At 71.0% G+C, this 105,023-nt stretch carries 102 protein-coding genes, 4 tRNA genes, 1 pseudogene and 1 riboswitch; of the genes and pseudogenes, 57 read left to right on the top strand and 50 right to left on the bottom strand.

Annotation, left to right across the window (positions count from 1 at the left end; all coding sequences use genetic code 11):
- Both HCN51_RS39680 and HCN51_RS39685 read left to right on the top strand, forming a co-directional pair.
- The coding region (locus HCN51_RS39680) for an aldo/keto reductase (RefSeq protein ID WP_168017225.1) at positions 1-808 on the top strand (808 nt) is incomplete at its 5' end.
- Between the two features lie 90 nt (positions 809-898).
- On the top strand, positions 899-1,741 hold the full coding sequence (locus tag HCN51_RS39685) for an LLM class flavin-dependent oxidoreductase (protein ID WP_240973746.1): 843 nt from the start codon (positions 899-901) through the stop codon (positions 1,739-1,741).
- Here the strand turns inward: HCN51_RS39685 and HCN51_RS39690 are convergent.
- The 3 genes from HCN51_RS39690 to HCN51_RS39700 form a co-directional block, all read right to left on the bottom strand.
- Entirely contained in the window at positions 1,738-4,869 is a 3,132-nt protein-coding gene (locus HCN51_RS39690) for an amidohydrolase family protein (protein ID WP_168017227.1), read from the bottom strand. The genes HCN51_RS39685 and HCN51_RS39690 overlap by 4 nt on opposite strands.
- Positions 4,870-4,995: 126 nt before the next feature.
- Positions 4,996-5,400: a hypothetical protein gene (locus HCN51_RS39695; protein ID WP_168017228.1), complete on the bottom strand. Its 405-nt coding sequence runs from the start codon at positions 5,398-5,400 to the stop codon at positions 4,996-4,998.
- Between the two features lie 23 nt (positions 5,401-5,423).
- Positions 5,424-6,461: a DUF6745 domain-containing protein gene (locus HCN51_RS39700; protein WP_168017229.1), complete on the bottom strand. Its 1,038-nt coding sequence runs from the start codon at positions 6,459-6,461 to the stop codon at positions 5,424-5,426.
- Positions 6,462-6,602: 141 nt separating this feature from the next.
- Here HCN51_RS39700 and HCN51_RS39705 point away from each other — a divergent pair, with 141 nt between their 5' ends.
- Complete coding sequence (locus HCN51_RS39705; protein WP_168017230.1) at positions 6,603-7,535, top strand: TIGR02996 domain-containing protein; 933 nt, start codon at positions 6,603-6,605, stop codon at positions 7,533-7,535.
- On the top strand, positions 7,532-9,424 hold the full coding sequence (locus tag HCN51_RS39710) for a hypothetical protein (protein ID WP_168017231.1): 1,893 nt from the start codon (positions 7,532-7,534) through the stop codon (positions 9,422-9,424). The genes HCN51_RS39705 and HCN51_RS39710 overlap by 4 nt, the downstream gene beginning before the upstream one ends.
- Positions 9,425-9,445: 21 nt before the next feature.
- Here HCN51_RS39710 and HCN51_RS39715 read toward each other — a convergent pair whose 3' ends face one another.
- Positions 9,446-9,697, bottom strand: coding sequence for a hypothetical protein (locus HCN51_RS39715; RefSeq protein WP_168017232.1), 252 nt, complete (start codon positions 9,695-9,697; stop codon positions 9,446-9,448).
- Between the two features lie 309 nt (positions 9,698-10,006).
- Here HCN51_RS39715 and HCN51_RS39720 point away from each other — a divergent pair, with 309 nt between their 5' ends.
- Entirely contained in the window at positions 10,007-11,188 is a 1,182-nt protein-coding gene (locus tag HCN51_RS39720; RefSeq protein ID WP_168017233.1) for an acyltransferase family protein, read from the top strand.
- 81 nt (positions 11,189-11,269) lie between these two features.
- Entirely contained in the window at positions 11,270-12,028 is a 759-nt protein-coding gene (locus HCN51_RS39725; protein ID WP_168017234.1) for an ATP-grasp domain-containing protein, read from the top strand.
- Here the strand turns inward: HCN51_RS39725 and HCN51_RS39730 are convergent.
- The gene (locus HCN51_RS39730; RefSeq protein ID WP_168017235.1) at positions 11,964-12,740 is read right to left on the bottom strand and encodes a GntR family transcriptional regulator; all 777 of its coding nucleotides are present in this window, start codon (positions 12,738-12,740) and stop codon (positions 11,964-11,966) included. The two genes, HCN51_RS39725 and HCN51_RS39730, sit on opposite strands and share 65 nt — an antisense overlap.
- A 125-nt stretch (positions 12,741-12,865) precedes the next feature.
- Between HCN51_RS39730 and trpB the strand changes: the two genes are divergently transcribed.
- From trpB to HCN51_RS39780, 10 genes are all read left to right on the top strand, one after another.
- Positions 12,866-14,044 (top strand): tryptophan synthase subunit beta, encoded by a 1,179-nt coding sequence (gene trpB / locus HCN51_RS39735; protein WP_206068435.1) that lies wholly within the window; start codon positions 12,866-12,868, stop codon positions 14,042-14,044.
- Positions 14,045-14,097: 53 nt separating this feature from the next.
- Complete coding sequence (trpA, locus tag HCN51_RS39740) at positions 14,098-14,874, top strand: tryptophan synthase subunit alpha (protein ID WP_240973747.1); 777 nt, start codon at positions 14,098-14,100, stop codon at positions 14,872-14,874.
- A 178-nt stretch (positions 14,875-15,052) separates the two neighbouring features.
- Positions 15,053-15,823 (top strand): oxidoreductase, encoded by a 771-nt coding sequence (locus HCN51_RS39745; RefSeq protein WP_168017237.1) that lies wholly within the window; start codon positions 15,053-15,055, stop codon positions 15,821-15,823.
- Between the two features lie 31 nt (positions 15,824-15,854).
- Positions 15,855-16,586, top strand: coding sequence for an SDR family NAD(P)-dependent oxidoreductase (locus HCN51_RS39750; RefSeq protein ID WP_168017238.1), 732 nt, complete (start codon positions 15,855-15,857; stop codon positions 16,584-16,586).
- Positions 16,587-16,725: 139 nt separating this feature from the next.
- Positions 16,726-17,547, top strand: a complete 822-nt coding sequence (locus HCN51_RS39755; protein ID WP_168017239.1) for a CPBP family intramembrane glutamic endopeptidase — start codon at positions 16,726-16,728, stop codon at positions 17,545-17,547.
- Positions 17,544-18,722, top strand: a complete 1,179-nt coding sequence (locus HCN51_RS39760; protein WP_168017240.1) for a histidine kinase — start codon at positions 17,544-17,546, stop codon at positions 18,720-18,722. Before HCN51_RS39755 ends, HCN51_RS39760 begins: the two co-directional genes overlap by 4 nt.
- Before the next feature lie 60 nt (positions 18,723-18,782).
- A complete protein-coding gene (locus HCN51_RS39765; protein WP_168017241.1) occupies positions 18,783-19,562 on the top strand; it encodes an ATP-binding protein in 780 nt (259 codons plus the stop codon).
- Positions 19,555-20,937, top strand: a complete 1,383-nt coding sequence (locus HCN51_RS39770) for an ATPase domain-containing protein (RefSeq protein WP_206068429.1) — start codon at positions 19,555-19,557, stop codon at positions 20,935-20,937. Before HCN51_RS39765 ends, HCN51_RS39770 begins: the two co-directional genes overlap by 8 nt.
- The gene (locus HCN51_RS39775; RefSeq protein WP_168017242.1) at positions 20,930-21,238 is read left to right on the top strand and encodes an STAS domain-containing protein; all 309 of its coding nucleotides are present in this window, start codon (positions 20,930-20,932) and stop codon (positions 21,236-21,238) included. The genes HCN51_RS39770 and HCN51_RS39775 overlap by 8 nt, the downstream gene beginning before the upstream one ends.
- Before the next feature lie 177 nt (positions 21,239-21,415).
- Positions 21,416-22,180 (top strand): NBR1-Ig-like domain-containing protein, encoded by a 765-nt coding sequence (locus tag HCN51_RS39780; RefSeq protein WP_168017243.1) that lies wholly within the window; start codon positions 21,416-21,418, stop codon positions 22,178-22,180.
- 65 nt (positions 22,181-22,245) lie between these two features.
- Here the strand turns inward: HCN51_RS39780 and HCN51_RS39785 are convergent, their stop codons facing one another.
- From HCN51_RS39785 to HCN51_RS39805, 5 genes are all read right to left on the bottom strand, one after another.
- Positions 22,246-23,232 (bottom strand): SpoIID/LytB domain-containing protein, encoded by a 987-nt coding sequence (locus HCN51_RS39785; protein WP_206068430.1) that lies wholly within the window; start codon positions 23,230-23,232, stop codon positions 22,246-22,248.
- A gap of 17 nt (positions 23,233-23,249) precedes the next feature.
- Positions 23,250-24,128: a peptidase inhibitor family I36 protein gene (locus tag HCN51_RS39790; RefSeq protein WP_168017245.1), complete on the bottom strand. Its 879-nt coding sequence runs from the start codon at positions 24,126-24,128 to the stop codon at positions 23,250-23,252.
- A gap of 46 nt (positions 24,129-24,174) precedes the next feature.
- Entirely contained in the window at positions 24,175-25,014 is an 840-nt protein-coding gene (locus HCN51_RS39795) for a peptidoglycan-binding domain-containing protein (protein WP_168017246.1), read from the bottom strand.
- Positions 25,015-25,149: 135 nt separating this feature from the next.
- A complete protein-coding gene (locus HCN51_RS62585) occupies positions 25,150-25,557 on the bottom strand; it encodes an SDR family NAD(P)-dependent oxidoreductase (RefSeq protein ID WP_346433963.1) in 408 nt (135 codons plus the stop codon).
- Positions 25,469-26,212 (bottom strand): SDR family oxidoreductase, encoded by a 744-nt coding sequence (locus HCN51_RS39805; RefSeq protein WP_168017247.1) that lies wholly within the window; start codon positions 26,210-26,212, stop codon positions 25,469-25,471. Before HCN51_RS39805 ends, HCN51_RS62585 begins: the two co-directional genes overlap by 89 nt.
- Before the next feature lie 297 nt (positions 26,213-26,509).
- On the opposite strand from HCN51_RS39805, the gene HCN51_RS39810 reads away from it, so the two are divergent.
- The 3 genes from HCN51_RS39810 (at position 26,510) to HCN51_RS39820 (ending at position 29,114) form a co-directional block, all read left to right on the top strand.
- On the top strand, positions 26,510-26,716 hold the full coding sequence (locus tag HCN51_RS39810) for a cold-shock protein (RefSeq protein WP_168017248.1): 207 nt from the start codon (positions 26,510-26,512) through the stop codon (positions 26,714-26,716).
- A gap of 172 nt (positions 26,717-26,888) precedes the next feature.
- Complete coding sequence (locus HCN51_RS39815) at positions 26,889-28,169, top strand: DUF5994 family protein (RefSeq protein ID WP_168017249.1); 1,281 nt, start codon at positions 26,889-26,891, stop codon at positions 28,167-28,169.
- A gap of 678 nt (positions 28,170-28,847) precedes the next feature.
- Positions 28,848-29,114 (top strand): helix-turn-helix domain-containing protein, encoded by a 267-nt coding sequence (locus HCN51_RS39820; protein WP_240973754.1) that lies wholly within the window; start codon positions 28,848-28,850, stop codon positions 29,112-29,114.
- 118 nt (positions 29,115-29,232) lie between these two features.
- Here the strand turns inward: HCN51_RS39820 and HCN51_RS39825 are convergent, their stop codons facing one another.
- Together HCN51_RS39825 and HCN51_RS39830 are read right to left on the bottom strand one after the other, a co-directional pair.
- Positions 29,233-29,874: a DUF3159 domain-containing protein gene (locus tag HCN51_RS39825; protein WP_168017251.1), complete on the bottom strand. Its 642-nt coding sequence runs from the start codon at positions 29,872-29,874 to the stop codon at positions 29,233-29,235.
- The gene (locus tag HCN51_RS39830; RefSeq protein ID WP_168017252.1) at positions 29,871-31,016 is read right to left on the bottom strand and encodes an FAD-dependent oxidoreductase; all 1,146 of its coding nucleotides are present in this window, start codon (positions 31,014-31,016) and stop codon (positions 29,871-29,873) included. The genes HCN51_RS39825 and HCN51_RS39830 overlap by 4 nt, the downstream gene beginning before the upstream one ends.
- A 98-nt stretch (positions 31,017-31,114) precedes the next feature.
- Between HCN51_RS39830 and HCN51_RS39835 the strand changes: the two genes are divergently transcribed.
- On the top strand, positions 31,115-31,723 hold the full coding sequence (locus HCN51_RS39835) for a TetR/AcrR family transcriptional regulator (protein ID WP_168017253.1): 609 nt from the start codon (positions 31,115-31,117) through the stop codon (positions 31,721-31,723).
- A 23-nt stretch (positions 31,724-31,746) separates the two neighbouring features.
- On the opposite strand, the gene HCN51_RS39840 is transcribed toward HCN51_RS39835, so the two are convergent.
- Positions 31,747-32,565, bottom strand: a complete 819-nt coding sequence (locus tag HCN51_RS39840; protein ID WP_168017254.1) for a DeoR family transcriptional regulator — start codon at positions 32,563-32,565, stop codon at positions 31,747-31,749.
- A gap of 297 nt (positions 32,566-32,862) precedes the next feature.
- Between HCN51_RS39840 and HCN51_RS39845 the strand changes: the two genes are divergently transcribed.
- Genes HCN51_RS39845 through HCN51_RS39870 form a run of 6 tightly spaced genes read left to right on the top strand, consistent with a single transcriptional unit; the run spans position 32,863 to position 39,186 of the window.
- The gene (locus HCN51_RS39845) at positions 32,863-34,155 is read left to right on the top strand and encodes an ABC transporter substrate-binding protein (RefSeq protein WP_206068431.1); all 1,293 of its coding nucleotides are present in this window, start codon (positions 32,863-32,865) and stop codon (positions 34,153-34,155) included.
- Positions 34,156-34,210: 55 nt separating this feature from the next.
- Positions 34,211-35,152: a carbohydrate ABC transporter permease gene (locus tag HCN51_RS39850; protein WP_168017255.1), complete on the top strand. Its 942-nt coding sequence runs from the start codon at positions 34,211-34,213 to the stop codon at positions 35,150-35,152.
- A gap of 5 nt (positions 35,153-35,157) precedes the next feature.
- Entirely contained in the window at positions 35,158-36,003 is an 846-nt protein-coding gene (locus HCN51_RS39855; RefSeq protein WP_168017256.1) for a carbohydrate ABC transporter permease, read from the top strand.
- A gap of 39 nt (positions 36,004-36,042) precedes the next feature.
- Positions 36,043-36,906, top strand: a complete 864-nt coding sequence (locus tag HCN51_RS39860) for a ketose-bisphosphate aldolase (protein WP_168017257.1) — start codon at positions 36,043-36,045, stop codon at positions 36,904-36,906.
- Position 36,907: 1 nt separating this feature from the next.
- Positions 36,908-38,239 (top strand): ADP-dependent glucokinase/phosphofructokinase, encoded by a 1,332-nt coding sequence (locus tag HCN51_RS39865; RefSeq protein ID WP_168017258.1) that lies wholly within the window; start codon positions 36,908-36,910, stop codon positions 38,237-38,239.
- On the top strand, positions 38,236-39,186 hold the full coding sequence (locus tag HCN51_RS39870) for a class I mannose-6-phosphate isomerase (protein ID WP_168017259.1): 951 nt from the start codon (positions 38,236-38,238) through the stop codon (positions 39,184-39,186). Before HCN51_RS39865 ends, HCN51_RS39870 begins: the two co-directional genes overlap by 4 nt.
- An 8-nt stretch (positions 39,187-39,194) precedes the next feature.
- Here the strand turns inward: HCN51_RS39870 and HCN51_RS39875 are convergent, their stop codons facing one another.
- Complete coding sequence (locus HCN51_RS39875; RefSeq protein WP_168017260.1) at positions 39,195-39,653, bottom strand: DUF3592 domain-containing protein; 459 nt, start codon at positions 39,651-39,653, stop codon at positions 39,195-39,197.
- A gap of 69 nt (positions 39,654-39,722) precedes the next feature.
- Here HCN51_RS39875 and HCN51_RS39880 point away from each other — a divergent pair, with 69 nt between their 5' ends.
- Positions 39,723-40,220, top strand: a complete 498-nt coding sequence (locus HCN51_RS39880) for an RICIN domain-containing protein (protein ID WP_168017261.1) — start codon at positions 39,723-39,725, stop codon at positions 40,218-40,220.
- 209 nt (positions 40,221-40,429) lie between these two features.
- Here HCN51_RS39880 and HCN51_RS39885 read toward each other — a convergent pair.
- Positions 40,430-40,505, bottom strand: a tRNA-Lys gene (locus HCN51_RS39885).
- A gap of 49 nt (positions 40,506-40,554) precedes the next feature.
- Positions 40,555-41,709: an acyl-CoA dehydrogenase family protein gene (locus HCN51_RS39890; RefSeq protein ID WP_168017262.1), complete on the bottom strand. Its 1,155-nt coding sequence runs from the start codon at positions 41,707-41,709 to the stop codon at positions 40,555-40,557.
- 89 nt (positions 41,710-41,798) lie between these two features.
- Here HCN51_RS39890 and HCN51_RS39895 point away from each other — a divergent pair, with 89 nt between their 5' ends.
- Positions 41,799-42,086, top strand: coding sequence for a PspC domain-containing protein (locus HCN51_RS39895; RefSeq protein WP_080044599.1), 288 nt, complete (start codon positions 41,799-41,801; stop codon positions 42,084-42,086).
- Between the two features lie 57 nt (positions 42,087-42,143).
- Here the strand turns inward: HCN51_RS39895 and HCN51_RS39900 are convergent, their stop codons facing one another.
- Both HCN51_RS39900 and HCN51_RS39905 read right to left on the bottom strand, forming a co-directional pair.
- Positions 42,144-43,424: an MFS transporter gene (locus HCN51_RS39900; RefSeq protein ID WP_168017263.1), complete on the bottom strand. Its 1,281-nt coding sequence runs from the start codon at positions 43,422-43,424 to the stop codon at positions 42,144-42,146.
- Between the two features lie 110 nt (positions 43,425-43,534).
- Positions 43,535-43,885 carry a metallopeptidase family protein gene (locus HCN51_RS39905; RefSeq protein WP_206068432.1) on the bottom strand — a complete coding sequence of 117 codons (351 nt, stop codon included), beginning with the start codon at positions 43,883-43,885 and terminating at the stop codon, positions 43,535-43,537.
- 93 nt (positions 43,886-43,978) lie between these two features.
- Here HCN51_RS39905 and HCN51_RS39910 point away from each other — a divergent pair, with 93 nt between their 5' ends.
- From HCN51_RS39910 to HCN51_RS39925, 4 genes are all read left to right on the top strand, one after another.
- Complete coding sequence (locus HCN51_RS39910) at positions 43,979-45,481, top strand: metallophosphoesterase family protein (RefSeq protein WP_346433964.1); 1,503 nt, start codon at positions 43,979-43,981, stop codon at positions 45,479-45,481.
- Positions 45,482-45,554 (top strand) — tRNA-Glu (locus HCN51_RS39915).
- A 98-nt stretch (positions 45,555-45,652) separates the two neighbouring features.
- Positions 45,653-45,727, top strand: a tRNA-Asp gene (locus HCN51_RS39920).
- A gap of 5 nt (positions 45,728-45,732) precedes the next feature.
- Positions 45,733-45,809, top strand: a tRNA-Phe gene (locus HCN51_RS39925).
- A gap of 204 nt (positions 45,810-46,013) precedes the next feature.
- Here the strand turns inward: HCN51_RS39925 and HCN51_RS39930 are convergent.
- The gene (locus HCN51_RS39930; protein ID WP_168017264.1) at positions 46,014-46,301 is read right to left on the bottom strand and encodes a hypothetical protein; all 288 of its coding nucleotides are present in this window, start codon (positions 46,299-46,301) and stop codon (positions 46,014-46,016) included.
- Positions 46,302-46,341: 40 nt separating this feature from the next.
- On the bottom strand, positions 46,342-48,381 hold the full coding sequence (locus tag HCN51_RS61715; protein ID WP_168017265.1) for a cellulose binding domain-containing protein: 2,040 nt from the start codon (positions 48,379-48,381) through the stop codon (positions 46,342-46,344).
- A gap of 203 nt (positions 48,382-48,584) precedes the next feature.
- Between HCN51_RS61715 and HCN51_RS39940 the strand changes: the two genes are divergently transcribed.
- Positions 48,585-49,454 carry a fructosamine kinase family protein gene (locus HCN51_RS39940; protein ID WP_206068433.1) on the top strand — a complete coding sequence of 290 codons (870 nt, stop codon included), beginning with the start codon at positions 48,585-48,587 and terminating at the stop codon, positions 49,452-49,454.
- Here HCN51_RS39940 and HCN51_RS39945 read toward each other — a convergent pair whose 3' ends face one another.
- Complete coding sequence (locus tag HCN51_RS39945) at positions 49,455-50,237, bottom strand: hypothetical protein (protein ID WP_168017266.1); 783 nt, start codon at positions 50,235-50,237, stop codon at positions 49,455-49,457.
- A 177-nt stretch (positions 50,238-50,414) separates the two neighbouring features.
- Positions 50,415-50,903 (bottom strand): hypothetical protein, encoded by a 489-nt coding sequence (locus tag HCN51_RS39950; protein WP_240973750.1) that lies wholly within the window; start codon positions 50,901-50,903, stop codon positions 50,415-50,417.
- A 230-nt stretch (positions 50,904-51,133) separates the two neighbouring features.
- Here HCN51_RS39950 and HCN51_RS39955 point away from each other — a divergent pair, with 230 nt between their 5' ends.
- Positions 51,134-51,946: a hypothetical protein gene (locus tag HCN51_RS39955; protein WP_168017267.1), complete on the top strand. Its 813-nt coding sequence runs from the start codon at positions 51,134-51,136 to the stop codon at positions 51,944-51,946.
- Between the two features lie 56 nt (positions 51,947-52,002).
- On the opposite strand, the gene lpdA is transcribed toward HCN51_RS39955, so the two are convergent.
- On the bottom strand, positions 52,003-53,382 hold the full coding sequence (gene lpdA, locus HCN51_RS39960) for a dihydrolipoyl dehydrogenase (RefSeq protein ID WP_080047436.1): 1,380 nt from the start codon (positions 53,380-53,382) through the stop codon (positions 52,003-52,005).
- Between the two features lie 39 nt (positions 53,383-53,421).
- Entirely contained in the window at positions 53,422-53,796 is a 375-nt protein-coding gene (locus HCN51_RS39965) for a tautomerase family protein (protein WP_168017268.1), read from the bottom strand.
- Between the two features lie 21 nt (positions 53,797-53,817).
- On the opposite strand from HCN51_RS39965, the gene HCN51_RS39970 reads away from it, so the two are divergent.
- The 3 genes from HCN51_RS39970 to HCN51_RS39980 are packed head-to-tail and all read left to right on the top strand — an operon-like array spanning position 53,818 to position 56,100.
- Positions 53,818-54,468 (top strand): response regulator, encoded by a 651-nt coding sequence (locus HCN51_RS39970; RefSeq protein ID WP_080044615.1) that lies wholly within the window; start codon positions 53,818-53,820, stop codon positions 54,466-54,468.
- Positions 54,469-54,474: 6 nt separating this feature from the next.
- A complete protein-coding gene (locus HCN51_RS39975; protein WP_186404504.1) occupies positions 54,475-55,527 on the top strand; it encodes a quinone-dependent dihydroorotate dehydrogenase in 1,053 nt (350 codons plus the stop codon).
- A gap of 18 nt (positions 55,528-55,545) precedes the next feature.
- Positions 55,546-56,100: a GNAT family N-acetyltransferase gene (locus tag HCN51_RS39980; protein ID WP_168017269.1), complete on the top strand. Its 555-nt coding sequence runs from the start codon at positions 55,546-55,548 to the stop codon at positions 56,098-56,100.
- Between the two features lie 151 nt (positions 56,101-56,251).
- Here the strand turns inward: HCN51_RS39980 and HCN51_RS39985 are convergent, their stop codons facing one another.
- From HCN51_RS39985 to HCN51_RS40000, 4 genes are all read right to left on the bottom strand, one after another.
- Positions 56,252-57,844 (bottom strand): beta-N-acetylhexosaminidase, encoded by a 1,593-nt coding sequence (locus HCN51_RS39985; protein WP_168017270.1) that lies wholly within the window; start codon positions 57,842-57,844, stop codon positions 56,252-56,254.
- Positions 57,841-58,674, bottom strand: coding sequence for an N-acetylmuramoyl-L-alanine amidase (locus tag HCN51_RS39990; protein ID WP_168017271.1), 834 nt, complete (start codon positions 58,672-58,674; stop codon positions 57,841-57,843). Before HCN51_RS39990 ends, HCN51_RS39985 begins: the two co-directional genes overlap by 4 nt.
- A 69-nt stretch (positions 58,675-58,743) precedes the next feature.
- Positions 58,744-58,992, bottom strand: a complete 249-nt coding sequence (locus HCN51_RS39995) for a hypothetical protein (RefSeq protein WP_080044620.1) — start codon at positions 58,990-58,992, stop codon at positions 58,744-58,746.
- Positions 58,993-59,113: 121 nt separating this feature from the next.
- Positions 59,114-60,163, bottom strand: coding sequence for a LacI family DNA-binding transcriptional regulator (locus HCN51_RS40000; protein WP_080044621.1), 1,050 nt, complete (start codon positions 60,161-60,163; stop codon positions 59,114-59,116).
- A 221-nt stretch (positions 60,164-60,384) separates the two neighbouring features.
- Between HCN51_RS40000 and HCN51_RS40005 the strand changes: the two genes are divergently transcribed.
- The gene (locus tag HCN51_RS40005; RefSeq protein WP_230465745.1) at positions 60,385-60,981 is read left to right on the top strand and encodes a TetR/AcrR family transcriptional regulator; all 597 of its coding nucleotides are present in this window, start codon (positions 60,385-60,387) and stop codon (positions 60,979-60,981) included.
- Positions 60,982-61,148: 167 nt separating this feature from the next.
- Here the strand turns inward: HCN51_RS40005 and bldC are convergent, their stop codons facing one another.
- Positions 61,149-61,352 (bottom strand): developmental transcriptional regulator BldC, encoded by a 204-nt coding sequence (bldC, locus tag HCN51_RS40010; RefSeq protein ID WP_013133571.1) that lies wholly within the window; start codon positions 61,350-61,352, stop codon positions 61,149-61,151.
- 322 nt (positions 61,353-61,674) lie between these two features.
- On the bottom strand, positions 61,675-62,538 hold the full coding sequence (locus HCN51_RS40015; RefSeq protein ID WP_080044624.1) for a DUF8083 family protein: 864 nt from the start codon (positions 62,536-62,538) through the stop codon (positions 61,675-61,677).
- 107 nt (positions 62,539-62,645) lie between these two features.
- On the opposite strand from HCN51_RS40015, the gene HCN51_RS62590 reads away from it, so the two are divergent.
- Entirely contained in the window at positions 62,646-63,725 is a 1,080-nt protein-coding gene (locus HCN51_RS62590) for a Glu/Leu/Phe/Val family dehydrogenase (RefSeq protein WP_080044626.1), read from the top strand.
- A 151-nt stretch (positions 63,726-63,876) separates the two neighbouring features.
- Positions 63,877-64,107: a DUF3073 domain-containing protein gene (locus HCN51_RS40025; protein WP_080047438.1), complete on the top strand. Its 231-nt coding sequence runs from the start codon at positions 63,877-63,879 to the stop codon at positions 64,105-64,107.
- 215 nt (positions 64,108-64,322) lie between these two features.
- Here the strand turns inward: HCN51_RS40025 and purM are convergent, their stop codons facing one another.
- The 4 genes from purM to HCN51_RS40045 form a co-directional block, all read right to left on the bottom strand.
- Positions 64,323-65,348: a phosphoribosylformylglycinamidine cyclo-ligase gene (gene purM, locus HCN51_RS40030; protein WP_168017272.1), complete on the bottom strand. Its 1,026-nt coding sequence runs from the start codon at positions 65,346-65,348 to the stop codon at positions 64,323-64,325.
- Entirely contained in the window at positions 65,345-66,781 is a 1,437-nt protein-coding gene (purF, locus tag HCN51_RS40035) for an amidophosphoribosyltransferase (RefSeq protein WP_080044628.1), read from the bottom strand. The genes purM and purF overlap by 4 nt, the downstream gene beginning before the upstream one ends.
- Positions 66,782-66,831: 50 nt before the next feature.
- Complete coding sequence (locus tag HCN51_RS40040; RefSeq protein WP_168017273.1) at positions 66,832-67,575, bottom strand: SDR family NAD(P)-dependent oxidoreductase; 744 nt, start codon at positions 67,573-67,575, stop codon at positions 66,832-66,834.
- Positions 67,576-67,661: 86 nt separating this feature from the next.
- Positions 67,662-68,069 (bottom strand): MarR family winged helix-turn-helix transcriptional regulator, encoded by a 408-nt coding sequence (locus tag HCN51_RS40045; protein WP_168017274.1) that lies wholly within the window; start codon positions 68,067-68,069, stop codon positions 67,662-67,664.
- Positions 68,070-68,210: 141 nt separating this feature from the next.
- Between HCN51_RS40045 and HCN51_RS40050 the strand changes: the two genes are divergently transcribed.
- Complete coding sequence (locus tag HCN51_RS40050) at positions 68,211-69,791, top strand: DUF4190 domain-containing protein (RefSeq protein WP_168017275.1); 1,581 nt, start codon at positions 68,211-68,213, stop codon at positions 69,789-69,791.
- Here the strand turns inward: HCN51_RS40050 and HCN51_RS40055 are convergent.
- Positions 69,788-70,225: a sterol carrier family protein gene (locus HCN51_RS40055; RefSeq protein WP_418113503.1), complete on the bottom strand. Its 438-nt coding sequence runs from the start codon at positions 70,223-70,225 to the stop codon at positions 69,788-69,790. The genes HCN51_RS40050 and HCN51_RS40055 overlap by 4 nt on opposite strands.
- A gap of 115 nt (positions 70,226-70,340) precedes the next feature.
- Between HCN51_RS40055 and HCN51_RS40060 the strand changes: the two genes are divergently transcribed.
- Both HCN51_RS40060 and HCN51_RS40065 read left to right on the top strand, forming a co-directional pair.
- Positions 70,341-72,413 (top strand): alkaline phosphatase PhoX, encoded by a 2,073-nt coding sequence (locus HCN51_RS40060; RefSeq protein WP_168017276.1) that lies wholly within the window; start codon positions 70,341-70,343, stop codon positions 72,411-72,413.
- 34 nt (positions 72,414-72,447) lie between these two features.
- Positions 72,448-74,331 carry an ABC transporter ATP-binding protein gene (locus HCN51_RS40065; RefSeq protein WP_168017277.1) on the top strand — a complete coding sequence of 628 codons (1,884 nt, stop codon included), beginning with the start codon at positions 72,448-72,450 and terminating at the stop codon, positions 74,329-74,331.
- Here HCN51_RS40065 and HCN51_RS40070 read toward each other — a convergent pair.
- Positions 74,289-75,707, bottom strand: a complete 1,419-nt coding sequence (locus HCN51_RS40070; protein ID WP_168017278.1) for an MFS transporter — start codon at positions 75,705-75,707, stop codon at positions 74,289-74,291. The two genes, HCN51_RS40065 and HCN51_RS40070, sit on opposite strands and share 43 nt — an antisense overlap.
- 72 nt (positions 75,708-75,779) lie before the next feature.
- Between HCN51_RS40070 and HCN51_RS40075 the strand changes: the two genes are divergently transcribed.
- Together HCN51_RS40075 and HCN51_RS40080 are read left to right on the top strand one after the other, a co-directional pair.
- A complete protein-coding gene (locus tag HCN51_RS40075) occupies positions 75,780-76,424 on the top strand; it encodes a TetR/AcrR family transcriptional regulator (RefSeq protein WP_240973756.1) in 645 nt (214 codons plus the stop codon).
- 10 nt (positions 76,425-76,434) lie between these two features.
- Positions 76,435-77,181 (top strand): methylenetetrahydrofolate reductase, encoded by a 747-nt coding sequence (locus HCN51_RS40080; RefSeq protein ID WP_168017280.1) that lies wholly within the window; start codon positions 76,435-76,437, stop codon positions 77,179-77,181.
- On the opposite strand, the gene HCN51_RS40085 is transcribed toward HCN51_RS40080, so the two are convergent.
- Genes HCN51_RS40085 through HCN51_RS62595 form a run of 3 tightly spaced genes read right to left on the bottom strand, consistent with a single transcriptional unit; the run spans position 77,142 to position 81,399 of the window.
- Positions 77,142-78,626 carry an MFS transporter gene (locus tag HCN51_RS40085; RefSeq protein WP_168017281.1) on the bottom strand — a complete coding sequence of 495 codons (1,485 nt, stop codon included), beginning with the start codon at positions 78,624-78,626 and terminating at the stop codon, positions 77,142-77,144. The two genes, HCN51_RS40080 and HCN51_RS40085, sit on opposite strands and share 40 nt — an antisense overlap.
- Before the next feature lie 55 nt (positions 78,627-78,681).
- Entirely contained in the window at positions 78,682-79,344 is a 663-nt protein-coding gene (locus tag HCN51_RS40090; protein WP_168017282.1) for a Crp/Fnr family transcriptional regulator, read from the bottom strand.
- Positions 79,345-79,377: 33 nt separating this feature from the next.
- Complete coding sequence (locus HCN51_RS62595) at positions 79,378-81,399, bottom strand: adenylate/guanylate cyclase domain-containing protein (RefSeq protein WP_346433965.1); 2,022 nt, start codon at positions 81,397-81,399, stop codon at positions 79,378-79,380.
- Positions 81,400-81,596: 197 nt separating this feature from the next.
- On the opposite strand from HCN51_RS62595, the gene HCN51_RS61730 reads away from it, so the two are divergent.
- Positions 81,597-82,448 carry a collagen-like domain-containing protein gene (locus tag HCN51_RS61730; protein ID WP_277350207.1) on the top strand — a complete coding sequence of 284 codons (852 nt, stop codon included), beginning with the start codon at positions 81,597-81,599 and terminating at the stop codon, positions 82,446-82,448.
- 50 nt (positions 82,449-82,498) lie between these two features.
- Here the strand turns inward: HCN51_RS61730 and purL are convergent, their stop codons facing one another.
- The 4 genes from purL to purS all read right to left on the bottom strand — a co-directional run bounded on the left by purL (position 82,499) and on the right by purS (position 86,417).
- On the bottom strand, positions 82,499-84,748 hold the full coding sequence (purL, locus tag HCN51_RS40105; RefSeq protein ID WP_168017283.1) for a phosphoribosylformylglycinamidine synthase subunit PurL: 2,250 nt from the start codon (positions 84,746-84,748) through the stop codon (positions 82,499-82,501).
- On the bottom strand, positions 84,745-85,425 hold the full coding sequence (gene purQ, locus HCN51_RS40110; protein WP_168017284.1) for a phosphoribosylformylglycinamidine synthase subunit PurQ: 681 nt from the start codon (positions 85,423-85,425) through the stop codon (positions 84,745-84,747). Before purQ ends, purL begins: the two co-directional genes overlap by 4 nt.
- Positions 85,426-85,565: 140 nt before the next feature.
- The gene (locus HCN51_RS40115) at positions 85,566-85,952 is read right to left on the bottom strand and encodes an ATP-binding protein (RefSeq protein WP_080044652.1); all 387 of its coding nucleotides are present in this window, start codon (positions 85,950-85,952) and stop codon (positions 85,566-85,568) included.
- A 219-nt stretch (positions 85,953-86,171) separates the two neighbouring features.
- Complete coding sequence (purS, locus tag HCN51_RS40120; RefSeq protein ID WP_080044654.1) at positions 86,172-86,417, bottom strand: phosphoribosylformylglycinamidine synthase subunit PurS; 246 nt, start codon at positions 86,415-86,417, stop codon at positions 86,172-86,174.
- A 231-nt stretch (positions 86,418-86,648) separates the two neighbouring features.
- On the opposite strand from purS, the gene pdhA reads away from it, so the two are divergent.
- From pdhA to HCN51_RS40140, 4 genes are all read left to right on the top strand, one after another.
- Positions 86,649-87,731, top strand: a complete 1,083-nt coding sequence (gene pdhA / locus HCN51_RS40125; RefSeq protein ID WP_168017285.1) for a pyruvate dehydrogenase (acetyl-transferring) E1 component subunit alpha — start codon at positions 86,649-86,651, stop codon at positions 87,729-87,731.
- Positions 87,728-88,708: a transketolase C-terminal domain-containing protein gene (locus HCN51_RS40130; RefSeq protein WP_168017286.1), complete on the top strand. Its 981-nt coding sequence runs from the start codon at positions 87,728-87,730 to the stop codon at positions 88,706-88,708. Before pdhA ends, HCN51_RS40130 begins: the two co-directional genes overlap by 4 nt.
- Before the next feature lie 12 nt (positions 88,709-88,720).
- Positions 88,721-90,340: a 2-oxo acid dehydrogenase subunit E2 gene (locus HCN51_RS40135; RefSeq protein ID WP_168017287.1), complete on the top strand. Its 1,620-nt coding sequence runs from the start codon at positions 88,721-88,723 to the stop codon at positions 90,338-90,340.
- Between the two features lie 126 nt (positions 90,341-90,466).
- Entirely contained in the window at positions 90,467-90,760 is a 294-nt protein-coding gene (locus HCN51_RS40140; RefSeq protein WP_168017288.1) for a Dabb family protein, read from the top strand.
- A gap of 7 nt (positions 90,761-90,767) precedes the next feature.
- Here the strand turns inward: HCN51_RS40140 and HCN51_RS40145 are convergent, their stop codons facing one another.
- The 3 genes from HCN51_RS40145 to HCN51_RS40155 form a co-directional block, all read right to left on the bottom strand.
- Positions 90,768-91,031, bottom strand: coding sequence for a hypothetical protein (locus HCN51_RS40145; protein ID WP_230465748.1), 264 nt, complete (start codon positions 91,029-91,031; stop codon positions 90,768-90,770).
- A 31-nt stretch (positions 91,032-91,062) separates the two neighbouring features.
- Positions 91,063-92,001: an MBL fold metallo-hydrolase gene (locus HCN51_RS40150; RefSeq protein WP_168017289.1), complete on the bottom strand. Its 939-nt coding sequence runs from the start codon at positions 91,999-92,001 to the stop codon at positions 91,063-91,065.
- A gap of 139 nt (positions 92,002-92,140) precedes the next feature.
- Positions 92,141-93,946 (bottom strand): acyl-CoA dehydrogenase, encoded by a 1,806-nt coding sequence (locus tag HCN51_RS40155; RefSeq protein ID WP_168017290.1) that lies wholly within the window; start codon positions 93,944-93,946, stop codon positions 92,141-92,143.
- Positions 93,947-94,047: 101 nt separating this feature from the next.
- On the opposite strand from HCN51_RS40155, the gene HCN51_RS40160 reads away from it, so the two are divergent.
- From HCN51_RS40160 to HCN51_RS40170, 3 genes are all read left to right on the top strand, one after another.
- Positions 94,048-94,845 (top strand): class I SAM-dependent methyltransferase, encoded by a 798-nt coding sequence (locus HCN51_RS40160; RefSeq protein WP_240973751.1) that lies wholly within the window; start codon positions 94,048-94,050, stop codon positions 94,843-94,845.
- 25 nt (positions 94,846-94,870) lie between these two features.
- Positions 94,871-94,930: riboswitch (guanidine-III (ykkC-III) riboswitch) on the top strand.
- Positions 94,931-94,963: 33 nt separating this feature from the next.
- Positions 94,964-95,278 (top strand): DMT family transporter, encoded by a 315-nt coding sequence (locus tag HCN51_RS40165; RefSeq protein ID WP_168017292.1) that lies wholly within the window; start codon positions 94,964-94,966, stop codon positions 95,276-95,278.
- 29 nt (positions 95,279-95,307) lie between these two features.
- The gene (locus tag HCN51_RS40170; RefSeq protein ID WP_080044663.1) at positions 95,308-95,694 is read left to right on the top strand and encodes a VOC family protein; all 387 of its coding nucleotides are present in this window, start codon (positions 95,308-95,310) and stop codon (positions 95,692-95,694) included.
- A gap of 18 nt (positions 95,695-95,712) precedes the next feature.
- On the opposite strand, the gene HCN51_RS40175 is transcribed toward HCN51_RS40170, so the two are convergent.
- The gene (locus HCN51_RS40175; RefSeq protein ID WP_168017293.1) at positions 95,713-96,162 is read right to left on the bottom strand and encodes a hypothetical protein; all 450 of its coding nucleotides are present in this window, start codon (positions 96,160-96,162) and stop codon (positions 95,713-95,715) included.
- Between the two features lie 83 nt (positions 96,163-96,245).
- Here HCN51_RS40175 and HCN51_RS60295 point away from each other — a divergent pair.
- Both HCN51_RS60295 and HCN51_RS60300 read left to right on the top strand, forming a co-directional pair.
- Positions 96,246-96,659 (top strand): annotated as a pseudogene (locus HCN51_RS60295) (GNAT family N-acetyltransferase); the annotation flags it as partial.
- Positions 96,660-96,701: 42 nt separating this feature from the next.
- On the top strand, positions 96,702-97,172 hold the full coding sequence (locus HCN51_RS60300) for a GNAT family N-acetyltransferase (RefSeq protein ID WP_240973759.1): 471 nt from the start codon (positions 96,702-96,704) through the stop codon (positions 97,170-97,172).
- On the opposite strand, the gene HCN51_RS40185 is transcribed toward HCN51_RS60300, so the two are convergent.
- Complete coding sequence (locus HCN51_RS40185; protein ID WP_168017295.1) at positions 97,159-99,165, bottom strand: molybdopterin-containing oxidoreductase family protein; 2,007 nt, start codon at positions 99,163-99,165, stop codon at positions 97,159-97,161. The two genes, HCN51_RS60300 and HCN51_RS40185, sit on opposite strands and share 14 nt — an antisense overlap.
- Before the next feature lie 213 nt (positions 99,166-99,378).
- Here HCN51_RS40185 and HCN51_RS40190 point away from each other — a divergent pair, with 213 nt between their 5' ends.
- Positions 99,379-101,754, top strand: coding sequence for a flippase-like domain-containing protein (locus HCN51_RS40190; protein WP_168017296.1), 2,376 nt, complete (start codon positions 99,379-99,381; stop codon positions 101,752-101,754).
- Here HCN51_RS40190 and mgrA read toward each other — a convergent pair.
- Complete coding sequence (mgrA, locus tag HCN51_RS40195) at positions 101,723-102,721, bottom strand: L-glyceraldehyde 3-phosphate reductase (protein WP_168017297.1); 999 nt, start codon at positions 102,719-102,721, stop codon at positions 101,723-101,725. The genes HCN51_RS40190 and mgrA overlap by 32 nt on opposite strands.
- Complete coding sequence (locus HCN51_RS62600; protein ID WP_168017298.1) at positions 102,718-104,811, bottom strand: prolyl oligopeptidase family serine peptidase; 2,094 nt, start codon at positions 104,809-104,811, stop codon at positions 102,718-102,720. Before HCN51_RS62600 ends, mgrA begins: the two co-directional genes overlap by 4 nt.
- A 21-nt stretch (positions 104,812-104,832) precedes the next feature.
- Between HCN51_RS62600 and HCN51_RS58410 the strand changes: the two genes are divergently transcribed.
- Positions 104,833-105,023: hypothetical protein (locus tag HCN51_RS58410; protein WP_206068434.1), on the top strand; the 191-nt coding region annotated here is incomplete at its 3' end.

Genomic DNA, 105,023 nt, shown 5'->3' on the forward strand with positions numbered 1-105,023 from the left:
CCGCGACGACATCGTGCTCGCCACCAAGGCCGGCATGCCGATGGGCGAGGAGCGCAACCACCAGGGCGGCTCGCGCCGCTGGCTTACCATCGAGCTGGAGCGCAGCCTGCGCCGCCTCGGCGTCGACCACGTGGACCTCTACCAGCTCCACCGGTGGGACCCGGCGACCAGCGACGAGGAGACGCTGTCCGCGCTGACCGACCTCCAGCGGGCCGGCAAGATCCGCTACTTCGGCTCCTCGACGTTCCCCGCCTACCGCATCGTGCAGGCCCAGTGGGCCGCCAAGGAGAACCATCTCGGCCGGTACGTCACCGAGCAGCCCAGCTACTCGATCCTGCAGCGCGGGATCGAGGCGCACGTCCTGCCGGTGACCGAGGAGTACGGGCTCGGCGTGCTGGCGTGGAGCCCGCTCGCGTCGGGCTGGCTGTCGGGCGCCGTCCGCGCCGGGCAGGAGGTCGCCACCCACCGCTCGGCGTTCCTGCCCGAGCGCTTCGACCTGTCCCTGCCGCACAACCGCGCCCGGCTCGACGCGGTCGAGCGGCTGGCCGAGGTCGCCGACGCGGCCGGGCTCACCATGATCCAGCTCGCGCTCGGCTTCGTGACCGCGCACCCGGCCGTGACCAGCGCGATCATCGGGCCGCGCACGCTCGGCCACCTGCACGCGCAGCTCGCCGCCGCCGACACCGTGCTGCCCGCCGACGTCCTCGACGCCATCGACGAGATCGTGGCACCGGGCCTCGACCTGGCGCCCCAGGAGAAGTTCGACACCCCGCCCGCCCTCCTCGACCCGGCGCTCCGCCGCCGCTGAGCACGCCGCCCGCCCTCCTCGACCCCGCACTCAGACGCCGCTGAAAGGGCGATTCCCATGCCGCACCACCCCCGCCCCAGCTTCGGGATCATGACCGCTCCCTCCCAGGTCGGCTACGACGACGTGCTGCGCGTCTGGCGCGAGGCCGACGAGCTGCCGCAGATCGAACACGCCTGGCTGTTCGACCACCTCATGCCGATCTTCGGCGACCCGGACGGGCCGACCTTCGAGGGCTGGACGCTGCTGTCCGCCCTGGCCGCGCAGACCCGGCGGCTGCGGCTCGGCGTGCTTGTGACCAGCAACCGCTTCCGCCCGCCCGCGATCCTCGCCAAGATCGCCACCACCGTCGACATCGTCTCCGGCGGCCGGCTCGACTTCGGCATCGGCGCCGGCTCCCGTCCCGGCCATCCGATGGCCCGCCGCGAGTACGACGCGCACGGCCTGCCGTACCATGACGCCGCCCACGCGGTGGCGAGCCTCGCCGAGGCCTGCACCGTCATCAAGCGGCTGTGGACCGAGACCGAGCCGTTCGACTTCGACGGCACCCACCACCGGCTCACCCAGGCGTACGGCAACCCGAAGCCCGTCCAGCGCCCGCACCCGCCGATCGTCATCGGCGGGCGCGCGTCGGCGACGCTGCGGGTGGTCGCCGAGCACGCCGACATCTGGAACATCCCGGGCGGCGACCTCGACGACGTCGTCCAGCGCAGCGCGCTGCTCGACCGCTACTGCGCCGAGATCGGCCGCGACCCCGCCGCGATCGTCCGCTCGATCCACGTGCCGGTCTCGTACGAGCGGCCGGGCCCCACCCGGGACATGATCGGTCAGGCGCTGGACGCCGGCTTCCGCCACGTCGTCCTCGGCCTGCCGGCCCCCTTCCCTGAGGGCGTCGCCCGCTGGGTGGCCGACGAGCTGGTCACCCCGTCCGCCTAGTGGTCGTCGCAGCAGGAGGCGCGGGCCCTGCCCAGCTCGGCGGGGTCGTTCCACCAGTAGCCGGCGGTGCTCGCGTGGGCGGGCAGCGGCTCCTTGACCTTGTTGGCGGGAGCCTCGGCGGTGGTGGTGGCCGACGGGTACGGCGCGAGGAGTTGCTCGACCGTGTGGTGCCGGCCGCCGACGAGGACGGCGGTGACCTTGGCCGCGTCCTCGATGCGGGCGAGCGGATCGCCGTCGACGATGGCCAGGTCGGCGTACATGCCCTTGCCGATCCTGCCCAGCGGCAGGCCGAGGTAGGCGCCGGACGTGCTGGTCGCGCAGGTGAGCGTCTCCAGCGGCGTGAGGCCGAACTTGACCATGGCCCGCAGGTTCATGTGCAGGCTGATCGCGACGTGGTCGATCGGCGCGTCGGTGCCGGCGGTGACCACGCCGCCGCCGCGGATCATGGCGGCGAGCTGCGCGACCTGGTTGGCCAGGTTCGTCAGCGTCACCTGGATGGCCGCCGGGTCGGCGTTCTGGGCCGTCGCGACCGTGGCTCTGAGCGCCGCCAGCCGCCAGTTGGGGTAGAGGCGGCGCACCCGCTCGTCGTCGGCCAGCGAGGTGTCCTCCCGGTAGAGGGCGCTGGAGTTGAACAACGTGGGCGTCCGCGCCATCTTCGACGCGTTGAACATGGCGATGACGTCCGAGTAGGCCGAGCCGACGTTCGTGACCGTGCGGGAGTAGCCGAACCGGCTCGTCGCCCCGACGTGCTCGGTCTGGTCGCCGCCCATCGCGATCGCCGGGTAGTGGTAGTGCGAGGTGACCGGCTTGCCCCGCCGGTGGGCCCAGTCGATCACCTCCTTGTGCCAGACGACCGGCAGCCGCACGTAGCACTTCATCAGGTCGTAGTCGAGGGCGGCGGCCCGCTCCAGCTCCAGGCGGAGCTGGTCGTGGCCGAACGTCGGGCGCATGAAGTTGTAGTAGATGCGCGGCCCGTCGATGGCCTCGCCGGTCGCCAGGTAACGCGGCGCGAGCCGCGCGCCCGACTGCACCGACTCGCGCTCCTCCACCATGTGGTACGCCGGTGAGCCCGGCGAGCGCGTGGTCGTGATGCCGAGGGCCAGCCACAGCGGGCCCTGCCGCGAGCCGTAGGCGTACCCCTGCATCTCGCGGTGGTGGTGGATGTCGATCAGGCCCGGCATGACGAACCGGTCACTGGCGTCGATCAGCGTGCCGGGCCGCCCGTCGCGGTGCGGCTCCACCGCGACGATCCGCTGGCCGCGCACGACGATGTCCACGTCGCGGGCGACGGTCCGGGAGACGCCGTCCCACATGCGGCCGGCGTGGACCACCACCTGCTCGGGGCCGGGGTCGTTGCGCCAGGTCAGGCGGTGCGGGACGGTGCGGGTCGCGGTGCCGTCCACGCGGACGGTGCGCAGCCGCCCGCCGTTCAGGTAGAGGAGGGTGCTTGAGCCGCCCGCCCAGACGGGCGCGTCCGACACCTCGCGGGTCACCTGGCGGGCGCGGCCCGCCGGCCGCCCGGCGCCGTCCACGGGCAGGACCCACAGCACCGACTCCATGGCGAAGGCGAGCATGGTGCCGTCCGGCGACCAGACGGGGCCGTCGTCGCCGCGCGTCTGCAACGAGCGGTGCGGCGCCGGATCGACGTACGTGCCCGCGCCCGTCGCCCGGTCCACCAGCAGGATCTTCGACAGGCCCTCGCGGTAGCGCCGCGAGTACGGCACCACGGCGGCCAGCGCGATCGTCCTGCCGTCCGGCGACCAGGTGGGCCGGCCCGGCTCGAACGTCGCGTTGAAGATCTTCTGGACCTCGCCGGTGGCCACGTCCAGGACCCAGAGGGCGCCGTCCTGGTCGAGGTAGGCGATCTCCCCGCCGTCCGGCGACCACCGGACCGACAGGGCCGCCGAGTCGGTCAGGTGGGTGAGCTGCCGGTCGGCGCCGGTGTCCAGGTCGCGCACCCAGATGTTCAGCGTTCCCGTCCGGTCGGTGACGAACGCCAGCCGCCGCCCGTCCGGCGAGAAGTCCGGGTCGGCCTTCCACCAGCGGTCACGGAAGAGCGGCCGGGGAGCCTCGCCGATCCGCATCAGGTAGATGTCGTTCAGCGCGCGGAAGGCGACCGTGGACCCGTCCGGCGAGACGGCCGGGCTGCCGATCCCGGCCACGGGGAACGAGCCGGGCGCGTCGAACACCCGCACCCGCTTCCGGTACGTCGGCGTCGTCGTGGTCAGCGCCGCGGCGAACCCGACCGTGCCCGCCGCCGCCGACCCCAGCCGGCGGGTGCGGACGGTGCCCGACGCGGTGTAGAAATAGCGCCCGTCCGGGGCGAACCGGGCGCGGAACGGGAAGACCTCCTCGCCCGTGACCAGCGTGCCGGACGTGCTGACGAGCTCGTTCTGGCCCGCCCGGAACAGGTGATAGGCGAGGTCGGTGCCGTTCGGCAGCCACGACGGCTGGTGGATCACCTGCCCGGCGGGCACCGTGACGGCGGTCTCGCGGGCACCGGTGGCCACGTCCACCACGTCGATCCTGGTGTCGGCCACGACGAACGCCACCTTGGCGCCGTCGGGCGACCAGGCCGGCTCGTACTCCTCCACCGCCGTGTCCGTCAGCGCGCGCGACGCCCCGGTGGCGACGTCGAGCAGGTGGATGCCGTAGCTGCCGCCGCTGTCGGAGGAGTACGCGATCGTGCGGCCGTCCGGGCTGTAACGGGGCTCGCGATGGTCGAACGGGCCCGTGGTGAGCTGCTTGATCGCGGAGCCGTCGGGGCGGATCGTCCACAGGTTGAAGACGCCGTCGCGGTACGACTGGAACACGATCGTGGAGCCGTCGGGGGACCAGTCGGGCTGCGCGATGTCGTACAGGTCGCTGGTGAGCCGGCGGGCCGTGCCACCTGAGGCCGAGCACACCCACAGGACGCCGAGCAGGTCGAGCGCCAGCCGGCGGCCGTCGGGGGAGGGGGCGACGGCGAAGTCCGTGCCGGTCGCGACGGTCGTCCTGCCCGCCGCCGCGGCCCTCGCCGGCGGGGCCGTGGCGGGCGCGAGCGCGGCGGCGAGGGCGGCGCCGGCGCCGCCCGCCAGAACGGTCCGGCGGGTCGGGCGGGGCAACGAGCCAGGGGCGTCAGGTGACATCGGGGCTTCCCTCCGGGAGATCGCGCTCGACTCGGGATCTTCGCTACGGCGTGCATACGTCGGCCGGAAGGATCGGTCAAGAGGCGCGGTCAGGGAGGGCCGTTGCCGGGTCGGCCCCTGCTGCTCTCAGTCGGCGACGAGCCGGGTCTGGTCCGCCTGCTCGCGCTGCCGGCGCAGCTCGTACGTGCCGGGCGCGATGCCGGCGTAGGCGTGCTCCGGATGCGCCAGGTACGCGGTCGCGCCCTCCTCGACGGTCAGCACGCCGAGCGTCAGCGCGCGCCCGGACCGGTCGGGGGTGAAGAACGCGGGCCCGGTCGCGACCAGGAGGTGCGTGTTGGCCTGGGCCTGGCCGCGCACGACCGGCACGCCCTCGGCGGGGATCGGGGTACGGGCCGGCGCCGAGGTGACCGGCACCACGGCCACGTCGCCCTGGAACTGCAGCCCGGACAGCACGGGGATCTCGGCCTGCCGGTCGAGGTGCTCGTCCACGGTGACGCCGAAGGTGGCGATGGCCTGTTCGATGGTGAGCATCGGGTGAAGGGCTCCTTTGGGGGTCAGGATCGGCGCTGGGCCTGGGCGTACTGGGCGGGGGTGAGGCCGTAGGTCCAGGCGGCGGCCTCGATGGGGTCGGTGCAGGCGGCGGGGACGGTGAGGCCGAAGCGGCGGCGGGTGCCGTCCCGCTCGACGGTGCCGTTCGTGCACAGCAGGACCCGCACGTTCGTGGGGTAGACGCCCGGGGGCACGTCGTGCAGGGTGAGCGTCTGGCCGGGGTTGCCGGGGTCGGGCACGGCGGGGCCGATCTGGTCGAGGCGGGCCTCGATGACGAAGCGGTCCCAGCCGCGGCGTTCGATGGCGCAGCGGCGGATCTCGGCGTTGGGCTCGCGGATGATCTCGTCGGCGGTGAGCGTGTCGTCGACGACGGCCGGGGGGACGTGCGTGCCGCGCCAGAAGCACAGCCCGAACCCGTCCTTCCAGGCGACCGCCGGGCCGTCGGCGCGGTGGAGGCGCGGCCTGGCCTGCTCGTCCTCGCCGGCCGGCTCCCGGTGCACGTCGCTCGGAGGCGGGCAGAACAGGACGAAGTCGCGGAACGGCCACCACCACCAGACGCCGGGGGCAGGCAGGCGGGCCCGCCACAGCCGGCGGATCTCGCCGCGGATCGTGTCCTGCCGCGCCCCGCCGACGGCCGCCTCCACCGCCGCCCGCAGGTCCGCGTCCACGGCCTCGTTCACGGTGTCCCACAGATCGTCGCGTTTCGCCCGGCCCCTGGCCGCCGGCAGGTCGGCGTGCAGGGCGGTCGCCGCGGCGCCGTGCACCGAACCCCTGGTCGAGCCCGCGGTCGCGGCCTCGACGGCGTCGCGCACGGCCCGGCCGATCCGCTCGCCGGCCGTGTCGTCCACCGCGCGGAGGACCGAGTCCAGGACGCGCCGGTTGCGATGCCCGGTGGCCAGGCAGGCGGCGATCGGCGCCGCGAACGTGCCGGCCAGCGGCGAGGACACCCGCACCACGCACTCGGGAAAGGGCACCCCGATCTCCTGGTAACGGGCGCGGGCGGCCTCGAACGCCTGCTCCTCCTCCACCAGCGGTGTGTTCACAGGGGGGACCTCCCATGTCGTGCGTGGCCCGTGCGATCGGGCGCTCGTTCTGGGCGAAACGCCTGCGGCCAAGGTCATTTCGGCGGTAGCTTATCGGGACTTTGTCTTGACATGTCGAGTATATTTCGTACATTCGTTCGAATGAAAGTCATGGCCATCGAGGAAGCACTACGGGCGCATCCCGACGACCTCACCGCCTGGCACGCGTACAGTGACCGGCTGCTGGAGCGGGGCGACGCCCGAGGCACGCTGATCCGCCTGGAGCAGCGCCTGCCCCGCACCCGCCCCGCCGACCGCCCCGCGCTGGAGCGCGAGATCGCCGACCTCGTGGCGGAGCACGAGGACCGGTGGGACGACGGGCTGCCGGGCGCGGCGCGCGTGCGCTCCCGGCGCTACGGCTTCGCCACGGAGGTGGCCGTCACCTGGTCGGACGACGTCCGCGAGGTCGTGGAGCAGGTGCTGCGCGCCCCGTTCGTCACCACGCTGAGGCTCACCTCGAACGCGGCGGACGATGACGATGACGACGAGGAGTGGGACGAGGACTGGGACGAGGAGGACGAGGACGGGTGGGACCTCGCGGTCGACCGTGGCGCGCCGCGCCCGGGCCGCCTCGACGTGCGGGCCCTGGCCGGGCTCGACCTCGGCCGGCTCACCGAGCTCGACCTGTCCTACCTCAGCGTCGGCTTCGACGGCGCCGAGTTCCTCGCCGGCCTGTTCGTCTCGGACCGGCTGCGGGCACTCGACCTGCGCTACTGCCGCGTCGCCGACACCGGCCTCGCCGCGCTGGCGGCCCGCCCCCAGCTCGCCGGGCTGCGCCGCCTGCACCTGCAACGCAACAGGCTGACCGCCGACGGCGTGCGCTCCCTGCACCGGCTCACCGAGCTGACCGAGCTGGACCTGCGATACAACGACCTCGGCGAGGCGGGCGCGCGGGCCCTGCTCGCCGCCCCGTTCGCCTGCTCCCTCACCCGGTTGTGGCTGTACGACTCCGACGTGGGCGAGGACGGCGTCCGGGAACTGGCACAGGCCGCGAATCTTCCGCCGGGGCTGCGGAGTATGTGGAGGTGCGTGTGAGCATCGAACTTCGGGACCGCTTCTTCGTCCTGTCGGCCGGGAACGCCCCCGCCGAGGAGGTCGCCCGCTACCGCGCGGAGGTGGACGCGGCCGACGCCGCCCCCGCCGCGACGGTCGACGGGCTGGACGTCTGCTGGCATCCGACGGCCCGGTTCAAGGCTGTGCGCTTCATCGACGCCGAGCTCATCGACGAGCGGGTGCGGGAGCTGTTCGCCCGGCCCAGCGCGCAGGCGCCGTACCTGGCGGCGGTGTTCGCGGACCCGCACGAGCTGTCGTTCCGCACGTTCGAGAACATCGTCCCGCTCGACCGCCTCTTCGAGAGCGTCCCGCTGGAGATGGAGCTCGACGGGGGCACCGAGCACGCGGAAGGCGTGCTCTCGTACGCGCTGCGCCTGCCCGAGCAGGCCCGCGACCGGCTGGCCCGGCTGGACGCGCTCGGCCTGTACGTGCCGCCGCTGAACGCCGCCTCCCGGGGCGGCGAACGCTTCATCTTCCACTCGGCGCTCCTGGCCGAGGCGCTGACCGCGGCCGTCGCCGACGCGCTGCCGCCGTCCGTGGCGGAGGGCTTCTCGCACGTGAACCCGGTGTTCCGGTGCAACGCCTTCGAGCCCGGCGACGCCAACTTCCACCTGCACCGGGACACCCCGTACTACGACGCCGCGCGCGGGCACATCTCCCGCTACACGCTGCTCCTGTACGTGACCGGCGGCACCGGCTCACCGGCGCTGGACCTGGCCGGCGGCGCCGCGCTCGCCGAGATCGGCCCGTTCACGTGCGTCATCTTCGACCAGCGGTACGAGCACGAGGGCGCCCCCTACCGCGACGGCCGCAAGGTGTTCCTGCGCACCGAGCTCGTCTTCGCCGCCGGCGAGGTCACCGAGCAACCGGAGATCGGCGCGCTGTTCAGCAAGGCGTGCTACCTGACCGGCGAGAGCGTGTTCGCCCCCGAGCTGGCCCGGCACGCCGACGCGTACTACAACCAGGTGGCCGCCGCCCACTGGAGCGGCCTCGGCGACGGCCCGGCCCGCGAGACCTTCGTGCACAAGGAGTTCCGCGGCCTGCACTTCGTCACCAACGGCTACGACTTCTGGTTCCCCGCGACCGACGCCCTGCCGGCGGCGGAGTGCGCGGCCGTCACCCTGCTCGACTACTTCAACTGCAAGCTCGGCGACACGCCGTTCCGCGCCCTGTGCCGGACGGAGGTCATCGAGGCCGAGGACGCCGCGTGGATCCCGGACTTCCTCCGCGACCAGCACCCCGCCCTCTCGGTCACGACCCAGGTGGACAAATCCGCCTTCTTCCCCGACCCGGAGCGCCCCGACGGCGCCAACTGCTGCCCGTTCCACTCCTCCGGCCGCTTCGACCCCACCCGCTTCGACGACGTCATCAAGCTCTACGAGGACGCGCAGTCGTTCGCCAAGGCCCACATCCTGCCCGCCCCCATCCTCATGCTCGGCGAGGACGTGGCCCTCGACCCGGACCGCTTCGTCATCGACGGCGACCTCATCCACGTGCTCGGCAAGACCGCCCTCACCCCGGTCAACTTCGCCGCCTGCTGGAACGACGAATCCATCCCCGAGGACTACGTCGTCACCGCCGCCCGGGTCGGCGTGCAGCAACTCCTCGTCCCGCCGATCCTCCACCACGAGTCCAACGGCTGCCGCCACCTCAGCTTCGACTTCTTCCGCAACTCCTGGATGGTCGACCACCGCCAGGCCACCATTCCCGTCCCCAGGATCACCGAGCTGATGTGGGCCGACCCCGACGACAGCCACGCCTGGCGACGTGACGTGGACGACTCCCTCATCGACGACGAGCACCCCCTGGAGCCCAGCGACCTGTGGGACGACGAGGACGACGACTGGGAGGACGACGAAGAGGACTCGTGACGGTCCGCCCGGTGCCGCGTTTCACGTCCCGTACTCGAAGCGGGCGACGAGGGACCGGGCGGCGTCCTCGTCGAGCAGCAGGTCCAGCAGGCTCAGGTACAGCTCCTCCCGGTTGACGGGGGTCTCGTAGAAGCCCTTGCGTCTGCGGTGCTCGCGCAGCCTGCGCCACAACTGGTCAAGGACGCCCTCGGTCTCCTCGTCCGGCTCCGCACCGCCCAGCTGGACGGCCGACCAGAGGGAGGTGGCGAGTGCGGACAATCTACTGTCGTTCATCGGTCGCCTTCGTTCTCGTTGGCAGTTCTTGTCCGACGGCGGGGCTCAAATCGGCCACGAAGGTATTCGCCCGCGAGGCTGATGGGCTCATGGGAGAATGTTTCACGTCTGTCTCAGACGTTGCAACCGAATCCAATTTCACATTACTGCTCTGGTGACTCTAAAAGGGTGATGGCGCAAGAGTCGCAGCCGGTCCAGAATCGTGAATTATTCTCGCGAACTACTCGAAAGAGGATCTTCGCCTTACCGGAGGCAAGGAAGCCCCTTGCGGGGTCGGCCCCGCCATGTAGCTCCGATACGTTGGGGCATATGGCGACCGCCCCCCACCAACCCTCCCGAACAGTCCACCGGCTCGCCTGGCTGGACGCCTTACGTGGCGTCGGCGCCCTGGCGGTCGTGGGCGAGCACCTGACGACCTGGGCGATGCCCTGGTTACGGCCCACGTCGTTCAACCTCGGTGTGTACGGCGTGCTGGTGTTCTTCCTGGTGAGCGGCTACATCATCCCGACGTCGCTGGAGCGCCACGGCGACGTGCGGGCGTTCTGGATCGGCCGCCTGTTCCGCCTCTATCCGCTCTATCTCGCGGTCATCGCCGTGGTCCTGGCCCTGGCCTGGTGGATCCCGATCCGGCCCGAGGTGCCGAGGGACGGCTCGGCGGTGGCCGCGCACGCCACGATGCTGATGGACGCGGTGGGCTCGGCCGGCGTCCTCAACACCATGTGGACGCTCTCGTACGAGATGCTCTTCTACCTGCTGGCCGTGGCGTTGTTCGCGACGGGGCGGCGCGACCGGTGGGGGATCGTGCCGGTGCTGTTCGCACTGCTCGCGGCCGGCGCGGGCCTGCTGCTGGCGGGGCCGCCGGTGGTGGGCGCGTGGCCGGCGTGGGTGTCGTGCGCCGTGTTCGTGGCCGGGCTGGCCTGCGTGCTCGCGGGGCGCGGCGGCACGGCCGCGGTGTACGTCCTGGGCGCGATGGCGCTGGCGCTGATGGCGAGCAGCCGGGTGCCGTGGTTCGGCGCGGCGATGATCGCGGTCATGTTCACCGGCACCGCGATCCGCCGGTGGGAGGGCGGCGAGGGCCGCTTGTGGCCGGTCGGCGTGGTCGCCGTGCTGGTGGGCTCGACGCCGATGTGGGCGCTCAACGCCGGCTGGTGGTGGGTGCGCCCGGACCGGTGGGGCCTGACGATCGTCCTGGCGGGCCTTACGTTCGCCGTCGCGATGGCGGCGCGGGGCCGGCGCGTTCCCGCGGCTCTGACGTGGCTCGGCACCGTCAGCTACTCGCTCTACCTGGTGCACCTGCCGATCCTGCTCGTCATCATGGAGCTGGTGGGGGAGATGCGCTGGTCACCGCTGCCCGCCCAGCTCGGCGTCGGCGCGGCCTTCCTCGCGGTGCTCCTGCCGGCGTGCTGGCTGAGCCACCGGCTGGTCGAGCAGCCGCTGCAGCGTCTCGGCCGCCGCCTGACCGCCCGGCGTCCGGTCGTCGCCGCCGCTTGACCGCACCGTCCACATGCGGACGGTCGTGCCCAGGGTGGTGAGCAGGCAGGCGAAGTCGGCGTCCCGCACGTCCTGCGGGTGGTGGTCGAAGCGGCCGGCGGCCTCGCTCCTGGCGAAGCCGAGGACGGCGGTGCTGATGAGGCATTCGGCGCGGGCGGCGTCGAGGTGCTGTCCCCCGACCGGCTGTGCGTCTGCGCCTTCACCCGGCACGTACGCCGCGTGCAGGAGGAGGTGCCGGGGCCGCTGGTGATGGTGCAGGCGGTGTTCGCGGCGGGCGAGCCGATCGCCTTCCACGCCTGCGTACGGGCGGGCGAAGGGGCCAGGGGCGGCGCCGGCCGCAAGCGGAGCGTCCTGCTGCCCGAGGTGCGCCGGCACGTGGAGCGGCTGGGGGGCGAGCTGCGCTGGCACGGCGCGCTGTCGGCCGACGTCATACTCGGCCCGGACGGCCCGGTTCTCATCGACGTCAACCCGCGGCTGGTCGAGCCGGTGAACGCGTTGCTGTCGGGCGTGGACCTCGTCACGCCGCTGCTCGACCTGGCCCGTGGCCGCTCGCCCGTCCCGCAGCCCGCGTCGGTGCCCGGCGTGCGCACCCACCAGCTCCTGCTGGCCGTCCTGGGCGCCGCCGAGCGCTCGGGGCGGCGCCGCGCGATCCTGGCGGAGCTCGCCGCCGCCACGACCGCCGCCCTCGTGCGTCCTGACCTGTGGCGATGGTTCGCCTCGGGCAGCGTGGCCGACTACGCGCTGAGCCCGGCGGGCTGGCGGCGGATCGTCGAATTCAGCCGGACGCGGCCAGGCTCCACTGCAGGGACATGGAGTGGGCGAGGCGATCGGCGCGGATGAGCATGCGGCTGCCGTCGATGGTGGCCTGGTCGTGCACGAGGGCGGCGCCGTCCACCCCGCGCGTGATCCGCTCGCTGGCGAACGCGGCGCCGCCGGCGGGCAGCCGCAGCAGCTCCGCCACCCGCGCGGGCAGCACGACGGGCCTGATCGACTCGGTGGCGGCGGCGATGGCGACCTCGCACCTGGTGGCCAGCGCGTGGTAGAGCGGGGTGGCCGCGAAGTCGGCGTCCCTGATCTTCGTGGCGTACGGCTCGGGCACCCATGAGACCTGGTGCACCGCCGGATCGCCGTCCACGAGGCGGACCCGCTCCAGCCGCAGCCCGCGCGCGCCGGCGTCGGCGCCCAGCTCGGCGGCCACCCCGGCGGGCAGCCTGCGCACCTGGGCCGACAGCACCCGCGTGACGACCTCGCGCCCCTGCGCGCGCAGCTCGTCGGCGAGGCTGCGCAGGCTTTCCAGCCGGTACGCGGCCAGCGGCGGGCTCACGAACGTGCCCCGGCCCGGCTCCTGGACCACGAGCCCCTGGTCGGACAGGCCGCGCAGGGCCTGCCGGAGCGTCATGAGCGTCACTCCGAGCGAGGCCGCGAGCTGGCGCTGCGGGGGAAGTGCCTGGCCGGGACGGTAGACGCCGCGCCGGATCCGGTCGGACAGCTCGTCCTGCAGAATCCGGTACTTCGGCCGCTGAGGGCTCCCGCCGTCACCCGACTTGTCCATGGCCGCCCATCGTATCGGCCCGCCCCGAGCTTGCGCGGGCGTGCCCGGCTCATCAATACTTTGCTTACAGTTCTAGAACGGAGGCCAACATGAGCATCGCCTTGCGAGGCCCGGGCGACGACCTGATGCACCGGCGTCGCTCCGCCATGAGCGACCCGGGCCCCAGCGGCCGCTTCGGCCGGTTCGGCGGGCGGTACGTGCCGGAAACGCTCATCACCGCCTGCGAGGAGCTCGAGGAGGCGTTCCGCGACGCCTGGGACGACCCGGCGTTCCGCGCGGCGTTGAGCCAGACCCTGGAGCTGTACGCCGGCCGCCCCACGCCCGTCACGCCGGCCCTGCGCCTGTCCGCCGACCTGGGCGTGACCCTGCTCCTCAAGCGGGAGGACCTGACCCACACCGGGTCCCACAAGATCAACAACGTGCTGGGGCAGGCCCTGCTCGCCCGGCGCATGGGTAAGACACGCCTGCTGGCCGAGACGGGAGCCGGCCAGCACGGCGTGGCCACCGCCACCGCCGGGGCGCTGCTCGGCCTGGGTGTCACCGTCTTCATGGGCGAGCGCGACATGGAGCGCCAGCAGCTCAACGTCTTCCGCATGCGCCTGCTCGGCGCCGAGGTCGTCGGCGTCTCCGGCGGCAGCCGTACCCTCAAGGACGCCTGCAGCGAGGCGCTGCGGCACTGGGTCGCGGCGGCCGACGACGCGCACTACTGCATCGGCTCCGTGATGGGCCCCCACCCCTACCCGTGGATGGTCCGCGAGTTCCAGCGCGTGGTCGGCGAGGAGGCCCGCGGGCAGTGCGCGAGCCTGCTGCCCCGCGCCGTGCCCGACGTGGTCGTGGCGTGCGTGGGCGGCGGCTCCAACGCGGCCGGCACGTTCGCCGGGTTCGTCGACACGCCCGCCCGGCTCGTCGGCGTCGAGCCCGCGGGCGGGGCGGCGGTGGCCGGCGGCGAGCCCGGCGTGCTGCACGGGTTCCACTCCTACGTCCTCCAGGACGAGGACGGCCAGATCCAGGAGGCGCACTCCATCTCCGCCGGCCTCGACTACCCGGGGGTGGGGCCCGAGCACGCCCACCTCGCCGACACCGGCCGCGCCACGTACGTCTCCGTCACCGACGACGAGGCCGTCGCGGCGGTCGCGCGCCTGGCCCGCACCGAAGGCATCCTCCCGGCGCTCGAATCGGCGCACGCCCTGGCCTGGGTGCTCAAGGCGGCCGGCACGCCCGACCTGCCGGCGGGCTCGACGGTGCTCGTCACCCTGTCCGGCCGCGGCGACAAGGACGCCGACCAGCTCGCGAGGCTGATATGAGCGCGCGGCCGGCTCCCGAGGCTGACATGAGCACCCGGCCGCCCAAGATGAGCATGGGCACGCTGGAAACGCACCTGAGAGCGCGCCGCGACGCCGGGCGATCGCTCCTGGTCCCGTACGTGACCGCGGGCCTGACCGCCGACTGGCCCGACTACCTGCGCGCCTACGCCGACGCCGGCGCCGACGCGATCGAGGTCGGCCTGCCGTTCTCCGACCCCATGCTCGACGGGGGCACCATCCAGGAGGCGTCGGACCGGGCGCTGCGCCGGGGCGCCACCCCCAGCCGCCTCCTCGCCGAGCTCTCCACGGCGAACCCCGGCGTGCCGCTCGCCGTCATGACGTACGCCAACCTGGTCTTCCGTACGGGTGCGCGGGCGTTCTGCGAGCGGCTGGCCGAGGCGGGCGTCACGGGGCTGATCGTGCCCGACGTCCCGCACGACGAGGCCGGCCCGCTCTCCGAGGCCGCCACCGCCGCCGGCGTCGACCTCGTGCTGCTGGCCGCGCCCACGACCGCGCCGGCCCGGCTGCGCGGCATCGCGGAGCGCAGCCGTGGCTTCGTCTACGGCGTCACCGTCATGGGCACCACCGGCGAGCGGGCCGCGCTCGCCGACTCCGCCGGGCCGCTCGCGGGGCGGCTGCGCGAGCTGACCACCTGCCCGGTGCTGCTCGGGTTCGGCATCTCGACGCCGGAGCAGGCCGCGCAGGCGTGCGCGTACGCGGACGGCGTCGTGGTCGCCTCCGCCCTCATGCGCCGCGCCCTCGACGGCGCCACCCCCGCCGAGGTGGGCGCGGACGTGGCCGCCATCCGCCGGGCCCTTCCGGCCGGCTGACCGGGCGGCTGACCGGATGGCTGACCGGCCGGCTGACCGGACGGGGGCCATAGGAATGTCCTATGGCCCCCGTCGCCTTTTCCTCTTTGCTTCTCCTTCTTTTCCGGGCGTAGCTTTCTGAACAGCGCGGCGAGCTTTTCCGCGCAGCTCCCTTTTCCCTGTTCGAAAGGCTTGTGGCATGTCCGGATTCGAAAAGGAACTCGCGGGAAAGCGGGCCCTGGTGACGGGCGGCACCCGCGGCATCGGCGCGGCCATCGTCAGCCGGCTCCTCGAAGCGGGCGCCGACGTGCTCACCACCGCCAGAGCCGCGACGGGCACCGCGCCGGAGGGCGCCTCCTTCGTGCGGGCCGACGTGCGCACCAAGGCCGGGGCCGAGGCGCTGGCCGCGGCCGCCCAGGACGTGCTCGGCGGCGTGGACGTCGTGGTGCACAACGCGGGCGGCGCGCGCCCGTACGAGGGCAGTGCGGCCATCCCCGACGAGGAGTGGCAGGACGCGCTGGACCTGAACCTGCTGGCGTCGGTACGCCTGGACTCCCTGCTGACGCCGGGCATGCGGGAGCGCGGTTCGGGGGCGATCGTGCACATCTCCTCGGCCGCCGTCCTCACCCCGGAGGCGTCGTCGTTCCTGCACTACGTGGCGGCGAAGGCGGCGCTGGAGACCTACAGCCGCGGGCTCGCCGCCGAGCTGGCCCCGCACGGCGTCCGCGTGAACACCGTGTCTCCCGGCCGGGTCGCCACCCCCGGAGGTGAGCGGACGCGGGCGCAGTGGGCGGAGGTGGCCGCCCGCACGGGCGTCGGCGGCGACGCCGCCGGCGCCACCCCGCCGCTCGGCCGTGACGGCCATCCGGACGACATCGCGCACGCGGTGCTGTTCCTCGTCTCGGAGCGGGCGGGCTGGCTCACCGGCAGAAATCTCATCGTGGACGGCGGCGAATTCCCGATGGGCTGAAAACCGGAAAAGCAAAGAAAGGAGATTCGGCATGGAATTGCGCGGCAAGACCGCCCTGGTCACCGGCGGCACCTCCGGCATCGGCCTGGCGACCGCCCGCCTGCTGGCCCGCGCGGGCGCCGGCGTCGTCATCACCGGCCGCGACGCCCGGCGCGGCAAGGACGCCGTGGACGCCATGCGGGAGGACGGCGAGGTCCGCTTCGTCCCGTCCGACCTGGCCGACCTCGACTCGGTCGCCGAGCTGAGCCGCAGCGGCGGCCCGGTCGACATCCTCGTCAACAACGCCGGCGCCTTCCCCGTCGCGCCCACCCTCGAACAGAGCGTGGAGGGCTACGACCACGTCTTCGACACCAACGTCCGCGGCCCCTACTTCCTGGTCGCCGCGCTCGTCCCGCACATGATCGAGCGGGGCGGGGGCAGCATCGTCAACGTCACCACGCTCGCCGCGCACCGGGGGTTCTCCGGCGCCTCGGCCTACAGCGCGTCCAAGGCGGCGCTGGCGTCGCTGACCCGCACGTGGGCGCTGGAGTTCGCTGATGGCGGCGTCCGGGTCAACAGCGTCGCCCCCGGCCCCACCCGCACCGAAGGGGTGCTGGCCGAGTGGGGCGAGGAGGGCAACGAGGGCGTCGCCAGGAGCCTGGGCCTCACCCGCACGGCCGCACCGCACGAGATCGCCGAGGCGATCTGCTTCCTCGTCTCCCCGCGCGCCTCCTACATCACCGGCACCACCCTCCACGTGGACGCCGGCGGCACCGCGTTCTGACCGGCCCGCGCCTGTCCCTCGTGCGAGCTACCCGCGAGTGTCCGCCGCACGGTGACGATTTCCGATCGCCGGATCCCTAGCGTTACGGGCATGACGCGACGATGCCCGTCGCGAAGTCCCCCCAGGTGAGGAAGTCGTCATGCGGTTGTTGAAACAGCTGGTCCCCGTCGCGCTGGTCGCCTTCGTCGGTGGCGCGCTCGCCGGCGCGGTGCAGGGGATCTGGATCCTCACCCTGCTCGTCGGCGTCGCGACGGCCGCGCTCGCCGTGTACGTGTACGCCCGCGTGGTGCGCTGGTCCGAGCGTCGCGACCCGGTGGAGGTGGGCAGGCAAGGGGCCGTCCCCGCCGTCCTCCGGGGGTTGCTGATCGGCGGCGCCCTGTTCGGGGCCGTCATCCTCAACATCGCCCTCGTGGGCGGCTATCACGTCGACGGCCTGGGATCCCTGACGGGCGCGCTCGGGGTGTTCGGCTTCATGGCCGCCGCGGCGGTGACGGAGGAGCTGCTGTTTCGCGGGATCCTGTTCAGGCTCGTCGAGGAACGCGTCGGAACGTGGCTCGCGCTGACGCTGACCGCGCTGCTGTTCGGCGCGTCGCACCTGTTCAACCCGCACGCCACCCTGTGGGGCGCGATCGCCATCGCGATCGAGGCGGGCGGCATGCTCGCCGCCGCCTACGCCGCCACCCGCACCCTGTGGGTGCCCATCGGGGTGCACTTCGGCTGGAACTTCGCGGCGGCCGGCATCTTCGGCGCGGAGGTCTCGGGCAACGGCACCCCCCAGGGGCTGCTGCACGGCGTGACGTCGGGGCCCACCTGGATCACGGGCGGCGAGTTCGGCCCGGAGGGCAGCATGTACGCGGTGGTGTTCGGCCTGCTGCTGACGGTCGTGTTCATGTGGCTGGCCCGCCGGCGCGGCAACGTGGTCCCGCTGCGGCGCCGCGCGAACGCTACGCTCGACGGATGACCCTGCGGCGCGTCACGGACCTGTGGCGGCGATGCGACGTCGTGGTCCGTGACCTACCGCTCGGGCTGCTGCTCGCCGGCGCGTCCCTGCTGCCCGCCCTCCACGGCAGGGGGACACAGGTCGGCGACCTGCCCACCCGGCCCTTCGACGCGCTGGCCGTCCTGGTGGTCGTGCTCGAATGCCTCCCGCTGGCCGTGCGCCGGCGGTGGCCGGCCGTCTGCCTCTTCCTGGTGTCGCTCGGCTTCGCCCTCGACCAGCTGCGGGGCTACCACGTGTTCGCCAGCAACGCGATGCCCATCGCGCTCATCAGCGCGGGCGCCCATCTCGAACGCGGCCGGCGGGTCGCGGCAGGGCTGCTCACCGCCGCGTACGTGCCCCTCGCGATCGCGGTCGACCGGCTCGGCGCGACCGAGAAGGCGGACGGCTACGTGATCTTCTACCTGGCGCTGGCCCTCGCCTGGGGCATCGGCGCCTGGCTGCGCGCCACCCGAGCCGCCGAGGCGGAGCGCCGCCGCCACGCCGCCGAGGCCGCCCGCGCCGCCGAGCGCACCCGGATCGCCCGCGAGCTGCACGACGTGGTGACCCACCACGTGACGGCGATGGTCGTCCAGGCGGAGGCGGCCCGCTACCTGACCGCCGCCCCCGACCGCCTCGACACGACGCTCAGCGCCGTCACCGACACCGGGCGGCGGGCCATCACCGACCTGCGGCACATGCTCGACCTGCTCAAGCCCGACCACGACACCGACGTCGGCGCGAGCTCCCCGGGCGAGCTGCGCACGCTCGTGGAGCAGACCCGGCGGGCCGGGCAGCCGGTGGAGTTCACCGAGGAGGGAAGCCCGGCGGAGTCGGCGGGCAGCGCCGAGTTCGTCACCTACAGGGTCGTCCAGGAGGCCCTGACGAACGCGCTCAAATACGCGCACGGCAGCCGTACCGTCGTCCGCGTGCGTTACGGCGAGCAGGAGATCAGCGTGGAGGTCAGCACCGACGGCGCCGTCTCCAGGACCGCCTCTCTGGGCGGGAGCGGGCGCGGCCTGGCTGGCCTCCGCGAACGCGTCGACGCCCTCGGCGGCGCGTTCAGCGCCGACCGGCAGGCGGGCGGCGGCTTCCTCGTACGGGCCCGCATCCCCGCCGGCGGCGCCGATCTGCTTAGCGGGGGCTGGGGCCGGGCATAGAGGTGGGCATGATGCCGCCCCGGGTCACCGTGGGCGGGAGGGCCGGAGGGAGGCCCAGGTATGGCCTTAGTGCCTGGCTCCGAAGCGAGCGAGCCGATCGAGCACCTGTTCACGGTGAGCCCCGGCGTGCTGGCCGACATCCGGGCCTTCGTCGGCCGGCTGGCCGAGGAGGCGGGCCTCGCCGACCGGGAGCGGGATCGGATCGTGCTGGTCACGCACGAGCTGTCGGCCAACGCGATCGAGCACGGCGCCACCGACATGATCTCCGTGCGGTGGGAGGACACCGACCAGGGTGTCTGGATCACCGTGTCGGATCAGGGCGTGTTCGAGGTCGGCGTGACGCTCGGCGATCGCGGGCGGGGCCTGCGGATCGTGCTCGCCCTGGCCGACGAGGTGACGATCCGGCCGGGCCGGCGCGGCGACCAGGGCACGGTGGTGCGGCTGCGGATGCCTGTCCGCGCGAGCGGGCCGGCGGTCCTGCCGCGGATTCTCCTCGTGGACGGTGACCGGTTCTCCGGCCGGTCGTTGTCCTCCTTCCTCGACGCCGAGGGCTACCCCACGGTGGTGACGGGGTCGGCGCAGGCGGGCCGCGACGAGTCGGCGAGCCCGCCCCGCCTCGCGATCGTCGACCTGATGACCTCCAACGGCCTGACCGTCCAGCTCTGCGCGGACCTCACGCGGGCGGGCGTCCCGGTCCTGGCCATGTCGATCCTGCCGCCGCCCGCGAACCTGCGCTCCAGCCGGTTCCTGCGCAAGCCGGTGCATCCTCTGGAGGTGCTGGCCGCGGTGCGGCTGCTGACCGAGCCGTCCGGCGCCGCCTCGGAGGTGCGCCGTGCCTGAGCGGCGGCTGGCGAGCGGGCAGGCCCGGCTCGACGCGATACTCGGCGGCGGCCTGATCAACCCGTCCGTCGCCCTCATCGCGGGCCTGCCGGGCAGCGGCAAGACCGTCCTGGCGCAGCAGTACGCGTTCGCGAACGGCACCGAGCGGCTTCCCGCGATCTACCTCAGCACCGTCGCCGAACCGTTGAGCAAGATCCTGTACTTCGGCGAGGCCCTGTCGTTCTTCGACCCCGGCCGGGTCGGCAGGGAGGTGCTGTTCGAGGATCTCAGCGGCGAGCTCGACGACGACGGCCTGACCGGCATCCTCCACCGCATCACCGCCCGGGTCGAGCGGCAGCCGTGCTCGCTCCTGGTCATCGACAGCTTCCGCGCGCTGCGCTACCGCGGGGTCGGCGAGCGGGACTTCGAGGGCTTCGTCCACCAGCTCGCCGGTCACCTGGCCGCCACCGGCACGATGGCGCTGTGGCTCGGCGAGTACCGGCGCGACGAGCTGGAGGGCTGCCCGGAGTTCGCCGTCGCCGACGCCGCCGTCCTGCTCGCCACCGAGGACTCCGGGCAGCGCGACAACCGGGCCCTGCGGGTGCTGAAGCTGCGCGGCAGCGGTTTCCGCTCCGGCGCGCACGCCTACCGCATCGAGAGCGCCGGCGTGCGGGTGTTCCCGCGGCTCAGCGACGTCGACGCCGGCTCGTACGAGCTGGGCGAGCGCCGGGCGACCTCCGGCATCTCCGCGCTGGACGAGCTGGTCGGCGACGGCTACTGGCCCGGCTCCGCCACCCTGGTGATCGGCCCGTCGGGATCCGGCAAGACGGTGATGGGGCTGCAGTTCATCTACGGCGGGGCGAAACTGGGCGAACCCGGGGTTTACGCCTCGATGCAGGAGAACCGCGTCCAGCTCGAACGCATGATCGGCGGGTTCGGCTGGGACGTCCGCGAGCGGGCCGCCGTGCTGCGCTGCGACTCACCCAACGACATCTACATCGACCAGTGGTACTACGACCTGCTCGAAACCATCAGAGCGACCGGCGCGCACCGCCTGGTGATCGACAGCCTCGGTGACCTCGCGGCCGCGTGCCCCGATGAGAAACGGTTCAGGGAGTTCGTCTACGCGTTGCTCAACCACTGCTCCCGGGCGGGCATCAGCGTCCTGCTGACCTACGAGTCGGCTGAGCTGTACGGCCACACCAGGCTGTCCGAACGCGGAGTGTCGCACCTGTCCGACAACGTGATCCTGCTGCAGTACCTGCGGAACGAGACGCACGTCGGGCGGGCGCTGACCGTGCTGAAGACCCGAGCCAGCCGTCATGTCCCGCAGCCTCACGAATTCGACATCACCCACGATGGCATCAACATCAAGGCACCCCTCAAGATTGTTTGAGGCGCACCGGGACCCGGTCCACCCGCACACCGTGCACCTCATCGGCGAGCTGGACGTCACCAGCTGCGACGTCCTGGAGGCCGCGCTCCGCGAGGCGGCGCGCCCGGGCCGCGACCTCGTCGTCGACTGCGGCCGGCTGCGCTTCATCGACGCGGCGGGGATCGCCGTCCTGGTGCGCGCCGCCCGGATGATCGGCCACGGGCACCTGCGGCTCACGAACGTGCGGGCCGGCCTGGCCGAGCTCATCGACCTGCTCCACTTGGCCGCCACCGTGCCGAATCTCCGCCATGACCATGCGTGACCACCGGACAGCGCTTTCCCCGCGCCCCCGGAAAGGTGGAAACGCCGCCCTTGGGGTGGTTCGTACTGTTACCTTCGCACGGTGGACGACAGACGTGCACGGGCGGAGGCGATCGCGGGATTCGCGACGATCCTCCGGGAGTTACGCAGCGCATCCGGTAACCCCCCTTTCCGTGAGATGTCCGGCCGGTCGGGGGCGATCTCCCACACGACGCTGCACGAGGCCACGAAGGGCAACCGGCTCCCGAGCTGGGAGACCACGGTGGAGTTCGTCAAGGCCTGCGGCGCGGACCCGGCGGCGTACCGCGAACGCTGGGAGAGCGCCAACCAGGCGGTCAGGTCGACAAGCACCGCTCCGTCCGGGCCGCCGCCTCCCGCGCGGGACCAGGGAAGGCGGCTTCGGCCGGTTCACCTGGCGGCGGTGGTGGTCGTCCTGGCGGGAGCGGTGGTCCTCACGGTGGTCGCCGTCAATCGCGGCGCCCGGCCCGCCACGCCCAGCATCACCGTGACCAGCAGCCCGTCCCTCGTCGCGTTCTCCCCGGCCGAGTGCCCCGTGCCCGCGACCAACCCGCCCTGGGCCGCCCCCCTGTACGAAGGCGACAAGGCCGAGTTCGTCGAGGACGTCACCCTTCCCGACTGCACCCGCGTCGGCGCCGGCGAGACCGTGACCAAGGTGTGGCGGCTCAGGAACGCCGGGACCGTGCCGTGGAAGGGCTACTCGCTGCGCCGCCTCGACGTGACCCAGCAGAACCACCACTGCCAGACCATCTCCGACGTGCCGATCGCGGACACCCAGCCGGGCGAGACGGTCGACATCCGGACCGACGTCACCACGCCCCGCAAGCCGGGCCTGTGCTACGTCCGCTTCAAGATGGTGGACGCCACCGGGGCGATCGTGTTCCCCGGCAACCGGCCGATCAACTTCCAGCTCATCGTCGGCTGACAGCGCGGGTTCTCCGCCGTGCCGGCACGGCGGAGAACCGGAGCGGGACGCCGGCCTCAAGAGCCTCAGGAGGCGCTGAGCACGATCCCCGTGTAGTAGTGCTTGAGGATCCTGGAGTAGCTCCAGCCCGCCGCGGCCTTGTCGCGGGAGCCGTACTGCGACATCCAGTCGCCGTCGACCCAGTTGCCGCATGCCGTCGTCGTGGCGCAGTACTGCGCACGGAAGATCTTCCCGCCGCGGGTCAGGCGGGCGCCCCAGGTGGCGTCCACGGCGGCGTTCGTCGTCGCCTTGGCGGAGCCGGGCTCGTACACCTGGCTCGACGTGTGGTCGTAGACGTCGAAGCACTGGCCGCTCGGCGTCTTGCGGTTGGAGTGCAGCGCCCAATACCAGCCGAAGTTCTTCACGGCCATCGCCCCGGCCTTCAGCGACTCGGCGGGCCAGCTCGACACCCACTCGTTCGGCAGGACGTTCTTCACGTAGGTCTTGAAGTCCACCCGCTCCACGCGGTCCAGGGAGGTCCGGTAGACGAGGATCGTCGTGGGCAGCTTCGTGTCCGTGCCGTCGGTCTTGCACTCGGCCGGCGATGAGGGCGGCGAGGTGGGCGGCGGCGTGGGTGGGGGCGCGGAGCCCAGGAACTGGTGCGAGGCGTTCTGGTTCTTGAGGGTGGCGTTCAGGTTGCCTTTGGCGCCGGCGGCGAAGTCCTGGTAGGTGCCGGCGTATCCGGTGTTGTAGTAGACGCGGACGGTTTTGCTGCTGCGGTTCCAGACGGAGGCGGCGGCGTTCTTGATGCATTCGCCCTTGCCGGCGCCGGGGCCCTTGAAGTCGTAGCAGGTGGGTTGGGTGGTGGCGTAGTCGGCGACCGATGCGGTGAAGTCGGAGACCGATCCCTGGTTGTCGCTGTTGAAGTAGTAGCAGAACTCGCCGCTGTCGCAGACGCCGTCCCGGCTCGCGGCCGAGGCGGGCGTCGCGGTGGCGAGCAGCCCCCCGCCGAGCGCCAGCGCGGTGGCCGCCGCGGCGAGCCTCGGTAACAACCAGACCGTTCGTGCGAGCACAGTCGTCCTCCTCATCGCTATCGGACGTTGTAGCCCTGGGAGTTCCAGAACGAGGTCGGGTTCGGGTTGTCCAGGTGCGGGTCGCCGACGCTCTTGGCCGCCCGCGTCTGCCGTCCCGGTCGCATCTCGACGTGGGTGTGCGCGGACGCGCGGCTCGACACCCCGTGCCACGACTCCGTGGCGATGACCTGGCCGCGGGTGACCTGCTGGCCCACGCGCAACGAGGAGAGCGGAGCGGAGTGCAGGTAGATCACCGTCTTGTTCGCGGCGGCATTGTAGATGGCGATCGTGGACAGGTTCGCCCGGCCGGTCGCCCCGCGTACGACGTTGATGACCTCGCCCGCGACCAGCGCGTGCACGTTCGAGCCCACGCCGCGGGCGATGTCGATGCCCTCGTGCCGGCCCTCCGTCGAGGTGTAGCCGTCGAAGCCGCAGGTGATCGTGCCGCTGGCCGTGTACAGCGAGTACGACATGTTGCTGCGCGACGACGAGGACGGGCCGAACTCGTGCGAGGCGTTCTGGTTCTTGAGGGTGGCGTTCAGGTTGCCTTTGGCGCCGGCGGCGAAGTCCTGGTAGGTGCCGGCGTATCCGGTGTTGTAGTAGACGCGGACGGTCTTGCTGCTGCGGTTCCAGACGGAGGCGGCGGCGTTCTTGATGCATTCGCCCTTGCCGGCGCCGGGGCCCTTGAAGTCGTAGCAGGTGGGTTGGGTGGTGGCGTAGTCGGCGACCGATGCGGTGAAGTCGGAGACCGATCCCTGGTTGTCGCTGTTGAAGTAGTAGCAGAACTCGCCGCTGTCGCAGACGCCGTCCCGGCTCGCGGCCGAGGCGGGCGCGGCGGCGGCGAGCAGCCCCCCGCCGAGCGCCATCGCGGTGAGGATCGTGGTGAACGTTCTCATGCTGTTCTCCTTGGTTCCGGTTCGGAAAGATCGAGTCGCGCACGGGTCAGCGGCGCCGGTACTCCTCCCAGGTGCGGATGGTCACCGCCGGGCCGTCGTCCTCGCCCCGGTCGGCGAGCCCGTTCAGGCCGAGGTAGTAGTCGCCCACCTGGTGCTGGGCCTGGCCCGACAGGCTCGGGTCGCTGATCGCGGCGGCGTGGATGTGCCAGGGCCAGTCGCCCTGCCGCGGGCTGCGCACCCAGGCGGCGAACCCGACCACCCGCAACGCGCGGACGACCGCCGTGCGGGTGGCGGCGCTCATCCCCGCCACGGAGACGTCGACGACACCGCCGCCGTCGTGGGTGCCCGCCGAGGTAGGGTCGCCGCCCGGGTTGTACGAGCCCTGGTCCAGGACGAGCTCGCGCCCGAGCAGCCGCTCGGCCTCCGTCAGCATGCCGTTCGTACGGGCGTTGACCACGAACCCGCCGGTGGACACCCGCCCACCGGGATCGATGACGGCGGTGACCTTGAAGCGGCCGGCGCCCAGCTTGGTGAGCGACGCCTTGCCCGGCAGGCCGTTGGCGTCGAGCCCCGTCAGGCCGAGTGACTTCTGATACTTCGCGTAGGCCGCGACCGTGGTCGTGCCGAAGTACCCGTCCACCCACTTCGCATCCAGCAGGCTCCGGTCACGCAACGCCTGCTCGACGAGGAGCACGCTGTCCTTGGCCCCAGGGGTCAGCGTGCTGTCGGGCCGCCGCGGGTCGATCTGGGCCGCCTTGACGGTGGCCTCCATGCTGACGCTGGGAAGGGCCCCCGCCCCGGCCGCCTGCGCCCCGCCGGTCCCGGTCAGCAGTGAAGCGAACAGAACGGCGGGGGCGAGTGCGGCGGCGCGTGCGGGCAGCGTCATAGTGACTCCTGGGTGCGGGGTGAGGCGTCGAGACCTGAGCGACGAGGACCAACGTCGCGGTCCGCTCACGTGTCCGCAAGGCGAACGGTGTTGTCAGCCTGTCCGGCATGCGGCTCTTACGCGTGTACGCGCAGGTCAGAGGCAGCCCGGGGGAGTCACTGCCCGAGCGTTCCCAAGGACACCTGCCGGTCGGGCGCGTACGGCGAGCGTGACGTGCGCGCCCGCCGCCGCCAGGGCGCGGGCCGTCTCCGCGCCGATGCCGGAGGCCGCTCCGGTGACGACGGCGCGCTCGCCCGTGAGATCCACGCCGTCGAGGACGTCGGCGGTGGTGGAACGAGCGCCGCCTTGACGAACGCCATGGACAGGGAGAGGTGCTCGTTCAGAACCGGCCGCAACAAGGACCCGATCACATGGGACCCGATCACATGGGACCAGAGGTGACCGGCGCTTCAGGTCAGACGCCCGCGCCCTTCCTGGCCCTGAGCCAGTCGTCGAACGTCTGCGTGCCCCGCGGCCCAGGGCCCGTCGGAAGCAGGCGGCCACGGCTCGTCCCGCCGGGGAAGTACACGGGCAGGACCGGACGCCGCCGGGCGAGGCCCGCGGCGATGAGGCGCCGGGCCATGCCGACCAGCGACTCGACCCGCGGCCCGGCCAGCTCGGCGGCCATCGCCTGCGGCGCGTCGGCGGCGAGGCCGGCGAGCGTCGCGGCCACTTCCTGCACGGCGACCGGCTGGATCCGTGCCGCCGGCACCACCGCGACCGGCCCCGGCACCCCGCTCAGCACCTGGCCCGCGAACTCGTGGAACTGCGTCGCCCGCAGGATGGTCCACGGCACCCCACCGCCCCGGACGATCTCCTCCTGCCGCAGCTTGCCCGCGTAGTACGGGTTCCTGACCCGGTCGACCCCCACGATCGACAGCGTCACGAGGTGCCGCACCCCGGCCCGCTCGGCCGCCCGCACGAGGTGCCGCCCCGCCCGGTCGAAGAAGTCCACCGACACCGACTTGCGCAGCGTGGTCACGTTGCTGACGTCGACGACCGCCTCCACCCCGTCCAGCGCCGCGTCCAGCCCCGCCCCGCTCAGCAGATCGACGCCCTGCCCGCGCGACAGCACCACGGGCGCGTGCCCGCGGGCCCGCAGTGCCTCCACCACCAGCCGCCCCGTCATCCCGGTCCCACCCGCAACCGCGATCCTCATGACCGCTCCCGTCCTCTCGGCGCCGTACATGAGCAAAGACGAAGCGAACGGCACGATTCGTGACACTTTCCCCCGTCACGAACGACGAGACAGGGGGAATGTGGACTGCTCCGCTCAAGTGTGGTAGGCTGATGAGCGTTGCAGTTGTTGTACCCATAAGACTTTGTGCGCACCTGGCAGACGATTCTCCAGGTGCGTTTTTTGTTTCCGGTCATCTCCGGGTGGGCTTCATCGCGGCGACACCGCGGTTCGCACAGTGCGGATCGCGTGACTCCCCAATCTCTGAAGGAGATCGCCATGGCATCCGGAACCGTGAAGTGGTTCAACTCCGAAAAGGGCTTCGGCTTCATCGAGCAGGACGGCGGCGGCGCCGACGTCTTCGCGCACTACTCCAACATCGTCGCCAACGGCGGCTACCGTGAGCTGCACGAGGGCCAGAAGGTGTCCTTCGACGTCGTCCAGGGCCAGAAGGGCCCGCAGGCGGAGAACATCGTGGCCGCCTGACCTGACGCGGCCTAGGGTTCGGGCCCGCACCCACCATGGGTGCGGGCCCGCACCATGTCCGGCCCCGGGCGGCGTATGGTGAGTTGTCCGGGACATTTCGCACGCCGGCAACCGTGCCGGCGTCGCCCCGGACACCACCGGCCCTTCACGCCGGAGACAGGCGGCACGCCTGATGCCGAACCGCCACTCACCAGCGGCACCCGTCGCCCTCCAGCCGGCCCGGGTGTTCCTCGAACCCACGCTGACCCGCGACGGACCGCTCGACGGGGCCTGGTGGCCGCACTCCCGCGACCTGCGCCGCGAGCTGCCCGCCCTCGTCCGCGTCCTCCAGGACCGGCTCGGGCCCGTCCTGCGGATCGGGCTCGACACCGCCACCTGGGACGATGTCCCGGCGCACCTGCTCATCGACGGTTGTTTCGTCCGCGTCAGCGGCCTGTCGTCGACCCCGAACACCATCAGGGTGATGCGCGGCGGCCAAGACGGGTTCATGCTCCTGGTGGTCCCGCCGCACACCGCCGGCCCTCTCGCGGCCGCCGCGATGAGAACCGCCGCGAGCACGGGCAACACGCTGTCCGCCGACGAGATCCTCGCCCCGTTCCACCTGCTCCCCGGCTCCTCGGCGGCGGGGCGAAGAATCCGCCGCTACCAGGAGTCCGACAGCGCGGCGGTGCTCGCGCTCGTCGATGCCGACCGTCTCCCGGGCCGGCCGGCGTGCACCCCGCAGCTGCTCGACGACGCCCTGTCCGGCGGTCCCGATCCCCGCTCCGGCCTCGAACGTCCCAGAACCGACGTGCTGCTGGATCCGGACGGCCAGGCCATCGGAGTCGTCTCGTACGCGGCACACCGCGATCGCGGCTCCGGGCACATCCTGTGGCTGCACGGGCGCGAGACCCTGGACGTCGTCGAAGCGCTCGTCCGTCACGCCCTGCGCGGGCTGGGCGACGGCGTACCCGTGCACGCCTTCGCCGCCGACCCCGGACCGGGCCCGGCCGCCCCAGCGGCCCTGCCCGCCGCGCGCCGGCCCGTGACGCGGAAAGTCTTGGAGCACGCCGGGTTCGTCGCCCGGAACTCCTGGCGCTACCTGCGCCGTACGGCACCTTGCGCCCTCCGCGCCCCGGCGTCCCCGGTGGTCGAGGCCGTCGCCACCAGCACTCCGCCGGGCTGGTGGCTGAAGGCCCGGGACGACGACGCCGCGGCCGAGCTGGTCGTCCAGGAGCCGATCGGCTGCCTGTGCGTCCTGTGGTGGTTCGGCGCGGCCGGTGGCCACGCCGACGAGGAGCTCGAACGGGAGCTGCTCTTCCACGCGGACGCACTCCTGCGCGAACAGGCAGCGTCCGAGACGATCCTGTACGCGGCCGGCGACCCGGAACCATCCTGGGCGCTGTTCGACGTGGCCGGCTTCACGCAGATCGACAACCTGCTCTCCTTCACCCGCCCGAACGCCACCGGCTGACGGCGCGAGCGGGCCGGGCGGGAAGCTTGCCATGCCCGGATCCGAAAATCTGTAGCGGCGATGGTAGACATTCGCGAGTGGGCGTACTATGGTTTCTGACATAGCAAGAAACGGATCCATCGGGCAGCGAAAGTAGTTCCTGGCATCACGACGAACTGCCCGCAGCAAGACGAAGTCAGAGGTCGAAGTCAGAGGTCGACGGCAGAAGGTCGGACGTGACGGGCCAGCGCAGTAGGTAGGGGCCCTGATCGTGGACGCGCTGCCGAAGATGAAGTTGGCAAGTGGTCCGGAAGAGAAAGAAAGAAAGAGGAAGGGAGTGTAGACGCCATCGGGATCGCCCGTTGCCGGCTGAAGTTGCGCCGCTCGGGTACCGCAGTTCCACGGGATTGGTAGGTGGTCTACGGTCACGCATCCGCGATCCGCGCATCGCCGTCGCTCAGTACGGTGGATGCGCACAACAGTAAGCCGGCCGGACGGCCGGTAGATGGTGTTGAACTCTTTCGGGGCCCCGGCGCAACAGGCGCCGGGGCCCCTGTGCGCGTGATGAGAAGGGAATGTATGGATCAACGTCGCTCGGCTGCCGAGGGTGACACGCTGGCTCCCGGCAGGATTACGGAAACGACGGCCGAACGCACGGCCGAAGACCGGTTCGACGATGAGGACTACCCCGCCTACAGCATGGGCGCGGCCGCCGAGATGCTCGGCGTCACCCCCACGTTCCTGAGAGCTCTGGGCGCCGCGGGTCTGATCGAGCCGAAACGCTCCAGCGGCGGCCACCGCCGCTACTCCCGCTACCAGTTGCGGCTGGCCGCGCGGGCCCGGGAGCTCGTCGATCAGGGCACTCCCGTGGAAGCCGCCTGCCGGATCATCATCCTGGAAGACCAGCTCGCCGAGGCGCAGCGGATCAACGCCGCATACGAACGCGAGCGCAGGGCCGGAACCTAGCGGCCGACAGCGCCCCTGCGGCCTGGTCTCGACTGCGCTGACCAGGCCACACCGCACCCGCCCATGGCCCGGACGGCGAGCCGCCGACCGGCCGATCCCTTCAACCAGGGACGCGCTCTCAGTGGCTCTGCCCGATGGCGGCCGGAGCCGGGTCTGCCTGAGCCCGCATGATGCGCCAGCACAGATAGACGCAGACGCCCATCGCGGGCGCACCGCCCAGCAGCGTGGCGGCGATGCCGAGCGGAGTCACCTTCCCGGTCAGGTACAGAGGCACCAGCACCATGGTGGCGATGCCGTACTTCGCCACGAAGACCGCCGTGCACAGCTGATAACGCCGTCGCCGTGCCGGGTCGCGCCGCCAGCCGAACCGTTCGGCGCGTGCCGCCCCCACCGCCAGACCGATCACGGGCCACCGCACGAGAATGGACACGAGGAACACCGCACCCCCGGCCGCCTGCATGAGCACGGTCGGAAGGTAGAAGTCGGCCGCGTGCCCGGTGCTGCCGGCCAGCGCCGCGGAGGCCCCCACGACGACCAGCCCGACCGCTGCCTGCCAGTACTTCCTGCCGGTGAGCACCCGAGCCACGGCGAACACCGCCACGCCGCCGACCGCCACCAGCGCGGACGTCGGCACCTGACCGGTCAGCAGATAGGCGACCAGGAACAACACCCGGGACGCGGCTCCTTCGGCGACCGTGCGCCGGCCGCCCACCGCGGCGAACCAGGACAACGACTTCTGGGTCAGCACGTTGAGGCTCATGTGCCCGCCTTCGCCGCGGCGGGCGCGGGGAAGCGGTCGCGGCGCATCGTGTCCTCGTAGGCGCCGATCGCGTCGATCAGATCCAGCCGGCCGTGATACGCCTCGACCAGGGCCGCGCAGAGGCGGCGCGCGTCCTGCATCGCCAGGTTGCCGCCGAAGCCCGGGGCCAGGTGGATGGCGTCGCCGATGACCGTCACCGGGCCGGCGGGCCAGGCGGGTACGGGCGGGATCGTCCCGATGCGCAGGGCGACCGTGAGGTCCGGCCACGCCTCGGTGACGATCAGCCGCAGGGCCGCGGGCAGGTGCCCGCCCAGCTCCTTGGCCAGGCGCCACCGCGCGGCCGGCGACGACGCCTGGCCGAGCTGCTCCCGCGTGACCGGCAGAGCCCACATCGCGTAGTCCTCGGCCGTGGCGACCGCGTCGAGGGGCAAGGCGGGCAACCACCGCTGCCGCGCGGCCACCGGCGGCTCGGTGAACCGCAGCACGCCCAGCGCCATCATCGTGCCGCCCACCTGAACGCGGGCGGGGCTGTGGCCGATCAGCCCGGGCAGCCCGGTATCGGCGATCGTCCGCAGCGCGGTCGCGCCCATGAGCATGCGCCGTCCCGAATCGACCACCCGCGCGTGCGGCAGGTGCTGACGGCGGACCGCCGAGCCGATCCCGTCCGCGCCGACCAGCACGTCCGCCGTGTCCGTGCCGCCGCCGGCGAACCACACCTGGACGGTGCCGTCGGCCCGCTGCTCGTACCGCGTGAACTCCGTTCCGAACCGGACCACGTCCGCCAGCCCGGTCAGCAGCACCGCACGCAGCAGCGGGCGATGAGCCTGCCGCCCCGGGCGCGGCCGACTCCCCACGCCGGTGGCCGGTTGAGTACCCACGACGGTGAGCGTGCCGTCCACGTCGGACAACGTCAGCGTCCGCTCGCGCGGCCCGCCCGTCGTGGCCTGGGCCATCGCGGCGTGCGCTGGAGGCAGGCACGCTCGCAGCGCCTCGGCGCCTCGGTCGTCGACATGCAGGCCGACACCCTGCGCGCGTCCCCGCGCGCCGTCCCGCTCGTACACGACGACGTCGATTCCCATCCGGCGTAAGCCCTGCGCCAGCGTCAGCCCGCCCAGACCGGCACCGATCACGATCACCTTCATCGCGGCCCTTTCTTCATCACTGATGAAGTTCAAGCTACCGGCGCCCGGACCTGAAAGTCCACCAGCGATGAAGAAAGCCCCGATAGACTTGCCCGGTCATGACAGAGCACAGTTCCCCCGCCCGTCCCGGCCGCTGGCGCACGGGCGCGGAAAGCAGGCAGCGGATCCTCGATGCGGCTCGCGCGCTGTTCCGCGAGCACGGCTACGGCGGCACCACGGTGCGCGCGGTCGCCGCCCGAGCCGAAGTCGATCCGGCGATGGTGTTCTACTTCTTCGGCAGCAAACAGGGCCTGTTCGCCGCCGCCGTCGAGCTGTCCGCCCAGGTCCCGCCGGCCATCGAATCGATCTTCGCCGGTGGCCTCGACGGCATCGGCGAGCGCATCGTCCGGACACTCGTGGAGAGCATCGACGCGTCGGGCCGCACCCCGCTCGCCATGCTCACCCGCTCGGCCCGGGCCGACGACCAGTCCGAGACGTTGATCCGCGAATACATCGACCGGGAGATCACCGGCCGGGTGGCGGCACTGCTCGGCACGCCGGACGCCACAGTCCGGGCCGGCATGGTCAACGTCCAGCTCCTGGGCCTCACCGTGGCCCGCTACATCGTCAGGATCGAACCGATCGCGTCATCGTCCGTCGACGAACTGGCCGGCTGGTTCGGACCGCTCGTGCAGCACTGCCTGACCGGACCGGCCCCGTCGTCCTGAGTGACGTTCGCCGGCGATCGGCCCTAGGGCCTGGCCGCAGGGGTGAGGACCTCGACGCCGCTCGCCTTGAGCGCGGCCCGCAGGTCGGCGGGCGGTGCGGTGTCGGTGATCAGGTAGTCGGCGGCGCCGAGCTCCGACACCTGGGCGAACAGGCGGCGGCCGAACTTGGAGGAGTCGGCGAGGATCGCCACGCGGGCCGCACGCGAGATCATCTCCTGCATCATCGCGGCCTCGGCGAGGTTGCTCGTCGTGTAGCCGGCGTCGGCGGCGACCGCGCCGACGCCGATCAGCGCCAGGTCGCAGCTGACGTCCAGCTCGGCGCCGGTGTTGGCGCGGAAGCTGACCGGGCCGATCGTGGCGAGGGTGAGCGCGCGGACCGCGCCGCCGAAGACGTAGATGTCGCGGACGGCCGTGGGCGGGAGCGCGCTCGGCACCAGCAGGTTGTTCGTGGCCACCGTGAGGTCGCGGTGCTGGCCGAGGCTGCGGGCGAGCGCGAGGGTGGTCGTCCCGCCGTTGATCATGATGGTCGAGCCGTCCTTGACCAGGGTCGCGGCCAGTGTCCCGATCTTCTCCTTCTCCTGCTCCTGCACGGCGAGCCGCTGGTCGACGGCGCGGTCGGTGCGGGAGACCGTGGAGAGGCTGACGGCGCCGCCGTACGTGCGCACGAGGATGCCCTCGGCGGCCAGTTGGTCGAGGTCGCGGCGCACGGTGTCGATGGAGACGCCGAAGCGCTCGGCCAGCTCGCCGACCGTGACCTGCCCGGACTCCGCGACGTACGCGGCCAGCTGAGCCTTGCGCCCGGCGGGTAGGTGGCGCTGCCGCTCGTCCCTGCCAACGCTCACTGATTCCCCCTTGTCAGTGCGGCAGTATGCCACAAACCCGCCTCTGTTGGGCATAGTCCGGCACAGAGCCGATGAGACTCGCAAGAGCGAGCAGCGGTGCCGAATGGCCGGTGGCGCCGGGGATATCGAAAGCTCAGGGGGCGGCGAAGGGATGCCGGTGCCTGCTTCATGGCACCAGAGTATGCCGTAGTTCGCAGCTTTATGCTGTTCTTCTCTTGTTTACCTTCGTAACTCGCTGCTAACGTGACGGCCAACGCGGCAGAGGGCGGAAAGATCTCGAAATAGAAGGAGCCCGTCATGGCGGTTCGTGCAACCCGGATGAGGCGAGTGGTGGGGACGGTGGCGGCGGCCACGACGGTCGCGTTGGCAGCGGCGTGCGGCTCGGGCGGCTCGGGCGACGACACCGCCTCCGACGGCACCGTGACCCTGGAGTTCGCCCAGTGGTGGGGGGCCGAGCTCCCGGCCGGGGAGTTCGACAAGATCGTCAACGATTTCACCGCACAGAACCCGAACATCAAGATCAAGCTGCTGAGCGCGCCGTACGCCTCGACCAAGCAGCAGCTGATCACCGGCGCCGCGTCGAAGACCCTCCCCGACGTGGTGGGCCTCGACGGCGCCTGGGTCAACGACTTCGCCAAGCAGGGCGCGATCACCGACCTGTCCAAGCTGATGACCGACGCGAAGTACGACGCCGGCCAGCTCGCCAGCCAGGTGCAGCTCGAGGGCAAGACCTACATGATCCCGGTGGTCAACTTCGTCTATCCGCTCTTCGTCAACAAGGACCTGCTCACCAAGGCCGGTGTCGCCGAGGTGCCCGCCACGCGCAGCCAGTTCCTCGACGCGGCCAAGAAGATCAGCGCGACCGGCGGTGACGTGAAGGGCTGGGTGCTCCCGCTCGACACCGCCGTCCCCAACGGCGTCCAGAACGACGTCATGTCCTGGCTCTGGGCCTCCGGCGGCAGCATGCTGACCGGCGGTAAGCCCAACCTGACCAGCCCGCAGGTCAAGAGCGTGGTCGAGTACGTGAAGACCCTGAACGACGCGGGCGCCATCGCCCCCGGCTCGCTCACCATGAAGGAGCAGGACAAGGTCGAGAAGTTCAGCAACGGCCAGGTCGGCATGATGATCGACTCGCTCGCGCACATCAACCTGATCAAGAAGAACAAGCCGGACCTGAAGTTCGAGGTGGCGGCCCTGCCCGCCGAGGACGGCTACACCGGCAAGCGCGGCATCCCGTACGCGTCGTGGGGCATCGGCATCTCCGACTCCACCGAGCACAAGGCCGAGGCGTTCAAGTTCGTGTCCTACCTGCTCAGCAAGGAGACCAACGCGAAGCTGAGCACGATCGCGAACGGCTTCCCCGGCAACAAGAACGCCAAGCCCGACTTCAGCGACAGTGACCCGCTGTTCAAGACCGCTTTCGACATCTACCAGCAGGGCTACCCGGCCAACGAGTTCGTCGGCCTGCCCAAGTCCGAGGACCTGATGCGCAGCTTCGCCGAGCAGCTCCAGCTCGTGCTGGCCGGCAAGACGAGCGTCGACGACGCCCTGGCCAAGTCGCAGGAGTCCTGGTCCTCGGTGATCGGGTAGCCCGCCCAGGCGCCGCGCCGGTCACCCGGCGCGGCGCGCGATCAAGGAGAAAGCGATGACATCCACGACGGCGCCGAAGGCCGCGGCGCCCACCGGGGGACAGGTCACACCCGGCCGGGCCCGCGCCACCCTGGCCGGGCGCCTGACCCCGTACGGCTATCTGTCCCCGACGGTGCTCCTGATCGTGGTCCTGATGGTGGTCCCCATCGTCATGGTGATCAGCTACTCGTTCCGGGACAACGTGATCGTCGAGGCGAACCCGGTGTTCGCCGGGTTCGCCAACTACACCAAGGTGCTCACCGACCCCGACTTCCTGGCGGCACTGAAGAACACCGCCCTCTTCATCTCGGTCAGCACCGTGGCCCACCTGGTGCTCGGCCTGGCCTTCGCGATGCTGCTCAACAGCCCGTTGCTGGGCGGGGTCGCCAAGGCCGTCTTCCGGATCGTCTACATCCTGCCCTGGTTGTTCACGATCGCGGTGATCGCCGTCATCTGGCGGCTGCTGCTCGATCCGTCCGGCGTGGTCAACTACGTGCTGCGGACCCTGGGCCTCATCCAGGAGGGCGTGAACTGGCTCGGCGACCCGGACAAGGCGCTCTGGGCGATCACGTTCGTCAACATCTGGTCCGGCTACCCGTTCTTCATGATCAGCCTGCTGGCGGCGCTGCAGGGCATCCCCGGCAACCTGTACGAAGCGGCCGCGATGGACGGGACGAACGGGTACCAGCGGTTCGTCCACGTGACGCTGCCCCAGTTGCGGCCGGTGATCGTCAGCATGGCGGTGCTCGACCTGATCTGGACCTCCCAGCAGTTCGCCCTGATCTGGATGACGACCGGCGGCGGCCCGCTGAACACCACCGAGATGCTCAGCACCTACACCTACAAGCAGGCCTTCAGCGAGTACGAGTTCGCGACCGCGTCCGCCGCCGCCGTGATCGTGCTGCTGCTGACGATGATCCTGGCCTTCTTCTACGTACGCCAGCAAAGGGAGCGGTGAGACGCATGGCCACCACCGTCAAGACCCGCCGCACCCTCGCCAAGGCCGGCGTCGTCACCGGGCTCGTCATCGGCGGGCTGTTCGCCTTCCTGCCCGTCCTGTGGATGGTGTCCACCTCGCTCAAGAGCAACGGGGAGGTCTTCCAGAACCCGCCGAAGCTCGTCACCGAGAGTTTCTCGTTCGACGCGTACTGGGCGATCCTGGGCGACGGCACCCAGCTGCGGTACTTCCTCAACAGCTACGTCGTCGCCTTCGCGGTGACCATCATGACCCTGCTGGTGGCCCTGCTGGCCGGGTTCGCGTTCAGTCGCTTCACCTTCCCATTCCAGAAGACCATCAACGCCGTGATCGTCAGCGTGCAGGCAGTGCCGCCGATCACGCTCGTCATCCCGTACTTCGGGCTCGTCGTGGGGCTCGGGCTGTACAACACCTATCCCGGCCTGATCCTCACGCACATGGTGTTCACGCTGCCGTACGCGATCATCATGATCACCGCGTACCTGAACACGCTGCCGCGGGAGCTGGACGAGTCCGTCAAGGTCGACGGCGGCACCAACTGGACCGCGCTGTGGCGGATCCTGGTGCCGATCTCGGTGCCCGGCCTGATCGCGGTCGGCGTGTACACGTTCATGATCTCGTGGAACGAGTACCTGTTCGCGCTCTCGCTGACCCGTACCGACGACATGCGCACCGTGCCGATCGGCATCCAACTGCTCATGGGCCAGCACTCCTACGAGTGGAACCAGATGATGGCGATGAGCATCCTCGGGTCCGTGCCGGTCCTCCTCCTCTTCCTCCTGTTCCAGCGACGGTTCATCGGCGGGCTCACCGCCGGCGCCGTCAAGGCCTGACGACACATACCCAGCACGCAATAAGGAGACGACACCTACATGCTGACGACCGGCAAGGCGATCCTGGACGTCGCCAACGAACACGGCTTCGCCGTGCCCGCCTTCAACATCAGCGACTGGGCGATGTTCAAGGGCATCGTGGAGATCAGCGAGGAGACGAACGCGCCGCTGATCGTCGGGATCCACCCGGACGAGGTGCGGCACATCGGCCCCGAGATGATCACCGGCATCGCCGAGCGGTCGCACCACTCGAGCGTCCCGATCGCGATCCATTGGGACCACGGCGCCACCTACGAGCAGATCCTCCAGGCGATCCGGTACGGGTTCACCTCCGTGATGATCGACGGGTCGCTGAAGCCGTTCGAGGAGAACATCGCGATCACCAAGAAGGTCACCGACACCGCGCACGTCCTCGGCCTGTCGGTGGAGGGCGAGCTCGGCACGATCGGCGGGAACGACAGCTACGCGGAGGCCGGGGCGGCCGAGATCATCTACACCGACCCCGACGACGCGGTCACGTTCGTGGAGCAGACCGGCGTGGACAGCCTCGCCGTCGCGATCGGCACCTTCCACGGCCTCTACCCGGCCCACCTCAAGCCGGAGCTGAAGCTCGACCTGCTCAAGGAGATCAAGAGCAGGGTGCGCATCCCCCTCGTGCTGCACGGCGGCTCCGGCAACCCGGACGACGAGATCCGCGAGGCGGCGCAGATCGGCATCAACAAGATCAACATTTCCACCGACATCAAGGTCGCCTACCACGACAAGATGCGCGAGGTGCTGGGCGACGACCCGAAGGTGCGCGAGCCGAACGCCATCCAGCCCGCCTGCATCGAGGCCATGAAGGTGGTCGCCGCCGAGAAGATCGAGCTGTTCGGCGCCGCCGGCAAAGGCTCGCTCTACTGACATGGCCGACGCGTCTCGGGTGATCCTGGGGCTGGGCGGTTGCGTCGACCACGAGTTGAAGCTCACCGCCGAAGTCCTGGAACAGCTTGTCGCCGAATACCGCATCGCGGCCGCGGAGCTGACGTCACCGGCCACCGTGACCAGCGAGCGGGACCTCGTGGTGTCGATCCTCGGGTACGTCGCCCGCGGCGGAGGCGGCGAACACTTCGTCGCCTCCGCCCCGGCGCTGCGGGCCTTCGCGAGCCGGTTCCCGTACCGGGAGACCCTGGGCGGCACCTCGGTGCGGGCCGGGATCGTGATGAGCCGGCTCGGCGTGCCGTCCACGCTGCACCTGGTCAGCGTCAACGACACGGTCCGCCGGCTGCTGCCGGCGGACTGCGCGTACGTCAGCAGCGGCGCCGGGGACACCTTCCACCCGCACCTGATCGTCCAGTACGACCAGGGCCTGCGGGTCCGGGCCGGCGACATCGACATCGCCGCGCCGTTCCCGAACCGCCTGATCTACGTCAACGACCCGGCGAACGCCGCCATGCTGCTCACCGGCGACCTCGGCGACCGGCTGAGCGCGGCCGACGTCTTCCTGATCTCCGGATTCAACGCCATGCGCGACGAGGCGGAGCTCGGCGACCGGCTCGCCACCCTGAAGGAGCACATGCGGCGGCTGCCGCCCACGGCGGTGACCTACTTCGAGGACGCGGCCTACCACGAGCCCGCCTTCAGCCGCCGGGTCCGCGACGAGCTGCTCGACGTGATCGACGTGTACGGGCTGAACGAGGACGAGCTCCAGTCGTACCTCGGGCGGCCGGTCGACCTGCTCTCGGCCGAGGACGTCGCGCGGGCGCTCACGGAGGTGCACGAGCTCATCCCGGTGCCGACGCTGGTGCTGCACACCAAGTACTGGGCCGCGGCGCTCGGCGCGGGCCGTTACGAGGCCGCCCTCGACACCGGCACCGTCATGGCCGCCACCCGCTACCGCCACGGCGACGCCTTCACCGAGGAGGACGTCGAACGGCTGCGCCGGCTGCCCCGGCGGCCCGAGTCCGTCGCCTTCGCGGCGGCGCTGCGCTCGCGCATGGGGGCGACCGTGGACTGCGTCCCCGGCTTCGCGCTCGACGTCCAGAACCCGACCACCGTCGGGCTCGGCGACACGTTCGTCGGCGGCTTCCTCGCCGAGCTGGCCACCATGAAGGGACCGGCTTCCTCACTGAGCGGGGCCATGAAGGGTCCGGCTTCCTCACCGAATGAGGCCATGAAGGGACCGGCTTCCTCACTGAGCGAGGCCATGAAGGGACCGGCTTCCCCACCGAATGAGGCCATGAAGGGACACCGATGACCGTCGAGGTGCTACCCGCCAACCAGCCCGAGACCTTCTACCGCGGCGCCGGGCGGATCGCCGCGTTCCGCACCGTGGCGGCGCTGCCCGACCGCCCGGAGGACTGGGTGGGCTCGGTGACCCCCAGGTTCGGGCTCGCCCCGTCCGGGCTGTCCACCCTGGCCGACGGCCGCGTGCTGGCCGAGGCGATCGCCGCGGACCCGCGCTGGTGGCTCGGCCCGGAGCGCACCGACACCGGCGTGCTGGTGAAGCTGCTCGACGCCGGCCAGCGGCTGCCCCTGCACGCGCACCCCGACCGCCGCTTCGCCACCGCGCACCTCGCCTCGCCGTACGGGAAGACCGAGGCGTGGGTGATCGTCTCCGCGCGGCCCGGCGCGTACGTCCATCTGGGTTTCGCCCGCGACGTGGAGGCCGCCGAGCTGGCCGGCTGGGTGGCCGGGCAGCAGACCGAGGCGATGCTCGCCGCCACCAACAAGATCCCGGTCGCGTCCGGCGACACGATCCTCTGCCCGGCCGGCCTGCCGCACGCGATCGGCGACGGCATCCTGCTGGTCGAGGTCCAGGAGCCGACCGACTTCTCGGTGCTGCTGGAGTACGAGGGCTTCGGCCTCGACGGCGGACACCTCGGCCTCGGCTACGACCTGGCCCTGCAGTGCGTCGACCGCCGCGCCTGGACGCCGGCCCGCCTCGCCGAGCTCCGCGGCGCCCCGGAACGGCTGCTCCCCGAGGCCGCGGACGAGTTCTTCATCGCCCGCCGCGTGCATGGCGGCGAGCGCCTGGAACGCGCCTTCAGCGTGCTGGTCGTGGTGGCCGGACAGGGCCGCCTCCTGGGCGAGAAGGACGACCTGCCGCTCCGGAGGGGAGACACGCTGCTGGTCCCGTACGCCGCCGGCCCGGTCCTGCTGGACGGCCAGGTCGAGGCCATCCGCCTCTCGGCGCCCGCCTGACCAGGCCGTCATCTGGCAGGCGACCGGCGCCCCTTGACGAACAGCACCACGCCGACCGGGGTGAACAACACGCCGAGCCCACCGACGATCACGGGGGCGAGGAACGCCGGCCAGAACGCCGCGATCATCGCGTCGGAAGGGTCGCCCGGATCGTAGGCGACGGGAACGACGTCGCCCTTCTCGTACATCGGCGGATTGGTGCCGGTGGAGCTCCGGAACGAGTGGCGCCGGCCGTCGACGGTGAATTCCACGGTCGGATACCACGAGACGCTCTCGCGCGTGCGCCCGTTGGAGTCTCGACTCGTGGAGGTCTTCACGGTCATCTCGACCACGATGCCGTCGACCCGCTCGGCGGAGCCCAGGAAGCTCGCGGTCGTGACGGCCAGCGTGACGGCGACGGAGACCAGCACGAACCCGACCACAGCGAAGATCGCCCCGATGATGGTGATGAGTCGCCCGCGCCGCATGGCGACAAGTCTGCCCGAAGGCGGGGAGAACGACCCCGCGCCCGGATGATCGCCGTAGCATGCCGTGCCATGAGCAGACGATCAACGGTCGCGGCCGTCCTCGCCCTGGCCATCCCCGCCGCGCTCGTCCCCGCCCCCGCCCTGGCGGCCCCGAAGACCTACCTCATCAGGAACGACGACCGCTGCCTGACCTACGCCGCGGACCACACCCCGGCCGAACTGGGCTTCCACGCCCAGGCGAACTACTGCCCGTCCACGGAGTTCGACGGTTACCTGTGGAAGCGCACCGCCCGCTCCCAGCTCGCCGTCACCTACCGCGGACGCACGTACTGCCTGGGCGCGCCCAAGGGCACCGCGGTGCAGGTGGCACAGTGCAGCGGCGACAAGCGCCAGCAGTTCACCTTCCCCGTGGTCAAGGAGGGCGTGTGGGACACGGTCGTCCAGATCAGATGGAAGCACCTGCGCAACCTGTGCCTGCACCACAACGTGCGACGCCCGTGGCAGATCTCCGCGGCGACGTGCGGCCGTTCCGGCGGCGACCAGCACTGGGTCATGGTGCGCCGATGACAGCCCCCTGACCCGGCGGCGGTGACGCTCAACCGCCGGACGCGGCCGCGCCCAGGACCGCGCCCGACCCTGGCAGGGGAAGGATCACGACGAGCACGAGCTACTGGAGCGAGCTGGACATGTCCCCCACCAAGGGCCAGACCATCGTCATCCTCACCAACCAGGACCTGAGCATGAACGCGGCCATCCCCGCCTCGCGGGGTGTGAAGTGGTAGGGCGCCCGGGGCTCGAACCCGGAACCTACGGATTAAAAGTCCGCAGCTCTGCCAATTGAGCTAACGCCCCTCGCACCAGCAAGGGTACAGAGATTACCGCCCTGCCCGCGACGCCTCCATCACCGGTAAGCCGCCATCCCCGTGAGCGCCTCCCCGAGCACCAGCGTGTGGATCTCCTGCGTGCCTTCGTAGGTCAGGACGCTTTCCAGGTTGTTCATGTGCCTGATCACAGGGTACTCCAGCGTGATCCCGTTCCCGCCCAAGATGGTGCGAGCCTGGCGGGCGATGTCGAGGGCGGCGCGGACGTTGGCGAGTTTGCCGAAGCTGATCTGCCGGGGCTCCAGCTTGCCGGCGTCCTTGAGCTCGCCGAGGTGGAGGGCGGTGAGGCCGGCCTGGGCGGTGGCGACGTACATCCAGGCGAGTTTTTCCTGGGTGAGCTGGTACGCGCCGATCGGCTTGCCGAACTGGACGCGGGTCTTGGCGTAGTCGACGGCCGCCTCCAGGCAGGCGCGGGCGGCGCCGACGACGCCCCAGACGATGCCGTAGCGGGCTTCGGACAGGCAGGAGAGGGGGCCGCGCAGGCCGGTGACGCCGGGGAGGGCGGCGGAGGCGGGCAGGCGGACGTCGTCGAAGTAGAGGGAGGAGGTGACGGAGGCCCTCAGGGACATCTTCTTGTGGATCTCAGGGGCGGAGAAGCCGGGGGTGGTGGTGGGGACGACGAAGCCCCTGATGCCGTCGTCGGTCTGCGCCCACACGACGGCGACGTCGGCGACGGAGCCGTTGGTGATCCACATCTTGGAGCCGTTGAGCACCCAGTCGGTGCCGTCCTTCTTGGCGTACGTGCGCATGTTCGCGGGGTCGGAGCCGTGGTCGGGCTCGGTGAGGCCGAAGCAGCCGATGGCCTCGCCGGCGGCCATGCGGGGGAGCCATTCCTGCTTCTGCTCGTCGGAGCCGTACCGCCAGATGGGGAACATGGCGAGCGAGCCCTGCACGGAGACGAAGGAGCGCAGGCCGGAGTCGCCGGCTTCGAGCTCGCGGCAGGCGACCCCGTACGAGACGGCGTCGGTGCCGGCGCAGCCGTACCCCTGGAGGTGCATGCCCAGCAGGCCGAGCGAGCCGAGTGCGGGCGCGAGGTCGCGCGCGGGGAAGACGGCTTCCTCGAACCAGTCGCCCACGTGGGGCAGGACGCGGTCGGCGACGAAGGACCTGACGGTGTCGCGGATGAGCCGCTGGTCAGGGTTGAGTTGGTCGTCCAGGCGCAGCAGGTCGTCCATGGTGGTCCTCTCGTGCAAGGGGGACTACCAGGGTTCTACCAGGGGCAATCCTGATGTGCGAACACCGGGCCGCCGGGCAGTCTTGAGGCATGAGCGAATACAACGTCAAGAAGCTGCGTCGCACTCACAAGGGCCGGATCATCGCGGGCGTCTGCTCGGGCGTCGGCGAGTACGTGGGGATCGACGCCAACCTGGTGCGGATCGGTCTGGCGATCGCGACGCTGTTCGGCGGGGCGGGCGTCGCGCTGTACGCGATCGGCTGGCTCCTCATGCCGGACGAGGAGCACGACACCTCGATCGTCCAGGACATCATCAACAAGCAGCAGGCCAAGTCCACCTCGACCGACTGGAGCGGCGAGCAGAAGCCGCAGCAGTGATCGGGTGGTGGCCTGGGCAGGCATCCGGGCGCTCCCGTCCTGGAGCCGCGGCGGTGATCAGGCGGTGGCCTCGGCGGGCATGCGGGCGCTCTCGTCACGAGACTCGGTCCAGATCAGGGCCAGTACGGCCGCGCTGATCACCCCGGCGACCCCCGCCAGCGCGACCACCGGCTCGGGGCCGAGTCTCTCAGCCGCGAACCCGCCCACGAGGATACCGACGCCCTGCACGGCCATCAGCCCCGACTGCACGAGGCCGAACGCCTGCGCGCGACGTTCGGCCGGTACGTACTGGACGAAGGCGGCGTTGGCCGCGAGCTGGTACGCCCCGCCGATGCCCGACAGCACCCATGCCGCCAGCACTACGGCCAGCGGCGGGCGCAACGCGGTGACGACGAGGGGCGCGCAGCTCAGGACGGCCATCCAGCCCATGAGCCGCAGCCGCCGCGGCGCCGGCACGAACCTGCTGAACAGGAACGCCCCGACGACGGTGCCGGCGGGCATGGCGGCCATCAGCAGCCCGGTGATCACGGGGACGGGCAGCGATCCGTCGGCGAGCCTGGCCGCGTACGGGGCGGCGATGCCTTCGGGCAGGATGTAGAACCCGCACAGCCAGGCGAACAGCACCAGCGTGCGCAGCTTGCGCGAGCCGAACACGAGCCGGGCGCCGCCCGCGGTCATCGACCACATGGAGGGCTTGGACGCGCCCGCGCTGGCCGGCCGGCGGCGGACGCCGGAGGCGAGGATCAGCGCCGATCCGAGGAACGTCGCGGCGTCGAGGGCGAGCGCGCGGTACGGGCCCATGGTGGCGATCAGCGCTCCGCCGGTGGCGAACCCGAGCATCTGCACGCCCTGGTTGGTCATGTTCTGCAGCGCCGAGCCGATGACGTACGCGTCACCTTCGAGCACTTCGGGCAGCAGCGCCGCCCGCGCGGCCGAGAAGGGCGCGCTGAGCAGCACGACCAGGAAGACCAGTGCGCAGAGCGCCCAGAACGGCACGCCCGGCACCGCCATCGTGCCCACCAGCGCGGCCCGGACGAGGTCGCAGGCCAGCATGACGCCCCTGCGGGCGAAGCGGTCGGCGAGCCCGGCCAGCAGCGGCCCGCCGGCGATCGAGGGCAGGTAGGTCAGCGCGTACACCGCGGCGGTGGCCAGCGGCGAGCCGGTGCGATCGTAGACGAGGACGGCGAGCGCCACCTGGGCGAGCTGGTCGCCGAGGAGCGACAGGCACTGGCCGTACCAGAGCGCCCGGAACTCCCTGATGGCGATGACTTCCCGATATGTGACTTGTCGTGCTTCTCCGGCACGGCGATGCCGTCCCGGCGGCCGTCGCGCCCGCATGGCCCCCACTGGACTCCGCTGTGCCTGACTCAGGGTGCTCGCTATGTGACCTAAGGTGCCCGACGAGCAGGGCGGACCGCAACCGAAAGCAGCCAACCAAAAGCAAAGGGTTACCAGCCCAATTCGTGAAGGCGGGCGTCGTCGATGCCGAAGTGATGGCCGACCTCATGCACGACCGTGATGCGGACCTCGTCGATCACCTGTTCCTCGGTATCGCAAATTTCACATATCGGATTGCGGTAGATCTCGATCCGGTCGGGCAGAACTGCTGAGTACCAGTCGCCGCGTTCGGTGAGGGGGACACCGGTGTACAAGCCGAGCAGGTGGGGCTCGGGCGGGTCATCGACGACCGTGACGACGACATTGCTCATGGCGCGCGTGAGGTCCGGCGGAATCGTGTCCAGGGCCTCGGCCACGAGCTCCTCGAACTTCTCCCGCGATACCTCAATCACGCCTGCCATTCTGCCCCGCTCGACAGGTAAGCAAGAAACCGTATGAAGTTCGTGCACAGGTCAAAGGCCATCCTTCGATCGCGTGCTGCGAGGCTGGCGGCGGTGCTCGCCGTGGCCGCCGTGGGCGCCTGGCTCGGGATCTTCCTCAGCGGCACCGTACGCGCCCAGGTCGGCCCGGTGGAGACCGGCATGTCGCTGCGCCCCGCCTGGGACGGCGAGACCGTCGTGGACGCCAGTCCCCTCGGCACGCTCACGTTCCAGACCCACAGCGCCCCGCTCAGGCTGCGCATCACGCTCGAGAACATCGACCAGGAACGCGCCAAGTCCTTCCTCGAAGACCCGCGCCTGGCCGAGCGCCTGCCGACCGTGATCGAGGAGGACCTCCTCGACGGCGTGCGCGCCCTCGTGATCCGCTCACTGCTCTGTGCGGGCGCCGGAGCGCTCCTCGCGGTCCTCATGGTCTTCCGGCGCCCGAGAACGGCTCTGGTGGGCCTTCTGGCGGCTTCTGTGGCCCTGGCCGCCACCGGAGCCCTGGCGGCGCTCACGTTCCGCCCCAGCTCGCTCGTGGAGCCGCGCTACTCGGGCCTGGTCGCCGCCGCCCCGTCCCTCGTCGGCAGCGCCGAGTCGATCGTCACGCGCTTCGAGTCGTACCGCTCCCAGCTCACCAAACTCGTCACGAACGTCTCGAAGCTGTACGACACGGTCTCCACCCTGCCCCTGTACGACGCCGACCCCAAGACCATCCGCGTCCTGCACGTCTCCGACATCCACCTCAACCCCATCGCCTGGAACGTCATCCGCTCCCTCAAGGACCAGTTCGCCGTGGACCTCATCGTCGACACGGGCGACATCTCCGACCACGGGTCCAAGGCGGAGAACAAGTTCGTCGACGAGATCGCCGGGCTCAAGGTTCCGTACGTGTTCGTGCGCGGCAACCACGACTCGATCACCACGCAGAAGGCCGTCGAGAAGCAGAAGAACGCGATCGTCCTGGACGACTCCTCCAAGGAGGTCGCCGGCCTGACCATCTACGGACTCGGCGACCCCCGCTTCACCCCCGACAAGTCCGTGGCCGTCGACTCCGACCCGGCCGCGCTCGCCGACTTCGGCCGCGCCCACCTGCCCAAGGTCGGCAAGGCCGACCTGATCGCCGTCCACGACGGCGAGGTCGGCAACGGCTTCTCCGGCGCCGCCCCCATGATCCTGGCCGGCCACACCCACGAACGCCGCACCACCGTCTTCCCCACCGGCACCCGCATGCTCATCCAGGGCTCCACCGGTGGCGCCGGCCTGCGCGCCCTCGAACACGCCCAGCCCACCCCCGTCCAGGCCTCCGTCCTGTACTTCGACAGGGAGACCAAACGCCTGCGGGCATGGGACGACATCACGCTCGGCGGCCTCGGCGAGCAGTCGGTGTACATCCAGCGTCACGTGGAGCCCGACCCGCAACGTATGATTTCCCCGGAGCCAACGAACGCCCCGTCGCCAACGGGATCGATCACTGGCACCCCCGCCTCGCCGGCCGCCGGTCCGCCACTTTGGCATCAAGGGCAATCGTCCCCTATGCTTCAGAGGTCCCCGACGGAAGGCGACAGGGAAACCTAAGCCCCCATCGTCTAGCGGCCTAGGACACCGCCCTTTCAAGGCGGCGGCACGGGTTCGAATCCCGTTGGGGGCACCGCGAGCGCCTAGCGCACCCGCAAAACGGCTGGTCCAAGACCACCGAAGAGCTGGTAAGCTAAGCGAGCGCAAACAGCAAGAAAAAGCAAGACGCAAGGTCCTGTAGAGCAGTTTGGAGTGCTCGCCACCCTGTCAAGGTGGAGGTCGCGGGTTCAAGTCCCGTCAGGACCGCTCTGGGTCAGGTAGCTCAGTTGGTACGAGCGTCCGCCTGAAAAGCGGAAGGTCGGCAGTTCGACCCTGCCCCTGACCACCAGCCATTCAGCTTACTAAAGCCCCGAACGGATCATCGTTCGGGGCTTTTTGCTCTTCACCGAAGATGCGTGGGCGGGAATCGAGTCCGTGAGTTTCGTTTTGCCAGCCGGCCGAAGGTCGGGGACACCTGGACGATGTGCTTCAGACCAGGTGGGGGATGGTTTCTTCGTCACGCCGGCTTGAGGAGATGTACGACCGCGCTCGGTCAGGAGCGCTTGTCCTCCACGTGGACGATTCTCAGGTCGCGCCCGTCCTGGTCGCGCTTGCTGCGCCCGTGGAGGCCGACCATGAGGTGGTCGTGGTCGTCGAGCTCGCCGGGGGTGACGTGGGTGAGGATGTCGGGGTGGTGGCCGGTCACCACCCAGCCGGGGGCGTCGCGTAGCTCGATGGTGTCGAAGTCGCCGGCCGGGGTGCCCGGGTGGACGGGGCCGTACTCGCGCGGGAGGGTCGTCGCCTGGTCGGCGAGATCGCCGTCGGGTGTGGGCCGGAGCACGCGGCGGTGGTGGGCCGTCGCGTGCTCCGGAAAGCGCAGGTCACTCGGTCGTGCAGACCGTGCCGTTCAGGGTGAACACGGATGGGAGGACGTTCGGGCCGCTGTAGTTGCCGACGTACCCGATCGTGGTGGTGGCGTCCGTGGCCAGGGACGGGTTCGCGGGCTCGTTGGCGGCCTTGACGTCCGAGCCGGTCTGCGTCCAGACGGCGCTCCAGCCGCTGCCCAGGCTCTGCCACGTGCGGGGCCAGGTGAAGGCGAGGGTCCAGCCGTTGAGGGGGGCGCCGTGGTTGGTGATGTCGATGGAGGCGACGTAGCCGCTGGCCCAGTCGGTCTGGATGGTCAGCTTGACCGAGCAGGAGCTGGTGGCGGGGGTGCCGGTGGTGAAGGTGAGCGGGGGTGAGGGGTCGGAGGTGGCGCCGCCGGTGTCGCGGGCGATCACGTTGACGGTGTAGCGGGTGCCGGGCTTGAGGTTGTGGACCGTGAGGGTGGTGGTGGAGGTCTCGCCGAGTTGCTCGGTGATGGCGCCGTTCTGGCGGTGGACCTCGTACTTGGCAATGGGGCGGGTGCCGGGCTTGGCGGCGGGCCAGGTGATGGTGGCGGTCCGGTCCGTGACGGCGCTGACCGTGGGCTGGCCGGGGGTGCCGGGGCGGCCGGCCTGCACGGAGGACGGCTTGAGGACGACGGTGGTCAGCGAGAGGGGCGGCAGGGTCTGGGTGGTGGCGGTGCCGGACGTCGTGGTGGTGATGGCGGTGGCGCCGTTCGTGTGGGACAGGACGGTGGGCGCGCCGGCGGCGGGAGTGAAGCCGGAGTAGGCGAGCTGGACCGGGTACGACGTGTCGGACGAGGTGTTGATCATCAGGACGGCCAGGTCGCCGTTCGGGCGGCGGGCCGCGTGCGCGGTGACCTTGGGCTGGTCCGTGGCGGCGCGGATGAAGCGGTCACCCGGCCGGGCGAACTTGCTGACCATCTGCAACGCGTAGTAGGGGGCGAACGGGGTGTTCAGCGCGGGCTCGCAGACGGTGCCGTCGGAGGTGCAGCTGCCGCTCGACAGCAGGCCGAAGTCGCCGTAGTCGGTGTGTCCCTCGACCTCGGTGACGGTGCCGATGCCGTTGTGGACGTTCCACCAGTCCACCGTGAAGACGCCGTTGGCCAGCAGGGACGCGTACGCGTCGGCGGCGGCCAGGGCGCCCGGCTGGGTGGTGGAACCGTTACTGCTGGAGCCGGTGTTGAACTCGGTCATCGCGATGCCGATCCGCTCCGAGCCGGGCCCGGCGTACTTGGCGATCTGGTCGCGGGTGAGCTGGATCATGTCCGGCACGTGGCCGTTCCGGTCGAGGGCGCCGGGGTACCAGTGCAGGATGACGAAGTCGATCTTCGGCCCGGCGGCGGACAGGACGACCTTGTTCCACGAGCCGCTGTCGCCCTCGGCCGTGATGGCGTCGGGCCAGTTCGCGGGCGTGGTCAGCACGGCGCCGATCTTGATGGTGGGGTCGACGGCCTTCATCGCGTCGGCGTAGGCGACGACGTGGCGGGCGTACTCGTTCGGGCTCTTGTCGGCGTGGTCGTCCGCCTCCCAGGCCGAGCCGTAGTGGCCGTTGCCGTAGTTCTCGTTGCCGATCTCCCAGTACTTGACGCCGTACTTCTTGACGATGTTGGCCTCGCGCACCCAGCCGGCCGCCTCCTCGGCGGTGCCGGTGCCGTAGTTGGCGGTCACCATCGGCTGCGCGCCGGTGCGGCGCACCCCGCGCATGAACGTGTCGAAGTCGGTGTTCGGGGCGACATAACCGCCGGGGGCGGTGTGGGTGGCCCAGTGGTAGATGTCGGAGTACGAGCCGCCGGGGTAGCGCAGCAGCTTCATGCCCGCGTCCTTGAGCAGGTCGGCGGTCTGGTCCGTGCCCAGGTTGGTGTCCCAGATGGCATGGTTGGTGCCGAGGCCCGTCTCCGGGACGGTGGCGAGTGCGGCGCGGGCGTTCACCGTCACCTTGACGGCGGTGCTCTCGTCGGCGTAGGCGGCAGGAGCGGTCAGAGCGGTCAGCGTCAGCAGGGCCGCCAGCGCGGCTCGCAGGGGAACTTTCGGCATCGGCGCACCTCGTGCTGGATTTGCGGGTATTCAGCTCGACATTTGCGGGTATTCAGCTCGACGCCTCCTCCTGACCAGGAAGCATCATGATCATGGGCGCGGGGCCGCGCGGGCGTCAATCGAGGCTGAAACTTTCACGCCGCGAGCGGGCGGGCGGCTGCTCGCGCAGTGACGGCACTGTGGAGGTGCCTGTGGAGGTGACGGTGGAGGTGCCTGTGGAGCTGCTGCTGGCACGGCTGCGCGCGGCCGGGTTCGAGGCGGAGTCGGTACGGGCGGCACCCGGCGGGGTGGTGGCGCTGGCGGGGATGGCCACGTTGCGCGACGGGTCGCGGGTGTTCGCCAAGACGTTACGTTCGGCGGGGTCCGATCTGTTCGAGATCGAGGCGGCCGGGCTGCGCGCGCTACGCGAGCTGGGCGGGGTCACCACCCCCGAGGTGCTGGCCGTGACGCCGGACCTGCTGGTGCTGGAGCCGCTGCCGCCCCGCCGCGAGGATGACGAGCGCTTCTGGGAGGAGCTGGCGCTCGCGCTCGCGGGCCTGCACGCCGCCACGGTCGGCGAGCGGTTCGGCTGGCACCGGGACGGCTGGCTGGGCCGCCTGCGCCAGGACAACACGTGGGACGACGACGGGCACGCCTGGTTCGCCCGTCGCCGCATCCTGCGCTGGCTCACGGAGCCGCTGGTGGCGGCGGCGCTGGACCGCGCGGACCGCGCGGCGCTCGAACGCCTCTGCGCGGCCCTGCCCGACCTGCTGCCGCCCGCGCCGCCGGTGCTCACGCACGGCGACCTGTGGCGCGAGAACATCCTGTGCGGCCCCACGGGCGCGCCCGCGCTGATCGACCCCGCCGTCTCCTACAGCTTCGCCGAGGCCGACCTGAGCATGTTGTGGTTCTCGCCGCGCCCGCCGGCCGCCCGCCGCTTCTTCGAGGTGTACGCGGCCACCGCGCCCCTGCCGTCCGGCTGGCAGGAGCGCATGCCGCTGTACCACCTGCGGGAGCTGCTGAGCAGCATCGCCCACGACGACAACGCCAGGGAGTGCGCCGAGGCCGTGCGGGAGATCGTCGCGCCTTTCTGATCAGTTGTACTTGTAGAGCCTGGTGGCCTTGCGCCGGCCGTGGTCGAACACCGAGGCCCGGTACATGCTGATGGACAGGTCGCCGTGCTCGGCCCTGCCGCAGGTGCCGACGCCGGCGAGCTGGTGGATCTCGTAGCGGGTGGTCGGGTCGCCGCCCACGAAGTACTCGGCGCGCGCCTGGTACTCGTCGGCGGCGGTGTCGCAGGCGTAGACGAACGTCTTGCGCTCGCCGAAGCACAGGGTCGCGGCGGCCTTCGTCGAGGTGCACGTCCTGGACTTGCCGCGGGCGCCGGCGGGGGTGGTGCGGGTGTCGCGCTTGACCGGATATTTTGCGACATTCTGGACGGTCTTCCAGCGGCCGTACTTGACCCGGTGGTTGCCCTGGTACAGCGCGGCGCGGAAGGTGACGACCTTGCCGATCTCGCGGTTGCCGCGCACGGCGCCCTTGCGGCCGAGGTTGTGGATGACGTACTTGGTGCCGAGGTAGCCGTTCAGGTAGTACTCGACCGCGGGATGGCGGTGGTCGTCGGCCGTGTCCTCGATCGTGATGCCGGGGCGGTCGCTCCCGTCGGGGCCCACGCACGCCTCGGCGCCCTTGAGTCGTACGCAGACGGGCTCCGCGGCTGTCTCCGTGGGGGTGCCGACGGGCTCCGTGGTGGCCGGGGCGATCGGGGCCGCCTGGATCGTGCGATGGGGCGGTGCGACCGCGGCCGCCGCCCCATCGGTGCTGAACGCGACGGCCATGATCACGGCCGCCGCGATGACTGCGCGACGTAATGCCACTCCAACCTCACCAGCCTCACCTGCTCGCTGAGCTTTGCCTGAGTGAGACGCGAAGAATGCAGTGAAAGTTCCGGAGTGTTCAGCAATCGTTCAGGAAACGCCCCGTGCGTACGTTCAGGCAACGCCCCGTGCGTAGGTTCAGGAAACGCCCCGTGCGAACGTTCAGGAAACGCTCGATCAGGACGCGAGCCGCTTCGGCGTCACGCTGGCCAGCAGCAGGAGCAGCGCGCTCTGGGCGAGCATGCCGGGCGCGAGCGGCGGCGCCCCGCCGACCGACTTGGTCAGCGCGTACCACCACTGGGTGAGCGGCGAGTACGAGTCCCACTGCGGGTCCATCGCACCCATCCCGTGGTTGACCGACACGTGCATGAAGACGCCGTACGCGGAGGCGAGCAGGACGACCGCCGCCAGCACGCGCGCGACGGTGAGCACCGGCCCCGAGTCGCGCAGGAGCAGCAGCACCAGCGCGACCACCTGCAGCGCCAGCGCCACCCAGGGGATGAGCTGCGCGGGGCTTTGCCAGTGGCGTTCGAAGGCGAGCTCCAGCGCGGCGCCCACGATGCCGATCGCGACCAGCGCCAGCAGGCCCAGGCGGAGCAGCGTGGCGCCCCGGGAGGCCGGCAGCCGCGAGTGCCGTGCGGTCGTCTGAGGGGGAGTTGAGGTCATGAGGGGGGACCACCGTCCGATGCGAGGGTCTCTTGCGGAGTCGACTCCAACGTCTCCAGGCATCCTCAGAGGAGTCTGGGCGAATTCTGAAGATCTGGTGAGAAGTCCGCGCCTCGGGCGCGAGGACGACTGCACGACATCTTCACGACATCCGCACACGGCTGTGGTGGAGCCGACCGGGCCGGACGGGGTGTGCTCGAAGGGAGAGCACACAGGGGGAGGTGCCGCCGGTGCAGAGCTGGATCGACCAGCCGATCATCGACCCCGCCGTTCCCGTGCGGGAGCGCCGCCTGCTCGCCGGGGCGCTGCCGCTCCTGCTCGGCCGGCCCGAGCCGGAGCCGCCGCGGTGGGTGCGGCGGCTGTTCGGCGTCGGCGGGCTGTGCGCGGCCGTGCCGGGGGCGGTGCTGGGCCTGACGGCGTTCCAGACCGGGCACGAGACCATGGGGCTGGCCGCCATGATGGCCTTCCTCACCGGCGTCCTGTTCGTCGGAATCGCCCGCCAGAATCCGGCCGATCGCCTGGCCCGCCGGCACGCCGGCCGCTTCGTCGTCCCGGCCGAGCTGGACGAACCCGCCCTCGACCTGCTGGCCAGGGCCAGGAGGGCGGTCCGCGACGTGACCGGCTCCCGCGTGCACCGCCTGGGGCTGCTCGACGCGATCGCCAACGACGTCGTGCTGCCCGAGCGCCTGTGGGAGATCGCCAGGATCGTCCGCGTCCATACGGACCTGCGGGCCGAGCAGGCCCTGGCGCTGGCCGAGGTGATCACCCCGGAGCTGACCGCCGTGCTCGAACCCCAGCGGGAGGCGCTGCGCCGATCGGTGGCGGCCGTCACGGAGCGGGTGTGGGAGCTGGAGGCGTACGCCTCCCGCGTCCGCGCGGCCGACTCCGCGTTACGGGCGAGCGAGCTGCAGCGCAGCAACGACAAGTATCTCGACCTGCTGGCCATGACGGGCGACACGGAAGGCGTGCGTGCCCTGTCCGCGCAGGTGGACGCCCTGGCCGGCACGCTTCGCGAGGCCGTGGCCGCCGGGCGGGAGCTCTGACCCCACTGTGATCGGCACGACCGCGGCGAGCCGTACCGATCAGCACCGAAGTCCGTTCACATGTTGATCATGTGCCCCGCGAGCCCGTGGATGGCCTCCTTGACGGCCTCGCCGAGCGTCGGGTGCGCGTGCACGTTGCGGGCCACCTCGTGCACCGTCAGGTCCCACTGCTGCGCCAGCGTCAGCTCCGGCAGCAGCTCGGTCACCTCGGGCCCGATCAGGTGCGCGCCGAGCAGCTCGCCGTGCGTGTTGTCGCTGATGATCTTCACGAACCCGGCCGAGTCGCCCAGGCCGTGCGCCTTGCCGTTGGCCGTGAACGGGAACTTCGCCACCTTCACGTCGTAGCCCAGGTCGCGGGCCTGCGCCTCGGTGTAGCCGAAGCTGGCCACCTGCGGCTGGCAGTAGGTCGCGCGCGGGATCATCACGAAGTCGAGCTCCATGGTCTCCGCGCCCGCGATCGTCTCGGCCGCGATGATGCCCATCGACTCGGCGGCGTGCGCCAGCATCAGCTTGGCCGTGACGTCGCCGATGGCGTAGATGTGCGGCACGTTCGTGCGCCCGCGCCCGTCGACCGCGATCGCGCCCCGCTCGGTCAGCGCCACGCCGGTCTTCTCCAGCCCGTAGCCGTCGACGCGCGGCTGGAACCCGATGGCCTGCAGCACCTTGTCGGCCTCCAGCACCTGCGTCTGGTCGCCGCGCGTGACGGTGACCTTGACGGAGGAGCCGGTGTCCTCGATGGCGTCGACCCGGGTCGAGGTCATGACCTCGATGCCGAGCCGCTTGTAACGCTTGGCCAGCTCGGCCGAGACCTCTTCGTCCTCCAGCGGCACCATCCGGTCGAGGAACTCGACGATGGTCACCTTGACGCCGTAGTTGTGCAGCACGTACGCGAACTCCACGCCGATGGCGCCGGCGCCCGCGATGACGATGCTGCCCGGCAGCTCCTCGGTGAGGATCTGCTCCTCGTACGTGACGACGCGCTCGGACAGCTGCGTGCCGGGGATCAGCCTGGTGGTCGCGCCGGCCGCGATGATGCAGTGGGAGAACGTGATCGTCTCGCCGTTGACCTGGAGCGTGTTCGCGTCGAGGAACGTGCCCCGCCCGTCGTACTCCGTGATGGCGTTCTTCTTCATCAGGTAGTGAACGCCCTTGACCCGCCCATCGGCCACCTTGCGGCTGCGCTGGAAGGCCGCGCCGTAGTCGAAGGTGACCTCGCCGCTGATGCCGAAGGTCTTGGCCTCGTTGTGGAAGATGTGAGCGAGCTCCGCGTTGCGCAGCAGCGCCTTGGACGGGATGCAGCCCACGTTCAGGCAGACGCCACCCCAGTACTTCTCCTCGACGACCGCGGTGCGCAGTCCGAGCTGGGCGGCGCGGACCGCGGCCGTATATCCTCCAGGACCCGCGCCGAGAACGACGACGTCATAGTGAGTGCTCATGAGTCGGACCATACCGCTCGCCCGACTCTGCCCCTGACCTCAGACCTCCACCTTGTACGACAGAGAGAGCTCATCTGCGGGAACACCGCGAATTCCCCAGTTCGGCTTGGGCATCTCGATGATCGTGATCTCCACGTCCTCGGGGTCGAATCCGGACTTCTCGTAGATCTCGCGGATCAGCGCCTTCTTGGCGTCGTCACTGCGGCCCGTGAAGCACACGACCTCGATGATGAGATAACGCTCACTACGCTGAGGGCAGACGAAGTCGTCCGCGTCGAGCAGCAGGAACCGGTGGAACCGCTTGTCCTCCGGGATCCCCCACGCGCTCACCAGGCACGACTGGAGAAGGTCGGAGACCTCCCGCTGCCGCCCCGCCCACACGTCCCTGCGCCCGTACACCTTCACCTGTGCCATGGTCAGCCAATATAGAGGACTGTGATCCGCATACTCCTGGCCGACGACGAGGCCATGATCAGAGCCGGGGTCCGGGCGATCCTGGAGTCCGACCCGGAGCTGGAGGTCGTGGCCGAGGCGGGCGACGGCAGGCAGGCGGTCGACCTGGCCATCAGCCACCACCCCGACGTCGCGCTCCTCGACATCCGCATGCCCCGCCTCGACGGGCTCGCCGCCGCCGCCGAGCTGCGCCGGGCCGCGCCCGGCACCGCCGTGGTGATGCTCACCACGTTCGGCGAGGACGACTACATCGCCAAGGCGCTCGACATCGGGGCCAGCGGGTTCCTGCTCAAGTCGGGCGACCCGCGCGAGCTCATCGCCGGCATCCACGCGGTCGCCGGCGGGGCCGCGTACCTGTCGCCGAAGGTCGCCCAGCGCGTCATCGCGCAGCTCTCCGGCGGCCGGATGGCCAGGGGAGCCGTCGCCCGCGACCGCATCTCCGGGCTCACCGAGCGCGAGCGCGAGGTGCTCGCCCTGCTCGGGGCCGGCATGTCGAACGCCGAGATCGCCCGCGAGCTGCACATCGTCGAAGGCACGGTGAAGGCGTACGTGAGCGCCATCCTCACCCGGCTCGACGTGCGCAACCGCGTCCAGGCCGCGATCATCGCCCACGAGGCCGGCTTGGTAGCCTGACCCGTGATGTATCGCCTCGTGTTCTCGCAGGTCTTGCGGCGTCTCGACGCCGAGGCCGTGCACCGATTCACCGTGAGCGCCCTCGCGCTCCTCGCCCGGCTGCCGCTGGTCAAGCGGCTGCTGCACCGGGCGCTCGCGCCGCACGACCCGGCCCTGCGCGTGACCGCGTTCGGCGTGCACTTCCCCGGGCCGCTCGGGCTGGCCGCCGGCTTCGACAAGGACGCCGCCTGCGCCGAGGCGCTGTCGGCGCTCGGCTTCGGCCACGTCGAGGTCGGCACCATCACCGCGCACGGCCAGCCCGGCAACCCGCGGCCCCGCCTGTTCCGGCTGGTCCGGCAGCACGCGGTGATCAACCGCATGGGTTTCAACAACGCCGGCGCCGTCGCCGCCGCCCGCAGGCTCCGCCGCACCCGTAGCGTTCCGGTCGTCATCGGCGTGAACATCGGCAAGACCAAGGTGGTGCCCGAGTCCGAGGCCACGGCCGACTACGTCGCCAGCGCCAAGGAGCTCGCCCCACTGGCCGACTACCTCGTCGTCAACGTCAGCTCGCCCAACACGCCCGGCCTGCGCAACCTCCAGGCCGTCTCGCTCCTGCGGCCCCTGCTCACGGCCGTGAAGGAGGTCGCCGACGCCACACCACGCCGCACGCCGCTGCTCGTCAAGATCGCACCCGACCTCGCGGACGAGGACGTCGACGCCGTCGCCGAGCTGGCCCTGGAGCTGGGCCTCGACGGCATCATCGCCACCAACACCACCATCAAGCACGACGGCGAGACCGGCGGCCTGTCCGGCCGGCCGCTCAAGGCCCGCTCCCTGGAGGTCCTGCGCCGCCTGCGCGCCAAGGTCGGCGACCGCATCACGCTCGTGTCCGCCGGCGGGGTCGAGGACGTTGACGACGTCTGGGAACGCCTCCTCGCCGGAGCCACCCTCGTCCAGGGCTACACGGGCTGGGTCTATGGCGGCCCCCTCTGGGCCGCGCACATTCACCGGCAGCTCCTGCGCCGAGTCCGCCGCCACGGCCTCAAGTCGGTGACGGAGGCCATCGGCCGCACCGCGTGAGCCCCTTATCGTGAGACGGTGATCGAACCGATTCCCCTTGCCGGCGACGTCGTCCTCCGCCTCGTGACCGAGCAGGACGCCGAAGCCCTGCTCGCCGCCTACGTCCGCAACCGCGACCACCTCCGGCGCTGGGAGCCGCGCAGGCCCGACGAGTTCTTCACCCTGGCCGGGCAGGCCGAGCGCCTCAAGAGCCTGCTCGAACTGCAGGCCAGGGGGCAGGCCGCGGCCTGGGTCCTGGCCGACGGAGACCTCGTCGTGGGCCGCATGACGCTCAGCAACATCGTCCGCGGCCCGTGGCTCAACGCCGACCTCGGCTACTGGATCGACGCCGGCTACGTCGGCCGCGGCCTGGCCACCACCGCCGTCCGTGAGGTGTGCCGCATCGCCGACCAGGAGCTCGGCTTGCACCGGCTCGCGGCCAGCACGCTGCTGGACAACGAGGCGTCGCAGAGCGTGCTGCGCAAGTGCGGCTTCGAGCAGTTCGGCGAGGCACCCCGCTACCTGGAGATCGACGGCCGCTGGCAGGACCACCGCCTCTTCCAGCTCATCCTCAACGACCGTCCCGCCTTCTGACCCCCGGACGGCCGGCCGTCGCCCTCTGAGGCGAGCCGGCCTCTCCCCAAGCGAGCTGCCCCCTCCGAAGGAGGGCAGCAAGCCTTCCCCTTTCCCCCGAAAGGACAGCAACCGAAGTACGGCGGGCGGCGGCACGCCCAGTGGCCAGGGGCTAGATGCTCGGCCGGGTCGACTCGGCGTGGTGGGTCATGGCGTCGATCCGGGCCATCACCTCGGTCACCCGCACCCCGGCCGGCCGGTGGGGCCGCCGCCGCTGCCAGGGCCGGGGCCCGTCGAGCGGCCGGTACTCGACCCCGAGCGCGTCCAGCCGCCCCAGGTGCTCGCCCAGCCGCCCGGGGAAGTCGTCGGAGGCGGAGCCGGCCCACGCGACCTCGGCCAGCGCGCAGGCGCGCGGCCACAGCCGGTAGTCGACGGTGCGGGCGTCGGGCACGCGCTCGGTCCACAGCTGCGCCTGCACCCCCAGGACATGCCCGCGCTCCTCCTCCGTCCACTCGGCGGGCGCCGGCGAGAAGGCCGCCACGTCGGAGAGGGTGATGGCGTCGCCGATGGCCATGGGCTCGTCGGGCGAGGAGGCTTCGGCGTAGTCGAAGTACAGCGGGAAGACGGGCGTGGCCACCACGTCGTGCCCGGCGGCGGCGGCCCGGCGGCCGACGTTCATGCCGCGCCACGGCATGACGACGGTGTCCTGGCGCAGCCCGCCGCTGACGAACGCCTCGTCCCACACGACGGCCCGCGCGCCGCGCTCGGCGAGCGCGTCCGCGAGCCGCCGCAGGAACCACGCCTGGAGGTCGTTGGCGGTGGCCAGCCCGAGCGACTCGCGGTAGGCGGCGATCTCGGCGGAGGCCGCCCAGTGGTCGAGGACGACCTCGTCGCCGCCGATGTGCACGTACGGGGTCTCGCCCAGCGCGCCCAGCAGCTCGTCGAAGATCGTGGTCAGGAACTCCACGGTGGGCGGCAGCGGCGACAGGATGGCGGGGGAGATGCCCCAGCGGTCGAGAACGTCGTGCCGCTCCCCGGTGGCCCCGAACTCGGGGTAGGCGGCGAGGATCGCCGAGGCGTGCCCGGGCACGTCGATCTCGGGCACGATGGTGACGCAGCGGGAGCGCGCGTAGGCGCCCATCTCGGCCAGGTCGTCGAGGGTGTAGTAGCCGCCGTGCGGCACGTCGTCGTAGGTCTCGGGCTCGCGGTAGTAGTTGGTGGCGGTGCGCGGCCGGTGCGAGGCGACCTCGTGCAGCAGCGGGTACGCCCGGCTCTCGACCCGCCACCCCTGGTCGTCCACGAGGTGCAGGTGCAGCCGGTTGAGCTTGTGCACGGCCATGAGGTCGATCAGCCGCAGGATCTCCCGCTTGGGAAAGAAGTGCCTGGCCACGTCGAGGTGCAGCCCCCGCCAGGCGTAACGGGGCGCGTCCTCCACGCGTACCCCTGGAACGGGCCAGGACCCGCCGGAGGAGAACCGGTAGGAGGCGGCGGGCAGGAGCTGGCGCAGGGACTGCGCCGCGTAGAAGGCGCCCGCCCGGCCGCCCGCCGCGATCTCCACGCCCCGGGAGCCGACCGTGAGCCGGTAGGCCTCCTCGCCCAGCGACGGGTCCCGCCGGACGTCGATCTCGCCGGAGTCGCCGGGCAGCGGGTCGAGCCCGGCCAGCGCCGTACGCACGGCGTCGACCAGGTCGCCGGACACGGTCACGCCCGAGGTCAGCACGTAGGAGGCGGAGAGGTCACGCAGGAGCGAGGGGCGAGGAATCATGCTTCGAGATAGTGCTGCAATCCGTTCGCGAGCGCCAGGGCGATCTTCTGCCGGAACTTCGGGTCCTGGAACTTGGCCGCTTCGGTGGCGTTGCGCATGTTCCCGCACTCGACGAAGATCTTCGGCACCGTGGAGAGGTTGAGCCCGCCGAGGTCGCTGCGGTAGTTGAGGGCGTTCTTGCCGATGTAGGTGGAGTAGGGCAGCCCGGTGCCCTTGTGGAAGGCGTCGCGGACGGCGATGCCGAGCTTGCTGGAGGCGCCGACGACCTTGTCCACGGGCCCGTTGATCTTCTTGGGCATGATGACGTGGAAGCCGTGGCCGGACGGGGCGGCGCCGTCGGCGTGCACGGAGATCGCGGCGTCGGCCTTGGCCTTGTTGCCGATGGCGGCCCGCTCGGTGATGCAGGGGCCGACCCCGTTGTTGCTGGTGCGGGTCAGCTTGACCGTGGCGCCCCGGCCTTCGAGGATCTTGGTCATCCGCCGGGAGACGTCCCACGTGAAGGCGGCTTCGCTGTAGCCGCTGTTGGTGGAGGTGCCGGTGGTGTCGCACGCCTTCCACTGGGTCAGGACGTTGACCTTGCGGTTGATCTCGGCGGGGTGGCGGTAGTTGGCGCCGTTGTGGCCGGGGTCGATGACGATGACCTTGCCGTCGAGCGGCTTGGCGTCGGGTGGTGACTGCTTGGCGGATGAAGAGGAGGAGGGGGGTGAAGCCTGGGCCGCGGTGGTCGCGGGGGCGGCCTGACCTGCCGCGGCGCCACCGGATCCGGTGCCGCCACACGCGGAGGCGATCAGGCCGCAAACGGCGAGGACTGTGGCTGGTAGAGCACGCATGCCGTCCAACTTACGGCAGAGCGGGAGCTTGAGTCCGTCTCATACCAAGCGTGGCGAGTGACCAGTTGCTTACCAGACGCGCTCGCCGACCTCCTGACGTTCGAGCAGGGCGGCCAGCTCCCGCGCGTCCTCGGCGTCGAGCCCGAGGACGACGCGGGGGCGGCCCCACGGGTGGTCGAGCGAGTGGGCGACGTAGCTGGCGACCGATTCGGCGCCGCCGTCGGTGCTGCGCCCCCTGCCCGCCCGCCAGTGCCCCCAGGCGCGTTCGAGCTCGGCCGCCGCGCGCTGGGCGCAGGACACCAGTTCCGGATCACGCATGACTGTTCCCCCGGATCAGACCGTGGCCGGATCCGAATCCGGCCACTCTTAGCATGACCCTGCCGAGTAAACCGCCGTGTGGCCGCGCCTCCACACGGCTTGACCCAGCTTTGGGGCTTCCTTAGGCAGGTCCCGTGCTCCGTCGCACGATCAGCTCAGGGCGGACCTCGCGCAGGCGCGCGGCCTTCGCGGGGTCCCCGATCCGGTCGCTCAGCAGCGCCGCCGCCGACCTGCCCATGGAGCGGCGGGCCTGGTCGACCGAGGTCAGCGAGATGTGGTGGGAGGCCGACAGGTGCGTGTTGTCGTAGCCGACCACCGAAAGGTCTTCGGGCACGCGCAGGCCCAGCTCGCTCGCGGCGGAGAGCACCCCGAGCGCCACCACGTCGTTGGCGGCGAAGATCGCCGTGGGCCTGGGGTCGCGGGTCAGCAGCGCCGTCGCCGCCTCCCTGCCGCCCTCCTCGGTCGAGTCGGCGGCCTCGACCATGATGTACGGCGCCAGCGAGTGCCTGCGCATCGCCACGAGATACCCCTCGCAGCGCGACGATCGCCGGCCCTCGATGTGCGCGATCCGCTTGTGGCCGTGCTCGACCAGGTGGTCGATGGCCAGCCGGGCGCCGAGCTGGTCGTCGTCGACCACGATGTCGACGCCGTCGAGCTCGATGTCACGTTCCCCTACGACGACCGTGGGCGTGTACGCGGTGGCCTCGATCAGCGTCTCGCTGGTCGGCGGGATGCCGAGCAGGACCAGCCCGTCGACCCTGAGCTCCAGGAAGGCCTCGACGGCCTCGTCCTCGAACGCGGGGTCCCACTGGCTGTTCCCGATCAGCATGCGCAGCCCGTCGCCGTGCAGGCTCTCCTGCAAACCGTCGAGGAACTCCGCGTAGAACGGATTGTGCAGGTCGGCGACGAGCGCCCCGACCAGATGGGTACGGCCTTCGACGAGGCTGCGCGCCACCGCGTTCGGCCGGTAGCCGAGCTCGCGGGCGGCCTGCAGCACGGCCTGGCGCCGGTGCTCGCTCACGTGCGGGGATCCGCGCAGCACGAGGGAGACCAGCGATTTCGACACGCCGGCTCGTTCGGCGACGTTACGGATGGTGGGTCTGGGCCGAGGCAGTGCGTCTACCTCTCTTAGCTCAGTGATGGTTGAAGTGTTGACGGGCGGTCCTGACATGTGTCTCCCCCGCGATGCGGATATGGGCACCTGTCTGACCAAACGATCGAGTTAGCCGCAGGGTACGGCCTCCGTTACGGATTGGCTCAATCTGGCTGTCCAAAGCTGGATATTGACCGGAAGCTTCCACGTCAGCTATTGGGTACGGCGTCGGATACCGTACAGATGTGACACCCGGGAAGTCAGCCGAGACGGCACGGCCGGCTCGGCGCAGGCTCAGCGTGGACCGGCGTCGGGAAGAGCTCATGGCGGCGGCGCTGGAGCTGTTCAGCACCCGCGACGCGGAAGACGTCTCGATCGACGACGTGGCTTCGGCGGCGGGGGCCTCGCGGGCCCTGGTCTACCACTACTTCGGCGGCAAGCAGGAGCTCTACGTGGCCGCGCTGAGAAGCGCGGCGGAGCAGCTGGAGTCCCGGCTGCGGCCTCAGGGGGGCGGCCGGCCGCTCGACGAGCTGGCCTCGGGGCTTTCGCGCTACTTCGACTTCGTGGAGGAGCACGCGGCCGGTTTCGCCGCGCTGCTGCGGGGCGGGCCAGCCAACAGGACCGGCGAGGTCGGCGAGATCGTCGACGGCGTGCGCCGGAGGTTGTTCCGGCTCATCCAGAAGCAGATGGGCGTCGAGGAGCCGAGCCCGGTGCTGCGCACGACGCTGCGGTCGTGGATCGCCTCCGTGGAGACGGCCGGTCTCGACTGGCTGGAGCATCGCGACCTTGAGCGCCCGATGCTGGAGAACATGCTGGTGCAGCACATGGTGGCGCTGCTCGGCGTCGCCGCCGCCCATGACGGGGAGGTCGCCGGGCTGCTGGAGCGGCTGGCGTAGGGGAGCCGCCGCCCGAAGCCGGGGGAGGCAGGGAAGCTGGGGGAGGCAGGGAAGAGTGGCGCCGGCGCGGGCGACGCCAACTTCCCCATCGTCACAGCGGTGGACCCGGCCAAGTGGCGGCCTGGTCCACCCCCTTAAACCCCCCTGAGGTCCGTGAGGACCCTCGGCTACTCGGAGCGCTGCTGCGGAATCCCCGCGAGCAGTGCGCGAACCTCGGTCTCCCGGTAACGCCGATGACCGCCGAGGGTACGAATCGACGTCAACTTGCCCGCCTTGGCCCACCGCGTAACGGTCTTGGGGTCGACCCTGAACATGGTCGCGACCTCAGCGGGCGTGAGCAGTGGCTCGGCCTCGGGTGTACGAGCTGACATTTGTGCGGCCTCTCCTCCGTGTGGACCGGCGTAGCGATCCTGTGACTGCCTTTGCGCGTGTCACGGATGTCCCCCTATAGCCCAGAGCGTGCGGCTTTTCTGAGCCATATGCGGCATCACCCGATGTGACCATACCGCCACGCAGAGCGATTGGCGAGCCCTTCTTTGACCCAACTGCCCGCCCCCGTGGCCATGTCACGCTCGGTGATTCTAGCGACACGGTTCGTGGTATCGCAGTGAAAACGGCAAACTACTCAGTTCGCAGAAGAGAGCAGCCGCGAGACGTGACCTACTCATGCAGGTCAGACGGCCGTATTGGGGCTCAGTTGGCAGATTCCAGCAGTTGCATTGACTTCCACCGCAGGATGACCCTCTGGTACATGGCGTAGGCAAGTTCTTCTTGACCCGTGTCCAGGCCCGTCAGGGCCGCCGAGAGCTCCGCCACGGACTGGTCGGCCTGCAACGCGTCGTCGTCCATCAGGTGGACGAGCCCGCCGTAGTCGAGCTCCACCAGGGAGTGCGGGTGGAACTCCTCCAGCCACCTCGCGACGTCCTCCACGTCGAAGTTCGCGGCGACGTCGCCCAGATGCCGGCGCAGCACGCTCAGCGCCCGCGCCGTGCGCCTCCTGGCCTGGGCCATGGAGGTGACGTAGATCAGGTTACGCCCGGTAGTGGTGGTCACGTCCTGTCCCGGGTTGGCGGAGCCGAGCACCAGCCAGCGCTCGTTCCCATCAAACGGCACGAACCACGATGGCGGCACATGCCACGCCGTGGTGCGGATATGCGTGCGCAACGCCGCCGAACCGGCCTGCCGCTTGTAGCGGTCGAAGTCGTCGGCCGTCTGCTCGGCGATCGCCTTGGGCACGAGATGGTCCATCAGTTTCACCGGAGTGGTGCCACGGAGCCGTGAGAACGCCAGCCACGAGCGCAAACGGGTTTGCCAGGGGCAGACATAGAGCCGGTCCTCAACGCGCCGCAGATAGGCGTTGGGGCTCTCCTGGGCGGGAACGGGTTGAGGGGGCATGCCGAGCAGGCGCATGACGGACTCGCCGTGCTCCGCATTGAGCGCGTTCGCACGACGAGGGCGGTCACGTGAGTCGGCATAGTCGGCCCACACCTTGCGCTCGGACTCGGCGAACGCGGTCAGTGGCTCATAGACACGGAGGTAGGCGGCATAGGGCAGCACGGAGGCATCGTGTCACGAAGCGAACCTGCGTGCACCGTCGAGGCTTACTACTCTGTGAGGTGATCTCCGCCGCGACGGTGCGGCGGACCGGACAGGGAGTCACTACCGTGACCGACGTCTTCGGAGCGTCTCACAAAGACGTTCACGAGCAGGTCGTCTTCTGCGCCGACGAGCAGAGCGGCCTGCGTGCCATCATCGCCATCCACAACACGGCGCTGGGCCCGGCCCTGGGTGGCACGAGGTTCTATCCCTACGAGAGCGAGTCCGCGGCCCTGGCCGACGTGCTCAACCTGGCCAAGGGCATGGCGTACAAGAACGCGCTGGCCGGCCTCGACCTGGGCGGGGGCAAGGCCGTGATCATCGGCGACCCGGCCCGCGACAAGAGCGAGGCGCTGCTGCGCGCCTACGGCAGGTTCGTCGAGTCGCTCGGCGGGCGCTACATCACCGCCTGCGACGTCGGCACCTACAGCGAGGACATGGACGTCGTCGCCCGCGAGTCGCGCTTCGTCACCGGCCGCACGACGGCGAACGGCGGGGCCGGAGACTCCTCCATCCTGACGGCGTTCGGCGTGTTCCAGGGCATGCGGGCCTCGGCCGAGCGCGTCTACGGCACGCCGTCCCTGCACGGCAGGCGGGTCGGCGTCGAGGGGGTCGGCAAGGTGGGGCACCGCCTGGTCGAGCTCCTGCGCGAGGACGGCGCCGAGGTGGTGATCTGCGACGTCGACCCCAAGGCGGTCGAGCGGGTGCGCCTGCGCCATCCCGAGGTGGACGTGGTGGCCGACGCGCGCACGCTGATGGCCTCCGACCTCGACGTCTTCGCCCCGTGCGCCCTGGGCGGCGCGCTCGACGACGAGACGGTGACTACGCTGCGCGCGAAAATCGTCTGCGGCGCGGCCAACAACCAGCTCGCCCACCCCGGCGTGGAGAAGCAACTCGCCGAGCGCGGCATCCTGTACGCGCCCGACTACGTCGTCAATTCCGGCGGTGTGATCCAGGTCGCCGACGAGATCGGCGGCTTCGACATGGAACGAGCCAGGTCGAAGGCTGCCCAGATCTACGACACGACTCTGAAGATCTTCGCGATCGCGGCCGACGAGGGCGTTCCACCCGCGGTCGCAGCAGATAGGCTGGCGGAGCGCAGAATGTCGGAAGTCGGGCGTATTCGGGCCATTTGGCTAGGGCACTGACGCCCCGCGCCCATACGGCGTACCGAGCTGGGCACAAAACAGGTACGGTAATAGGCGAACGATAGGCTGACGCCCGTAGTCAGGCGGCGTCAGTGTGTGGTGCGTTAGCGACGAGGGGTCGGGGACGACCCCACACGAGGGGGTCGAGCCAATGGGGCGCGGCCGAGCAAAGGCCAAGCAGGTCAAGGTTGCTCGCCAGCTGAAGTACAACAGCGGTGGCACGGATCTTGACCGTCTTCGCGACGAACTCGGGGTCGGAGACTCCAGCCGCAATGACGACGCCGACGACCTCAACGATGAGCTGGCGGATCGCTATGCCGATTACGCCGATGACTATGGCGCCGGAGACGACGACGATGGCCGTACGTCCGGCCGCCGTTAGCCGTTCTCCTGAGTGATGTGGCCGAGGGGCCCGGCGGCGCGCACGCCGGGAGCCTCGCTCACGCTCGTCGGGCCCCACGGGCAACCGTGGGGCTTTCGTCACGTGTGTCGGAAAGTTAGCGGTGGACGCATCACGATCACCTCTGTGATGCGTCCACTTCCGCATGCCCGGGCACGGGTGCGGGCCAGGCGTCGCCTGCGCCTGGCCCGTGGTCGTCAGCGGTAGCGGGCCTGGCCGGTGCCCGGCACGATCTCGCCCATCACCCAGGCGTCCAGGCCGCGACCGGCCAGGAGCCTGATGGCCGCGTCGGCCGCGTCGGCGGGCAGCACGGCCGCCATGCCGACGCCGAGGTTGAACGTGCGGTCCATGTCGCGCTGCGCGATCTTCCCGTAGGCCGACAGCACGCCGAAGATCGCCGGAGGCGTCCAGGACGAGCGGTCGAGCAGCGCGTCCAGGCCCGGCGGCAGCGAGCGCGCGAGGTTGCTCTCGATCCCGCCGCCGGTGATGTGCGCGTAGGCGTGCACCTCGACCGCCCTGGCCAGCTCCAGGCAGTGCAGCGAGTAGATGCGCGTCGGCTCCAGCAGCTCCTCGCCCAGCGGCCGGCCCAGCTCGGGCAGCACCGTGTCGAGCGACAGGTCGTTCTCCCGCAGCACGTGCCGCACCAGCGAGTAGCCGTTGGAGTGCACCCCCGAGGAGGCCATTCCCAGCACCACGTCGCCGGCGGCCACCCGGTCCGGCCCCAGCATGGCGGACGCCTCCACCACGCCCGTGCCGGCCCCGGCCAGGTCGTACTCGTCGGGGCCCATCGCGCCGGGGTGCTCGGCCGTCTCGCCGCCCACCAGCGCCGCCCCGGCCAGGCGGCAGCCCTCCGCCACGCCGCCGACGATCTCGGCGATGCGCTCGGGCACCACCTTGCCGCAGGCGACGTAGTCGGTCATGAACAGCGGCTCGGCCCCGCAGACCACCAGGTCGTCGAGGACCATGCCGACCAGGTCGATGCCGATCGTGTCGTGCTTGCCGTACTGCTGGGCGATCATGACCTTGGTGCCCACGCCGTCGGTGGAGGTGGCCAGCAGCGGGCGCCGGTACTTCAGCAGGGCCGAGGCGTCGAACAGGCCGGCGAAGCCGCTGGCGTCGTCGACCACCTCGGGCCGCCGCGAGCGCGCCACCTTGTCCTTCATCAGCTCGACGGCACGCTCACCCGCCTCGATGTCCACACCTGCGGCCTCGTAAGTGCTCACGCTTTGCTCTCCAACACGAACTTGCCCACGTTGTCCTGGTCGATCGGGATCGGGTACTCGCCCGTGAAGCAGGCGCGGCAGAGCCGGTCGGACGGGATAGTGGTGGCCTCGGTCAGGCCCTCCAAAGAGATGTAGCCGAGCGAGTCGGCCCCCAGCGAGGCGCGGATCTCCTCCACCGACAGCGAGCCCGCAATCAGCTCCGCCCTGGTGGCGAAGTCGATGCCGTAGAAGCACGGCCACTTCACCGGCGGCGAGGAGATGCGGACGTGCACCTCGCGCGCCCCCGCCTCGCGCAGCATCTTCACGATCGCCCGCTGCGTGTTGCCGCGCACGATCGAGTCGTCCACGACCACCAGGCGCTTGCCCTCCACGACCTCGCGCAGCGGGTTGAGCTTGAGCCTGATGCCGAGCTGCCGGATGGTCTGCGAGGGCTGGATGAACGTGCGGCCCACGTAGGAGTTCTTCACCAGGCCCTGGCCGTACGGGATGCCGCTCTCCTGGGCGTAACCCACGGCGGCCGGCGTGCCCGACTCGGGCGTGGGGATGACCAGGTCGGCCTCCACCGGGTGCTCGCGGGCCAGCACCCGGCCCACCTCGACCCGGGTGACCTGGACGCCGCGCCCGGCGATGGTGGTGTCGGGGCGGGCGAGGTAGACGTACTCGAACAGGCAGCCCTTCGGCTCCGCCAGCGCGAAGCGGCGGGACCTGACGCCCTGCTCGTCGATCGTGAGCAGCTCGCCCGGCTCGACCTCGCGCACGAACGTGGCGCCCACGATGTCGAGGGCCGCCGTCTCGGAGGCCACCACCCAGCCGCGCTCCAGCCTGCCCAGCACCAGCGGGCGGATGCCCTGCGGGTCGCGGGCCGCGTAGAGCGTCTTCTCGTTCATGAAGACCAGCGTGTACGCGCCCTTGACCTGCGGCAGCAGCTCCGCCGCCGCGTCCTCGACCGAGCGGCTGCGATCCTGCGCGAGCAGCGTGGTCAGGACCTCGGTGTCGGTGGTGGCGCGGATGGACCCCGGAGCCAGGCGCTGGGCCAGCTCCGGGGTGTTGATGAGGTTGCCGTTGTGGGCCAGCGCCAGGCCGCCCACCTCGGTGGAGCTCAGCGTGGGCTGCGCGTTCTCCCACACGCTGGACCCGGTCGTGGAGTAGCGGCAGTGACCGATCGCCAGGTGGCCGCGCAAGGTGCTGAGCACCGACTCGTCGAAGACCTGGGCGACCAGGCCCATGTCCTTGTAGACGAGAATGCGGCTGCCTTCGCTGACCGCGATGCCCGCGGACTCCTGGCCGCGGTGCTGCAACGCGTACAGCCCGTAGTAGGTGAGTTTGGAAACTTCCTCGCCCGGAGCCCAGACGCCGAAGACACCGCAGGCGTCTTTAGGTGCGCGGTCGTGGGGGTCCAGGTCATGGCCGAGCCGGCCGTCGCCCTTCAGCACATGCCTCAGTTTAGGTTGGCCGCTTCCGTGCTCGCACACCCGGGTGGAAATCAGAGGGCGTGGGCTGACCTGCCCGCATTCGAACCGTCGCGGATGATCTCTCCCGTCACGTTGTGGTTGGCCGCCGAGCCCAGGAAGACGATCAGCGCGGCCATGTCGTCGGCGGTGGAGAGCCGGCGTGACGGCGTGCGGGCCGCGAGCCGGTCGAGCACCTCCTGCGGGAACGCGCGGACGCCGGTGACCGTGAGGCCCGCGACGGCCACGTTCACGAGGATGCCGTCCTTGCCCGCCTCCCAGGCCAGGGCCCTGGCCATGCCGTGCAGGGCCATCTTCGCGGTGCCGTACGGGCCGGGGCCCGGCACGCCCTCCTCGGCGATGCCGGAGGAGACGAGCACGATGCGGCCCCACTGCCTGCGCCGCATCTCCGGCAGCACCGCCTGGATGAGCAGGGCGTTGCCGGCCACGTTGGCGTGCAGGGCCGCGGACCACTCGGCGGCCGGCACGTCCTCGAACGCCATGCTGCCCGGCTGGACCGTGCCCCAGCGGACGGCGTTCGCGACGAGGGCGTCCACCGGGCCGGCCTGCGCCACGGCGGGCGCGATCGTGCTGTGGTCCTCCAGGTCGAGATGGACGGCCGCGCCGCGGACGCCCTCCTTCTCGACGCGCTCGACGATCTCGGCGGCGCGGTCGGCGCCCTGGTTGTAGGTGATCGTGACGTCCGCGCCCGTTCTGGCGTAGGCGAGGGCGGTGGCGGCGCCGATGCCGGACGAGCCGCCGGTGACGAGTACATGCATGAAGGGCTCCCTAGAATTAGCCGACTAATTAGCCAGCTAACTGGGAGAGGCGCTTGTCTGGCAAGGGTGTTTCGCCGCCAGTGAACTCAGCTCTGCTCGACTCGGAGGAGCTTGGTCAGCAGCTCGCGCTCCTCCTGCGTGAAACCGCGCTGGAGGTCCGCGTCGAGCTCGCGCCAGATCGCCTCCACCGGCTCGCGCAGCGCCTTGCCCGCGTCGGTCAGGTACACGCGGCCGATCCGCGGGCGGTCGGGGTCGGGGGCGCGGTAGACGAAGCCCACGCGCTCCAGACGCTGCAGGGTCTTCGTGACCGTCGGCGGCTCGACGCCCAGCCGGGCGATCAGCTCGCCCTGCGTGAGGCCGTCCTCGCGCCACAGCTGGTTGAGCAGCAGCTCCTGGCCCACGTGCAGGCCCAGCGGGACCAGCGCGGCGGCGAGCTGGTTGCGGTGAGCCTTCATGAGCTTGATGAGCGCGTACGTCAGGGTCTCGTCCAGCATGCACTCATCTTGCCTCCCGCCTGGTGCTTTGGCGCATGGTGACCCAAGGATGAGCGGCCTCTTACCGTGTCGCGTGGTTTAGCCGACGGCTTCCGCGAAAGGGTGAAGTATCCGGCATGCAGACCCTCGGGAGACGCAGACGTGACCACACCTGAGGACCCGAACGAGCCCCGCGAGAACCCGAACGAGCCTCGCGAAGGACGGCGCCCGGGCGAGGACCGCCCCCAGGATGGCCGCTCCTCAGAGGACCGCCCCGAGGAGGGCCGCTCCTCAGAGGACCGCCCCCAGGTGGGCCGGCCTGAGAGCGCGCCGCCGCAGCACGAGCCCGAGTGGTGGAGCGAAGGCACGATGCCGGAGGACGAGCGGCCGCCCGCGCTCCGGCCCTACGAGCCCTATGCGGGCGGGCCGACGGGCGGGGACGAGACGCCGGAGGAGTGGTCCTCCGGCGGCCCTCCGGGCGCCGGCCCCACGGGCGGCGCCGCCGTACCGGAGCCTCAGCCCACGCCCCCACCTGGGCCTACGCCTGCGCCTCAGCCTGCGCCCGAGCCTCCGCGTGAGCCGGGGGATGAGCCGATCGCGCCCGTTCCGCCGGTGGTGCCGCGGCCCGACGTGCCGCCGACGCACGAGCCCAGGCCGGCCGGCGAGCCGTCCCATCCCGACCTGCCGACCTCGCCGGAGACGCCGCAGCCCACCGGAGGCGACGCCGAGGCGACCCAGGTGTACCCGATCCCCGGCGCCACCCCGTCCTATCCGGGCTGGGGCGGGCAGCCGCAGGAGGAGCCGCCCGCCAGGCAGGCGCCCTCCCGCTACGAGCAGAGCGACCAGCCGGAGCAGCCGCACTTCGCGCCGCCCGGGGCGGGCACGCCGGCGGGGGAGAGCACCCCGTCCAGGCAGCAGCCGCCCTCGACCGGGGAGAGCACCCCGTCCTGGCAGCAGCCGCCCTCGACCGGGGAGGGCGCCTCCTCCGGGGAGAGCGCCACGCCCTGGCAGTCGCCCTCGACCGGGGAAGGTGCCTCGTTCGCGCAGGGCGGGGCGTCCGGTGGGAGCGCGGGCGGGTCGTCCGAGGAGGGGGTGGCGCCCTGGGAGAGCACGCCGCCCGGAGGGACGCGGGTCCCCGGAGGGGGCGCGGTGCCGCAGGGCGGTCAGGCGGGCGCGTCCGGGGGTGGACCCGCGGAAGGACAGGAGCAGGATCCGTCCGTGCCGGGCACGACGCCCTCCAGCCCGTACGGCGGCCCGCCCGGCTATCCGCCGCCCCCGCCCCCGGGAGCCCCGTACGGCGCCCCGCCCGGCCAGTACGGCCAGCCCGGCCGGCCAGGAGAGCAGGGCGGCGCGTACGGCCAGCCCCAGTACGGCGGCCAGTACGGCGGAGAGTACGGCGGCCAGTACGGGCAGTACGGTCAGTACGAGCAGGCGAGGCCGGGCAGCGGCCTGGCCACGGCCTCGCTGGTGCTGGGCGTGGCCAGCCCTTTCCTGGTGTTCGTCTGCTTCACGGGCCTGATCACCGCGATCCTGTCGATCGTGTTCGGCTGGGTGGCGCTGGTGAAGCGGGCGGGCAAGGGCCGCGCCATCGCCGGCATCGTGATCAGTGTCCTGTCGCTGATCCTGTTCGCGATCGTGGCGATCTGGTTCTGGAACGTGGTGCAGGAGTGCGCGCACCTGCCGGGCCAGCTGGCGGACCGCTGCTTCGAGAGCAAGTTCCCCTGGATGAGCGGCACCCGCTAAAGCGGCAAATATCCGGACAAGTCGGCTCGGGCGCCACTCGCTGACACGGCCCCTTTGGCCATGGCCTCGTCCCAGGTCAGCCGCCCGAGCGCGAGCTCGATCCACGTCCGCCCGTCCATCTCGACCACGTTCGGCGGCGTGCCGCGCGTGTGCCGCGGCCCCTCGATGGCCTGCACGGCCGCGTACGGTGGCACCCGCACCTCGACGGTGCGCCCGGGCGCCGCGCTCGCCAGCTTGTCCAGCAGGTGACGGACGGCCATCCGCCCGGCGTCGCGCTCGGGCTGGAGCCCGCGCTCGTAGGCGGCCAGCACGGCGGCCACGAGCGCGTCGGGCAGCGCGGCGGCGGGCCCGTCGTAGGCGGGCTCGTCGAGCGCGACGAGCTGCCCGTCGAGGGCCGCTCTCAGCTTCTCCTGATCCATTTTGCGTGGTGGCACCCGGCCATTGTCTCGCGGGAAGCGTTCATCAAGACGGAGGTCGTCGTTCACCTGCGGTTTCGACGGCGACCGTAGCCTCCCGGCGGGTACAACCGCGCACTTATCTGGAGGACCTGTGGCGAACCCCAACGCGGGGCGGCGGCTGCTGCCGTTGCTTTCCACCCCGCACAAAGGTGGCCGATCCGCGCTGACCTGTCAGTTCCGCTGCGGCAACGCGTGCGCGCATGACGTGGCCAACACCACCGGCAACGCCTACTTCGGCGACGTGGTGAAGGAGGCGCTGTCGCGGCGCGGTGTGCTGCGCGCCGGGGCGCTCGGCGCCGTCGTGGTGGGCGCGGGCGTGGCGGGGGCCGTGCCGGCGCTGGCCGACGAGCCCGGGGTGAGCGCCGCCGGGCACGGGTGGGGCGGCGGCGACAGTGACATCAGGTTCACCGCCGTGCGGCCGAACAAGGACGACAAGCTCACCATCCCGGACGGCTACCAGTCCTCCGTGGTCGTCCGGTGGGGTGACCCGGTGCTGCCGGACGCGCCGGCGTTCGACTTCGACAACCAGACCGCCGACGCCCAGAGCAAGCAGTTCGGCTACAACTGCGACTACGTGACGGTCTTCCCCATGGGCCGGGACCGGGCGCTGATGTGGGTCAACCACGAGTACACCGACGAGAGCCTGATGTTCCGCGGTTACACCGGTGGCGCGGCGGCGACCGAGGAGCAGATCAGGATCGGGCTGGCCGCGCACGGCGGGTCCGTCGTGGAGATCGAGCGGGCGGGCAGGACCGGCGAGTGGAAGCTGGTCACCAAGGGCCGCCGCCGCTACAACCGCCGCATCACCGCGCAGACGCCGATGCGGTTCTCCGGCCCCGCCGCCGGGAGCGACCTGCTGAAGACGGCCGCCGACCCCAAGGGCACCACGCCGGTCGGCATGCTGAACAACTGCTCGGGCGGCACCACCCCGTGGGGCACGGTGCTGACCACCGAGGAGAACTTCAACCAGTACTTCGTCAACGCCGACAAGGTGCCCGCGGCGCAGCAGCCGTACATCTCGCGCTACTCGATCACCACCGGCACCCCGTCGTCGAGCCGCCGCTTCGACCGCGTCGAGGAGCGCTTCGACCTGGCCAAGCACCCGAACGAGGCCAACCGGTTCGGGTGGATCGTGGAGATCGACCCGTTCGACCCCGACTCGACGCCGGTCAAGCGCACCGCGCTCGGCCGCTTCGCGCACGAGGCCGCGACGACGACGCTGGCCCGCGACGGCCGCCTGGTCGTCTACATGGGTGACGACGGCCGCTTCGAGTACATCTACAAGTTCGTCTCGAAGAACCGCTACATCCCGGGATTCGACCGGCACAACCGGGCGCTGCTGGACGAGGGCACCCTGTACGTGGCCAAGTTCACCGGCGACAGCCCGGCGAGCGAGATCGACGGCTCCGGCAAGCTGCCTTCCGACGGCCTGTTCGACGGCTCGGGCGAGTGGATCCCGCTGGTCTCGGGCGACAGGTCGTACGTGGACGGCATGTCCGCCCAGGAGGTGCTGGTCTACACCCGTACGGCCGCCGACAAGGTGGGCGCGACGAAGATGGACCGTCCCGAGGACATCGAGCGCAACCCGGTCACCGGCGGCGTCTACGTGGCGCTGACCAACAACAGCAACCGCACCGCGGCCCAGGTGGACGAGGCAAACCCGCGCCCCTTCAACAAGCACGGCCACGTGCTGGAGATCGTGGAGCGGCGCAACGACGCGGGCGGCCGGACGTTCGCCTGGTCGCTCCCGCTGGTCTGCGGCGACCCGAACGACGCCTCGACGTACTTCGCCGGCTTCGACAAGACCAAGGTCTCGCCGATCTCCTGCCCGGACAACGTGACGTTCGACAAGGACGGCAACCTCTGGATCTCCACGGACGGCAACGCGCTGGGCATGAACGACGGCCTGTTCGTGATGCCGGTCAAGGGCAGGGAGCGCGGTTACGTGCGCCAGTTCCTGACCGTGCCGGTCGGCGCGGAGACCTGCGGCCCGCTCGTCTCGGACGACCAGCGCAGCGTGTTCGTGGCGGTGCAGCACCCGGGCGAGACGGACGGCGCGAGCCCGGACGCCCCGAGCAGCCGCTGGCCCGACGGCGAGGGCAGCCAGCCGCGCCCGTCGGTGGCGGTGGTCTGGCACGCGCAGGGCAAGAAGATCGGGGCTTGACCTCGACTTAACTTGAGGTCGTAGCGTCCATGCCATGAGCATGGAAGTGACGGCCTGGCACCAGCTGTACTCGATGAACAACCGGCCCGAGCGTCGCTCTGTCTCCAGGGCGACGCTCCGGCGTATCGGCGCGTTCGCGCGCCCGCACCGCCGCAAGCTGACGCTGTTCCTGCTGCTGAGCGTGGTGACGGCGGGCCTGGCGGTGGGGGCGCCGCTGCTGGCGGGCCGGGTGGTGGACGCCATCTTCTCCGGCGAGCCGCTCGGCGTGGTCGTCACGGTGGCGCTGGCGATCGCGGGCCTGGCGATCGCGGAGGCGGGCCTCGGCCTGGTGAACCGGTGGTTGTCGGCGAGCCTGGGCGAGGACCTCATCCTCGATCTGCGTACGGCCGTCTTCGACCACGTGCAGCGGATGCCGGTCGCGTTCTTCATGCGCACCCGCACCGGCGCCCTGGTCAGCCGGCTGAACAACGACGTGATCGGCGCGCAGCGGGCCTTCACCGACACGCTGTCCGGCGTGGCGGGCAACATCGTGACGCTGGCGCTCACGCTCGTCGCGATGGTCGGCATCTCCTGGCAGATCACGCTGCTGGCGCTGCTGCTCCTGCCCGTGTTCGTGCTGCCGGCCCGGCGGATGGGCACCAGGATCGCCCGGCTGCGGCGCGAGGCGGCCGACCACAACGCGGCCATGGGCACCCAGATGACCGAGCGGTTCTCGGCGCCGGGCGCGACGCTGGTCAAGCTGTTCGGCCGGCCGGCGCACGAGTCGGCCGAGTTCGCCCGCCGGGCCCGCCGCGTCCGCGACATCGGGGTGCGCTCGGCCATGACCCAGTCGGCGTTCGTCACCGCGCTGACGCTGGTCTCGGCGCTGGCGCTGGCCCTGGTGTACGGGCTCGGCGGCTTCTACGCCCTGGCCGGGCAGCTCGCGCCCGGCGCGCTGGTGTCGATGGCCATGCTGCTGACCCGCCTCTACGCGCCCCTGACCGCGCTGGCCAGCGCCCGCGTGGATGTGATGAGCGCGGTCGTCAGCTTCGAGCGCGTCTTCGAGGTGCTCGACCTCAAGCCGCTCATCCAGGACAAGCCGGACGCCCGGGAGGTGCCGGATGGCCCGGTGTCGGTCGAGTTCGACGACGTGCGCTTCGCCTACCCGTCGGCCGACAAGGTCTCGCTGGCCTCGCTGGAGGAGGTCGCCACGCTCGACACGCGCGGCGGCGTCGAGGTGCTGCACGGTGTCTCGTTCCGGGCCGAGCCGGGGCAGATGGTGGCGCTGGTGGGCTCGTCCGGGGCGGGCAAGTCCACGATCGCGCAGCTCCTGCCCCGCCTGTACGACGTCGACTCCGGCGCCGTCCGGCTGGGCGGCGTGGACGTGCGCGATCTGAGCGCGGACAGCATCCGCGACACGCTCGGCATGGTCACCCAGGACGGCCACCTCTTCCACGACACGATCCGCGCCAACCTGCTGCTGGCCAGGCCGGAGGCGGACGAGGCGGAGATCTGGGACGCGCTCACCCGCGCCCGCCTGGCCGACCTCATCAGGTCGCTGCCCGACGGGCTGGACACGATGGTGGGCGAGCGCGGCTACCGGCTGTCGGGCGGCGAGCGCCAGCGGCTGACGATCGCCCGCCTCCTGCTGGCCAGGCCGCGCGTGGTCATCCTGGACGAGGCCACCGCGGCGCTCGACTCGACCTCGGAGGCGGCCGTGCAGGCGGCGCTGGGGGAGGCGCTGGAAGGCAGGACCGCCGTGGTGATCGCGCACCGGCTGTCCACCGTCCGCGCCGCCGACCTGATCCTGGTGATCGAGGACGGCCGGATCGTCGAGCGCGGCACGCACGCGCAGCTGCTCGCCGCCGGGGGCCGCTACGAGGAGCTGTACCGCACTCAGTTCGAGGACCCGACGGTCTCCGGGGTGGCAGCGGCCTGAGGCTCCTCGGGCGGGGCCGGCTGGGGGCGCAGCGACCAGAGCGCGACCGGGATCGCCGCCAGCACCACGACCGCCGCGACGACCAGCGTGAACCGGTAGCCGTCGAGGAAGGCGGGCAGCGGCGGCAGGCCGCTCGCGTTCTGCGTGGCGGTCAGCAGCGCCCCCAGCACGGTGATGCCGAGCAGCCCGAACACCTCGCGGGAGACGTTGAGCACGCCCGAGGCCACGCCTGAGCGGCCCTTGGGCATGCCGTTGAGGACGGCGGCGGTCAGGGGGACGAGCAGGCCGCCGCCGAGGCCGTACAGGATGAACCAGGGCGCGACGTCGGCGAAGTCGCCGTCGGCGCCGACGCGGGAGAGCAGGAAGATCGCGCTGCCCATGAGCGCCATCCCGAGCGCGACCGTGCGGCCGATGCCGAGCCGGGCGCTGACCTGCTGCGACAGCAGTGCCACGACGCCCATGACCAGGGCCATCGGCACGAACGAGGCGCCGGCCTGGGTGGGGCTGAAGCCGAGCACGTTCTGCAGCCACAGGGCGCTGAAGAAGTAGATCCCGAACACGCCGAACGACCAGATGCCGCTGGTCAGCATGCCGCCGGTGAAGACGCGCGAGCGGAACAGGGAGATCGCGATCATCGGCTCGGCCGCGCGCGACTCGACCGCCACGAACGCGGCGACGGCCGCCGCTGACCCGCCGAACGCGGCCAGGATGGGCGCCGAGGTCCAGCCGAGCGTCTCGCCCTCGATGAGCGCGAACGTCAGCGCGAACAGCGCGAGCGCCGACAGGGCCAGGCCGGGCAGGTCGAGGCTGTGCCGCACCCGCCGGGCGGCGGCGGGCAGGGCCCGGATCGCGATGCCGGCCGTGACGAGCCCGAGCGGGACGTTGATCAGGTAGATCCAGCCCCAGTGCAGGTGCTCGCTGATGAAGCCGCCCAGGGCGGGCCCGAGCGCCATGGACAGCGCGCCGGCGGTGCTCCAGATGCCCACGGCCCGGCCGCGCTCGGCGGGGTCGGGGAAGATCTGGCCGATCAACGCGAGCGTGGTGGGCGTCAGCAACGCGGCGCCGACGCCCTGCGCGGCACGCGCGGCGATCAGCGCTCCGCCCGAGGTGGCCAGCCCGGCCGCGAGCGAGGCCAGCGTGAAGACGGCCAGCCCGCCGAGAAAGACCCGGCGGGCGCCGAGCACGTCCGCGAGCCGCCCGCCGGCCAGCATGAGGCCGGCGAAGACCAGGATGTACGAGCTCACGATCCACTCCAGGCCGGAGATCGTCAGCCCCAGCTCCCGCTGGATCGTCGGCAAGGCGACATTTCCCACGTTGTTATCGAGATAGGTCATGAACGTGCCCAAGGTCACGGCGACCAGTGCCCACCACCGCATGGCGGTTCCTCCTATACAGCGTACTTGTACGCCGTATAGTTCAACTTGTACGGCGTATAGTTGTCAACCGTGATGGGAAAACTGACCGCTCAGGCGATCGCGGAGCGCGCCCTGGAGATCGGCGACACCGAGGGCATCGACGCCGTGACCATCCGCCGCCTGGCGACCGACCTCGGCGTCACCCCGATGGCCCTCTACTGGCACTTCAAGAACAAGGAACAACTGCTCATCGGCATGGCCGACCACCTCATCGGCGGCTTCGCCCCCAAGCCCGCCGACGACCGCCCCTGGCAGGCCCAGCTCCGCGACCTGACCGAGGGCCTGATCAGGGCGCTGCGCAGGCACCCCTGCGCCAGGAACGTGCTGGAGCAGATCGACCCCGTCGCCGTGCCGAACTTCCTGGCCGTCTGGAACCACGCGCTCGGGCTGGCCCGCGCCGCCGGGTTCGGCGTGGACGAGAGCTGCCTGATCACCAAGTACCTGCTGCAGAGCGCCATCGCCATCGCCGACGCCCCCGTCCACGGGCAGGCCGAGCCCGACCGCGAGACCCGCGTCAGGGCCAAGATGGTCGGGCTGCAGTCACTGCCCGTGGAGACGTACCCGTACCTGGTGGAGATGGCCCGCCCGCTGGTGGGAGGCACGGACCCGGTGCTGTACGACACGTTCGGGGTCGATCTCGTACTGGGCGGCATCGAGGCGCTCGCCGCCCGGCGTTAGAGTCCAGACCATGCCCTTCGAGCTGATCTGCGAGATCGAACCCCCCACCAAGCCCGATCTGAAGCACGTACGGCACCAGATCGGCACCCTCAGCAAGATCGCCCACGCGTTCCTCATCCCCGACAACCACATCGGCCGCGCCACCGTCTCCAGCGTGGCCGTGGCCCACGAGGTCGAGGCGATGGGCGGGCGCGGCATCGCCTGCCTCAACTCGCGCGACCGCAACCTGCTCGGCTTCCGCCGCGACCTGCTGACGGCGGCGGCGTACGGGGTCGACCAGTTCCTGTTCGTCTACGGCGACAAGCCCACGAGCGGCAACCGGACCGGCGACCTGAACGTGCGCTCCATGATCGAGGAGGCGCGCGCCTTCTCAGCCGACTTCCGCGTGGGGGCCGCCGCCGGGCTGCGCCCGCTGCCCGCGTGGAAGCGCACGGCCGACTTCCTGTTCTCCCAGGTCAGCTTCTCGGTGGAGCAGCAGCTGCGCTGGCGCGAGGCGCACCCGGTCGACGTGCCCGTCTACGCCGGCGTCATGGTGCTGGCCAGCGAGCGGCACGCCCGCACCCTGGCCGCCGCCATCCCCGACATCGCGCTGCCGGAGGAGCTGATCGCAAAGGTGGCCGCCGACCGCATGGCGGGCGTGGAGGCGGCCTGCGAGCAGGTCCTCGCCCTGCGCGACAGCGGCGCCTTCGCCGGCGTCCACCTGGTGCCGGTCGCCCGCTACCGCGACGTCGAATCCCGCCTGGCCGGCGCGCTCTGAGGCGTGCTCTGAGGCTGCCGGGCCAGGGCCGCCAGCACGGCGCCGAGGAGGGCGACCCCGAACAGCACCGCGTACGCCCGCTGGAACCCGTCCATGAGCCGGCCCACCGCCACCGGTGACAGCGTGGACAGGGTTCCGGCGTACACCTGGGCCCGCACCTGCGGCCCCACCGAGGCGGTCAGGACGCTGAGCGACAGGCCGACGCTGATGACGATGCCCACGTTCATCACCATGACGCGGAAGCCGTTGACCACCCCCAGGCTGCCGGCCGGCAGCGCCCGCATGACCTGGGTGGTGTTGCCGGTCAGGAACGTGCCGCTGCCGCAGCCGGCCACGAACAGGCCGATCCCGATCACCCAGTACGGCGTGCCGGGGTCGGCCGTGAGCATCAGCGTGCCGAGCCCGGCCGCGCTCATCACCGCGCCGCCGATCGACAGCGCGTACGGCGAGATGCGCTGCCCCAGCAGCCCCACGATGGGCGAGGCCAGCCCGATCCCGACCGGCACGGGCAGCACGCTGAGCCCGGCCGTGAAGGCGTCCACGCCCCGGGCGGCCTGGAAGTACAGCGCCACGACGAGGATCAGCGCGGAACGGGCGAGGGCGTTGCAGAACGAGGCGAGGTTCGCGCAGGTCAGCAGCCGCCCGCCGAACAGCCGCAGGTCCAGCACGGGGTTCGGGGCGCGCCGCTCGGCGAGCACGATCAGCGGCACCAGCACCACGAACAGGCCGGCCCCGGCCAGCACCACGGGGCTCGCCGGTCCGCTGGACCCGGCCGTGGACAGCGCCAGCAGCAGCGCCGACAGCGCCGCGAACACCAGCACGTTGCCCAGAGCGTCCACGGGCTCCTTGGGCCGCCTGGGCATCTTGCGTAAGATCGCCGCGCCGACGCCGAGCGCGAGCAGGCCGGCGGGCACGTTCACCCAGAAGATCCACTGCCAGCCGGCGGTCTCCGCGATCAGGCCGCCGAGCGTGGGCCCGGCGAGCTGGGCCACCGAGAGCGTGCCGATGTAGACGCCCATGCCTTGGCTGAGCCGTTCGGGAGGGAACGCGTCGGTGATGATCACGGTGCCGTTCGCGAGGATCATGGCGGCGCCGATCGCCTGCAGCACCCGCATCGCGATCAGGAACCACACGCCCGGCGACAGCCCGGCCAGCAGCGAGGCCACGGTGAACAGCGCGAACCCCGCGAGGTACACCTCCCGCCTGCCGAGCAGGTCGGCCACCCGGCCGAACAGCACCAGGCTCGCGGTGTTGACCAGCAGGAACGACAGCAGGATCCAGCCAGACTCCAGCGCGTCGGCGCGGAAGTGCCGCACCACGGCCGGCAGCGCGACGTTCAGCGTGCTGCCGGCGATGCCGATGAGGACGAGGCCCAGGCTGGTGACCGCGCACACCCGCCAGGCGTAGCGCATGCGTGTGCCGTCTTGGGGGGTGACCGCGACCATGCCCTCCACTATGACGTACGACGTACGTCCGGTTTGGTACCAGGGGCCCCGAACGTCACCTGGCGCGCTTGCGCAACCCTTCGAGGTCGTGGATCACCACGCGCCGCCGGCCCGTCTCGATCAGGCCCCGGTCGCGCAGCGTGCGCAGCGCCTTGCTGACCGCCTCCCGGGAGGCGCCGGTCCAGCCGGCCAGCTCGTCCTGCGACAGGGGCAGGGCCACCCGGACGCCGCTGTTGGTCTTCTCGCCGTACCGGTCGGCCAGCTCCAGCAGCCGCGTCGCCACCCGGCCGGTGGTGTCGAAGGCGCCGTACTCGATGCGCTTGCGGTCGGAGTCGCGCAGCTTGCCGCTGATGAGCTGCATGAGCAGGACGGCGATGCGCCCGTGGGACTCCAGGAACGAGATGAAGTCGCGCACCACGATCCCGGAGATCGGCTCCAGCGCCGTCACGGTGGTCGAGCGGGGCGAGCCGTCGATGGCCGACAGCTCGCCGAGCAGCGCGCCGGGCCCGCGCACGGCCAGCACCACCTCGGTGCCGCTGCTGGTGTGCGAGGAGCACTTGACCCGGCCGTCCAGCAGCACGAGCACCCAGTCGGACGTGTCGCCCTCGGTCATGATGGTCGTGCCCCGGTCCCAGCGCCGCAGCCGGCCGGCCGAGCGCAGATCCTCGACCTCCTCGGCCGTGAGCATGGTGAGGAACTCTCCGGGCTCTGCATCCATGCGCCCGATTATGTCGGCACACGAACCGACTTACTACGCCAATCCCTCAAGAACGTAGGCCGTGACGAGCTCCTCCTTGCCCTTGAGGTTGAGCGCTCCCAGCGACTTCACCTTCGCATCGTCGCCCAGTTGCTGGTACGTCGTCTCGCCGATCACCACCGTGCCCGGCTCGGCCAGGGCCTGGAGCCGGGCGGCCACGTTCACGGCATCGCCCATGGCGTTGAAGCCGCGCAGCTCGGGGCTGCCGATGTTGCCGACCAGCGCGGGCCCCGTGTTGACGCCCACCCGGAACGTCGGCCACTCCACCGTGTCGACCTTCCAGGCCATCTCCTCGGCGATCTCGGCGGCGGCCTGCTGCATCTGCAGCGCCGCCCGGCACGCCTGGCGCGCGTGCCCGGTCTGCGTCGCCGGAGCGTTGAACAGCGCCAGCAGCGCGTCACCCACGAACTGCACGATCGTGCCGCCGTTGTTGAGTATGCAGGGCACGGCGGCCGTGTGGTAGCGGTTGAGCATCTCGACGATCTCGCCCGGGGTCACCTTCTCCGAGAACGTGGTGAAGCCCTTGAGGTCGGCGAACAGCGCCGTCAGCTCCTTGAGCTGGCCGCCCAGCTCCGCCTGCGCCGGGTCGGCGAGCAGCGCGTGCGCCACGTCCGGCGACATGTACTGGTGGAAGAGCGTGTGCAGCTCCTGGTAGAGGCGGGCGTTCTCCAGCGAGATCGACAGCTGGCCGGCCAGGGTGGCGGCCAGCGCCTCGTCCTGGCTGGTGCGCCCGACCGGCACCTCCAGCACGCCCGCCAGGTTGCCCTTGACGGTCAGGGGGAAGGCCAGGAGCTGGTCGCGCCGGATCGGGTTGCCGTCGGTGAACGCGTAGTCGCGCGAGCCGATCTGCGTGCGGCCCTCCGAGACCAGGGCGATCTTGACGTCCCCGTACGCCTGCCGCACCCGCTCCAGCGACACCGTCAGCAGCTCGCTCTCCGGCAGCCCCACCTTGGTCTGCGCGCTCACCGCCACCAGCGCGGCCAGCCGCTCCGACAGCTCCCGCTCGTTGGCCAGCGCCTCGCCCGCCCGGTCGAGCACCGCCGCCTGGCCCTCGTTGAGCCGGAACTTGCCCGACAGCCGGGCCGCCGCCAGCGGCTCGCCCCGGCGTACGTGCTCGACCAGCTCCTCCAGCGCCTCGTCGTAGTCGCGCTGGATGCGCCGCACCGTCGCCGCGAGGGCCACCGAGTCGAACAGGCCGGCGCTCGACCCCTCCCGCCTGAACTGCAGGTACGAGCTGTAGGCGACGAAGACGAAGGCGAGCGTGAGCAGGATGTGCCACTCCCACCACGACAGGTGCCAGTTGAGCTGCGACATGCCCGCGACCATCGACTCGGCCAGCAGCGCGTACGCGGTGATCAGGCTGATCAGCATGGCCGCCGGGCGCCGCCGGTGCAGCAGGAACATCATGACGCTGGCCGCCGCGTACAGCAGCAGGCCCGGCACCGACCCCCACATCATCCAGTCCATCGGCGAGACCATGGGCGGCTCGCTGAGCGGCGTCAGGCCGGGCACCAGCGACACGACGCCCCAGAGCGCCATGAACCCGAGCAGCGCCCCCCTGATGAAGTGCTGCGCCCCGAGCACCGCCGCGGCCGCCTTCTCCTGGAGCGGCAGCGCCGAGACGAACGCGAACGCCGCCGCGATCGACAGCCCCACCTGCTGGCCGATGTCGAACCCGACCGAGCCGGTGGGCAGGATCACCTTTGGTGTGGCCAGCCCGTGCAGGAAGAAGAACCCGGCGCTGCTCAGGAAGACCATGGAGACGAGGAACAGGCGGGCGTCCTGCCGCCGCCTGGAGGCCTCGCTGATGAGGACGCCGAGCACCACGTTCACGCCGGCCACCAGGAGGATCAGCCAGAAGTGGCTGGCGTTGTGCTGCCAGAAGATGTTGATGTGCGGCTGGGCCAGCAGGAGCCAGAGGCCGAGCAGGGGCAGGATCAGGTGGATGGCCCAGACCACGCCGCGTACGGGCTGGGTGGCCGGGGGGAGGTAGGGCGTGGGGCCGCGCGTTGGCACAGACCGATTATCCACGGGAGATCGGTGTCGCCAATGCGTCCTTTTACTCACCCGAGTCGGAGACAATCGGTCAATCTGGTCAGTAACCCTCCGTTTCGTGACATACACGTTATGTAGCCGCTGTCATCCATTGGAACGGTCGAAGCGTGAATCTCATGCACAACATGAGCACCACTCGTTCCCCTGGAAGGAAAGCCGTGGCTATCAAGGTTCGTGGCGGGCGCACGATCACGCTCGCCGCCGTCGGGGCGCTGGCCGCCTCGCTGCTCACCGTCGGTGGCGTCGCCACCGCCTCCTCCGCCGCCTCCGAGGTGCACGCCTGCGTGCACAAGAAGACGCGGTACGCCCGCATCGTCAACCCGACGACGAAGTGCAGGAAGACGGAGGAGCGGATCCTGATCGGCGGCTCCTCCACCTCGACGACCACCGTCCAGCAGGGCGAGCAGGGCCGCCAGGGCGAGCGCGGCCCGGCCGGCCCCCAGGGCAAGCCCGGCATCCAGGGCCCCAAGGGCGAGACCGGCCCGGTCGGCCCGCAGGGCAAGCAGGGCGAGCCCGGCCCGCAGGGCCCGAAGGGCGCCGACGGCAAGGACGGCCTGCCCGGCAAGGACGGCAAGGACGGCGCGACCGGCCCGCGCGGCCCCCAGGGTCCTCAGGGGCCGAAGGGCAACACCGGCCCGCGCGGACCGCAGGGCCCGAAGGGTGAGCCCGGCTCCGGCGCCACCTACACCACGCAGATCATCAAGGAGTTCGTCAGCGGCACCGGCACCGAGACCGTGAGCTGCGCCAACGGCGTGGCCACGGGCGGCGGCTACTCGTTCGGCACGCTCAAGAACGCCGTCGTCACCGCCAGCTACCCCTCGGGCACCTCCAGCTGGACGGTCACGGTGGTCAAGGACGACAACGGCCGCGGCAACGACGACGACAAGAAGGGCGCCACCCCGACCGGCACTCCCGCCCCGTCCGAGCAGAACACGGAATCCTTGACCCACGGCAACAACGGCGCCAGCGTCAGTGGCGACATCTACGTCGTCTGCCTCAAGAAGGCGTAAGAACGAACAAGGGCCGGCACGGAATCCCGTACCGGCCCTTGAAAGGAACGTCAGCCGAACAGCGCGGGCAGCGCCGCTGTGTGCGTCTCCCGCAGCTCCTCCACCGAAACCTCGAACACGCCCTTGACGACCAGCGAAGCCCCGCCGGTCACCCCGAGCCCGTAGCACGGCACGTCGTGCCGCCCGCACAGCGAGGCGAACTCGTCGTAAGCCTCGGGCCGCACGACGACGAGCGCCCGCGCGGCCGATTCGCTGAACAGGTCGGTGAACGCGTCGCCGGTCAGCTCGATCTCGGCCCCGACCCCCTTGGCCAGGCAGGACTCGGCCAGGGCGATGGCCAGGCCGCCGTCGGACAGGTCGTGCGAGCCCTCCAGCAGCCCGCGGCGGGCCGCCTCGACGAGCACGGTGGCCAGGGCCTGCTCGGCCTCCAGGTCCGCGTGCGGCGGCAGCCCGCCGAGGTGGTGGTGCTCGACGTGCGCCCATTCGGAGCCGCCGAACTCGGCGCCGGTGTCGCCGAGCAGCACGACCCGCAGCCCCTCGCCGGTGAACCCGGTCGGCACCCGCTTGGCGACGTCGTCGATGACGCCGAGCACGCCCACGACGGGCGTCGGGTGGATGGCGGTGGAGCCGGTCTGGTTGTAGAAGGAGACGTTGCCGCCGGTGACGGGTACCCCGAGCGCCTTGCAGGCGTCGGCCAGGCCGCGGGTGGCCTCGGCGAACTGCCACATGACCTCGGGGTCCTCGGGGGAGCCGAAGTTGAGGCAGTTGGTGACGGCCAGCGGCTTGGCGCCGGTGACGGCCACGTTGCGGTACGCCTCGGCGAGCGCGAGCTGCGCGCCCGCGTACGGGTCGAGCTTGGCGTAGCGGCCGTTGCCGTCGGTGGACAGCGCGATGCCCCGCGTGGTGGGCTCGGCGCCCTCGATGGCCTCGGAGATGCGCAGCATGCCCGCGTCGGCCGGCTGGGCCAGCACGGTGTTGGAGCGCACGTACCGGTCGTACTGGTCGGTCACCCACGCCTTGGAGGCGAGGTTGGGCGAGCCGAGCAGCTTGAGCAGGGTGGCGCGCAGGTCGGCGGGCCGCTCCAGGCGGTCGGGCGTGTCGGCGTTGAGCGCGGCCTGGCCGGCGGGCTCGTGGAAGGGCCGCTCGTAGACGGGGCCGTCGTCGGCGGCGGTGCCCGGCGGGATGTCCACGATGACCTCGCCGTCCCAGGTCATGACGAGGCGGCCGGTGTCGGTGACCTCGCCGATGACGGTGGCGGGTACGTCCCACTTGGCGCAGATCGCCATGAACGCGGGGATGTCGCCGGGCCGGACGACCGCCATCATCCGCTCCTGCGACTCGCTCATGAGGATCTCCTCGGGCCTGAGCGAGGGGTCGCGCAGCGGGACCAGGTTGAGGTCGACGGTCATGCCGCCGGTGCCCTTGGCGGCCAGCTCGGTGGTGGCGCAGGAGACGCCGGCCGCGCCGAGGTCCTGGATGCCGACGACGACGTCGGCCGCGTACAGCTCCAGGCAGCACTCGATGAGCAGCTTCTCCATGAACGGGTCGCCCACCTGCACGGCGGGCCGCTTGGCCTGCGACTCGTCCTCGAACGTGGCGCTGGCCAGCACGGAGGCGCCGCCGATGCCGTCGGGGCCGGTGGACGCGCCGAACAGCACGACCTTGTTGCCGGGGCCGGGGGCGGTGGCGAGCTTGATCTGGTCTTTGCGCAGCAGGCCCACGCACAGGGCGTTGACCAGCGGGTTGCCGAGGTAGCAGGGGTCGAAGACGACCTCGCCGCCGATGTTGGGCAGGCCGAGGCAGTTGCCGTAGCTGCTGATGCCCTCGACCACGCCGGGCAGCACGCGGCGGGTGTCGACGGCGTCGGCGGCGCCGAAGCGCAGCGCGTCCATGACGGCGATCGGGCGGGCGCCCATCGACATGATGTCGCGCACGATCCCGCCGACGCCGGTGGCGGCGCCCTGGTGCGGCTCGACGTAGGACGGGTGGTTGTGCGACTCGATCTTGAACGTGGCCGCCCAGCCGTCGCCGATGTCGACCACGCCGGCGTTCTCGCCCATGCCCACGAGCAGCGCCTCGGACTTGGGCGCCTTGGTGGCGAACTGCTTCAGGTGCACCTTGGACGACTTGTACGAGCAGTGCTCGGACCACATGACGCTGTAGATGGCCAGCTCGGAGCCGGTGGGACGGCGGCCCAGGATCTCTTTGACCCGGTCGTACTCGTCCTGCTTCATGCCCAGCTCGGCGAAGGGCATCGGCTCGTCGGGAGTCTCGGCCGCCCGCTTCACACTGTCTGTCATGCGTTCACCAGGTTCTTCAGGATGGAGGTGAAGATGGCGAGGCCGTCGGTGCTCGGGGCGCCGACCAGCTCTTCGACGGCATGCTCGGGGTGCGGCATGAGGCCGACGACGTTGCCCGCCTCGTTGCGGATGCCGGCGATGTCGTTGAGCGAGCCGTTGGGGTTGCCGACGTAGCGGAACACCACGTGCCCGCCCGACTCCAGCGCGGCCAGCGTGTCGTCGGAGGCGACGTAGCGGCCCTCGCCGTGCTTGATCGGCAGCACGATCTCCTGGCCGGGCGTGAACGCGTTCGTCCAGGCGGTGCCGGTCTGCTCGACCTTGAGCCGCTGGTCGCGGCAGACGTAGTGGAGCGAGGCGTTACGGGTGAGCGCGCCGGGCAGCAGGTGTGCCTCGCAGAGGATCTGGAACCCGTTGCAGGTGCCGATCACGGGCAGCCCCGCCTTCGCGGCGGGGACGAGCTCCTCCATGAGCGGCGCGAAGCGCGAGATGGCTCCGCAGCGCAGGTAGTCGCCGTAGGAGAAGCCGCCGGGCAGGAAGACGGCGTCGACTCCCTTCAGGTCGTGGTCGGCGTGCCACAGCGGCACCGCCTCGGCGCCCACGAGGCGCACGGCTCTGGCGGCGTCCTGGTCGTCGAGAGTTCCTGGAAACGTGACTACGCCCACACGGGCAGCGCTCATGACTGTCGTCCCCTCCGGAGGAATGCGCGCGCGCACCACCGTCTCTTGGGGCGGACGGCGGTGACATCAGGTTATCGGGTGCGCTCGGGTGGTCCGCATCGACTCGGCGGTGGAGCGAAGGCGCAGCTCAGGTGCCGCCGCTAGACGGCGGCGAGCTCGCGGGGACGGGCGTCGGCGCCGTCGTCCCAGGCGAGGTGCTTGCGCAGGTGGACCGTGGTGCCCCGGCCGGGGGTGATGCCGAAGGAGATCTCGTCGACGACGCTGCGCATGATCAGCAGGCCGCGGCCGTTCTCGGTGTCGGGGGGCGGGAAGGAGTGCGGCATCGTCGGGACGCCGTCACCGTTGTCGGCCACGCGCACGTCGCACTGGCCGGCGCCGATGGCCGCCGTCACCTCGTAGCGGTTGGCCGGCCCTCCGTGCCGGACCGCGTTGGAGCACGCCTCGGAGACGGCGAGCAGCATGTCGGCGATGCACGTCTCGCTCACGTTGAGTGAACGCATGGCGTCGCCTAGCACTCGCCTGACCATCGGTATGCCGATCGCATCCCGAGGCAGTGCCAACGAGAACTCAATATCCACCGGACTCCTCCGGGCGCCGGAATCTCACCTGGAGTAGGTTTCCCTGAGAAAACGGGGCTAACCGCAAAATCACGTTGTTGTTATTTAGTGTTGGCACGCCCGTGGCATTGTGGCACGGCCCAACCAGGCTTTAACCGCCCCAGGGGAAATCGGGGCGGCAAATGTGCCTTAGCCCTCGACCCGGACGCTGAAGTCCTCGATGACGGTGTTGGCGAGCAGCGTCTCCGCCATCTTGCGCACTTCTTCGAGCGCCGCCTCGTCGGCCGGGCCGTCGAGCTCGACCTCGAAGCGCTTGCCCTGGCGCACGGCCGAGACGCCGGAGAAGCCGAGGCGGGGCAGCGCCCTGGCGATGGCCTGGCCCTGCGGATCGAGGATCTCGGGCTTCAACATGACGTCCACGATGACGCGGGCCACTGCGTTCCTCCTGGGAGCGGTGGGTGGGTGGGAAGCACAGCCTACCGGCGCGTGTGGCTGTCACTACAACGGGAACGGGGAGGACATGGGGCTTGCGCACAGGGCTGTGACGTCTGCCACGATGGCCCCAAACGCGTACGAACCACCACCTCGCGGTTCGGCGTTAGGTAAGGCTGGCCTAAGGTGGCAACCCCATCCCGTAGACCGGCCCCTGACCAGCAGGAGTGGCGCATGACCATAGACGCCTCAGGATCATCTCCTGAGCTCGTCCAGCTGCTCACCCCGGAGGGAGAGCGGGTCGAGCATCCCGACTACGACATCGACCTGACCCCGGAGGAGATCCGGTCGCTCTACCGCGACCTGGTGCTCGTCCGGCGCATCGACCTGGAGGCCGTGGCCCTGCAACGCCAGGGCGAGCTGGGCATCTGGGCCTCGCTGCTCGGCCAGGAGGCCGCCCAGATCGGCTCGGGCCGCGCGCTGACCGACGCCGACATGGCCTTCCCCACCTACCGCGAGCACGGCGTGGCGTGGTGCCGCGACGTCGACCCGGTCAAGCTGCTGGGCCTGTTCAGGGGCGTCAACCACGGCGGGTGGGACCCGAAGGAGCACAACTTCCACCTCTACACGATCGTCATCGGCAGCCAGACCCTGCACGCCGTCGGCTACGCCATGGGCATCCAGCGCGACGACGCCAGCGCCGCCACCATCGTCTACTTCGGCGACGGCGCCACCTCCCAGGGCGACGTCAACGAGTCGTTCATCTGGGCCAGCGTCTTCAACGCGCCGATCGTGTTCTTCTGCCAGAACAACCAGTGGGCCATCTCCGAGCCGCTGGAGAAGCAGACCCGCATCCCCCTCTACCGGCGGGCCTCCGGGTTCGGCTTCCCCGGCATCAGGGTCGACGGCAACGACGTGTTCGCCTGCCTGGCGGTGACCCGCAAGGCGCTCGAAGCCGCCCGTACCGGGCAGGGCCCCACCCTCATCGAGGCGTTCACGTACCGGATGGGCGCCCACACCACCACCGACGACCCGACGCGCTACCGCGTGGCCAGCGAGCTGGAGGCGTGGAAGCTCAAAGACCCGATCGAGCGGGTCAAGGCGTACCTGTTCAAGAACCAGCAGGCCGACCAGGCGTTCTTCGACTCCGTCGACGCCGAGGCCGACCAGCTCGGCGCCGACCTGCGCCGCCGCTGCCTGGCCATGCCCGACCCCGAGCCGCTCGACATCTTCGACCACGTCTACCGCGAGCCCCACGCCCTGATCGACCGGGAGCGCGCCCAGTTCGCCGCGTACTTGGAGGGGTTCGAGAAGTGACGGTACTGAGCTTGTCCAAAGCGCTGAACGAAGGCATGCGCCGGGCCATGGAGGACGATCCCAAGGTCCTCATCATGGGCGAGGACGTCGGCAAGCTGGGCGGCGTGTTCCGCGTCACCGACGGGCTGCAGAAGGACTTCGGCGAGGACCGCGTGATCGACACGCCGCTGGCCGAGTCGGGCATCATCGGCACCGCCATCGGGCTGGCGCTGCGCGGCTACCGGCCGGTCTGCGAGATCCAGTTCGACGGGTTCGTCTTCCCGGCCGCCGACCAGATCATCACGCAGCTCGCCAAGATGCCGATGCGCTCGCTGCGCGCGATCAAGCTGCCGGTCGTCGTCCGCATCCCCTGCGGCGGCGGCATCGGCGCGGTCGAGCACCACAGCGAGTCGCCCGAGGCGTACTTCACCCACACCGCCGGCCTGCGCGTCGTCGCCTGCTCCAACCCGGCCGACGCCTACACCATGATCCAGCAGGCCATCCGCAGCGACGACCCGGTGCTCTTCTTCGAGCCCAAGCGCCGCTACTGGGAGAAGGCCGACATCGACACCGCCTCCACCGACTGGTGGACCCCGCTGCACTCCGCGAAGATCGTCCGCCCCGGCGCCGACGTCACGCTCCTGGCCTACGGCCCCATGGTCAAGACCTGCCTGGAGGCCGCCACCGCCGCCGAGGACGACGGGCGCTCCCTGGAGGTCATCGACCTGCGCTCGCTCAACCCGCTGGACGAGCCGCTCGTCATGGAGTCCGCCCGCCGCACCGGGCGCGTCGTCGTCGTCCACGAAGCCCCCGTCAACAGCGGCTTCGGCGCCGAGCTGGCCGCGCGCATCACCGAGGAGTGCTTCTACCACCTGGAGTCGCCCGTGCTCCGGGTCGGCGGCTTCTCCACCCCCTACCCCCCGTCCAAGCTGGAGGAGCACTACCTGCCCGACCTGGACCGCGTGCTCGACGCCGTCGACCGGACCTTCGGGTACTGAGGGGGTTGCGCGATGCGACGCGAGTTCAAGCTGCCTGACGTCGGCGAGGGCCTGACGGAGGCCGAGATCGTCCGCTGGCACGTCAAGGCGGGTGACGCGGTCAAGGTCAACCAGATCGTCGTGGAGATCGAGACGGCCAAGTCGATCGTCGAGCTGCCGATCCCCTGGGACGGGGTGGTGGCCGGCCTGATGGCCGAGGAGGGCGACACGGTCGACGTCGGCCTGCCCATCATCGCCGTCGACACGGCCGAGGACGGCGCCCCCTCGACCCCCGCCGGCGGCGGCGCGCCTTCGGAAGCGACTCCCGCGGGGGGCACGCCGTCGGGTGCGGCTCCGGTGGGGGGCGTGCCGTCGGGTGCGGCTCCGGCAGGAGGCGTGCCCTCGGGTGCGGGGACGCCTGCCCGCGCCTCGGCCGACCCGGCCGCCCTGGCCGACGACATGGTGCCGAGGCCGCCGGCGGAGGGCGCGGTCGAGCCCGGCGCGCACGGCAGCCCGGCCCCGAAGGAGGAACGCCAGGCGGTCCTGGTCGGCTACGGCGTCAAGACCGGCGCCACGAAACGCCGCCCCCGCAAGCAACCGTCCCGGGGCATCCCGGCCAACCCGGTGGCCAACCCCTCCCGCGTGGAGGTGGACGGCCCCCCGACCCCGCCCGGAGCCGCAGGCGCACCCGCCCCGGCCGCCGTCACGGGCGCGCAGGCGCAGGCGGCCCCCGCCCTCACCCCCGCTCCCGGCACGACGCGTACGACGCCCAGCCGCATAGCCGTCCTGGCCAAGCCCCCGGTCCGGAAGCTGGCGAAGGACCTGGGCGTGGACCTGGCGACCATCACCGGCACGGGCCCCCAGGGCTCGATCACGCGGGACGACGTGCACGCGGCGGCCGAGGAGCCCCAAGCCCAGGAATCCCAGGCTCCAGCACAGGAGCCCACGACCGTTCGCGAAGAGCGCATCCCGGTGAAGGGCGTCCGCAAGGCCACCGCCCAAGCCATGGTCGGCAGCGCGTTCACCGCCCCGCACGTCACGGAGTTCCTCCAGGTCGACATGACGCAGACCATGGAGGCGGTCCGCCGCCTGCGGACGATGCCGGACTTCGCCGAGGTCAAGGTGAGCCCGCTGCTCCTGGTGGCCAGGGCGGTCCTGACGGCGGTGAGGCGGCACCCGGCGATCAACGCGTCCTGGGCGGAGGAGACCCAGGAGATCGTCATCAAGCACTACGTGAACCTGGGCATCGCGGCGGCGACACCGAGGGGCCTGCTGGTCCCCAACATCAAGAACGCCCAGGATCTCTCGCTCCCCGCCCTGGCGAAGGAGCTGGCGGCCCTCACGGAGACGGCCAGGGCGGGCCGCACCCAGCCGGCCGAGATGTCGGGCGGCACGTTCACGATCACGAACGTCGGCGTCTTCGGCGTGGACGGCGGCACCCCGATCATCAACCCGGGGGAGGCCGCGATCCTGGCGGTCGGCCAGGTGCGGGACATGCCGTGGGTGGTGGACGGCGAGCTCGCGGTGCGCAAGGTGGCGACGCTGTCGCTCTCGTTCGACCACCGGATGGTGGACGGCGAGCTGGGCTCGCTCTTCCTGGCGGACGTCGGCGCGATGCTGGAGGACCCGCTCCGCATGCTGGCCTGGAGCTGAGGCGGTGGAGTACGGCGACCGCCGGGAGGACCCCTCTCCCGGCGATCGCCGTACGGCGGGACGCCCGCACCCACCGACACCAGAGCGACCAGGGCTCGCGCCTGATACATCGATAAAGTGGCCCGTATGATTCGCCACATCGTGCTGTTCACCTGGACCGAGGCCGCGACGGCCGAGCAGAAGGCCGCGGTCACGGCCGAGCTGCGCAAACTCCCCGGCCTGATCCCGCAGTTGCGCGCGTACACGGTCGGCGCCGACGCCGGCATCAACCAGGGCAACCACGACTACGCGGTGGTGGCGGACTTCGACAGCGTCGACGACTACCTGGTCTACCGCGACCACCCCGACCACCAGAAGGTGATCGCGGAGCACATCAAGCCGATCGTGGCGACCCGCGCCGCCGTTCAGCTGGAGCTCTAGAGCTGATCTAGAGCTCGGGCGGGTTGTTCTCGCGGTGCATCAGCCTGTTGTCGGAGGTCTGGCCCCGCCGAGGGGCCAGCACGATGCTGAGCACGACACCCACGCCGCCGACGATCATGAAGATGAGGCCGATGACGTCCATGTGCACGCTCTGCCCGAACACGTCGGGCTCGATCGCGAATCTCAGGATGGCGCCAAGCGTGAGGAAGAAGATGCTGACCCCGACCCCCATGACGACCTCCAGGCAAAAGGCGAGTACAGCCTCGGTCATACCCGGTTGACGCTGATCACACCCGTCCCGTCTAAGCGAGACACGAAAGCGGCTCGCCTCCGTTGTAGGTGATCATGTCGAGCACGGCGGTGACCAGGTCGATCGGCGCGCCGAGAGGTTGCCCGTCGAGCTCGGAGTAGGCGCGGTGCAGGTTGCCCACGATGCGCTCGGAGTCGAGCAGCCCGGCCCACTCGCCGAGGTCGGTCTCCCTGGCCGCCTCCAGGGGCGTCAGGCCCGCCTCCTTGCCCCGCCGCGCGACGTCCTGGACGAAGCGCAGGTACGCCTCGACCCGCTCGTAGGCCTCCGGCCCGCACACCTCGCCGTGCCCGGGCACGACGGTCTCCGCCCCCAGCTCTCTGAGCTGGTCGAGGGCCCGCAGCGTGCCGGCCACCGAGCCCATCAGCACGAACGGGGTGCCGCCGTTGAAGACGAGGTCGCCGGTGAACAGCAGGCGCCGCTCCGGGATCCATACGTAGGAGTCGTTGGTGGTGTGGGCGGCGTGCCCGACGTGCCGTACCTCGCAGCGCAGCTCGTCGGAGTGCAGGGTGATGCGGTCGGTGAAGGTCAGGAACGGCGGGGTCGGCTCCATCTTGCCCCACTCCACCTCGGCCGACCACGCGGCGCGGTAAGGGGGCACGCCTTCGGCGATGATCTGCTCGCGCACGCCTTCGTGCCCGACGATCGTGGCCTCGGGGAAGAGCCAGTTGCCGAACGTGTGGTCGCCGTGGTGGTGGGTGTTGAGCAGCGTGGTGACCGGCCGGTCGCTGACCTTGCCGATGGCCTCGCGGAAGGCGCGGGTACGGCGTTCGGTCGCGCAGGCGTCGATGACGATGACGCCGCGGCGCCCGGCCAGGAACCCGGTGTTGTTGATCCACCAGCTCCCGTCGGGCTGCAGGTAGGCGTAGACCCCGTCGGACACCTCTTCGACGCGCGGCGGCGGCAGGGGGTGGTCGTGCGCTGAGGAGCTCATGGCAGGACGCTACACAAGGCCCGCCGGAGCACGAGGCGGGAAAGCGGAAGGGCGCCCGCTCGCGGCCGGGCGCCCTTCCTGTGTGACTGCCGCGGGTGGCAGTGAGGTGTGGCTGAAGGATCCCGCGGGGAACGGTGGCTCAGAAGGCTTCTTCGGGCAGCTCCATGAGCTCCAGGCCGGTGGCGGCGAGCACCTGCCGCTCGGCCCCCAGCCGGGGCAGCACGGTCTTGGCGAAGAACGAGGCGGCGCCGACCTTGCCCAGGTAGAACGGGTCCTCGCCGCCGCCCAGCTTGCCCAGCGCCACCTCCGCCTGGCGCAGCAGCAGCCAGCCGATGACGAGGTCGCCGAGCGCGAGCAGGAACCGGGTGGTGTTCAGGCCGACCTTGTAGACCTCGTCGGGCCTCTCCAGCGAGCCGAGCGCCCAGCCCGCCATGGTGTCGCCCATGGCCTTGACGTCGGCGGCGGCCTCGGCGAGCAGCTTGCGCTCCTCCTTGAGCCGCCCGTTGCCCGCCTCGGACCCGGCGAACTCGTTGATCTCGGCCAGCAGCGCGCCGACGGCGGCGCCCTGGTTGCGCAGGATCTTCCTGAAGAACAGGTCCTGCCCCTGGATCGCAGTGGTGCCCTCGTACAGGGAGTCGATCTTCGCGTCGCGGATGTACTGCTCGATCGGGTAGTCCTGGAGGTAGCCGGAGCCGCCGAGGGTCTGCAGGGAGCGGGAGAGCAGCTCGTACGACCGCTCGGAGCCGACGCCCTTGACGATGGGCAGCAGCAGCTCGTTCATGGCCGCGGCGTGCCGGTCGTCGGGGTCGATGAGCAGGGTGTCCTGGAAGGTGGCCGTGTAGAGCACCAGCGCCCGCATGCCCTCGGCGTACGCCTTCTGCAGCATGAGCTCGCGCCGTACGTCGGGGTGGTGGGTGATGGTCACCCGGGGTGACGCCTTGTCGGCCATCTTGGCCAGGTCGGCGCCCTGGACGCGGGCCTTGGCGTACTCGAGGGCGTTGAGGTAGCCGGTGGAGAGGGTGGCGATGGCCTTGGTGCCGACCATCATGCGGGCGTGCTCGATCACCATGAACATCTGCTTGATGCCCTCGTGCACCTCGCCGACGAGCCAGCCGACGGCGGGGTGCTTGTCGCCGAAGGTGAGCTCGCAGGTGGTGGAGACCTTCAGGCCCATCTTCTTCTCGACGTTGGTGACGTAGACGCCGTTGCGCTCGCCGAGCTCGCCGGTCTCCAGGTCGACGTGGTACTTCGGCACGAGGAACATCGACAGCCCCTTGGTGCCGGGGCCGTGGCCCTCGGGGCGGGCCAGCACGAGGTGGAAGATGTTGTCGGCCATGTCGTGCTCGGCGCTGGTGATGAAGCGCTTGACGCCTTCGATGTGCCAGGTGCCGTCGGGCTGCCGCACCGCCCTCGTCCGCCCGGCGCCGACGTCGGAGCCGGCGTCGGGCTCGGTGAGCACCATGGTGGCGCCCCAGTTCTTCTCGATGGCCAGCTCGGCGAAGCGCTTCTGCTCGGGGGTGCCGAGCTTCCACAGGGTGTAGGCGAAGTTGGGGCCGGCCGCGTACATGTAGAGGGCGGGGTTGGCGCCCAGCACCATCTCGGCGGTGGCCCAGGCGAGGCTGCGCGGGATGCCGGGGCCGCCGAGGTCCTGGGGCAGGTCGAGGTGGGCCCAGCCGCCGTCCACGAGTGCCTTGAACGACTTCTTCACGCCGTCGGGCACGGTCACGGTGGAGGTGACCGGGTCGAACACCGGCGGCTGCCTGTCACCTTCCTCGAAGGAGTCGGCGAGCACACCGGTCGCCAGCCGGTTCATCTCGTCCAGCACGCTGCGCGCGACGTCCTCGTCCACTTCAGCGAAAGGCCCGGTGCCGAGGATCTCGCCTCTCCCGAACACCTCGAAGAGGTTGAATTCCAGGTCACGCACGTTGCTCTTGTAGTGGCCCATGGGCGTCGATCTCCTTGAACCGAGGCTTTCTACTGGTGAGTAACCTTACTCTGAAATGCTACCCGCGGGTAACCCTCGATATGCGTGGCATGCTCGTCTCCATGGACGCCGAAGAACTCGCCGCCAGGTGGCGGGATCGCCTCGACTCGTGGGCGATCCCGCACGAGATCCTGGCCCAGGCCCCCGTGGACCCGTGGAGTCATTCGCCCGAGAGGTTCGGCACCCGTACCGACAGGGCGCTGGCCGAGCCCGACGACGGCCCCACCATGACCCGCCTGGCCGAGGCGCTGCCGGAGAAGGGCACGCTGCTCGACGTCGGCTCGGGGCCCGGCGCCTCGTCGCTGCCGCTGCACGCGCGCATCGGCCACCTCTACGCGGTCGACACCTCCGGCCCCATGCTCGAAGGGCTGGCCGCCAGAGCGGAGAAGCTGGGCGTGCCGGTCACCACCGTCGAGGGCCGCTGGCCCGACGTCGCCGACCAGGTCCCCTCGGCCGACGCGGCCGTGGCGGCGCACGTCGTCTACAACGTGCCCGACCTGGCCGACTTCCTGCTCGCGCTCGACGCCCGCACGCAGGGGCGGGTCGTCCTGGAGCTGCCGCACCGCCACCCCATGAGCTGGATGACGCCGCTGTGGCAGCACTTCCACGGCGTCGACCGGCCGGTGCGGCCCATCGCCGAAGACTGCGTGGCCCTGGCGGCGGCGCTCGGCTTCAACGTCCAGGTGGAGGAGAGGGAAGCCCCGCTGGAACGTTTCACCTCCCTGGAGGAGCTGGCCGCCAGCGCGGTGCGCAGAGTGTGCCTCGACCCCTCCCGCACGGAGGAGGTGGCGCGCACGGCGGCGGAGCTGGGCATGTGGCCGGTGCCGCGCGACCGCTGGGTCACGATCTGGTGGGAATGACCCGTCTGTCCCGCACGTTCACCTGAACGAGCGGTCAAGCTCCCGGACGAGACGCGCCGTACCCGGAACGCCAAGACGACGCACTCCAGTCAGTCTCGTCTCTCAGGGAGTGCTCATCATGGCGTGGATCGTCCTCGTGCTGGCCGGCCTCTTCGAGGTGGCCATGGCCCTTTCGCTCAAGCTCAGCGACGGCTTCTCGCATCTGTGGTGGACGCTGTCGTTCCTCGCCACCGCCGTGCTCAGCTTCGGCCTGCTCTCGTACGCGCTCAAGTCCCTGGAGGTCGGCACCGCGTACGCCGTCTGGACCGGCGTCGGCGCGGCGGGCACCGCGATCCTCGGCATGCTCGCCATGGGCGACGAGGTGTCGCCGGCGCGGCTCGTCTCCATCGCGCTGATCCTGGCGGGCGTCATCGGGCTCAAGACACTGGCTTAACGCCTTTGGTGGTGTCTATTGTGTGATCCATGATCGAGATTCACGCCGTCACCATCGACGCCGCCGACCCGTACGCCATCGCGAGCTGGTGGAGCCAGGCCACCGGGCTGCCCCTGGGAGAGGGGGACAAACCCGGGGACGACGAGGTGATGCTGCGCACCAAGCAGGACCCGTTCCTGCTGTTCATCCGCGTCCCCGAGGGCAAGACCGTCAAGAACCGGGTGCACCTCGACGTCAACGGCACCGAGGGCAGGACCCGCGACGAGGAGGTGGAGCGGCTCATCGGGCTCGGGGCGACCATCTACGACGATCTTCGCAAGCCCGACGGCAGCGGCTGGGTCACCATGCGCGACCCCGAGGGCAACGAGTTCTGCGTGTGCCGGAGCACCGCGGAGCGGGAGGCCCAGGCTCAGTAGGGTCACGGCTCAGTAGGGTCACCGGGCGGTACGCGCTCGTCCCTGCATCGTGAGCGTCACCACGCCGGCGATCAGGTAGACGAGCGCGCCGTGCCACAGCGCGTCCACGGCCGAGCCGAACACCCCTTCGCCGTCGAGCACGAGCTGCACCGGGTAGTCCAGCACCGCGACGATGCCCGCGGGCAGCAACGCGAACTTGAACGGGTGCCTCAGCGACCAGAGCCGCGCCTGGCGGGTCACCCGGTCGCCCTCGTGCGGCTTGGACACCGCCCCGATCGCCGCGACCAGCGCGAACAGGCTGATCCCGAAGCCCAGCGACCACACCAGCCCGGCGCCGCCGGTGAGCAGGCCGACGCCATAGGTGACGGCGGCCGCGACACCGCCGCTGATCGCGGCGGTCTTCCAAGGAGCGCCGCGCAGCGCGGCGCCGGACAGCGATACCTCATCGCGTCGACTGATTTCGTTCATGTCTTCATGCTGCCTTTCGGCCGCCCTCGGAGGCATCGGGGTCCGACCCTGAGCTGTCCCTGGGAAACTGGCATGATTCGGGCATGCGGGATATCGAGATCGTGCGGCTGGGGACGGATGAGGGCGAGCGGCTGCGGGAGGTGCGGCTGCGCGCGTTGCGGGAATCCCCCGACGCGTTCGGCTCCTCCTACGGCCGGGAGGTCGAGTTCCCGCCCGAGAAGTGGGCGGAGCGGCTGGCGAGCCCCGAGTCGCGCTGGTGGGTGGCCACGCGCGACGGCGCCGACGTCGGGCTGGTGTGCGTGCGGCTGGAGGAGGGGAACAAGGCTCACCTGCTGTCCATGTGGGTGGCGCCCGAGGCCAGGCAGGCGGGCGTCGGCTCCCGGCTGGTGGACGCGGCCGTGGAGTGGGCCAGGACCACCCCGGCCGAGGAGATCGGCCTGTGGGCGGTCGACCGCAACCACGCCGCCCGCGCCCTCTACGCGCGCAAGGGCTTCACGCCGAGCGGCAAGGTGATGGCGCTGCCGTCCAACCCGGCCCTCATGGAGTCCCACTACGTGCTGTCGCTGATCTTCCGGCGGGCCCGCAAGGAGGACGTGCCGGCCATCGTGGCGATGCTGGCCGACGACCCGCTCGGCGCCCGGCGCGAGGGGGACCCGAACGACGAGCGTTACCTGGCGGCCTTCGAGCGGATCGACGCCGACCCGTACGACGAGCTGATCGTCGCGGAGCGGGACGGCAAGGTGGTCGGCACGATGCAGCTCACGTACCTGGCGGGGCTGTCGCGGCTGGGCGCGGAGCGGTGCCAGATCGAGGCCGTCCGGGTCGCCGCCGCCGCCCGCGGCCAGGGCCTGGGCCGCAAGATGATCACGTGGGCGATCGACCGGGCCCGCGCCCGCGGCTGCGCGATGGTGCAGCTCACCTCCGACAAGTCCCGTACGGACGCGCACCGCTTCTACGACGGCCTCGGCTTCACCGCCTCCCACGTCGGCTACAAGCTCACACTGGGCTGATCTCCACGAAGTTGTCGTGGAAGCCGGGCCCCCTGCCCATGTCGGCGTCCCGCTCCGCCACGACGGCGTTCGGGTTGGCGCCGCCGGGGCTGAGCTTGGGCCAGCGGCCCTTCGGCGTGGCCACCACCCCGGCCGCCACCCGGTCGCTGATCTCCACGTCGGCCAGGAACTCGCCGCCGTCGTTGTGCACGCGCACCCGGCGGCCGTCCTCCAGCCCGCGCGCGGCCGCGTCGGCCGGGTTGACCAGCACGGTCGGCTCCTTGGCGCGCCGCCGCAGCTCGGGGTTGTTGCCGAAGGTCGTGTTGAGGAACGTGTGCGAGGCCGGCGTGACCAGCGTCAGCGGGTAGCGGGGGTCGGCCGCGCCGGAGGCCGTGTACGACGGCACGTACGCCTTGCCCGCCGGCGGGAAGCGCAGCCGCCCGGACGGCGTCGGGAAGCCCTCGGCGAACGGCGTGAAGGGCTTGGGGTAGTTCATCCGCACCCAGCCCTCCTTGCGCAGCCGGTCGAGCGTGATGCCCTCCACCGACGGGTGCCCGCTGGTCAGGAGCTGCTCGGCCAGTTCGAGGTCCGAGTCGTACAGCGACGGCTCGGTCATCCCCATGTGCCGGGCCAGCCGCCGGAACGTCTCCGTCGTGGACAGGCACTCGCCCGGCGGCTCCACGGCCTTCTCGTTCCACAGCAGGTACATGTGCCCGTAGCCGGCGTGCAGGTCGTGGTGCTCGGTCTGCATGGTGGCGGGCAGCACGATGTCGGCGTAGTCGACGGTGTCGGTCGGGAAGTGCTCCATGACCACCGTGAACAGGTCCTCGCGCAGGAGCTGCCGCCTGATGGCGTTGGAGTCGGGGGAGGAGCCGACCGGGTTGGCCGCGTACACCCAGAAGCACTTGACCGAGGCGAGCTGCGAGGCCGCCTTCGTCATGGTGAGCGTGCGCACCGGCGCGGCGAGCAGGTCGTCGCGGCGGTCCACGTTCAGGTGCACGTGGTCGCTGGTGGAGAAGGCCAGGCCGCCGCCGGGGTGGCGCCAGTCGCCGGTGACGCCGGGGATGGCGGCGATGACGCGCAGCGCGGCGCCGCCGCCCGCGTGCCGCTGCAGGCCGTGCGTGGCGCGCAGCGCGGTCGGGCGGGTGTGGGCGAGCCGCATCCCCAGCCTGTGGACGGCCTCGGCCGGGATCCCCGTGATCTCCGCCACCCGCTCGACCGGGTGGCGCAGGATCTCCTCGCGGAAGTCGTCCCAGCCCTCGGTGTGCTCGGCCAGGAACTCCTCGTCCTGGGCGTTCTCGGCCAGCACGACGTTGAGCAGCCCGAGCGCGAGCGCCCCGTCGGTGCCCGGCCTGATCGCCAGGTGCTCGTCCGCCTGGTCGGCCGTCCTGGTGCGGATGGGGTCGATGGCGACGACGTGGGCGCCGTTCGCGCGGGCGTCCTGGATGAACTTCCACAGGTGGTGGCCGCTGGTCAGCGTGTTCGTGCCCCAGAGCAGGATCAGCTTGGACAGCGCGAAGTTCTCCGGGTCCATGCCGGCCGCGGTGCCGAGCGTGCGGCGCAGCCCGGCGTTGCCGGCCGCGGAGCAGATGTTGAGCCAGTGCTTGGAGGCGCCCAGCAGGTTCCAGAACCGCCGGCCGGCCACGCCCTCGCAGCCCTGGAGGTAGCCGAGCGAGCCGGTGCCCAGGTACGGCCAGATGGCCTCCCCGCCGTGCTCCTCGACGATGGCGCGCAGCCGTACGGAGATCTCGTCGAGCGCTTCGTCCCACGTGATCCGCTCGAACTGCCCCGAGCCCTTCGGCCCGGTGCGGCGCAGCGGGTACAGGATGCGGTCGTCCGCCCGGGTGTGCTCCAGGTAACGGTTGACCTTCACGCAGAGCGCGCCCCTGGTGTACGGCTGGTCGGGGTTGCCGCGCATCTTGACGGCCCTGCCGTTCTCGACGGTCACCACCCAGGAGCAGGTGTCCGGGCAGTCCAGCGGACACGCCCCCAAAACCCTCAATTCACCCGACATGGGACACAGCCTACGTCCACCGCCAGCAGGAATTCAGAGGTGAACAGTGGGAAGTGCAGCGTGTAGCCTGCCCCGTGCGACACTGCGGGGACGATTGAGCACACTGGAAGTCAGAGATCGTATGGTCCGGCACGGGAAGGTGCGGAATCGCTGTCGGTGGCCGATATCAGGGAACGAGATGACGCGGAAGGCCTCACGGAGGGAGAGCCTGCCGTGGCCGAGCCGCGCGCGGACGACGACGTCTACGTCGTAGAGCCGCTGCTGCCCCATCGCCTGCGCCGCCCCTCCGACCTGCTGCGCTTCTTCGCCACGCTCATCGTGCTCGGCGCGGTCATCCTGCTCGCCCTCGTCGCCAAGCAGACCCTCATCGGGCTGGAGGCCGACGTCAAGGAGGGCGCCGAGCTCGTGCCGCTGCTGAGCAGGATCGCCGCCTTCCTCGGCGGCGCCGCCGTGCTCATCGTGCCCGTCGCCTTCGCGGTCGAGCGCGTCTTCCACCGCGACGGCCTGCGCGTCGCCGAAGGGCTGATCGCCGCCATCGTCGGCATGGCCGGATCGTTCCTGCTCGGGCAGTGGCTCGTCGGCGGCAACGTCAACGACCTGCGGGTGCTGCTCACCGGCAACCGGCTGATCGAGCCGCTCAACACGCTGCTCACCTCGGTCATCGCCTACTCCACCGCCGTGCGCATCTCCCGCCGCCCCACCTGGCGCATGCTGATGTGGACGACCATCGCGCTCTACATCCTGGCACTGTTCTCCGGCCGCCAGATCACCATTCCCAGCGCCATCGTCACCGTCCTGGTCGGCATGGCCATCGGCTACGCCACCCTGTACGGCGTCGGCAGCCCCAACACCCGCCCCCCGGGCAACGCCGTCGTCGCCGCGCTGCGCAAGCTGTCGTTCACCCCCGTCTCCGCCCGCCGCGTCGAGGACGACCACCAGGGCAGCCGCCGCTACGCCATCGGCCTCAAAGACGGCTCCAGCCTCGACGTCACCGTCCTCGACCGCGACCGGCAGGTGGCCGGCCTGCCGTACCGGTTGTGGCGCCGCATCCGCCTCAACTCCGAGACCCGGCGCCGCGCCATCCGCTCGCTGCGCGCCGAGCTCGAACGCGAGGCCCTCATGGCGTACGCCGCCCAGGCCGCCGGCGCCAGCACCCCGCGCCTGCTCGGCACCAGCGAGATCGGCACCGAGGCCGCGCTGCTCGCCTACGAGCACATCGAGACGCGCCCCCTCGACGAGGTGCCCGACGACGAGATCGACGACGAGCTGCTCGCCCAGATCTGGGAGCAGGTCGAGCTGCTGCAGATCCAGCGCCTGGCGCACCGCCGGCTCACTGGCGACAGCATCCACCTCGACCGGGCGGGCCGCGTCGTGCTCACCGACGCGCGCAGCGGCGAGGTCGCCGCCGGAGACCTGCTCCTGCGGCTCGACGTCGCCCAGCTCCTCACCTACCTGTCGCTGCGCGTCGGCCCCGAACGCTCGGTGCGCGCCGCGGCCGACGTCATGGGCCCCGACGCCCTGGCCGCCGCCATGCCGCTGCTCCAGCAGATCGCGCTCACCAGGGAGACCCGCGCCGCGCTGGCCAAGGCCAAGCACGTCCTGCCCGGCATCCGCGAGCACATCGTCGCGCTCAAGCCGCAGAGCAAGGTCGAGGAGGTACGCCTCGAACGCTTCCGCCCCCGCACCCTGATCACGATCATCGCCAGCGCCGTCGCCGCCTACATCGTGCTCTCCCAGCTCAGCCAGGTGGACGTCTACCACGTCCTCACCACGGCCAACTGGGCCTGGTCGGGGCTGGCGCTGGTGGCCTCGTTCGCGAGCTTCGTGGCCGCCGCGCTCATGCTGCGCGGGTTCGTGCCCGAGCACCTGCCGCTCTGGCGCACGGTGCTCGTGCAGTTCGCCTCCTCGTTCGTCAAGCTGGTCGCGCCCGCCGCCGTCGGCGGCGTCGCCATCAACACCCGCTACCTGCAAAAACGCGGCGTCCACCCGGCCAGCGCGGTGGCCAGCGTGGGCGCCTCCCAGCTCATCATGCTGGTCTTCCACATCTCGCTGCTGGCCCTGTTCGCCTACATCACCGGCTCCACCACGCCCACCTCGTTCACGCCCTCGCGCGGGCTCGTCCTGGTGATGCTCGCGGTCGCGGTGCTCGTGGTGGCGGTGCTCGGCGTGCCGCCGCTGCGCCGCCTGGTGACCTCGCGGCTGCGCAAGCTGTTCTCGAACGTGCTGCCCCGGCTGCTCGACGTGCTCCAGTCGCCGCGCAAGATGGTCGAGGCGTGCGTCGGCACCCTCATGATCACCATCATGTTCGTGTTGTGCCTCGACGCCTGCATCGCCGCGTTCGGTCACGAGATCAGCTTCACCGCCGTGGCGGTGGTCTTCCTCACCGCCAACGCCATCGGCTCGGCCGCGCCCACACCCGGCGGGCTGGGCGCGGTCGAGCTGGCGCTCGTGGGCGGCCTGGTGCTGGCCGGCGTCCCCAAGGAGCTGGCCACCTCCGCCGTGCTGCTGTACCGGCTGCTCACGTTCTGGCTGCCGGTACTGCCGGGCTGGGCCGCCTTCACCTACCTCCAGCGGCACGAAGCTCTGTGATCTTGTCGATGGCGGCCAGCTCGTCCTCCGTGAAGGCCGGGCCGTCCACGCACGCCACGTTGTCCTCAAGCTGCTCGACGCTGCTCGCGCCGATCAGCACGCTCGTCACCCGCGGATCCCGCATCGCCCACGACAGCGCCATCTGAGCCAGCGTCTGCCCCCGCGTCCGCGCGATCTCGTTCAGGTCGCGCGCCAGGTCCCGGTCGATCCGGTCGGCGCTCAGGAACCGGCTGGTCGCCGCCCGCGAGTCGGCCGGCACCCCCTCCAGGTACCGATCGGTCAGCAGCCCCTGCGCCAGCGGCGAGAACACGATACAGCCCATCCCCGCCTCCTCCAGCGTGTCCAGCAGCCCGTCCTCGATCCAGCGGTTGATGATCGAGTAGGACGGCTGGTGGATGAGCAGCGGCGTGCCCAGCTCCCGCATGATCCGCGCGGCCTGCGCGGTCTGCTCCGGCGAGTAGTTGGAGATGCCCGCGTACAGCGCCTTGCCCGAGCGCACCGCCCGGTCCAGCGCCCCCATGGTCTCCTCCAGCGGCGTCTCCGGGTCCGGCCGGTGGCTGTAGAAGATGTCCACGTAGTCGAGGCCCATGCGCCGCAACGACTGGTCGAGGCTGGCCAGCAGGTACTTCCGCGAGCCCCACTCGCCGTACGGGCCGGGCCACATGTCGTAGCCCGCCTTGGTGGAGATGATCAGCTCGTCCCGGTACGGGGCGAAGTCCTCGCGGAAGATCCGGCCGAAGTTCCGCTCCGCCGAGCCGTACGGCACCCCGTAGTTGTTGGCCAGGTCGAAATGCGTCACCCCGAGGTCGAAGGCGCGCCGCAGGATCGCCCGCGACGTCTCGATCGGCCGGTTGTCGCCGAAGTTGTGCCACAGGCCCAGCGACACCGCCGGCAGCTTCAGCCCGCTGCGCCCGCTGCGGTTGTACGGCTGGCGCTCGTAACGCCCCTCGTCCGCCTGATACGTCATGACGACGTGCCCCTCTCGATGATCCACGACAGCGCGAACGCCTCTTCCCGCCACGCGTCGTAACGCCCGCTGCGGCCGCCGTGCCCGGCGCCCATCTCCGTCTTGAGCAGGAACGGCCCGCCCTTCGCCGTGGCGCGCAGCCGCGCGATCCACTTCGCCGGCTCGTGGTAGAGCACGCGCGTGTCGTTCAGGCTCGTGATCGCCAGGATCGGCGGGTACGGCCGGCCGTCCACGTTCTCGTACGGCGAATACCCCTTCATGTACGCGTACACCTCGGGATCGTGCAGCGGGTCGCCCCACTCGTCCCACTCGATCACCGTCAGCGGCAGCGACGGGTCGAGGATCGTGTTCAGCGCGTCCACGAACGGCACCTCGGCCACCACGCCCGCGAACTCCTCAGGCGCCAGGTTCGCCACCGCGCCCATCAGCAGCCCGCCCGCCGAGCCGCCCCTCGCCACGATCCGCTCGCTCCAGCCGGCCTGCTTCAGGTGCCTGGCCACGGCCACGAAGTCGGTGAACGTGTTGCGCTTCCTCGTCAGCTTGCCGTCCTCGTACCAGCGCCGGCCCATCTCGCCGCCGCCGCGCACGTGCGCGACCGCGAAGACGAACCCCCGGTCCAGCAGCGACAGGCGCGGCACCGAGAAGCCCGGGTCGATCGACGTCTCGTAGCTGCCGTACCCGTACAGCACCGTCGGGGCCGGCTTGGCGGCGTCCTTGCGCTTGACGATGGAGACGGGGATCTTCGTGCCGTCCTCGGCCGTGGCCCACTCGCGGAACTGCTCGTAGTCGGCCGGGTCGTAGCCGCCGAGCACCGGGCGCCGCTTCAGCAGGATCAGCTCGTGGGAGTCGAGCTCGTAGTCGTACACGCTGGGCGGGGTGACCATGCTCGTGTACGCCAGCCGCAGCCGCGTCGTCGTGAACTGGGGGTTGCCCGCCGGGCCGACGTCGTACAGGGGCTCGGGGAAGTCGATCTCGTACGCGTTGCGCTCGGCCGCCTCGGCCCGCTCGCGCCACGTCCCGCCCGCGCCGCCGTACGGCAGGACGCGCAGGCCGGTCAGACCGTCGCGGCGGAAGTGCACCACGGCGTGGTCGGAGAACGCGTCGATCTCCAGGAGCCGCGTGTCGTCGCGGTGGGCGATCAGCGGCGTCCACTCGGCCGGGTCGTCGAGGGGGGCGGTGGCCAGCTCGAAGTTCTCGGCGTTCTCGTTGTGCAGCACGTAGAAGAAGTCGCCCGCGTGCTCGACGCCGTACTCGACGCCGGTCTTCCTGGGACGCACCACCGTGAACTCGCCCGCCGGGTCACTGGCGTCGAGGATGCGCACCTCACTGGTGATCTTGCTGCCCGCCCCCAGCACGAGGTACTTCTCGCTGCGGGTCAGCCCGATGCCCACCCAGTACCGCTCGTCGCTCTCCTCGTAGACCAGCACGTCCTCCTGGGTGCCCAGGGTGTGCCGGTAGACCTGGTACGGGCGCCAGGCGTCGTCCACACGCGTGTAGAAGAACGCCGAGCCGTCGGAGGACCAGGCGCCGCCGTAGAAGATGTCGGGGATCTCGTCGGGGAGCAACTCGCCGGTCTCGAGGTTCTTGAACCTGAGCGTGAAGCGCTCGTCACCCTTGTAGTCGGTCGAGAACGCCAGCATCGTGCCGTCGGGGGTGACGGAGCTGGTGCCGACCGAGAAGAACGCGCTGTCGCCGGCCAGCTCGTTGCCGTCGAGGATCACCTGCTCGCGGTCGAGCCGGACGCCGGGGGTGATCTCCGGGGGCGCGTCGCTGTCGGCCGGGACGCGGCACGAGACCGCGTACTGCTTGCCCTCCTCGGTGCGGGTGAAGTACCACCACGCGCCCTTGCGGCTGGGCACCGACAGGTCGGTCTCCTGCGTGCGGCCCTTGATCTCCTGGAACACCTGCTCCTGGAGGTCGGCCAGGTGGGCGGTCTGCTGCTTGAGAAAGTCGTTCTCCGCCTCCAGATAAGCGGTCGTGTCTGGATCTTCCTTGTTGCTCAGCCAGGCGTACTCGTCGATGACGGTGTCGCCGTGATGGGTGCGCTCCGTGGGGACCTTCTTCGCCACTGGCGGCGTGTTGCTGCTCACGTGGGGAGTCTATGTTCGGTCGTGATCGTTCTGTTGCCGGAGAAGCGAGCGAAGCGGCACGAGCATCGGGAAGCGCTGCTAATCTTTAAGAGCCGACGCGGTGCGGCGCAACCCTCCTCCATCACTCCGGTGACTTTGGTGTGTTGTGCCACGCTTGTCGGTAATCCCTTGAGACTCGCCGGTCCGGTGATCGATTCGCAAGTCGGTCGACG

This window comes from Nonomuraea composti (assembly GCF_012034275.1).
GTDB classification, from domain to species: Bacteria; Actinomycetota; Actinomycetes; order Streptosporangiales; family Streptosporangiaceae; genus Nonomuraea; species Nonomuraea composti.

Coding starts and splice junctions, on each gene's coding strand:
- HCN51_RS39905 (WP_206068432.1), bottom strand. CDS start 43,885: ATGGCAGGCGTGATTGAGGTATCGCGGGAGAAGTTCGAGGAGCTCGTG.
- HCN51_RS40160 (WP_240973751.1), top strand. CDS start 94,048: ATGGACGCCGAAGAACTCGCCGCCAGGTGGCGGGATCGCCTCGACTCG.
- HCN51_RS39760 (WP_168017240.1), top strand. CDS start 17,544: ATGACCCTGCGGCGCGTCACGGACCTGTGGCGGCGATGCGACGTCGTG.
- HCN51_RS39795 (WP_168017246.1), bottom strand. CDS start 25,014: ATGACGCTGCCCGCACGCGCCGCCGCACTCGCCCCCGCCGTTCTGTTC.
- purL (WP_168017283.1), bottom strand. CDS start 84,748: ATGACAGACAGTGTGAAGCGGGCGGCCGAGACTCCCGACGAGCCGATG.
- HCN51_RS39890 (WP_168017262.1), bottom strand. CDS start 41,709: ATGGACGACCTGCTGCGCCTGGACGACCAACTCAACCCTGACCAGCGG.
- HCN51_RS39685 (WP_240973746.1), top strand. CDS start 899: ATGACCGCTCCCTCCCAGGTCGGCTACGACGACGTGCTGCGCGTCTGG.
- HCN51_RS39715 (WP_168017232.1), bottom strand. CDS start 9,697: ATGAACGACAGTAGATTGTCCGCACTCGCCACCTCCCTCTGGTCGGCC.
- HCN51_RS40135 (WP_168017287.1), top strand. CDS start 88,721: ATGCGACGCGAGTTCAAGCTGCCTGACGTCGGCGAGGGCCTGACGGAG.
- HCN51_RS40000 (WP_080044621.1), bottom strand. CDS start 60,163: ATGTCAGGACCGCCCGTCAACACTTCAACCATCACTGAGCTAAGAGAG.
- HCN51_RS39755 (WP_168017239.1), top strand. CDS start 16,726: ATGCGGTTGTTGAAACAGCTGGTCCCCGTCGCGCTGGTCGCCTTCGTC.
- HCN51_RS40145 (WP_230465748.1), bottom strand. CDS start 91,031: ATGACCGAGGCTGTACTCGCCTTTTGCCTGGAGGTCGTCATGGGGGTC.
- HCN51_RS39850 (WP_168017255.1), top strand. CDS start 34,211: ATGACATCCACGACGGCGCCGAAGGCCGCGGCGCCCACCGGGGGACAG.
- HCN51_RS40150 (WP_168017289.1), bottom strand. CDS start 92,001: ATGAGCTCCTCAGCGCACGACCACCCCCTGCCGCCGCCGCGCGTCGAA.
- HCN51_RS40065 (WP_168017277.1), top strand. CDS start 72,448: ATGAGCATGGAAGTGACGGCCTGGCACCAGCTGTACTCGATGAACAAC.
- HCN51_RS39965 (WP_168017268.1), bottom strand. CDS start 53,796: ATGGCACAGGTGAAGGTGTACGGGCGCAGGGACGTGTGGGCGGGGCGG.
- HCN51_RS40085 (WP_168017281.1), bottom strand. CDS start 78,626: ATGGTCGCGGTCACCCCCCAAGACGGCACACGCATGCGCTACGCCTGG.
- HCN51_RS39705 (WP_168017230.1), top strand. CDS start 6,603: ATGAAAGTCATGGCCATCGAGGAAGCACTACGGGCGCATCCCGACGAC.
- HCN51_RS39860 (WP_168017257.1), top strand. CDS start 36,043: ATGCTGACGACCGGCAAGGCGATCCTGGACGTCGCCAACGAACACGGC.
- HCN51_RS39865 (WP_168017258.1), top strand. CDS start 36,908: ATGGCCGACGCGTCTCGGGTGATCCTGGGGCTGGGCGGTTGCGTCGAC.
- HCN51_RS40025 (WP_080047438.1), top strand. CDS start 63,877: ATGGGGCGCGGCCGAGCAAAGGCCAAGCAGGTCAAGGTTGCTCGCCAG.
- HCN51_RS39780 (WP_168017243.1), top strand. CDS start 21,416: ATGTCCGGCCGGTCGGGGGCGATCTCCCACACGACGCTGCACGAGGCC.
- HCN51_RS39995 (WP_080044620.1), bottom strand. CDS start 58,992: ATGCGTGATCCGGAACTGGTGTCCTGCGCCCAGCGCGCGGCGGCCGAG.
- HCN51_RS40040 (WP_168017273.1), bottom strand. CDS start 67,575: ATGCATGTACTCGTCACCGGCGGCTCGTCCGGCATCGGCGCCGCCACC.
- HCN51_RS39895 (WP_080044599.1), top strand. CDS start 41,799: ATGAGCGAATACAACGTCAAGAAGCTGCGTCGCACTCACAAGGGCCGG.
- HCN51_RS39810 (WP_168017248.1), top strand. CDS start 26,510: ATGGCATCCGGAACCGTGAAGTGGTTCAACTCCGAAAAGGGCTTCGGC.
- HCN51_RS39805 (WP_168017247.1), bottom strand. CDS start 26,212: ATGAGGATCGCGGTTGCGGGTGGGACCGGGATGACGGGGCGGCTGGTG.
- trpA (WP_240973747.1), top strand. CDS start 14,098: ATGGGCACGCTGGAAACGCACCTGAGAGCGCGCCGCGACGCCGGGCGA.
- HCN51_RS39900 (WP_168017263.1), bottom strand. CDS start 43,424: ATGCGGGCGCGACGGCCGCCGGGACGGCATCGCCGTGCCGGAGAAGCA.
- HCN51_RS40155 (WP_168017290.1), bottom strand. CDS start 93,946: ATGGGCCACTACAAGAGCAACGTGCGTGACCTGGAATTCAACCTCTTC.
- lpdA (WP_080047436.1), bottom strand. CDS start 53,382: ATGAGCACTCACTATGACGTCGTCGTTCTCGGCGCGGGTCCTGGAGGA.
- HCN51_RS39745 (WP_168017237.1), top strand. CDS start 15,053: ATGTCCGGATTCGAAAAGGAACTCGCGGGAAAGCGGGCCCTGGTGACG.
- HCN51_RS39950 (WP_240973750.1), bottom strand. CDS start 50,903: ATGACCTCAACTCCCCCTCAGACGACCGCACGGCACTCGCGGCTGCCG.
- HCN51_RS40165 (WP_168017292.1), top strand. CDS start 94,964: ATGGCGTGGATCGTCCTCGTGCTGGCCGGCCTCTTCGAGGTGGCCATG.
- HCN51_RS40075 (WP_240973756.1), top strand. CDS start 75,780: ATGGGAAAACTGACCGCTCAGGCGATCGCGGAGCGCGCCCTGGAGATC.
- HCN51_RS39765 (WP_168017241.1), top strand. CDS start 18,783: ATGGCCTTAGTGCCTGGCTCCGAAGCGAGCGAGCCGATCGAGCACCTG.
- trpB (WP_206068435.1), top strand. CDS start 12,866: ATGCACCGGCGTCGCTCCGCCATGAGCGACCCGGGCCCCAGCGGCCGC.
- HCN51_RS40080 (WP_168017280.1), top strand. CDS start 76,435: ATGCCCTTCGAGCTGATCTGCGAGATCGAACCCCCCACCAAGCCCGAT.
- HCN51_RS39880 (WP_168017261.1), top strand. CDS start 39,723: ATGAGCAGACGATCAACGGTCGCGGCCGTCCTCGCCCTGGCCATCCCC.
- HCN51_RS40175 (WP_168017293.1), bottom strand. CDS start 96,162: ATGAACGAAATCAGTCGACGCGATGAGGTATCGCTGTCCGGCGCCGCG.
- HCN51_RS40070 (WP_168017278.1), bottom strand. CDS start 75,707: ATGCGGTGGTGGGCACTGGTCGCCGTGACCTTGGGCACGTTCATGACC.
- HCN51_RS61715 (WP_168017265.1), bottom strand. CDS start 48,381: ATGCCGAAAGTTCCCCTGCGAGCCGCGCTGGCGGCCCTGCTGACGCTG.
- HCN51_RS40090 (WP_168017282.1), bottom strand. CDS start 79,344: ATGGATGCAGAGCCCGGAGAGTTCCTCACCATGCTCACGGCCGAGGAG.
- HCN51_RS39820 (WP_240973754.1), top strand. CDS start 28,848: ATGGGCGCGGCCGCCGAGATGCTCGGCGTCACCCCCACGTTCCTGAGA.
- HCN51_RS39870 (WP_168017259.1), top strand. CDS start 38,236: ATGACCGTCGAGGTGCTACCCGCCAACCAGCCCGAGACCTTCTACCGC.
- purQ (WP_168017284.1), bottom strand. CDS start 85,425: ATGAGCGCTGCCCGTGTGGGCGTAGTCACGTTTCCAGGAACTCTCGAC.
- HCN51_RS39815 (WP_168017249.1), top strand. CDS start 26,889: ATGCCGAACCGCCACTCACCAGCGGCACCCGTCGCCCTCCAGCCGGCC.
- mgrA (WP_168017297.1), bottom strand. CDS start 102,721: ATGACGTATCAGGCGGACGAGGGGCGTTACGAGCGCCAGCCGTACAAC.
- HCN51_RS39790 (WP_168017245.1), bottom strand. CDS start 24,128: ATGAGAACGTTCACCACGATCCTCACCGCGATGGCGCTCGGCGGGGGG.
- HCN51_RS39855 (WP_168017256.1), top strand. CDS start 35,158: ATGGCCACCACCGTCAAGACCCGCCGCACCCTCGCCAAGGCCGGCGTC.
- HCN51_RS39990 (WP_168017271.1), bottom strand. CDS start 58,674: ATGCGTGCTCTACCAGCCACAGTCCTCGCCGTTTGCGGCCTGATCGCC.
- HCN51_RS39875 (WP_168017260.1), bottom strand. CDS start 39,653: ATGCGGCGCGGGCGACTCATCACCATCATCGGGGCGATCTTCGCTGTG.
- HCN51_RS39830 (WP_168017252.1), bottom strand. CDS start 31,016: ATGAAGGTGATCGTGATCGGTGCCGGTCTGGGCGGGCTGACGCTGGCG.
- bldC (WP_013133571.1), bottom strand. CDS start 61,352: ATGTCAGCTCGTACACCCGAGGCCGAGCCACTGCTCACGCCCGCTGAG.
- HCN51_RS39985 (WP_168017270.1), bottom strand. CDS start 57,844: ATGATTCCTCGCCCCTCGCTCCTGCGTGACCTCTCCGCCTCCTACGTG.
- HCN51_RS39730 (WP_168017235.1), bottom strand. CDS start 12,740: ATGGACAAGTCGGGTGACGGCGGGAGCCCTCAGCGGCCGAAGTACCGG.
- HCN51_RS39690 (WP_168017227.1), bottom strand. CDS start 4,869: ATGTCACCTGACGCCCCTGGCTCGTTGCCCCGCCCGACCCGCCGGACC.
- HCN51_RS39750 (WP_168017238.1), top strand. CDS start 15,855: ATGGAATTGCGCGGCAAGACCGCCCTGGTCACCGGCGGCACCTCCGGC.
- HCN51_RS40115 (WP_080044652.1), bottom strand. CDS start 85,952: ATGGTCAGGCGAGTGCTAGGCGACGCCATGCGTTCACTCAACGTGAGC.
- HCN51_RS39695 (WP_168017228.1), bottom strand. CDS start 5,400: ATGCTCACCATCGAACAGGCCATCGCCACCTTCGGCGTCACCGTGGAC.
- HCN51_RS39975 (WP_186404504.1), top strand. CDS start 54,475: ATGTATCGCCTCGTGTTCTCGCAGGTCTTGCGGCGTCTCGACGCCGAG.
- pdhA (WP_168017285.1), top strand. CDS start 86,649: ATGACCATAGACGCCTCAGGATCATCTCCTGAGCTCGTCCAGCTGCTC.
- HCN51_RS40045 (WP_168017274.1), bottom strand. CDS start 68,069: ATGCTGGACGAGACCCTGACGTACGCGCTCATCAAGCTCATGAAGGCT.
- HCN51_RS40170 (WP_080044663.1), top strand. CDS start 95,308: ATGATCGAGATTCACGCCGTCACCATCGACGCCGCCGACCCGTACGCC.
- HCN51_RS39845 (WP_206068431.1), top strand. CDS start 32,863: ATGGCGGTTCGTGCAACCCGGATGAGGCGAGTGGTGGGGACGGTGGCG.
- HCN51_RS39835 (WP_168017253.1), top strand. CDS start 31,115: ATGACAGAGCACAGTTCCCCCGCCCGTCCCGGCCGCTGGCGCACGGGC.
- HCN51_RS40185 (WP_168017295.1), bottom strand. CDS start 99,165: ATGTCGGGTGAATTGAGGGTTTTGGGGGCGTGTCCGCTGGACTGCCCG.
- HCN51_RS39720 (WP_168017233.1), top strand. CDS start 10,007: ATGGCGACCGCCCCCCACCAACCCTCCCGAACAGTCCACCGGCTCGCC.
- HCN51_RS39825 (WP_168017251.1), bottom strand. CDS start 29,874: ATGAGCCTCAACGTGCTGACCCAGAAGTCGTTGTCCTGGTTCGCCGCG.
- HCN51_RS40140 (WP_168017288.1), top strand. CDS start 90,467: ATGATTCGCCACATCGTGCTGTTCACCTGGACCGAGGCCGCGACGGCC.
- HCN51_RS60300 (WP_240973759.1), top strand. CDS start 96,702: ATGGAGTCCCACTACGTGCTGTCGCTGATCTTCCGGCGGGCCCGCAAG.